Raw genomic sequence first — 109,707 nt, 5'->3', positions numbered from 1 at the left:
TGCTGCAGCAAATCCGCAGCGCCAGCGAGTCGGTGCGCCTGGCCTCCATGGAAATCGCCAGCGGCAACACCGACCTGTCGCACCGCACCGAGCAGCAGGCGCAGGCGCTGGAAGAAACCGTCTCGGCCATGGAGCAGCTCACCGGTACCGTGCAGCAAAACGCCGATAACGCGCGCCAGGCCAACACCCTGGCCGTGTCGGCATCTGACGTGGCGGTGCAGGGCGGCCAGGTGGTGGGCCAGGTCATCACCACCATGGGCTCCATCAACACCTCGGCCCGCAAGATCGTGGACATCATCGGGGTGATCGACGGCATTGCCTTCCAGACCAATATCCTGGCGCTGAACGCCGCCGTCGAGGCCGCCCGGGCGGGCGAGCAGGGCCGGGGCTTTGCCGTGGTGGCTACCGAGGTGCGCAGCCTGGCCCAGCGCAGCGCCAGCGCCGCCCGCGAGATCAAGGGCCTGATTGCCGACTCGGTGCAAAACGTCGAAGCGGGCACCCGCTTCGTGGAAGAGGCCGGGGCCACCATGCAGGAGGTGGTGGCCAGCGTCAAGCGCGTGACCAGCATCGTCGGCGAAATCTCCCTGGCCAGCCAGGAGCAGAGCACCGGCATCGCCCAGGTCAACCAGGCCATCACCCAGATCGATGTGACCATGCAGCAAAACGCCGCACTGGTCGAACAGGCCGCCGCCACCGCCCAGTCGCTGCAAGACCAGGCCGGCAACCTCACCGAGATGGTGGGCGTGTTCCGGCTGGGCGAGGCTAGCGCCGCAGCGCGGTAAAGGCGGCAAACTCCCAGCGCCGCATGGCCAGCACCAGGGTATAGGCTTCGCGGGCGGATTCGGGCAGCTTCTGGTCGGCCAGGTGCTGCTGGGCAAAGTCTTGCGCCACCCGCTGCAGGCGCTCCAGAAACGCCGGTGCCAGGCTGCGGCCCACCGAGCCGTGCACCAGCAGCAGCCCCTCGGCGGGGCCGTCAAAGCCGCCGCTGTAGTAGTCCAGCACCACATCCTCGCGGAAGAACTGCATCACCGGCCCGTGCGGTCGCCAGCGAAACGCCTTGGCCAGTTTCAGGCGGTAGCGGTTCAGTGGGCGCAGCTCGATGATGCCGATGCGGTCCAGCTGCGCCAGGCAGGCGATGCACTCGGCCTCGCTGAGCCGGTAGGCGGTGGTGATCTGCTCCAGCGTCCACTGGCTGAGCACGCAGATTGCCACCAGCAGCAGCTTCTTGTCGGCCACTACCGCCTGCTCTTGTTGCTGCGTCAGCGAGGCCAGCAGCGGCTGGGCATCTACCACGCGGCGGGCCAGTTCGGCAAAATCCAGCTTCAGGGCGCGGCAGATGGCATCCACGCGCGACAGCGGCATGTCACCCTTGGCCAGCATGCGCTTCACGCTGGATTCGGCCACACCCAGCTGGACGGCCAGGTCGGCATAGGTCATCTGCGCGGCCTTGAGTTCTTTTTTGAGGGCGGTAACGAGGTCGGCGGTAGTGCTCATGGGTATCGATTATGGATACTTTGCGTATGAATATCTGGATAAAGTCTGAAATTTTCTGCTTCACCACGCCCGTGTGCAGACACTCGCACCATCTTGTTTTTAAAGGAATGCACCGTGAACCGATTGGAAACCACTCTGCTGTGGGCCCTGGCCATCGCCGCCGTGGCCGCAGCCTGCGGCCCGGCTGTCGCCCAGCAGGCGCACTACCACGGGTTTGCCGACCAGCGGGCCTGGGCGGGCCTGCCGAATGCGCTGGACGTGCTGAGCAACCTGCCGTTTGCCGTAGGCGGGCTGTGGGGGCTGCTGGCCTTGCAGCGCCAGCCACCCAGCGTGCAGCGCGGGCTGGCGGCCCTGTTCTTTGCGGGCTTGCTGGTAGCCGCGCTGTGCTCCGGCCTGTACCACTGGCAGCCCGACGATACCCGCCTGGCCCTGGACCGCTGCGGCATGGTGCCCGTGTTCGCCGGGCTGCTGGGCCTGGCCGTGGCCGACCGCAGCAGCGACCGCTCTGGCCTGTGGACGGCAGGCGCGGTGCTGCTGTGGGGCCCGCTGTCGGTAGCGGTGTGGTCCGCCACGGGCAACCTGCTGCCTTGGGCGGTGCTGCAAGGCGGCGGCATGCTGCTGGTGCTGTGCCTGGCCCTGTGCCCGCCACGGCCAGGTGCCTGGGGCATCCGCCTGGGTGGGGTGATTGCCGCGTACGCCCTGGCCAAGCTGCTGGAGCAGGGCGACCACAGCGTGTTTGCCTGGACCGGCGGCTGGGTGTCGGGCCACAGCCTGAAGCACGCGGTGGCCGCATTGGCGGCTTGGCCGGTGCTGGCGGCAATGGCGGCGCGCAAGCAGGGGCACACTGCGGTAGCAGCCTAAGTTTTAACGCTCTATTTTTTATAGCTACTAGCGCTTATAGAATAAGCGCAGACACCTTATTTGGTTCATAAAATGCAAGCCTCACACCCTGATTCCACCCCCCATCCCAACCAGTTCGCCCTGCTCAAACAGCGCCGCTTCGCGCCGTTTTTCTGGACGCAGTTCTCGGGGGCGGCGAACGACAACCTGTTCAAGTTCTCGTTCACCGTGATGGTGACCTACCAGCTCAGCGTGGCCTGGCTGCCGCCTGCGCTGGCGGGGCTGGTGATCGGGGCGCTGTTTATCTTGCCGTTTTTGCTGTTTTCGGCCACCAGCGGGCAACTGACCGACAAGTACCCCAAGACGCTGATGATCCGCACGGTGAAAAACCTGGAGATCGCCATCATGCTGCTGGCGGCCTACGGCTTCTTCACCAGCAATGTCCATGTGCAAATCCCCGTGCTGCTGGCCTGCGTGTTTTTGATGGGCCTGCACTCCACGCTGTTTGGGCCGGTCAAGTTCGCCTATCTGCCGCAGGTGTTGAACGATGCAGAGCTGACCGGTGGCAACGGTATGGTGGAGATGGGCACTTTTGTGGCCATTTTGCTGGGAAATATCGTCGGCGGGCTGCTGGTGACGATTCCCGAAGTGGGCCACACCGCCGTGGCCGTGGGCTGCGTGGCCCTGGCCCTGGTGGGGCGCTGGCTGGCCCAGGCCATTCCCGACTTGCCCGCCACCGACCCCGGTTTAAAGATCAATTGGAACCCTTTTACCGAAACTTGGCGCAATTTGCAGCTGGCGCACGGCAACCTGGTGGTGTTTCGCTCGCTGCTGGGCATCAGCTGGATGTGGTTTTTTGGCGCGGTGTTCCTGAGCCAGTTCCCCAGCTTTGCCAAAGATGTGCTGCATGGCGATGAGCAGGTGGCCACACTGCTGCTGGTGGTGTTCTCCATCGGCATCGGCACCGGTTCGCTGCTGTGCGAGGTGCTGAGCCGCCGCCATGTGGAGATCGGCCTGGTGCCGCTGGGCGCTATCGGCATGAGTGTGTTTGCGGCGGATTTGTACTTTGCCTCGCGCGGCCTGCCGCCCAGTGCCACCATGGGCCTGGGGGCTTTTATGGCGCAGGCCGCCCACTGGCGGGTGCTGGCCGATCTGACGCTGCTCAGCCTGTTTGCCGGGCTGTACAGCGTGCCCATGTATGCGCTGATCCAGCTGCGCAGCCAGCCCACGCACCGCGCCCGCATCATCGCGGCCAACAATATCTTGAACGCGCTGTTCATGATTGCCAGCTCGGTGATCGCCGGGGCGCTGCTGACCAGCGGCTTCACCATTCCGCAGATCTTTTTGCTCACAGCCATCGCCAACGCGGTGGTGGCCTTCTACATCTTCATGCTGGTGCCCGAGTACCTGCTGCGCTTTGTGGCCTGGCTGCTGTCGCACTGCGTGTACCGCTTCAAGGTCACGGGCGACCAGCACATCCCCATCCGCGGCCCGGCCATCCTGGCCTGCAACCACGTCAGCTTTGTCGATGCCGTGCTGCTGATGGCCGCCAGCCCGCGCCCCATCGTGTTCCTGATGGACCACCGCATCTTCCAGGTGCCGGTGCTGGGCTGGCTGTTCCGTCTGGCCAAGGCCATCCCCATCGCCCCCCGCGCCGAGGATCCCGTGGCCTACGAAGCCGCGTTTGCTGCCGCCGCCAAGGTGCTGCAAGACGGCGATTTGCTGGGCATCTTCCCCGAAGGCGGCATCACCAAAGACGGCACGCTGCAAGAATTCAAGGGCGGCATCATGAAGATCCTGGAAGCCGCCCCGGTGCCGGTTATCCCGATGGCTTTGACCAATCTGTGGGGCTCATACTTCAGCCGGGTCGAGCGCGGCACGGCCATGGTCAAGCCGTTTCGGCGCGGGGTGTTGAACCGGGTGGGCCTGCACGTGGGGCCCGCGATGGCGGCGGCAGAGGTGCAGCCGGAGCTGCTGCGGGCTCGGGTTGCGGGGTTGTTAACCGGCCATCCGTAGCCTACGCGCCGCATCTTCCGCCTTCGCATCGTCAATTTCACGCATCACGCTACCCATGTCCACCGCACCGCGCTGCGGCTGGTAGTGGCCGGTGAGCGCCACGTCGGTAGACAGCAGGCCGCGCACGTACAGCTCCCACATCTCGGGGCCGTACTGGGTGGCCAAGAGCTCGGGGGCAAACTGGCCGAAGAAGTCGCGCAGGTTCACCACGTCGCGCAGCAGCATGCGCTGGGCGTGGTTGTTGCCCGCAGCGTCCACGGCCTGGGGCAGGTCGATGATGACCGGGCCGTCGGCAGCTAGCAGGATGTTGAACTCCGACAAGTCGCCGTGCACCGTGCCCGCGCACAGCATGCGCACCACCTCGGCCAGCAGGGTGGCGTGGTGGTGGCGGGCATCTTCGGGGCTGAAGGCCACGTCGTTCAGGCGCGGGGCTGCATCGCCGTGGGCATCGGTCACCAGCTCCATCAGCAGCACGCCTTCGAAAAAGTTGTACGGCTTGGGCACGCGCACCCCGGCATCGGCCAGTTTGTACAGCGCATCGACTTCGGCACTTTGCCAGGCTGCCTCCTGGGATTCGCGGCCAAACTTGCTGCCCTTGGCCATGGCGCGAGCCTGGCGGCTGTTTTTGACCTTGCGGTTTTCGGTGTAGTCCACGGCTTGGCGAAAGCTGCGGTGGGTGGCTTCTTTGTAGATCTTGGCGCACAGGGTGTGGTCGCCGCTGCGCACCACGTAGACCATGGCTTCCTTGCCGCTCATGAGCTGGCGGACCACGGTGTCGATCAGGCCTTCTTCGACCAAGGCTTGCAGTCTGGGGGGAGCTTTCATGCGGCCCATTGTGCACCGGCCTGTTAGTGGCTAAGAAGTATCGATTTTTGATACTTAAAGGCTTGATTCTCTTTGCTGGAGAACATATTCATACTGTACGGGATGGCACGTTGCACACAATGGCAGCCATGTTCAACCACTCCGAGGAGTCCACCATGCAAGTTTCCACCTCTGTTCCTACCCGCCGCGATACCAAGGCCTGGTCGCTGCAAGTCTGGCTGTCGTTTGCCATAGCCATTTTCGTGTGTGCTGTGGGGCTGGCCTATTTGCCTGGCCAGGACCTGGACCGCGCCTTTATGGTGATGGGCTATTTCTTCTGTTTGTCGGCGGCGTTTGTGCTGGCCAAGTTTGTGCGCGACAACGAGCGCAGCCAGGAGCAGGCTCGCACGTCGGATACGCCGATGTTCAAGTTCGTGGTGTGGGGTGGCTTTTTTCTGGCCATGGGCCTGACCGCCTGGGGGCTGGCGCGCATGGAGGTAAACGAAACTTACAAGGCCTTTCTGGGTGTGAGCTGGCTGTACCTGATTACCTGCACCTTTACCCTGGCCAAGATGGTGCGCGACCGGCACGAAGCCGATGTGCGTGATGCCGCCATGGCATGAACCATCTTTCAACTAACGACAAGAGAAAACCATGAAATCCAAAATTGCTTCTATATTAATAGCTGCTTGCGCCCTATCCATGGGTGCAGGAGCCTCTTTTCATGCCCAAGCGCAGAGCGAGGCTTCGGCCCTGAGCGCCGTCTCGGCCTTGCCGCTGGCCTCGGTGGTGGTGGGTGCCAGTGTGGTGGCGGCACCGGTCGTGCTGTTGGCTGGGGGCGCGGTGCTGGTGGTGAAGACCGTGCAGTCCACCGCGCGCGGCACGGTTTATCTGCTGGAGCGGGCCTCCGATGGCGCGCAGGCCAGTGTGGAGGTGGTCGGCAGGGGCGTTGCAGGGGCTTCGCTGGTGGCGGGGGCGGCGGTCACGGTCAGCGTGATTGGCGCGGGGGTGGTGTTGTCGGCGGCGGGCGAGGCGATTGCCTTCATCCCCAACGCCCTGGGCCGTGCCCTGCTGCACAACGAACGTGTGACTTACTAAGAGATCGCCATGCCAACAAAAAACCTGTCCCTGCTGTGGCTCTGCGCCAGCCTGTGGTGGGCGCAACCCGCGCTGGCCGGGCGCTCCTGCGATGCCGAGCAGCCGCCCAAGCTCGCCACCATCGAGCGCGGCCTGACCCTGGCCGAGCGCACCCTGGCGGCGCTGGATGCCAGCGGTGCGCAGGTGGTGGTTCTGGCCCGCGCCGGGCAAGACCTGGGCAAATACGGCCTGCACTATTCGCACTTCGGCTTTGCCTACCAACAGCCCGACGGGCAGGGCGGCCACGTGTGGCGGGTGCTGCACAAGCTCAACCAGTGCGGCACGCCCGATGCGTTTGTCTACCGCCAGGGCCTGGGCGAGTTTTTCCTGGACGACCTGTGGCGCTATGAAGCCGCCTGGGCCGTGCCCACGCCCGAGGTGCAAACCCGCCTGCTGGCCTTGCTGCAAGACACACCGCGTGCCGTGCGCCTGCACAGCAAACCCTACAGCCTGGTCAGCTACGCCTGGGCCACCAAATACCAGCAGTCCAACCAGTGGGCACTCGAAACCCTGGCCGCCGCCCTGGAGCCGGGCGTGGATTCGCGCGCGCAGGCCCAGGCCTGGCTGAAGTTCAAGGGCTACACGCCCACCACGCTCAAGATCGGCCCGATGACCCGCCTGGGTGCCCGGGTGACCAAGGCCAATGTGGCTTTTGACGATCACCCCAATGAAAAGCGTTTTAGCGACCGTATCGAGACGATCACGGTCGATTCTGTATTTAGCTGGCTGCAAAAGGCGCAGCTGGCGGGTGCACCGGTACAGTTGGTTTTGCAATAAGGAATTGATATGAGCAAAGCATTGCGTTTGTCCGAAAAGTGGTTCCAGCGCGGCCTGTGGTTGGTGGCGTTTGTTTTCGCCGGATTCCTGATCGGCCTGGGCGGCAGCGTGGTGGGTGATCTGCCACAGGTCGAGCAGACCCTGAGCCTGGAAGATTTCATCGACAAACCCGCTGCCGCCCAGGTGCGGGCCACCATCGCCAGTGGCCGCAAAGCCGAAGAAGCTGCCGATGCCGCGTTGGAACAGGCCCAGCTCAAGCTGCAAACGGCCCGTGCCAACAGCAGCGCCGCCCGCGAAACCTTCGACAACTGGCTCGCCACCCGCGGAGCCACGGGCCGCTCTGATCAGGACCCCGAACTCATCCGCCGCACCCAGGCGCTGGATGTGCTGGCTACCGCCGAGCGCAAAGCCCAAAGCGCCATCGAGCAGCAAGAGCAGGTCGCCCTGGATGCCCGCCAGTCGGTACACGCCGCGCAAACCCAGCTCGACACCCTGGAGAGCGCGGCGGGCAACGGCTGGCAGCAGGCCCAACGGGCCCAGGAACTGCGCGTGTTTGCCTACCGGCTGGCGCTGACCCTGCCGCTGCTGGCCATTGCCGGTTGGCTGTTTGCCAAAAAGCGCAAAAGCACCTACTGGCCATTTGTGTGGGGCTTCATCTACTTTGCCTTGTTCGTCTTCTTTGTTGAGTTGGTGCCTTACATGCCCAGTTATGGCGGCTACGTGCGCTATCTGGTCGGCATTGTGCTGACCGTGCTGGTCGGGAGGCAGGCCATTGTGGCGCTGAACCGTTACCTGGAAAAGCAAAAGTTGGCCGAAGCCTTGCCCGATGCCCAGCGCCGTGAAGAACTCAGCTACGACGTAGCCCTGGCCCGCCTGGCCAAAAGCGTATGCCCCGGCTGCGAGCGCCAGGTGGACCTGAAAAACGACAGCATTGACTTCTGCCCGCACTGCGGCATCGGCCTGTTTGACCACTGCGTGCCCTGCCACACCCGCAAGAGTGCCTTCGCCAAGTTTTGCCACGCCTGTGGGACATCGGCCACAGTGTTGCCGCCGGTAGTGGCGGTTTCGCCACCTGTTTAGCCACTTTTGGAGGAACTTGGCAGAAATTGTGTAACGCCTGCACATAGTTTGGCGCGTGCATTTAAGATGCGGGTAAACCCCAGTATCTTCGCTTCTGCCCTCCAAAGGTCGCCCCACCATGAGCCTGCTCACCCACCTGCGTGCGCGCATCCCGCTGTTTGCCCTGACCGTGGGTGCTTTCGGCATCGGTTCCACCGAATTCGTCATCATGGGCTTGCTGCCCGAGGTGGCGGCGGACCTGGATGTGTCCATCCCCTCGGCGGGCATGCTGGTCACCGGCTACGCCATGGGCGTGGTGGTGGGTGCACCGCTGATGGCCGCCGCCTTGTCACGCGCACCGCGCAAGGGCAGCCTGCTGGCGCTGATGGCCATCTTCATGCTGGGCAACTTGCTGTGCGCCGTGGCCCCCAGCTTTGGGTTGATGATGGCCGCCCGGGTCTTCACCGCCTTTGCCCACGCCGCCTTCTTTGGCATGGGCGCGGTGGTGGCCGCCGACCTGGTGCCGCGCGACCAGCGGGCCAAAGCCATGGCGCTGATGTTTGCGGGCCTGACGCTGGCCAATGTGCTGGGCGTGCCCGGCGGCACGGCGCTGGGCCAGGCGCTGGGTTGGCGCTACACCTTTGCGGTGGTGGCGGCGATTGGCATGGTGGCACTGGTCGGCATTGCCGCCGTGCTGCCCCGCATGCCTGCCTTGCCCAGCCCCGGTCTGGCGCAAGAGTTCCGGGTGCTGCGCGACCCGCGTGTGCTGCTGGGCATGGCCATGAGTGCGCTGTCAGCAGCCAGCCTGTTTTCGGTGTTTACCTACATCCGCCCCATTCTCAGCAATGTGACGATGGTGACCGATAGCGGCGTAAGCGCATTTTTACTGCTGTTTGGCGTGGGTTTGACGGTTGGCAACATCGCGGGCGGCCAGCTGGCCAACCACCGCCCGTTGCGCCTGATCCGCATCGTGTTCTTTTTGGTGGTGCTGGTGATGGCCGCCTTTACCTTCACCAGCCACAGCTACTGGCCCGCCATGCTCACCCTGCCGCTGTGGGGCGCGCTGGTGTTTGCGGTGGTGCCTCCCCTGCAGATGCGGGTGATCGATGCGGCGCACAATGCCCCCAACCTGGCCTCCACCCTGAACCAGGGCGGCTTCAACATCGGCTGCGCCAGCGGTGCCTACCTGGGTGGCCTGGCCATCCAGTCCGGTGTGCCGTACAGCCAGTTGCCCTGGGTGGGCGCGGCGCTGGCGTTGGCAGGCTTTGCCCTGAGCTTCGTCGCCCGCGCCCAAGACCGCAAGCATGGCCGCACGCAGATGGCGCAGGAGAAGAGGGACGCGGCAATGTTTGCGCATTGAATTAGCGACAAAATAGGCACTTCACGCTTGTACTGTAAGCGGTAGCAGCTCTTAAAAATAGAGCATTTACCTGCCCATCCGGCTAGACCCCGCGCGCCCTGTCGGCCTTGAACTGCGCCCGGAACGCGCCAAACGCGCCCACATCCAGCGCTTCGCGTACTTCCCGCATCAGGTTCAAAAAGTAATGCAGGTTGTGGATGCTGGCCAGCATGGGGCCGAGCATTTCGGCGCAGCGGTCCAGGTGGTGCAGGTAGGCGCGGCTGAAGCCGTCGCGGCCACCATCGGCGTAGGCTACACCGCTGGTGCCCGCACAGGCGTGGCAGGTGCAGGTGACATCCAGCGGCTGCTCATCGGTTTTATGGCGGGCGTTGCGGATCTTTAGGTCGCCAAAGCGGGTGAATAGCGTGCCGTTGCGTGCATTGCGGGTGGGCATGACGCAGTCGAACATGTCCACGCCGTCGGCCACGCCCTGCACCAGGTCTTCGGGTGTGCCTACGCCCATCAGGTAGCGCGGCTTGTGGGCGGGCAGGCGGTGCGGGGTGTGGGCCATGATGCGCAGCATCTCGTCCTTGGGCTCGCCCACGCTGACACCGCCCACAGCGTAGCCGGGAAAGTCCATCTCCACCAGCTGCTCCAGCGATTCCTGGCGCAGGTTTTCGAACATGCCGCCCTGGACGATGCCGAACAGGGCGTTGGGGTTCTGCAGTTTGGAAAATTCGGCCTGGCAGCGCTTGGCCCAGCGCAGGCTGAGCTCCATGGAGTTGCGGGCTTCGCGTTCGGTGGTGATGTGGCCCTTGGTGTCGTAGGGCGTGCATTCGTCGAACTGCATCACGATGTCGGAGTTCAGCGTGGTCTGGATTTGCATGCTGATCTCGGGCGTAAGAAACAGTTTGTCGCCGTTGACGGGCGATGAAAACTTTACGCCTTCTTCGCTGATCTTGCGCATCTCGCCCAGGCTCCACACCTGGAAGCCGCCGCTGTCGGTCAGGATGGGCTTGTTCCACTTTTCGAACTGGTGCAGGCCGCCAAACTGGGCCATCACGTCCAGGCCGGGGCGCATCCACAAATGGAAGGTGTTGCCCAGGATGATTTGCGCGCCCATTTCCTCCAGGCTGCGCGGCATCACGCCCTTGACCGTGCCGTAGGTGCCCACGGGCATGAAGATCGGCGTTTCCACCACGCCGTGGTTCAGCGTCAGGCGGCCACGGCGGGCGTGGCTGCCATCGGACGTGGCGGTAGGGGTGTCGGTTTGGAGCAGGTCGAATTGGAGCATGGGGGCGATTTTACGGACGTAGGGCTGTACCCCCCTATGGGGCATTGCAATTCCTTTACTTCGGCGTATGCTTTACTTATTTGAAAGTAAGGAGACTGCGCTATGCAAGCCGAAGCAATTGTGTCCAGTAAAGGGCAGGTGACGCTGCCCGCCGCCATGCGCGCCAAGCTGGGTTTGACGGCGGGGTCGCGGATTGTTTTTGAATTGAAGGGCAAGGCGCTGACCATCACGCCCGAGCTGCCCATCAGTGCTTATCGGGGCATGCTCAAGGGGTATGACCTGGGCGATATTGAGCCCGAGAAAGAGCCGGATCGGACCTTTGAATGAACGTCGTTGATTCTTCGGGCTGGATTGAATATTTGCTGGATACGCCACGCGCCGATCTATTTGCAGCAGTGATTGAAGACCGTGCCCAGCTTCTGGTACCGGTCATTGCCCTGTACGAAGTCCACAAAATCCTCAGCCGCCAGGTGCCTGCGCCGGTGGTGGCATCGGCCTTGAACGTGATGCGCCTGGGCCGCGTGCTAGATCTGACCGATGCCCGCGCAATAGCCGCGTCCGGTGCGGCGGCGGCCCACGGCCTGGCCATGGCCGATGCGGCGATGTACAGCATGGCCCAGGAATTCCAGGCCACCTTCTGGACCCAGGATGTGGACTACCAGGGCCTACCCGGCGTGAACTACTTCGCCAAATCCTGACGGGCCAGCAGCATTGCGTCGCCGTAGCTGAAAAAGCGGTAATTTGCTGCGATCGCATGCGCATACAGCGCCATCACGCGCCCATAACCCGCAAACGCGCTCACCAGCATCATCAACGTGGATTTCGGCAGATGGAAGTTGGTGACCAGCAAATCCACGTGCTGGAACACAAACCCCGGCGTGATGAAGATGCGGGTGTCGCCCATGGTCAGGCCCGACTGGGCCCAGGATTCCAGCGTGCGCACGGTGGTCGTACCCACCGCAACCACGCGGCCACCGCGTGCTTTGCATGCCGCAATGGCTTGCTGGGTCGCCAGGGGCACCTCGTACCACTCGCTGTGCATCTGGTGCTCGGCCAGGTTTTCGGTCTTGACGGGCTGGAACGTGCCCGCACCCACGTGCAGGGTCACGCTGGCGCGCTGCACGCCCTGGGCCTCCAGCTGGGCCAGCAGTGCATCGTCAAAGTGCAGGGCGGCGGTGGGCGCGGCGATGGCGCCCGGTGCGCGGGCAAACACCGTCTGGTAGCGCACTGCGTCTTCTTCCGAATCGGTATGGGTGATGTAGGGCGGCAGGGGGATGTGGCCGTGGCGTTCCATCAGGGTATAGGGGTCGTCACCCGCGTCGTTGCTCAGCACAAAGCGAAATAGCGTGCCGTCGGCATCGGGCCAGCGGCCCAGCAAGGTGGCGCAGAAGCCACTTTCCCCGTCTTTACCGGCCAGGGTGATGGTGGTGCCCGGCTCCGGCTTTTTGCTGACCCGCATGTGGGCCGCCACTTGGTTGCCGGTAAGAACGCGCTCAACCAGCAGCTCCACCTTGCCGCCGCTGGGCTTTTCGCCAAACAGGCGCGCTTTGAGCACCTTGGTGTCGTTAAACACCAGCAAATCACCGGTTTTAAGCAGGCTGGGCAGGGTGTGGAAGATGCGGTCCACAGGGGTGGGGCCTGTGCCGTCCAGCAGACGCGAGCCGCTGCGTTCGGTCGCCGGGTGTTGGGCGATTAGCTCGGGAGGCAGCACAAAGTCGAAGTCAGAGAGGGTGTGGTGGGTCATGGTGCTTTTGCGGTTATTGGGGCTCAAAAATAGAGATTGATAGGTTCATTTCTTGAGCATATATGGAGCGCATTTAGAACTATTTGGAGATATAAGCTGAATAAAACCTCGACTTTTTGGCTTTTTGGTCAATAAATTTGTGAAAATTTACGGTTTTTTGTTTAAATTATCGTTAATTTGTAATAAATTGCTCTAAAACTCAGCATCTTCTAGAAACATTGTCGGCTTGCTTTACAAACTTAATGGTTGCATTTTGTTGCATTTATATAAGTCCTTATGGGGATTTGCAAAACTGTGAATGGCATCTTTTCTGCGTAATGGCACTGTCAGCCTGGTTATCGGGTTGATGAAAAACAACACCAAATCGCTGCAAGCTTTTTGGTGAGACAAATGAACATTTAGAGAAAGTAAGCAATGAAGAAACTTCTAATAGCCGCAATTCTTGGCGCAACGGGACTCATGTCCGCGCATGCAACCGTGGTGACGCAGTCCGATTCGTACGGACTTGCAACAACCAACTGGAACTACCAGCTAGGTGCGTTGAATCTGTTTAACACCGCGCTGGGAACCTTGAACCAAGTCGTCGTCACTTTGACGGGTCGCGTTAACCAGAGAATTTCTGCGGAGAACCTGGGTGCCGAGGTCGATACCTTGATTCCCACTGCGGGTGGCACCATCTTTTTCCAAAAGGGAACGACCACCACGCTGGCCTCGGTACTGCCCACCACCACAGGCGCTGGCTTTTCAGCCACCGCGTACGACGGAGTGACCGATAGCGCAGGCACCTCTGGCGTTGACTTCGGCACGCTTACCGCAGCTGACACCACCACCATCACCTTCAGCTCGCCAGCAGAACTGGCGAATTTTATGGGCACGGGAACGATGGCAGGCTTCCGTTTGCGAGCCGTGGGTGGCGGCAATATTGCTACAGACAACGGCAATATCACCAGCACCTTCCTGACCCAAGCCTACGGCCGCCTGGATCTGTCGTATGACTACACCGCCGCCGCTACCAACAATGTGCCAGAACCCGGTTCCTTGGCCTTGATGGCGATTGGCATGCTGGGCATGGTGGCTGCGCGCCGCAAAAAGGCCTGATGTGCCTGGATGCGGGTCCACCGCATCCAGCCCCTTGCGTGCGACCCAAAAGGCTGTCTTCGGACGGCCTTTTTCCCCTTAGCCGTTGAGCTGCGGCATGCCCGACCAGAGTTCGTTCAGGTCTTTGAAACGCCAGAACTCGGGGTCTTCGCGGCCGGTGATTTTTTCCTTGCAGCCCGGCTCCGACAGGTCCACCACTTCGGGTGGGATACGGATATCGGACTTGGTGGAGAAGAACACCTTGACCACTGGTTTTAGCAGCGAACTGGGGCTTTGCTCCATCACCACGCCCAGGCGGCCCGAACCCAGCCGCACCAGCGAGCCGGTGGGGTAAATGCCCAGGCTCTTGACGAAGGCCTGGAAGATTTGCGGATCCAGGTGGCCGTTGGTCCATTCGGCCATCTTTTTCAGCGATTCGGCCGGATCCCAGCCTTTTTTGTAAGGCCGGTTGGAGGTGATGGCATCGTACACATCGCAGATGGCCCCCATTTTGGCGAACAGGCTGATACCGTCGCCCTTGAGCCGGTCGGGGTAGCCCGAGCCGTCGAGCTTTTCATGGTGGTGCAGCACCACATCCAGCACCACGTCGTTCACCACCTGCCGCTCTGCCAGCATGCTGTGGCCCTGTCCGGGATGGGATTTGATGATGTGGAACTCGGCATCGGTGAGCTTGCCCGGCTTGTTCAACACCTCCATCGGCATCATGGCCTTGCCCAGGTCGTGCAGCAGGCCGGCCAGACCCATGGAACGGGTCTGCTCTTCATCCAGCTTGAGTTGGCGCGACAGCGCAATCATCAGCGCGCACACCGCCACCGAATGCATGTAGGTGTAGTCGTCGGCGTTTTTCAGCCGGGCCAGGCTGATCATGGCCCCGGGGTTGCGGATCACCGAGTCGGACACCTCGTGCACCAGGTTATGGGCCAGCTCGGTGTCGATGGCGTTGCCCATGCGCGCCTCCTGGAACATGGCCATCACGGCCTGCTTGGACTTGGCACAGATCTGCGCCGCCCGCGCGTATTCGGCGGCGGCCGAGGTGGGGGTGGTGTCCCGCGCGGGGGCATCGGTCTGCAAAATTTCCTGCACCACGGCCTGGATGGTCTCGGCTTGCATCACCGTTTCGGTGCCGGGGGGCACATCCAGGCCCTTGCTGGTGTCGATCCACACATCCCGGATGCTGCTGGCCAGCACCCGGTCGATATCAACGGGGTCCGTCAGCACAAAGTGGTTGCGCCAGAAAGGATGGTCCATCCACGGGCCGCAGAATCCGTCGATGTGCATCCCCAGAGTCAGTTCATGGACGTTAATTCGTTTGAGCATAAAACGCTGCGGGGGTGGAAGGCAGGCAAAAAGGGGAACAGAAACCGGGACTAGTTGTACGCACCAGAAACCAGGTGCAACAAGATGATACGTTTACTTTACGGGTGCGTGCGATGTTTACCCGGGCTTGCGCCCCGCCATGTCGGCACTACACACCGGTTTATGGGATGCAACAGGGCAAAATCCGCCCCCATGGCCGTCCCTCCACCCAAGTTGAACCCCGCGCAAAAAGCCCTGCTCAAAATGGGCCTGCGCCGCGACATCGACCTGGCGCTGCACCTGCCCCTGCGCTACGAGGACGAAACCCGCATCACCCGCCTGGCCGATGCCCGCGAGGGCGACACCGTGCAGATCGAGGCCACCGTGACCCACAGCGAAGTCAGCCTGCAGTCGCGCCGCCAACTGGTGGTGACGGTGGATGACGGCAGTGACACCTGCACTCTGCGCTTCTTCAGCTTCTACCCCTCGCACCAAAAAACCTTGGCCGTGGGTGCGCGCTTGCGGGTGCGCGGCGAGGTCAAGGGCGGCTTTCTGGGCAAGCAGATGCTGCACCCGGCGTTCAGGCTGGCCAGCGGCGACCTGCCCACGGCGCTCACCCCGGTCTACCCCAGCGTGGCCGGTCTGCCGCAGGCCTACCTGCGCCGCGCGGTGCTGGGTGGCTTGAAGCGCGCCAACCTGTCTGAGACCCTGCCACCGGGCAGCCCCAATTACAACCCTGGGTATTTAAGCCAAACAGGCACTCACCGCCCTTGCAGCCTGCATGAGGCGCTCTCATTTTTGCACCACCCCGCGCCCGACGTGTCGCTGGCCGCGCTGGAAGACCGCAGCCACCCCGCCTGGCAGCGCCTGAAGGCCGAGGAGCTGCTGGCCCAGCAGCTCTCGCAGCTCCAGGCCAAGCGCGCGCGCGACCTGCTGCAGGCCCCGCCCCTGGCCGCGCAGGATGGCGGCCTGCTCGATGGCCTGCGCGCCGCGCTGCCCTTCGCCTTGACCGCCGCCCAGCAGCGCGTGGGGGCCGAGATTGCCGCCGACCTGGCCCTGCCCATTCCCATGAACCGCCTGCTGCAGGGCGACGTCGGTTCGGGCAAAACCGTGGTCGCTGCGCTGGCCGCCTGCACGGCGATGGACACAGGCTGGCAATGCGCGCTGATGGCCCCCACCGAAATCCTGGCCGACCAGCACTTCCGCAAGCTCGTCGCCTGGCTGGAGCCGCTGCTGGCCCCGCTGGGCAAATGCGTGGCCTGGCTCACCGGCAGCCAAAAGACCAAGCAGCGCCGCGAAATGCTGGAAAAAATCGCCAGTGGCGAAGCCGCCCTGGTGGTGGGCACCCACGCCGTGATCCAGGAGAAAGTGGTGTTCAAAAACCTGGCCCTGGCCCTGATCGACGAGCAGCACCGCTTCGGCGTGGCCCAGCGCCTGGCCCTGCGCAGCAAGATGGTCGATGGCGCGCTGGAGCCCCACCTGCTGATGATGACCGCCACCCCCATCCCGCGCACCCTGGCCATGAGCTACTACGCGGATCTGGACGTGTCCACCATCGACGAGCTGCCGCCGGGCCGCACGCCCATCGTCACCAAGGTCATCAATGATGCGCGCCGCGACGAGGTGATAGAGCGCATCCGCGCCCAGATCGCCCAGGGCCGCCAGATCTACTGGGTTTGCCCGCTGATCGAAGAAAGCGAAGCCCTGGACCTGCGCAACGCCACCGAAACGCATGCCGCGTTGAGCGAAGCCTTGCCCGGCGTGTTGATCGGCCTGCTGCATTCCCGCATGCCGGTGGCCGAGAAGAAGGCCGTGATGGCGCTGTTCACCGAGGGGACCATGGGCCTGCTGGTCAGCACCACCGTGATCGAGGTCGGCGTGGACGTGCCCAATGCCTCGCTGATGGTCATAGAGCACGCCGAGCGCTTTGGCCTGAGCCAGTTGCACCAGCTGCGGGGCCGGGTGGGGCGGGGCGCGGCGGCCTCGGCCTGCGTGCTGCTGTACTCCACCGGCGACGCGCCGCGCCTGGGCCAGATCGCCCGCGCCCGCCTGCAGGCCATGGCCGAGACGAACGACGGCTTCGAGATCGCCCGCCGCGACCTGGAAATCCGCGGCCCCGGCGAGTTCCTCGGTGCCCGCCAGTCGGGTGCACCGCTCTTGCGCTTTGCCGACCTGGAAACCGATGCCGACCTATTGGAATGGGCCCGCGCCCTGGCCCCGCAGATGCTGGACCGCCACCCCCACCTGGCCGAGCAGCACGTGCTGCGCTGGCTGGGCGGCAAGGCCGAGTATCTCAAAGCGTAATTTCTAAGTCTTTTTGGCCTCTGGCGCTTATTCCATAAGCACAAGCAGCTATTGTTTTTGAATACAACCCGGTTCTTTCCCACCCATGTTTTCCATCCCCTTTCCCTTTCTTAGTGCGATTTTCCTGGTGCTGCTGCTGGCGCAAATGACCTGGCGGCAGGGCCGGGTGGTGCAGGCGAACCGGCCATGGCGCATCCTGCTGGGCGGCTACGCGCTGCTGTCGGTGCTGGCGGGGCTGCGTTGGGGCCACCAGGTCACGCTCTTGCTGCCGCTGCAGGCCACCCTGGTCGTGGGGCTGGCGGCTTGGTCGTGGTGCTGCTTTGCGGCGCTGGCCTACCGCGGCGGCGGGCGCTGGCAACTTCTGCATGCGTTGCCCGCGCTGGCGGTCGTGCTGTTGTTCGCCGGGTGGCCCGAGGGCGTGGATGCCGTGGTGGTGGCCGCTTTGGCGGGCTACGGCCTGGCGTTGCTGCGCCTGGCCCGGCTGGACAAGGCGCTGGTGGCCCACCGCGCGCTGTGGATGACGGCGCTGGTGCTGCTGCTGTCGGCGGTGCTGGAGCTGTTGGTGGCCGGGGGCATTCTGCGCGCGGGTGGCCGCCACGCAGGCATGGTGGTGGGCGGCTTGCACTTGGTGGTGTTGCTGCTGGCGGGCTACGCGGCATCCATGGCGGGCAACAGCGTGCCCGGTGCGCAAGGTCCGCAGGCCTAACTCAGCGGCCCCAGCCCCGACCACAGCGCGGTCAGATCCTGGAACCGCCAGTACGCCGGGTCTTCGCGCCCGGTGATCTTGTCTGGGCAGTCGGGGGCCGACAGGTCGATCATCACCGGCGGAATCCGCATGTCCGATTTGGTGGAGAAGAACGCCTTGACGATGGGCTTGAGCAGGCTGCTGGCGCTTTGCCCGGTGACCACGGCGATGCGCCCGCTGGCCAGCCGCACCAGCGAACCCGTGGGGTAGATGCCCAGGCTTTTGACGAAGGCGTGGAACACCTGGGTGTCGAGGTGGCCATTCGTCCATTCGGCCATTTTTTTCAGCGACTCGGACGGGTCCCAGCCTTTCTTGTAGGGCCGGTCCGAGGTGATCGCGTCGTACACGTCGCAGACCGCGCCCATCTTGGCCAGCAGGCTGATGGCATCGCCCTGGTGCCCGTTGGGGTAGCCGCTGCCGTCCACCTTTTCGTGGTGGTGCAGCACGATGTCGAGCACCGCCGGGTCGTCCGTCAGGCACTCGACCAGCAGCTTGTGGCCCTGGGCGGGGTGGGCCTGGACGACGGCGAACTCGGCGGGCGTGAGCTTGCCGGGCTTGTTCAGCACCTCCAGCGGCACCAGCGCCTTGCCCAGGTCGTGCAGCAGCCCGCCCATGCCGGCCGAGCGGATCTGGGCCGGCTCCAGCTTGAGCTGCAGCGCCAGCCCCACCATCAGCGCGCACACCGCCACCGAATGCATGTAGGTGTAGTCGTCGGCCGTCTTGATGCGGGCCAGGCTGACCAGGGCGCTGGGGTTGCGCATGACCGAGTCGCTGATCTCCTGCACCAGGTGCTCGGCCAGCTCGGTCTGCACCCTCTGGCCCAGCCGCGCCTCCTGGAACATGGCGGTCACGGCCAGCTTGGCTTTGGCGCAGATCTTGGCGGCCCGCGCGTACTCCACGGCGGTGGTGGTGGGGGTGGTGTCGCGCGCGGGTGCAGAGGGGGCAATGGCTTCGGGGGCCGCCTCGGGGGCCGTCTGCACCGCGGCCTCGGGAGCCACGTCCAGCCCTTTGCTGGTGTCGATCCACAGCTCTTGCACGCTGCTGGCGCGCACCCGGGCGATGTCTTGCGGGTCGGTCAGCACAAAGTGGTTGCGCCAGAACGGGTGTTCCATCCACGGCGCACAAAACCCGTCGATATGCATACCGAGGGTCAGGTGGTGGACGCTGATACGTTTGAGCATGGTGCGCAGCGGGGTGGGCGTGCTGCCAGTATGGACCAGTATGCAGTTTTTTATGCACGAATAGTTAACACGATGTCCCCACAATTGGGTATAAAAATGGCAGCCTGTGCTTATCTGATAATGATTTATAGCTACTTTTTTGGGAGCTACGGGTGGGCGGCGGTCGGAGGCTAAGATGCAGCCCTGTTTGTCAGAAAGAGGGTGGGCTATGCGTGGTTGGATAGGGGGAGTGTGTGTGGCGCTGGCCTGCAGCGGCTGCGCCGTGGTTGCGGTGGCCGACGCGGTGGTCACCACGGCGGCTGTGGTCGTCAAAACCGGGGTCAAGGCCACCGGGGCGGTGATCAACGCGGTGATTCCGGACGGCGACGACGACAAGAAAGACTGAAGGGCGCTTGCACCCTGAACCAGCGGGAGGACAATACCGACCATGACCCTCACCGAACTCAAATACATCGTGGCCGTGGCCCGCGAGCGGCACTTTGGCAAGGCGGCCGAAGCCTGCTTCGTGTCGCAGCCTACGCTGTCGGTGGCGATCAAGAAGCTCGAAGAAGAGTTGGACGTAAAGCTCTTTGAGCGCAGCGCCAACGAGGTCACCATCACCCCGCTGGGCGAAGAAATCGTGCGCCAGGCGCAAAGCGTGCTGGAGCAGGCTGCGGCCATCAAGGAAATTGCCCAGCGCGGCAAAGACCCGCTGGGCGGCGCGCTGCGCCTGGGCATCATCTACACCATCGCGCCCTACCTGCTGCCCGATCTGGTGCGCCAGGTGATCCAGCGCACGCCGCAGATGCCGCTGATGCTGCAAGAGAACTTCACCGTCAAGCTGCTGGAGATGCTGCGCATGGGCGAGATCGACTGCGCCATCATGGCCGAGCCCTTCCCCGACACCGGCCTGGCTGTGGCTGCGCTGTACGACGAACCCTTCATGGTCGCCGTGCCCACCAACCACGCGCTGGCCACGCAGACCAGCGTCACCGCCGAGCAGCTCAAGGCCGAGACCCTGCTGCTGCTGGGCAACGGCCACTGCTTCCGCGACCATGTGCTGGAGGTCTGCCCCGAGTTCGCCCGCTTCTCCAGCGGGGCCGAGGGCATCCGCAAAAGCTTTGAAGGTTCGTCGCTGGAAACCATCAAGCACATGGTGGCCGCCGGCATGGGCATCACCCTGGTGCCGCGCTTGAGCGTGCCCAAAGCCGCCTTGGTGGCCAAGCCCAAACGCGGCGACGATCCCTACGTGCGCTACATCCCCTTTGACGGCGACCCACCCATGCGCCGCGTGGTGCTGGCCTGGCGGCGCAGTTTTACCCGCTACGAGGCGATAGCCGCCCTGCGCAACGCCATCTACGCCTGCGAGTTACCGGGCGTGAAACGTCTGTCTTGAACCTGTGGAGATCTGTGTGAAGTTTGCGCAACCTGGCATTTTGGAATCCGCACCCGCCCACGGGCGTTACCTGTTTTTATCGCCCACGGCCGGAGCCACGCCCGCCGCCCTGGGTGCCGCCTTGCGGCAATTGGCGGCCCTGGCCGATGGCGAATCGGTCGTCGTCGGCATTGGTGCCAAGCTGGCGGATGCGCTGGGGGCCGAGGTGCCCGGCCTGCGTGCCATGCCCGACTTTTCCGGCCACGGCGTGCAGGTGCCCAGCACCCCGGTCGCCCTGTGGTGCTGGGTGCGCGGCGCAGCCCAGGGCGAGGTGGTGCTGCACGCCCGCCGCGTTGAAAAAGCCCTGGCCCCGGCCTTCCACCTGGACCGCGTGCTCGACGGTTTTCGCCACGGCGATTCGGCGTCCAACGACCGCGACCTCACCGGCTTTGAAGATGGCACCGAAAACCCCGAGGGCGAGGCCGCCGAGGCCGCTGCCCTGGTGCAAGACGCTCCGGACGGCCTGACCGGCTCCAGCTTCGCCGCCATCCAGCAATGGGTGCACAACCTGGATGCTTTCGACGCGCTGGGCACCGACGGCCAAAACAACGCCATGGGCCGCCGCATGAGCGACAACGAAGAGCTGGACGATGCCCCCGCCTCCGCCCACGTGAAACGCACCGCCCAAGAAAGCTTCAGCCCCGAAGCCTTTGTGCTGCGCCGCTCCATGCCCTGGGCCGTGGGCCACCAGTGCGGCCTGTTCTTCGTGGCCTTTGGTGCCAGCCTGTACGCCTTCGAAGCCCAGATGCGCCGCATGGCCGGGCAAGAGGACGGCATCGTCGATGCCACCTTCAGCTACTCCAAACCCGTCACCGGGGCCTACCTGTGGTGCCCGCCCGTGCGCGACGGCAAGCTGGACCTGCGCCAGTTGGGCCTGTAACTTAATTGCTCCTTAAATCGTAGCTGCTCGTGCTTAGTTAATAAGCGCTAGTGGCCAATTTGACTATGAACTCTCCCCGTCTTTATTTGCAACTCATCCGCTGGGACCGCCCGGCCGGTTGGCTGCTATTGCTCTGGCCCACGCTCAGCGCGCTGTGGATTGCGTCCGGGGGCTTCCCCGGTTGGCACCTGCTGCTGGTCTTTACTCTGGGCACCATCCTGATGCGCAGCGCGGGCTGCTGCCTGAACGACGTGGCCGACCGCGAGTTCGATAAACACGTCAAACGCACGGCGCAGCGCCCTGTCACCAGCGGCGCGCTGTCGGTGGGCGCGGCCTTGCGCTTTGGCGCGCTGCTGGCCCTGGCCGCGTTTGCGCTGGTGCTGACCACCAACGCCGCCACGGTGGTCTGGTCCTTCGCCGCGCTGGCCGTGGCCGTGGTCTACCCCTACGCCAAGCGTTTTGTGTCCATGCCGCAGGCCGTGCTGGGCGTGGCTTTCAGCTTTGGCATCCCCATGGCTTTTTCGGCGGTGCAGGGCGGGCCACCATGGCAGGTACTGTTTGCCGTCGGTTGGGCCGATTTTTCATTCGCCAAATTGACGGCCAGCGTGCCGCCCGTGGCCTGGGTGTTGCTGCTGGGCAACCTGTTCTGGGTGTTGGCCTACGACACCGAATACGCCATGGTGGATCGCGACGACGACCTCAAGATCGGCATGAAAACCTCGGCCATCACCCTGGGCCGTTTCGACGTGGCCGGGGTCATGGCCTTCTACTTCATCTTCATGCTGATTTGGGTGCTGGCGCTGATGCCATACGCGCTAGGCGCTATTTTTTACATAGCAATCGCCGTCGCCGCCCTGCAAGCCCTGTGGCACTGGACCCTGATCCGCCACCGCACCCGCGACGGCTGCTTCAAGGCCTTCCGACTGAACCACTGGGTGGGGTGCGCGGTGTTTGTGGGCGTGGCGGGGAGTTATGCCTTGGGCTGAGTCTTGGGTTTGCGTGGCGCTTTGGGCTTGGGCTCGGGCAGCGCCCCCGCCGTGGCCTGCACCAGCTGGCACAGCCAGGGGGCATCTTCCCACTGGTCGGCGGTGATGCACCAGTGGGACCGGGCACCGGGGAAGGGGAAGCCTTCCACGGGCTGGGGCACCAGGGTTCGGCCTGCGTCGGTGGGCTTCAGATACAGCTGGTTGTCGCACACCAAACCCACCGGCTTGCCCGCCATGTACAGGCAGTATTCGCCAAACATGCGGCGCACCGATGCGTGGCCGGTGGCGGCCAATTGGTCGAGCAAAAATTCTGCGGTGCTGGGGTGGGTGGACATGTTTACTCCAATGTCTGCGCAGTGTCGCCCAGTTCCATCCTCCGCTTCGCCCGCCATTGCTGCGGCGTGGCGCCAAACTGCTGGCGGAAGGTCTGGATGAAATAGCTGGGGGTGGTGAAGCCACAGGCCCAGGCCACTTCTTTGCCCGCCAGGTCGGTCTCGGCCAGCAGGTGGGCGGCGCGGTCCATGCGCTGGCGGTTGATGTGGGCGATGAGGTGGCCGCCGGTGGTCTGGCTGAACACGTGCGACAAATATTCGGGCGTGCACCCGGCCTGTGCGGCCAGGGCGGTGACGTTCAGGGCGTGGTCACCCAACTGGTTGTTGACCCACATGCGCACGCGGGCCACCAGCGGCGGCTCGGGCTGGGTGCGCGGCGCGGCATCGTCCAGCACCCGCAGCACGCCCGCGCAGGCGCTGGCCAGCAGGGCGCGCACCTGCAGCCGGGCATCACCATCGTCGGCCTCGTTGCCCAGCGCCGCGGCATCGGCCAGCCAGTCGTGGATGCGGGCGGCGTGCGCGTGCTGGCGCGACTCCAGGTGGTCGATGCCGGGGCGGCCCGGCGTGGTCTCGCTGGCGAGGTGGCAGGTGAGGGCGGTGCCGTCGGCGTAGACCACGATGTTGCTAAAGCCCGTGCCCACGGTGGCCTCGGCATGCAGCATGCGCGGCGGCATCAGCAGGGCCTCGCCCGCGTGCAGGGTCAAAGGGCCGTGCGGCAGGGTAAAGCAGGTGCTGCCACCAGTTTGCAAAAACAACTCGGGCACCAGGTGGAAGTGGCCTTCGCCGCGCAGGTCGGCCACCCGCTGGCCGATGCAGGGGCGCACTTGCTGGCTGTTGTCCAGCAATCTAGCCATGCTGTGGCGCAGTTGCTGGCGCATCCACAGGGCTTTTTCGGCGCTGTTGCGGGCGTTCTCGGCCTCCTGGGATTTGAGGCCACGGCGCTCTGGTTTTTGTTGCATAGGTCTGCCATTAAAACCAGCGTTTCGTTGCAGCGCCAGAGGCAAGACTCCGTATTTACCCTTGGATACGGCTTGTTACCCATCCAGGTTTTGTGGCATTGCTTGCAGTTTTCTGGCAGTGGATTCGCTGGTGGCGGACGGGCGTGGCTCCTAAACTTTCCCCCACACAACAACCCCAGACAAGGAAACAGCAATGGCCCAGCCGTGGTGGAAAAGCAGCGTCGCGTACCAAATTTACCCCCGCAGTTTTTGCGACAGCAATGGCGATGGCGTGGGCGATCTGCCCGGCATCACGGCTAAGTTGGATTACCTGCAAACCCTGGGCATTGACGTGGTGTGGCTGTCGCCCGTCTACCAGTCGCCCAACGACGACGGTGGCTACGACATCAGCGACTACCGCGCCATTGCACCCGAATACGGTCGCATGGCCGACTTTGACGCGATGCTGGCGCAGATGCACCAGCGCGGTATCAAGCTGATGATGGACCTGGTGGTGAATCACACCTCGGACGAACACGTCTGGTTTACCGAGGCCTGCCAATCCAAAGACAACCCCTACCGCAACTACTACATCTGGCGCGACCCCGCCGCCGATGGCGGGCCGCCCAACAACTGGGAAGCCGCCTTTTCCGGCTCGGCCTGGGAATTCCATGCGCCCACCGGCCAGTACTACCTGCACATGTTTTCCAAAAAGCAGCCCGAGCTGAACTGGGAGAACCCCACCGTGCGCGCCGAGGTGCATGGTCTGATGCGCTTCTGGCTGGACAAGGGCGTGGACGGTTTCCGCATGGACGTGATCAACATGGTGTCCAAAACCTACGCGGCGGATGGCAGCCTGCAAAACGCCCCGGTGGTGCGGCCCGGCTTTTTGCAGCCCGCGTTCACCCTGGTTACCAACGGCCCGCGCCTGGTCGAATATTTGCAGGAAATGCGGCGCGAGGTGCTGGACCACTATGACACCATCACCGTGGGCGAAGCACCCAACGCCACCCTGCGCCAGGGCGTGGACATCACACACCCCGAGACGGGTGCTCTGGGCATGCTGTTCCAGTTCGAGCACATGGATCTGGACTCCGTGCCCGGCCATGGCGAGGGCAAATGGGCGCTACGCAAGCTGCCATTGGGCGAGCTGAAAACCAGCCTGTCGCGCTGGCAAGACGGCCTGGCGGGCCGGGGCTGGAACAGCCTGTACCTGAGCAACCACGACCAGCCCCGTCCCGTGTCCCGCTTTGGCGACGACGGCGTGTACCGCGTGCAATCCGCCAAGATGCTGGCCACGCTGCTGCACGGCATGCAGGGCACGCCCTACGTGTACCAGGGCGAAGAGCTGGGCATGACCAACAAGCCCTACGCCTCGGTGGACGACTGCTACGACCTGGAGTCGCGCAACATGTTCCGCACCGCCACGCAAGAGCGCGGTGTTGCCCCCGAGGTGGCCCTGCAGGCCATCCGCACCAAGGGCCGCGACAACGCCCGTACGCCCATGCAATGGAACGCGAGCGCCCACGCCGGTTTCACGACCGGCACGCCCTGGCAGCCGGTGAATCCCAACTACACCGCCGTCCACAGCGAGGCGGCGCTGGCCGATGCGGACTCGGTCTTTCACTACTACCGCGCCCTCATCGCTTTGCGCCGTGCGCACCCGGTACTGGTGGAAGGCACCTACCAGTTGCTGCTGGCCGACCACCCCGAGATCTACGCCTACCTGCGCACCCTGGGTGACGAGCGCTGGCTGGTGGTGTGCAACTTTTACGGTGGCACGCCGACGCTGGCCCTGCCGTACCGGGCGGTGCAGCGGGTGATCGGCAACTACCCCGAGGCGGGTATGGATGTGCAGGGCATGGTTTTGCTGCCTTATGAGGCGGCGATTTTTCAGTTGGTGTGAGTGATTTTTCAATAACCTTTAGGAGACAAACATGAAGATGCAAAAAATGGTGTGGATGGGTACTTTGGCACTAGGCGCGGCCAGCGCGCAGGCGGCGGGTGTCACGCTCACCATGTCGTGCAGCTCCAGCGAGCAAGACGTGCAGTACTGCAAAAAAATCGCCGCCGAGTGGGGTGCCAAAACCGGCAACAAGCTGGAAATGCTGAGCCTGCCGCAGTCGTCCAGCGACATCCTGGGCCTGTTCCGCCAGCTGTTTGCCGCCAAGTCCGACAAGCTGGACGTGATGCAGATCGACGTGGTCTGGCCCGGCATCCTGAAAGACCAGTTGCTCGACCTCAAGCCCTACACCAACGGCATTGAGAAGACCCACTTTCCCGCCATGGTGGCCAACAACACCGTGGGCGGCAAGCTGCTGGCCATGCCCTGGGTCACGGACGCGGGCGTGATGTTCTACCGCAAAGACCTGCTGGCCAAGTACGGCGAAAAGCCGCCTACCACCTGGGCCGAGCTCAGCGCCACCGCCAAAAAGGTGATGGACGGCGAGCGCAAGGCGGGCAATGCCGGCATGCAGGGCTTTGTGTTCCAGGGCCGGGCCTACGAGGGCCTGACCTGCACCGGGCTGGAATGGGTGGCCAGCTTTGGCGGCGGCACCATCATCGACCCGGCTGGCAAAACCACCATCAACAACCCCCAGGCGGCCAAGGCGCTGGACATGGCCGCAGGCTGGATCGGCACTATTGCCCCCACCGGCGTGCTCAACTACGCCGAAGAAGAAGCCCGGGGTGTGTTCCAGAACGGCAACGCCGTGTTCATGCGCAACTGGCCGTACGCCTGGGCGCTGGTCAACGGGGCCGACAGCAGCATCAAAGGCAAGGTGGGCGTGATGGTGGGCATGCCCAAGGGCGACGGTGCCAACAGCACCGGCGCGGCCGCACTGGGCGGCTGGCAAATGGCGGTCAGCAAATACTCCAAACACCCCAAGGAAGCCGCCGACCTGGTGCTGTACATGACCAGCCAGGCGGTGCAAAAAGAGCGCTCCATCAGCCTGGCCTCCAACCCCACCATCCCCGCGCTGTACCAGGACAAAGACATCCTGGCCGCCAACCCGTTCTATGGTGATTTGTTCGAGACGCTGAAGGTCGCCGTGCCGCGCCCGGCCACCGTGACCGGCATGAAATACAACGAAGTGTCCGCCGCGTTCTGGAACGCCACCCACGAGGTGCTGTCGGGCAAAGCCACCGGGGCCGACAGTGTGAAAAAGCTCGAAGGCAAGATCAGCGCCATCCGCCGGGGACCGAGCTGGTAAGTAGTACGTGTTGGAGGTGTTGAGGATTAAAAAGGCCTCCAGCGCTTATTCCATGGGCGAGAGCAGCTATCATAAAAATAGCTGCTGGCCCACCGGGGTTTGCCACAGCACTGTCACACAGGCTTTCTAGCATCAGGGGTTTTCCGATAACCGATAACCCCCACAGAAAGCCTCCACGATGACCGCCGATAGCCACTCTGAAGACAGCAACACCAGCAACAACCCCAGCATCTCCAGCCTGATCGACACCCGCCTGAGCCGCCGTGGCCTGCTGCGCATGGGCGTGGGCACGGCGGGCGCTGCCGTGATGGGCAGCTTTGCGCTGACCGCCTGCGGTGGTGGCGGCGATGGCGAACCCGTGGCCGGTGAGTACAAACTGGGCTTCACCGCCGTGGACAAGAGCCTGGCCGACATGGCCACCGTGCCTGCGGGCTACACCGCCAGCGTGATCTATGCGCTGGGCGACCCGCTGAGCGCGGCCACCCCCGCCTATAAAAACGACGGCACCGACACCGACTTCGACAACCGCGCAGGCGACCACCACGACGGCATGGAGTTCTTCGGCCTCAACCTCGCCGGTACCGCCCGCGATGCCAACGGCTCCAGCCGGGGCCTGCTGGCCATGAACCACGAGGCGCTGTCGCAGCAGTTTCTGCACGCCGCCGGTGCCAGCGCCAACCCGCGCCCGGCCAGCGAGTCCGACAAGGAAATCCCCGCCCACGGCGTGTCCATCGTCGAAGTGGCCAAGAACGCCTCGGGCAAGTTCGTGACCAACCAGGCATCTACCTACAACCGCCGCATCACGCCGCTGACCGAAGTCACCCTGTCCGGCCCGGTCAAAGGTAACGCGCTGGTCAAAACCCTGTTTTCGCCCACCGGCCTGCTGGCACGCGGCACCATCAACAACTGCGGCACCGGCTACACGCCCTGGGGCAGCTTTTTGACCGGCGAAGAAAACTGGGCCGGCTACTTCACCCGCGCCAGCACCGACAACACTGCCCGGGGCGGTGCCACCGCCAAGAGCGTGGTGTCGCTTAACCGTTATGGCCGCGCCGCCGGTGCCGCCAGCCGCCACGGTTGGGAAACCAGCGGCACGGCCGACAAGTACAAGCGCTGGAACATCGGCCAGACCGGTGTCTCCGTGGACGGCAGCGACGACTACCGCAACGAGCTCAACACCTTTGGCTACATCGTCGAAATCGACGTGTACGACAAAACCAAGGCCATCCGCAAGCGCACCGGCCTGGGCCGCTTTGCCCACGAAAGCGCCGCTTTCGGCAAGCAAACGGCAGGCAAGCCGCTGGCCGTGTACATGGGTGACGACTCGCAGGGCGAGTACATGTACAAGTTTGTCTCTACCGCCCCCTGGGCCGCCGCCGATGCCAACCCCAGCGACCGCATCGCCACCGGCGACAAATACCTCGACAGCGGCAAGCTGTATGTAGCCAAGTTTGCTGCCGACGGCTCGGGCACCTGGATCGAGCTGGCCGTAACCCACCCGTCCATCGCGGGCTACGCCAGCTACGCGTTTGCCGACCAGGCCGACGTGCTGGTCAACGCCCGCCTGGCCGCCGACGCGGTGGGCGCTACCAAGATGGACCGCCCCGAGTGGTGTGCCGTGCACCCCGTCACCGGCGAGGTCTACTACACCCTGACCAACAACAGCAGCCGCAAACTGGAGCCCACCGGCACCCAGACCATGGTGGACGCGGCCAACCCCCGCTCGTACCAGGATGCCAAGATCGGCGGCGCGCTGGGCTCGGCAGGCAACATCAACGGCCACATCATCCGCATGGTGGAGGCCGGTGGCGAGTCTGCCGCCACCACCTTCAGCTGGGACGTGTATTTGTTTGGTGCCGAAGCGGGCGCGAGCGCCAGCATGGTCAACCTGTCGTCGCTGGCCTCCACCCAAGACTTCTCCAGCCCCGACGGCCTGTGGTTCAGCCAGAAGTCCGGCTTCTGCTACATCCAGACCGACGACGGCAGCTTCACCGACGTGACCAACTGCATGATGCTGATCGGCAAGCCCGGCAAAGTGGGCGACGGTGGCACCACCACGCTGAACTACACCAAGGCCGATGGCGTGACTCCCGTGGCCATCACCACCCGCGTAGGCGCCAAGCCCACGGTGGACACGCTGCGCCGCTTTTTGGTGGGCCCGGTGGACTGCGAAATCACCGGCTGCAGCGAAACGCCCGATGGCAAAACCCTGTTCGTCAATATCCAGCACCCCGGTGAAAGCATCACCAAGGCCAACATCGCCGACCCGACCAAGTACCTGAGCCACTGGCCTGCCAACGCCGGATACGGTGCCGGTGGTGCCACCACCGCCCGCCCACGCTCGGCCACTATCGTCATCACCAAGAGCGACGGCGGTGTGGTCGGAACGTAACTACAGCAAATACAGCGGGCACAAAAAAAGCCTCTACCGCACACCTTGGTATGCGGTAGAGGCCTTAAACCCGAGGTTTGGGCCCAGCGCTTGGGGCACCGAGCCGTGGATCCGGGACACAGGACATGGAATTACGCAACGCCCGGCCGGAGGGCCGCAAACCTGCCAGCCAGGCGTTGCGCAATTCCTGGAGACTGGCTTATTCGTTGCTGTCGTTGGAGAAGGTGCGCACGTCGCTGTAGGCGTTGACCACGCCGGGCACGGTGCTGGCCACATAGCGGGCCTTGGATACTTCTTGCGGGCCTTGGGTCCAGCCGTGCAGTACCACGGTGCCGTTGCTGGCGGTGACGGTCAGGTCTTTGGCGTCGCTGCCGAGCTGGCTGGTCAGGGTGGATTGCACCGCGCTGGCCAGGTCTGCGTCGTTGCCAGCAGCGTGGGCGGGGAGGAATGCGCCTGCGGCCAGGGCGAACAAAGCGGAGGCGGCGATACGGTTGAAAGAGCGGGTCATGGTGAAGTCCTTTGGGTTGTTGCAATGTTTTGCGGTGAGGTGATCTTCCCAAGCGGCCCGGACTTTTGTGTGTCGGCAACACGCAGGCTGTGTTGCATCTGTCATCCAGGGTGCAACCCTGGATCTATCGTTTGCTATATTTATAAGAGCTGCTCGTGCTTATGCAATAAGCACAGGCTGCCCATTTGACGTAAATTTTTTTGGTAACTCAGAACTTCCAGCCCAGGCCGATGCCGAACAGCACCGGGTCTACCTTGAAGGTGCCCAGCTTGCTGCCACCGGCGGCCACGTCGGTGCGGATATAGACCTTCTTCAGGTCGACGTTCAGCACCAGGTTTTTTGCCAGCGCAATGTCCACACCTACCTGCAGCGCGGGGCCGAAGCTGTTGCGGTCTACCGTCACGCCTGCGGGCAGGTTCACCGCGCTCAGGCGGGTGTAGTTCAGGCCCGCACCCACGTAGGGCGTAAAACCGGCCTGGGGCGCGTGGTACTGCAGCGTCAGGGTGGGGGGTAGGTGCTTGAAGCTGCCGATGGCGGTGCCGCCTGCGCTCAGCGTCTGCTTCTGCGGCACGGTCAGCACCAGCTCGGCGGCAATGTTGGGCGTGAAGAAGTAGCTGATGTCCAGCTCGGGCAGCCACTTGTTGTTGATGGACAGCGCCAGCGGGGTGCTGTCGCCATTGGCGCTGTCCAGGTGCACGGCGCGGGCGCGTACCAGCCAGGGGCCGGGGGCGCTGGACTGGGCCAGGGCGGCGGTGGACAACAGGGCGCAGAGCGCGGCGGCGAATACGGTTTTTTGCATGGTCTTCTTTCAAATGGCTTGTGGAAACATCCCACCCGTTGATTACAGAAGACCGCGCGTTGGGGAACTTTGCGCCGCATCAAACCGGGCGCGCGCCCGGTTTGCGGCAGATCAAGAATGCCCTGGTTCAGGCGTTTTGTGGGCGTGGCGTACTGGTGGCCTGGCCCTGGAAGTCGGTCCAGCAGTGGCGCGTGAAGTCGTACAGCTTGCAGGCGCGCGCGGTGTCAAAGTACCAGCGCCACGAGAAGCGCTGCACCACGATGCGCCCGGGCAGCAGCTCCTCCAGCTTGGCCTGCGCGGCCTTGAGCTTGTACAGCGGGATGCTCATGTCCACGTGGTGGGCGGTGTGCTCCATGATGTGGTGCAGCAGCGCGCCGATCTGCAGCGGGAAGGTCAGGTGCACCGTGGTCGACACAAACGGCTGGGCCCGCAGCCACACCGCCCGGTCGTCGTGCCACGACACCTTGACGTGCGTGTGGTGGCCGTAGATCACAAAGCCCATCATGTTGAACCAGAAGAAGATGGGCACCGCAAAGCCCAGCACCAGCAGCAGCGCCACCGACTGGTCGGTGACCACGGCGGCCACCGCCAGTGCCGCGATCCACAGCAGACCAAAGGCGCTGACCAGAATGCAGTCCCAGGTGAAGATGGCGCGGTTGGTGTTGCCCATTTGCGACTGCGGCGGGAACATCATCTTCTTGCCCCAGATCTCCACCATGTAGTACAGGCCCGGGCCCCAGCCGCTGCGGTAGATGCGTTGCAGCACGCGGCCCACGGGCGACAGGGCCTGGTACTCCTGCTGCGTCAACGGGGCCCAGACAAAGTCCACCCCCTTGAGGTTGGTAAAGCCGTGGTGCACCACGTTGTGGCCCACATCCCACAGGCTGTAGGCGGTGAGCGACGGCAAAAAGGCGATGCGGCCCAGCCATTTGTTCAGGCGGCGGTGCGGGGTCAGGCTCTGGTGGCAGCCGTCGTGGCCGATGACGAAGAGGCGGCCAATCACAAATCCCGCCACCAGCCCGCACAGCAGCTTGGCCCACACCGATGCCAGCAGCACCGTGCCAGTGAGCAGCGCGCCCAGCACCGCATAGTCCAGCGCCAGCAACAGCAAGGCCTTGAGTGTGGTGCGCTGCGACAGCGGAATCAGCCAGGAACGGATCACCTTGCGGTGCGGCAGCGGTGCGCCGGAAGCCAGTGGCACAGGGGTGGGCGCGGAATGGGGGGTTTCAATCAAAGAAGACATGGCAAACACGCTGAACGTGCATTTCGTGTGGGTGAATTGCCTAGCGGGGCCGGGGGCCGCGCATGGGTACGCAAATCAGTTGCCGCGATGCTAAGCGCGCTGCGCGGCAGAGGTACTGACGTAGATCAAAGCTTATGGACGGCGGTAAACGCTGGTAACTTTGTACCATGGCTGTGTTTCAATGGCGCAACTAGGGTTTTCATGCTTGTTTTGTAACCTTTTCGTAACTATTTTCGTGTAAAAATGGAAACTAAATTACAACGGAGACTTTAGTCATGCCCCGCCTCGCCACCAAAATTGTTGCCACCCTGGGTCCTGCGTCCAATTCGCCAGAAATTCTGGAGCAACTGATACGGGCCGGTGTCAATGTGGTGCGGCTGAACTTCAGCCACGGCAAGGCACAAGACCATATCGACCGCGCCATGATGGTGCGCGAAGCCGCCCGCCGCGCGGGTGTGGAAGTGGCCATCATGGCCGACCTGCAAGGCCCCAAGATCCGCGTGTCCAAGTTTGCCGAAGGCAAGGTCATGCTGGAGCCCGGCCAAAAATTTGTGCTGGATGCCGCCCGCACCGAACCCGGCGACATCAACGGCGTGGGCCTGGACTACAAGGAACTGCCGCGTGAAGTCAAACCCGGCGACGTGCTGCTACTCAACGACGGCCTGATCGTCATGACCGTGGAAGCCGTGCACGGCGAGGCGGTGCACACCATCGTCAAGCTGGGCGGCGAGCTGTCCAACAACAAGGGCATCAATAAAAAGGGCGGCGGCCTGACCGCCCCGGCATTGACCAGCAAGGACATGGACGACATCAAGACCGCCATGTCCTTCCAGGCCGACTACGTGGCCGTGAGCTTCCCCAAGAACGCTACCGACATGGAAATGGCCCGCCAGCTGTGCAATGTGGCCGCGGCCGAATACCGCCACAAGCCCGGCATGATCGCCAAGATCGAGCGCGCCGAAGCCATTCCGCACCTGCAGTCCATCCTGGATGCCAGCGACGGCATCATGGTGGCGCGCGGTGACTTGGCGGTCGAGGTGGGCAATGCCGCCGTGCCCGCCCTGCAAAAACGCATGATCCGCATGGCCCGCGCCAGCGACAAGGTGGTGATTACTGCCACCCAGATGATGGAGAGCATGATCACCAACCCGGTGCCCACCCGCGCCGAGGTCAGCGACGTGGCCAACGCCGTGCTGGACGGCACCGACGCGGTGATGCTCAGCGCCGAAACCGCTGCGGGCAAGTTCCCCCTGGAAACCGTGCTGGAAATGGCCAACATCTGCCGCGAAGCCGAAAAGGCCGAGTACGGCGAACTGGAAGCCGACTTCAAGGGCAAAATTTTCAGCCGCATCGACCAGTCCATCGCCATGGGCGCGCTGTTCACCGCGCAGCACCTGGGTGCCAAGGCGATTGTGGCCATGACCGACAGCGGCTCCACCGCCCTGTGGATGAGCCGCCACAGCATCCACGTACCCATCTATGCCCTGACCCCGCGCCTGGCCACCCAGCGCAAGATGGCGCTGTACCGCAACGTGCTGCCCCTGTTGATGGATGCCAGCACCGACCGCGACACCGCGCTGGAGCAGGCCGAGCGCCACCTCACCAACCGCGGCATCGTGCAGCGCGGCGATGTGTACGCCATCACCTGCGGCGAGCCCATGGGTGCCCCCGGCGGCACCAATATGCTGAAGATCTGCCAGGTCGTCTGATCGGTTGGTTCTTCTGGCGGGGGCCTTTTCAGGCCCCCGTTGCGCATGTGCGGTACATGTCCAGGGCAGGGCGGTACACGCCGGTCTGCACCCCCATCAGCCCCAGCACCGAGTGGAAATAGTTGTCGTGCGAGATGGGGGCTGCCGCCTGTTTTTGCAGGCAGGCAGGCGCAATGCCGCTGCGCTGCGTGAACGCCGGGGACAGCCAGGTGATCCAGGGCACATGCTTTTGCACATCCGGGGCCACCGCATAGGGCAGGCCGTGCAGGTAGAGGTTGTTCTCGCCCAATGATTCCCCGTGGTCTGCCACGTACTGCATGGCGGTATCCCACTGGCCCGAGCGGGCTTGTAGCCACTGCACCACCCCGTCCAGCAAAAAGTCGGTTTCCACAATGCTGTTGTCGTAGGCATTGGTGATGCTTTCCTGGCTGCATTCCTGCAAAGCGCTGCTGGTGCATTCCGGGCTGAATTTCTTGCGCTGCGTGGCGCTGCGGTGGCTGTAGGCCGGGCCGTGGCCGCCCATCTGGTGCAGCACCACCACCACGCCTTGGGCGCGGGCCGCGGCGGGCAGGGCGGCGATACGCGCGTCCAGGCCCTGCAGCATCACCGCATCAAAGCATTCCCCGCCCTCGCACAAGTCCGGCGCACCTGGCACGCCGGTGGTGCTGGCGCTGGACACCCTGTCGCACACGCCCTTGCAGCCCGCCTGGTTGTCCACCCACAGCACCGCCAGCCCGGCATGCTGCAACACGTCGAGCAGGCCCTCGGTATCGGCCTTGCGGTCGTTGTAGGCCACCCGGCCCAGCGGCGAGAACATGCACGGCACCGAGGCCGCGGTGCTGGTGCCGCAGGACCAGGCGTTGGTGAAGCTCACGGTCTGGCCCTTCTGCACCTCGGCTTGCAGCAGCGGCGTGGTGTTGCGGGCGTAGCCGTTGATGCCGAAGTTGCCGCTGCGGGCGGTTTCACCCAATACCAACACCAGCAGCGGCGGACGGCTGTGGGTGCTGGCACTGGCTGCCAAGGGTGCTATATGGGCATCCTCACCCAGCGGCAGCAACGGCCCGGTGCGGTCCACCTTGGGGTGCGCCAGGCGGGCCACGGCATACACGCTGTTGAGCGGGTTGACCAGGTAGCGCAGCTGGGTGTGGTTGCGCATCAGGCCCGCCATATTTTGGTAAATAAGGCCGGTAGCGCCTATGGACAGGGCGAGAGTAGCTATTAAAAATAGAGCATTCTTGAGGTGCGCCTTGGGGCCTTGCGGATACCGCAGCGCGGTGCGCCAAAGCCACCAGGCCGGTGCGCCCGCCAGCCCGGCCACCGTCAGCAGCATCCGCCAGTGCAGCAGGTCGGCGGCTTCGCGCACATCGGTTTGCAGGGCATTGGTCAGCATGCTCGCGTCGATCACGATGCCGTAGGTCAGCATGAAATAGCTGCCGATGGCGGTAGCCACCAACAGCACGGTCAGCACCGGCTTGAGCAGCCAGCGCGGTGCCAACAGCGTGAGCAGCAGCACCAGGGATGCCAGCAGGGCGGCGATGCCCAGCCCCAGCCCGAGGGCCAGGCCTAGACCGGTGGTGCCGTGCAGAGCGCCCACAGCGTGCAAGGCCCGCCACAGCGCCAGGTTGCCCACGCTGGCCATCCACAGGCACAGCAGCGCGGTGGCCGTGTGCGGGTGCCAATCGGCGCTGCGCCCCGGCATGTGCCAGGCGGCCCCGGGTAGCACGTGGCCGCGCTGCATCCATTTAGGCTTGTGCATGGCGGCCTCCTGCAAAGTGCTGGTGGGCGATGTCGCCTATCCAGGCCACCGTCCAGCACAGCCAGGCGGTCCACAGCGTGTGGCTGGCGTAGTGCGCGCCGCGCGCCTGCTGGGCCAGGCCGAACACCGCCCCGGCCAGCAGTGACCCGACCAGCCAGCGGCGAGCAATACCAGGCTGCGCCCGGTAGACGAACCAGCCGCCCAGAAACGAGAAGCCTGCGGTGGCGTGCCCCGCCGGAAAGCAGTGGCCGCTGCCGCCGTCGTGCAGCGTCCATTGCCAATGCGATACATGCTGTGCCACGCCGCCAAACGCCTGCATGTCCCAGGGGCAGCTGCTGGCGCTGGTGGACTTGAGCAGCGACACGGCCAGCGCACCCGCCAGGGGTGTGGCGGCCAGCTGGATGCGCCGCGACAGCGGCATGTTTCGCAATGGCCCCCAGGGCAGCACCGCCCCCACGCACAGCGCCAGAACCAGCGCCCAGGCCAGCAAGCGCCCGCCCTCGTGCAACACGCTGCTCAGCAGCCAGTGGTCGCGCAGCGCAAAGCCCTGTGCCGACCCAAACCACGCCGCCAGCGGCATATCCCAGCCGCTGGCATCCCATGCCAGCAGCGCGCCCAGGGCCAAAACGGTGGCCCACCCCTGTTTTTCAGTTTGCATGGGGGGCGAGTCTTGGGGCCGCGCATTAAGCCTTCCTTAAGCCCCCCCAATGCCCCGCACAATACGGCCATGCGCATTTTGGTAGTGGAAGACGACACGGGCATTGCCCTGGGCCTCACAGTAGGTCTGCGCCAGCGTGGCTACGCCGTGGATCTGGTGGGCAACCTGGCCGATGCCTGGAGCGCGCTGTGCGTCGAACCGTTTGACCTGGTGCTGCTCGACCTGGGCCTGCCCGACGGCGATGGCCGCAGCCTGCTGGAGCGGGTGCGCAGCAGCACCGCCACCTTGCCCGATGCCCACACCCCGGTGCTGATCATGACCGCGCGCGACGCGGTGGCCTCGCGCATCGAAGGCCTGGACTCGGGGGCCGACGACTACGTGACCAAACCCTTCGATGCCGACGAGCTGGAGGCCCGCATGCGCGCCCTGCTGCGCCGCTCCGCCGGGCGCGCCCAGCCGCTGCTGACACGGGGTGACCTGTCGCTCAACCCCGCCACCCGCACGGTGCACCAGGCCGGGCAGCTGGTCAGCCTGTCGGGCCGCGAATACGCGGTGCTGCTGGCCCTGCTGCAAGCCCGGGGCCGGGTGCTGTCGCGGGCGCAGATCGAAACCACGCTGTACAGCTTCGACCAGCTGCTGGAGAGCAACGCCATCGAAGTCCACATCCACCACCTGCGCAAAAAGCTCGGCTCCCAGCTAATCCAGACACTGCGTGGCGTGGGCTACTTTGTGCCACAGGAGAGCGCATGAAAAAGCCGGGCAGCTCGTTGACGCGGCACCTGCTGGTCTGGGCGCTGGGGGCGCTGGTAGTGGTGTGGCTGGCCTTTATGGCGGTGGGCGTGCAGACCGGGCTGCACGAATCTGACGAGCTGACCGACGGCCACCTGGCCAGCGTCTCGGCCTTGTTGTTGCGCCAGCAAGGCGGGGTGTTTGCGGCAGACGATGTGCGGCCCCTGGCCATGGGCCATGCCAACCTCAAAAGCCACGACTACCAACAGTCGTTGAGCGTGGTGGTGTGGGATGCGGCGGGCCGGGTGCTGACGCACACCGGCATCGCCGCGCTGCCCGCCTTTGCGCCCGACGAAGGCTTTGTCGATCTGCAACTCGGCCCGCAGGCCACGCCGTGGCGCGGTTTTGCCCGCTGGGATGCCGAGGGCCCGGCCCGCACCCGCCGGGTGCTGGTGCTGCTGAGCGCCCAAGAGCGCGACGACCTGGCCTGGGACATTGCCGAGCAGGTGGTGCTGCCCGGCCTGTGGCTGCTGCCGGTGGTGGCGCTGGCACTGGGCCTGGCCATCCGCCGGGGCCTGCGGCCGCTGCACCTGCTGTCGGCCGACGTGCATGCGCTGGACGTGGCCCAGGCCAGCACCTTGCAGGCCCGCCATCCGCACGCCGAGTTCGAGGCGGTGGTGGCGGCCATCAACATTCTGGTGGCGCGCCAGCAGGCCGCGCTGCAACAAGAGCGGGCCTTGGCCGACGAAGTGGCCCACGAGCTGCGCACCCCGCTGGCCTCGCTGGCGCTGCTGGCCCGGGCCCTGCAAGGCCCGCTGTCCGAGGCCGAGCGCCAGACCAGCCTGCAACAAATAGAGGCCGATGCCCTGCGCGCGGGAGCGGTGGTGTCCCAATTGCTGGTATTGGCCCGCACCAGCCGGGTGGCGCTGGCCGAGTCGGCCGAACCGGTGGCCCTGCGGCCCCTGGCCCAGCGCGTGGTGGCCGACTACGCCCCTGCCGCCTGGGCCAGCGGCCACACGCTGGCGGTTAGCGGCGATGCCGATCCGGTGGTGCACGGCCACTCGGTGCTGCTGGAGCTGGCCCTGCGCAACCTGGTGGAAAACGCCCTGCGCCATACGGCGCGCGGTACCGAAATCGAGGTCCAGGTGGGCAGCAGCCCGGCCCACGCCTGGCTGCAGGTGTGTGACACAGGCGCGCCGGGCGGGCCGACCCAGGCCGTGGACGGGCTGGGTCTGGGCCACAAAATTGCCCGCCGGGTGGCCGAAGTCCACGGCGGGCAATGCGCGCAGATGGCCGCTGAAACAGCTGTGGATGGGCGGCCAAGCCGCTGGCAAACCTGCTATCGCCTGACTTTGGCCTGGGGGTCACCCGTGGGACACGGCTAGAATTGGCATAGTTACCAAGCGGTTACCAAACTGCCCGGCTCCTTCTTTTCAACTCTCTGGACCTCCCACCATGGCACTCGTCTCTATGCGCGAACTGCTGGACCATGCCGCCGTCAACGGCTATGGCATTCCGGCCTTCAACGTCAACAACCTGGAGCAAGTCCAGGCCGTCATGCAAGCCGCCGACGAGGTGGGTGCGCCGGTGATCTTGCAGGCCAGCGCCGGTGCGCGCAAGTACGCGGGCGAGCCATTTATCAAGCACCTGATCCAGGCCGCGATTGAGACCTGGCCGCACATTCCGCTGGTGATGCACCAGGACCACGGCCAAAGCCCCGAAATCTGCCAGGGCGCGATCAACCTGGGCTTCAGTTCGGTGATGATGGACGGCTCCTTGCAGTCCGACGGCAAAACCATTGCCAGCTTTGACTACAACGTCGATGTGACGCGCAAAGTGGTCGAGTTGGCGCACCGCGTCGGCGTGACGGTAGAGGGCGAGCTCGGCTGCCTGGGTTCGCTGGAGACCATGCAGGGCGACAAGGAAGACGGCCACGGCACCGACGATGTCATGACCATGGCGCAGATGCTGACCGACCCCGAGCAGGCCGCCGAATTCGTGCAGCGTACCCAGATCGATGCGTTGGCCATCGCCATCGGCACCAGCCACGGCGCGTACAAGTTCACCCGCAAGCCCACCAGCGACATCCTGGCCATCCAGCGCATCAAGGAAATCCACCAGCGCATCCCCAGCACCCACCTGGTACTGCACGGCAGCTCCAGCGTGCCGCAAGAGCTGCTGGCCATCATCCGCCAGTACGGCGGTGACATGAAGGAAACCTACGGCGTGCCGGTCGAGGAAATCCAGGAAGCCATCAAGCACGGCGTGCGCAAGATCAACATCGACACCGATGTGCGCCTGGCCATGACCGGCGCGATCCGCAAGTTCTTCTTTGAAAACCCCGATAAGTTCGACCCCCGCGACTACCTCAAACCCGCCCGCGAAGCCGCCAAGAAGCTGTGCAAACAGCGCTTTTTGGAGTTTGGCTGCGAAGGCCAGGCTGCGGGCATCAAGGGCCACACCCTGCTAGTGGTGGCCGGCCACTACGCCGACGGCCTGCTGGCCCAGGTGATCCACTAAAGAGGTTTGGGCCTGATCTGGACCAGCACCATGCTGGCCAGGATTAGGCCGCAGCCGACCAGCCCGGCGGCGTTCAGCCGGTCGCCCATCAGCCAAGCGCCAAACAGGGCGGCAAACAGCGTCTCACTCGACAAGATGATGGCCGCATGGCTGGCGTTGGCATGGCGCTGGCCCAGCACCTGCAGCGTATAGCCCAGGCCTACCGAGACAAAACCCGTGTAGGCAATGCTGGGGGCCGACTTCACCAGTTTGTCCAGCACCCAGGGCTCGGCCACGGCGGCTACCGACAGGCTGGCCGCTGCGCACACCGCAAACTGCACCAGCGACAGCACAAACGGCCCGCTGCTGTGGCGCGACACCCGGCCCACCAGCAGCACGTGCAAGGCCCAGAACAGGCTGCTGCCGATGATCCACCAGTCGCCCCGCGCAATCGCCAGGCCGCCGCCTCCGGCCAGCAGCCAGGTGCCCACCACACAGGCCAGCGCCGCAGGCCACACCCGCCATGCGGGCCGCTGGCGCAGCAGCACCCAGGCCAGCAGCGGGGTGAGCGGCACGTACAGCGCGGTCAGCACCCCGGCGTTGGTCACGCTGGTCTGGCCAATGCCGATCTGCTGCATCACCACACCCGCAAAAATCAGAAAACCCAGCCCCGCCACCGGCAGCAAATGGCCCGCCCCCGCAGCCTTTTGCACCACGCTGCGCTGTCGCCATTCCCACCAGGCCAGCGGTGCCACCACCAGGCAACCCAGCGCAAAACGCAGGCCGGTGAACAGAAACGGGGCCACATCCACTGCGCCCCAGGCCTGGGGGACAAAGGCGGAGCCCCAGATCAGGGCGGCCAGGAGCAGCAGGCCGTTGGCTTGCCAAGGGGGAAGGGTGTGCATGGAGGAGCTTGTCAGAGTGTGCGAATTGTCACGCATCTGGTTTGACATTTAGATAGTAGACAATGTGCGGTCAACCTGCGGGTTGTTCCCAGCGTTGCGGGCGGCGGCAACGTATTTTTATCTCCACTTACCAAGGAAACACCATGGGCTTACTCGACTCGGTTCTCGGCGCGGTTTTGAACAACGGCCAACAGCAGCAACCCCAGGGCGGCCTCGGCGGCTTGGGTGGTGGTTTGGGCGGCATCATCGGCATGCTGGCCAGCAACCCGCAGCTTATCCAGGTGGTGACCAGCATGCTGAGCAACAACGGCGCGCAGGGTGGCCTGGGCGGTTTGGCCGAGAAGTTTGGCCAGGCGGGCATGGGCGATGTGCTGGGTTCCTGGGTCGGCACCGGCCAGAACCAGCCGATCTCGGGCGACCAGCTGGGCAACGTGCTGGGCTCCGACGCGCTGGCCGGTATCGCCGCCCAACTGGGCCTGAACCCCGGTGAAGCCGCCGGTCAACTGGCCCAGGTGCTGCCAGGCCTGGTAGACCACCTCACCCCGAACGGCCAGGCACCCCAAGGCGGCCTGGGTAACAGCAATGACCTGTTTGGCATGCTGGGCGGTTTGCTGCAGAAATAATAGCTGCTTGCGCTTATTCAATAAGCGCTAAGGCCACTTTTCGTACATGAAAGTGGCCTTTTTTACGTCTATGCGTTGTGCAGCGGGAAGCTGGCAATCACCTGCGCCACCGCGGCGGTGAGCTTCTTGGCGTAGGGCACGTGCAAGAACTCGTTCGGGCCGTGGGCGTTGCTCTTGGGGCCGAGCACGCCACAGACCATCATCTGCGCTTTCGGGAAGCCCTGGGACAGCATGTTCATCAGCGGAATCGTGCCGCCCTGGCCGATGTAGCCGCAGGGCGCGCCGAACTGGGCCTGCGACGCGGCGTGCAGCGCGGTTTCGAACCACGGCGCGGTGCTCGGTGCATTCCAGCCGGTGGCGGCACCGTCGGGCTGGAAGGTCACACGGGCCTGGTAGGGGGCGTTGTCTTCCAGCAGGGTTTTGAGTTCTTGCACGGCCACCGATGCATCTACCAGCGGTGGCAGGCGCAGCGACAGCTTGAAGGCGGTGTAGGGGCGCAGCACGGCCCCGGCGTTCTTCAGCTCGGGCAGGCCTTCGGCCCCGGTGACGCTGAGCGTGGGGGCCCAGGTGCGGTTCAGCAGGGCCTGCACCGGCTCGGTGGTGGTGGGCAGGCACAGGGTGCTGGCACCGCCGCAGTCGTAGTGCGCCCAGGGGAAGCGCTTGTAGATTTCGTCGCCCAGGATGGCCGCCGTGGCGCGGGCCTGCAGCAGGCGGTCTGCCGGTACTTCGCAGTGGAAGCTGGCGGGCAGCAGGCGGCCGGTGGCGCTGTCTTCCAGCCGGTCCAGCACCTGGCGCATGATGCGAAAGCTCGACGGCACCAGGCCGCTGGCGTCGCCGGAGTGCACGCCTTCGGTCAGCACCTCTACCTTGAGCACGCCATTGGCCAGGCCGCGCAGGCTGTTGGTCAGCCACAGCTGGTCGTAGTTGCCCGCGCCGGAATCCATGCAGACTACCAGCGCCACCTCGCCCAGTTGGTCGCGCATGGCATCCACGTAGGGCAGCAGGTCGTAGGAGCCGCTTTCTTCGCAGGTTTCGATCAGGCCGACGATGCGCGGGTGCGGCACTTTTTGCGCCTTGAGTGCCTGCACGGCAGTGATGCTGGCGTACACGGCGTAGCCGTCGTCGGCACCGCCGCGGCCATAGAGCTTGCCGTCCTCGTACTTGGGGGTCCAGGGGCCGAGGTCGTTGCGCCAGCCGGTGAATTCGGGCTGCTTGTCCAGGTGGCCGTACATCAGCACGGTGTCGGTGCAGGCGGTCTGGCTGGCGGGCACCTCAAAGTACAGCACCGGGGTGCGGCCTTCCAGGCGGATCACTTCCAGCGTCAAGCCTTCGACCTTTTGCGCCTCGACCCAGGCCGCCGCGTTGCGCATCACCGTGTCGATGTAGCCGTGCTCGGACCAGGCCGCGTCGTAGGCGGGGGATTTGGCCGGGATGGCAATGTAATCGCTGAGCTGGCGGACGATGTCGCCGTCCCAGGCCTGGGTGGCGTGGGTCAGCACTTGTTGCGGATCGAGTACGGTGGCGGGGACACGGGCGTTCATGGGGGCTTCCTGCAATGCAAAGCCCACAGCTTACGCCGTTCGGAATACCTCCACCGCGTCCACCAGTTTCTGCGCCTGGTCGCGCAGGCTGGCGGCAGCTGCGGCAGATTGCTCCACCAGCGCGGCGTTTTGCTGGGTCATCTGGTCGAGCTGGCCGATGGCCTGGTTGACCTCGGAGATGCCGTCGGATTGCTCGCTGGAGGCGGCAGTGATCTCGCCGATGATGTCGCTGACCCGCTTCACCGAGTGGACGATTTCGGTCATGGTGCTGCCCGCGTGGTTCACCAGCCGCGAGCCGGAATCGACCTTTTCCACCGAGGCGCTGATCAGCGCCTTGATCTCCTTGGCCGCCTCGGCGCTGCGCCCGGCCAGACTGCGCACCTCGCTGGCCACCACCGCAAAGCCGCGGCCTTGCTCGCCCGCGCGGGCGGCCTCGACGGCGGCATTCAGCGCCAGGATGTTGGTCTGGAAGGCAATGCCGTCGATCACGCCGATGATGTCGGCAATCTTTTTCGAGCTGTGGTTGATGTCGTCCATGGTGGTCACCACCTCGCTCACCACCGCTCCGCCCCGGGCGGCCACGGCAGCGGCAGAGGCGGCCAACTGGTTGGCCTGGTGGGCGGCATCGGCCGACTGTTTCACCGTGCTGGTCAGCGTCTCCATGCTGCTGGCGGTGCGCTGCAGGTTGCTGGCGGTCTGTTCGGTGCGCACGCTCAGGTCCTGGTTGCCGGTGGCGATTTCGCTGCAGGCGCTTTCAATGCCCGAGGTGGCACTGCGCACCGTGGATACCGCCCCGTCCATCCGCGCCAGCGCGGCTTGCAGCGCCTGCGATACCGGGCTGCGCATGGCCATGTGGCCCACACCCAGCGCAATGCCGTCGGCCCGGTCCACGCTGCCCACCAGCGCCACCAGCTCTTCGCCCTGGCGGGCGGTGCGGCCCATGCCAATCGCCAGCACCACCTCCAGCGCGGTCTGGATCACCACGTAGGTGGCGTGCAGCAGGATGCGCAAAAAGTCAGGTGCAGTGGTGCAGTAAAAGCCCAGGCCCGCGGCCTGCAGCCGGTCAAACACCACGTGGTGCACCGCAAACAGCGCTGCCGCAAAGACGATGGGCCGCCAGTCCAGGTACACCAGCAGCAGTGCCAGCGTGACAAACACGCCAAAGTGCAGCTCGATCATGCCGTGCGCCAGCTGGATGTGCAGCGCCACCAGCGACACCTGCACAAAGGCCAGCACCAGCCGCGCGGCCATGCTGCCCTTGGCCATGGCATAGGCCAGCGCGGCCACCACCAGCAACAGCAGCGATGCGCCGATGGCCAGTGCGGCATCGACAAACTGGAACCCCAAAACGACTGCGGCGATGGCACTGAGTGCAATCGCCGCCAACATCACCCTGTCGCCCAGCAAGGCCTGGGACAGGGGCTGGGGACTCTGCTGGCTGTGGGAATGTGCATGCATCATGGGGGGCTCCTCTTTGTTGTTTTGGCTTGTAACGATACTCCCGCTGAATGTAGGTGAATGTAACTTTGTGCATCTAAAGATCGCTGGTTTACCCGCACTTCCACGGGGCTTTAAAGGGCATTGCAGGCTCTAACATCGCCTCTCTGTTCCCACCGGCCCTTCCCATGCTCAAAAATCTTTCCCCTTTGCTCAGCGCCGACCTGCTGCACGTGCTGGCCTCCATGGGCCATGGCGACGAAATCGCGCTGGTCGATGCCAACTTCCCCGCCACCACCAACGCCAAACGCCTGGTGAACCTGCCCGGCGTGGATGCCACCCGCGTGCTGGATGCCGTGCTGTCGGTGCTGCCGCTGGACGACTTTGTGCCCGATGCCGCCTGCACCATGCAGGTAGTGGGCGACGCCAGCGCCGTGCCACCGGCGGTGCAGGACTTTGCCGCCACCCTGGTGCGCCACGGCGAGAAGCCACCCACCTCGCTGGAGCGCTTCGCCTTCTACACCCGCGCCGCCCAGGCCTTTGCCGTGGTGGCAACTGGCGACACCCGGCTGTACGGCAACATCCTGCTGAAAAAAGGTGTGGTGCGTTCTTGAGGCTTTTGCTGCATTTCTTATAGCTGCTTGTGCCCATTCCATAAGCGGTAGGCACTGATTTAATGCATAAAAAAGGGCGAGCCCATGGACTCGCCCTTTCAGGTCGGCATTCAGCCTTGCCGCGGTGCCACCGCGTAGTGGTCCAGCTGCATGGTGTAGCTGGCGCGGCCTGCGGTGAGGGCGCGCAGGCTGCCGATGTAGCCGAACAGCGTTTGCAGCGGCACCATGGCCTGCACCACGGCGGCGTTGCCGCGCTGGTCCTGGTGGCGCACCTGGCCACGGCGGCGGTTCAGGTCGCCGATGACATCGCCCACGTGGTCCATGGGCGTGGTCACTTCCACCGCCATCACCGGCTCCAGCAGCATCGGCCCCGCCTCGCGCTGGGCTTGCATGAACGCCTGCAGACCCGCAACCTCGAAGGCCAGCGTGGACGAGTCCTTCTCGTGGAAGCTGCCGTCTTCCAGCACCACCCGCACATCCGTCACCGGGTGGCCCGCCAGCACCCCCGCCAGGGCGGCACGGCGCACGCCTTGCTCCACGCTGGGGATGAATTCCTTCGGAATCGCCCCGCCGGTGATGGCGCTCTCAAACTGCAGGCCCGCGCCGCGTTCCAAAGGTTCCACGCGCAGCACCACCTCGGCGTACTGGCCGGGGCCGCCGCTCTGCTTTTTGTGCAGATAGCGCACGTGGGCCGCATGGGCAATGGTTTCGCGCAGGGCCACTTGCGGCGGCCCGGTGCGCACGGTTACGCCGAAGCGGCTGCGCAGCTTTTCCAGCGTCACTTCCAGCTGCAGCTCGCCCACGCCGGACAGCAAGGTCTGGCCGGTGTCGCTGTCCTGGCCCAGGCGCAGGCTGGGGTCTTCGTCCACCAGGGTGTGCAGGCCGCGCGAGAAGCTGTCCTGGTCGTCGCGCGAATGCGGCTCCACCGCCATGGCCAGCACCGGCTCGGGCGCGTGGATTTCCTCCAGCACCACGGGCTGGGCCGGGTCGCTCAGCGTGTGGCCGGTCTTGCTGTGCTTCAGGCCGGCCACGGCCACGATGTCGCCCGCCTGGGCCAGCGCGAGTTCTTCGCGGCGGTCGGCGTGCATCTGCACCACCCGCGACAGGCGCTCGCGCTGGCCGGTGTGGGTGTTCAGCACCGGCGTGCCCGCATGGGCTTCACCGCGGTAGACGCGCAGATAGCTCAGTGCGCCGTGCTCGTCGTGCACCACCTTGAAGACCAGCGCGGCAAAGCCGTCGCCCGGCGGTAGCGCCAGCGGGCGGTCTTCGGGGGCGGGCAGGTAGTCCACCACTGCGTCGAGCAGGGGCTCGATGCCTTTGTTCTTCAGCGCGGCCCCGGCCAGCACGGGCACGAAGGCGCCTGCCAGCGTGCCTTTGCGGATGCAGGCGCGCAGCACGTCCTCCGGCACGGTCTGGCCGTCCAGGTAGGCGGTGAGGGCCGCGTCGTCTTGCTCCACGGCCAGCTCCACCAGGTTGCGGCGGGCGGCTTCGGCGGCGGCTTGCAGCTCGACGGGCACGGCGGCGCGCGTCAGCGTGGGCTGGCCCCTGTCGTTGGGCGGCCAGTACAGGGCCTGCATGCTGAGCAGATCGATAACGCCCGCAAACCCGGCCTCCTGGCCGATAGGCAGTTGCAGCACCAGCGGTTTGACGGCCAGGCGCTCGGCGATCATGGCCACCACGCGGGCAAAGTCGGCCCCGGTGCGGTCCAGCTTGTTGACCAGCGCAATGCGCGGCACGCCGTAGCCGTCGGCCAGGCGCCAGTTGGTTTCGGTTTGCGGCTCGACCCCGGCCACGCCGTCAAACACCACCACCGCGCCGTCCAGCACGCGCAGCGAACGGCTCACCTCGATGTTGAAGTCGATGTGGCCGGGCGTGTCGATCAGGTTGATCTGGTGGCCGCGCCAGGCCACTGTTGTTGCGGCGCTGTTGATGGTGATGCCGCGTGCCCGCTCCTGCGGGTCGTAGTCCATGGTGGTGTTGCCGTCGTGCACTTCACCGGTGCGGTGGATCTCGCCGGTGGTGAACAAAATGCGTTCACTGACCGTGGTCTTGCCCGCGTCGACGTGGGCGATGATGCCGATGTTGCGAAGTTTTCGCGCCAATGTGTTCGTAGTCATACGATGTTCCTTAAAGACAAAAACCCTGGTGGCGTGCCGCCAACCAGGGTTCTCAGGGTCCGAGGCGGACCGCTAAAAAATTCCCGAAGCTAGGGGCTTTTGTCTTGCGCAGTAGACGCCGCACCAATGGACGAGCGCAAGCCCACCATCCACTGGTGGGGATGAATCGTGGCGATCAGCTTGTCGTAGGTACGCATAAGAACTTTCAGGTCGTCAAAAACAAAAAAACCCGGTCAAACATCTTTGCCGGGGTGGGGAGTTCGTTCCGGCAAGGCACAGCGCCTTCCGAAAAATCGGAAGGTGTCTAGAGGATCAATGCTTTGTTTATCGATGTCATGGTGCCGATTATAAAAACTAAACGAGTTGCTGTCCACTGGCCTGCGTTAAGGCGCAATTTTTTCCAGGCAATACCCCAGCCCGCGCACCGTGGCAATGCGGATCGGGCCTTTTTCGATTTTTTTGCGCAGGCGGTAGATGTAGACCTCGATGGCGTTGACGCTGACCTCTTCGCCCCATTCGCACAGGCGCTCGATCAGCTGCTCCTTACTCACCAGCCGCCCCACGCGTTGCAGCAGCACCTCCAGCAGGCCCAGCTCGCGAGCCGACAGCTCCAAGGTCTTGCCGTCGATGCTGGCCATGCGCCCGGCGTGGTCGTACAGCAGGGGGCCATGCTGGATGCTGCTGCTGGCCGCGCCCGCGCCGCGCCGCGCCAGGGCGCGCACCCGGGCTTCCAGCTCTTGCAGGGAGAACGGCTTGGCCATGTAGTCGTCGGCCCCAAAGTCCAGGCCTTTGACGCGCTCTTCCACGCTGTCGGCTGCCGTCAAAATAAGCACCGGCAGCGACGAGCCGCGGGCACGCAGGCGCTTCAAGACCTCCAGGCCGTGCATTTTGGGCAGGCCCAGGTCGAGGATCAGCAGGTCGAATTCGCGGTTGGTCAACAGTGCGGCATCGGCCTCGGTGCCGCTGGCCACGTGGTCTACCGCCGCCCCCGAGGCGCGCAGGCCGCGCAGCAGGCCGTCGGCTAAGACCTGGTCGTCTTCTGCAATCAAGATACGCATGCTTGTCTCCTGGTTTTTTGCGCAATTATGTCGCGTAGGCTTCCAGACCGAGTGCGACGACGGTGGCCACCTCCGGGCCGACGGCCTGGTGGAACTCGTCTTCGGCCTGGGCCACCGCGTCCTGGAAGGCCTTGAGCCAGGCCAACCCGGTGGCCGTAAACACCACCCGGCGGGCGCGTGCATCCAGCGGGTCGGGGGCACGGGCCACCATGCCCCAGGCGGCGCACTGGTCCACCAGGTCGCCCATGGCCTGCTTGCTCATGCCTGCCTGGGCCGCCAGCTCGGTGAGCCGCGCGCCCTGCAGCGGCAAATGCCGGGTGATATGGATGTGCGCCGCACCCACCTGCGCCCGCGCTGCCAGGTTGCCCAGGGCCAGCGGCACGTCCACGTTGCGGGCCATCAGTTCCAGCACGCGGGCATCGAAGCGGCGCAGCGCGGCGGCCATCAAGCGGCCCAGATGGGTTTCGCGCCAACCTTGTTCAGCAGTGATTTCTAACATTATCAAATGGTAAGCCAAACTGACTAAAAAATCTATTGCAGAACTATCGGGTCGCCGTAAACTACTGTTCAAGCATCCAGCCTGTAGTTAACCGCAGGCAACCCAGCCACCTATTTTTTGAAAGACCCGCAGCATGAACGCCGTCGCCAAAGCCCCTCCCGCCGCCCCCACCCCCGCCGCCCTGGCCGAAAAAGCCAAGGCCCTGCAAGCTGCGCTGGCGCAGATCGAAAAGCAGTTCGGCAAGGGCACCATCATGCGGCTGGGCGAGGGCGAAGTCATTGAGGACATCCAGGTGGTGTCTACCGGCTCGCTGGGCCTGGATATTGCGCTGGGCGTGGGCGGCCTGCCCCGTGGCCGCGTGATCGAGATCTACGGCCCCGAGTCCAGCGGCAAGACCACGCTGACCCTGCAGGTCATCGCTGAAATGCAAAAGCTGGGCGGCACCTGCGCCTTTGTGGATGCCGAGCACGCGCTCGACACCCAGTACGCCCAGAACCTGGGTGTGAACCTGCAAGAAATGCTGATCAGCCAGCCCGACACCGGCGAGCAAGCCCTGGAAATCGTCGATTCGCTGGTGCGCTCGGGCGCGGTCGATCTGATCGTGGTGGACTCGGTGGCGGCGCTCACGCCCAAGGCCGAGCTCGAAGGCGAAATGGGCGACAGCCTGCCCGGCCTGCAAGCCCGTTTGATGAGCCAGGCGCTGCGCAAGCTCACCGCCCACATCAAGAAGGCCAACTGCATGGTCATCTTCATCAACCAGATCCGCATGAAGATCGGCGTGATGTTCGGCTCGCCCGAAACCACCACCGGCGGCAACGCGCTGAAGTTCTACGCCTCGGTGCGCCTGGACATCCGCCGCACCGGCACCATCAAAAAGGGCGACGACTCCATCGGCAACGAGACCAAGGTCAAGGTGGTGAAGAACAAGGTGGCCCCCCCGTTCAAGACGGCCGAGTTCGACATTCTGTTTGGTGAGGGCATCAGTCGCCAGGGCGAGATCATCGACATGGGCGTAGAGGCCAAGGTCATCGAAAAGTCGGGTGCCTGGTACGCCTACCAGGGCGAAAAAATCGGCCAGGGCCGCGACAACGCGCGTGAGTTTCTGCGCGAGAACCCCGGCCTGTCTATCGAGATCGAAAACAAGGTGCGCGAGTCGCTGGGCATCCCGCTGGTGCCGGTGGCAACCGAGCCCGCCAAAGAAGGCAAGAAGGTCAAGGTAGAAGCCTAATCATGCCCCCGTGCTGATCCCATCAGCACGAGCAGCTATTAAAACTGTAGTAAATGGTTTTCGCACCGTCCAAGGGTCTGGTACCCATCAGCCTCAAGGGCCGGGCCCTGCGCCTGCTCAGTGGCCGCGAACACTCGCGCGCTGAGCTGGAGCGCAAGCTGACACCGTTCGAGGAAGTGCCCGGCACCTTGGCCCAGGCGCTGGACGAACTCCAGGCCAAGGGCTTCATCAACGAGCAGCGGGTGGTGGATTCGGTGCTGTACCGCCGGTCTGCCAAGCTGGGCACTGCGCGTATCCGGCAAGAGCTGCAAACCAAGGGCCTGGACCCTGGCATGGTGCTGGACGCGTTGGCCAGCCTGCAAGACACCGAGCTGGCCCGCGCCCGCGAGGTCTGGCGCAAGAAGTTCGGCAGCCCGCCGCTGGATGCCGCCGCCCGGGCCAAGCAGCAGCGCTTTCTGCTGGCCCGTGGCTTCTCGGGCGATGCCGTACGCAAGGTGGTGGCGGGCGGGGATGATGAAGATTGGCAGTAACTCCCCCTGCCTGCCCCAAGGCAAGCGCAAGCGTTGCCCCTTCGTGAACAGCGCAGGGCTGGCTTTGCCAGACTGCTGCTGTTGCCCCCTGCAAGGGGGTTGGCGAAAGATGCGCAGCACTGCAGCCTGGGGGTGTACCTAGTTAAGCCCGTCCGTGCGACACGCGGGATTGGCGGGCGAGTGAGTCCACGATCACCGCAATCGCCAGCACCGCACCGGTAATCATGTAGCGCAGCGACGACGACAAGTCCAGCAGCGTCAGCCCGCTGGAGATCGACTGGATCACGATGATGCCCAGCAGCGCCGAGTACGCACTGCCGCGCCCGCCAAACAGGCTGGTGCCGCCAATAACGGCAGCGGCAATCGCGTTCAGGTTCACATCGCCGGTACCGGCCTGCTGGCTGGCCGATGCCAGGCGGGCCGAGGCCATCACGCCACCCAGCGCGGCCAGCGAGGCGCACAGTACGAACACGCTGGCGTAGATGCTGCGCACCTTGATACCGGCGCGGCGGGCCGCCTCGCGGTTGCCGCCCACGGCGTGGACCATGCGGCCCCACTGGGTGCGGGTGAGTGCGTAGTCCAGCCCCACCACCAGGGCGATGAAGATGCCAAACATCCACGGAAGGCCCCGGTCCTGGTAGAAGTAAAGCGCAATCAGCTCCAGCACCACGGTGAGTACGGCAGTGCGCAGCACCAGGCGGCCCATGGATTCGGCGGACAGACCGGCAGCGCGGCGGCGGGCAGCGGTTTTCATACCCGCCACCAACATCACCAGCCCGGCCATCGCCACCACGCCGTAGGCCACCCAGGCGGGCATGAACAGCGACTGGCCCAGGTTCACCAGCGGCGAGTCGTAGGGCAGATTGATGGAGCCGGTGCCGCCCAGCACATACAGCTGGGCTCCCAGAATGGCCAGCAAACCGGCCAGCGTGGACACAAAGCTGGGCATGCCAAAGCGGTTGAACAGCTGCGCGTAGACCAGGCCGATCACCGCGCCCGTGGCCACCGCGGCGGCCACCGCCCAGCCCACCGGCCAGCCGTGGTTGACCCACAGCACGCCGACGATGGCCGAGGCAAAGCCGCTGACCGAGCCGACCGACAGGTCGATTTCACCGACCATCAGAATGCAGATGATCCCCAGCGAGATCACCCCGATGGTGGACGCGTCGAACAGCATGTTGATCAGGTTGGTGCTGGACAGAAAAATCGGGTTAATGCTCTGGAACACCGTCCAGATAACGGCCAGGCCGACGATCACGGGCAGCGAGCCCAGGTCGCCCGCCTTGACCTTGTCGATAAAGGTGCGGATAGCGCCGCCCACGCCGGTTTCGACCTGGTAACGTTCGTCGCTGCGGTCCAGCAGCGGTGGGGCTTTCGCCACGGTTTGGGTAGACATGGTGGTGCCTTATGCGGTGTGGGTTTGTAAAGATTCACGGCGCGTGGAGCGGCGCGAAACAGAGTTGTCGGCGGCCCCGGTGATTGCACCCACCAGTTCGTGGTTGGATGCATCGGGCAGGAACACGCCGTTGTTTTTGCCCAGGCGCAGCACCACGATGCGGTCGGCCACGGCGCGCACGTCTTCCATGTTGTGGCTGATCATCACCACGCCCAGGCCCTTGTCGCGCACCCGCTCAATCAGGTCCAGCACCTCGGCGGTCTGGGCCACACCCAGGGCGGCGGTGGGCTCGTCAAGCAAGATCAGCTTGGGCGAGAGCAACAGCGAGCGGGCGATGGCCACCGTCTGGCGCTGGCCGCCCGACAGCGATGCCACCGGAATGCGCACGCTGGGGATGCGGGCCGACAGCTCGTTGAGCAGCTGCCAGGCCTTGACCTCCATGTCCACCTCGTTCAGGTGGAAGGGGCTGAGCTCTTTGCCCAGAAAGATATTGGCCACCACGTCCAGGTTCTCGCACAGTGCGAGGTCCTGGAACACGGTGGCAATGCCCAGTGCCAGCGAGGCACCGGGGTCGGCCAGCGTGACCTGCTGGCCGCAAAAGGCCATGGTGCCGGAGGTCGGCTGGTGCACCCCGGACAAGATCTTGACCAGGGTGGACTTGCCGGCACCGTTGTCGCCCACCAAGGCAACCACCTCGCCCGCATGCACGTCAAGGTCGATATCGGTCAGCGCGGCCACGGCACCGAAGCGCTTGGTGATGCCACGCAGGCTCAGAACCAGCTCGCGTGCTGGCGTGGAATGTTGCATTGGTTGAGCGGTCATGGTGGCTTACTTGGTGATGCCAAGCTTCTTGCAGCCGTCGGCGTAGCGATCTACGCACAGCACGGCAGCGGTCTGGATCGGCTTGCCGCTGACCATCTTGTCGATGATTTCTGCCTTCAGGTTGCCAGCCACCACCACAGCGGGGGTGAACAGCTGCGAAGGGGTGTCGTACAGCATCATCTCAGCCTTGGGGGTTTCGCCCGCCAGCAGCTTCACCACGACTTGCGCAGCCGCAGCCGCCACGATTTCGCTGGGCTTGGAGATGGTGTTGTACTGGTCACCGGCAATGATGAGTTGCAGCGCAGCGATGGTCGCGTCGTTGCCCGACACCGGCGGCACGGGGTTCACGCCTGCGGCCTTGAAGGCGGCAATTGCGCCACCGCCGGTGCCGTCATTGGCGGCCACCACGCCCACGATCTGCTTGCCGAAGCGCGCAATCTGGCCGCTCACCCACTGCTGGGCCTTGGCGGGCACCCAGTCGGGTGTGTCGTATTCGGCCAAGATTTTGTAGCCGCTGTTGTCCAGCCCGGCGTGGATACCCTTCTTGATCAGGCCTGCTGCCGCATCGGTGGGCGAGCCGTTGACCTGCAGCACACCGCCTTCGCCCGGCTTCACGCCTGCGGCCTTGAGGCGCGCCACCAGCGAGTCGGCAATGGCTTTGCCGATGCCTTCGTTGTTGAACGACACGTAGTAGTCGGCCTTGGCTGCGGGAATGGGGCGGTCATAGGCCACCACCTTGATGCCCTTGGCCTGGGCCTGCTTGACCAGCGAGGCGGCAGCGGTGGAATCCACCGGGTCCAGCACGATGGCTTTTACGCCCTGCGAGATCATGGCGTTGAACTGTTGCTGCTGGCGCGATGCGTCGCCGTCGGCGTTTTGGTAGAGCACTTCGCAGGCGGCGCAGAGCTTCTTCATTTCGGCCTTGAAGCCGGGGCTGTCGTGCTCTTCGTAGCGGGTGGACGACTGGTCGGGCATCAGGAACGCGATCTTGGCGGGGGCGATGGTCTGGGCATACAGCGCGGTGCTGCCCAGGACGAGGGCGGTCAGGGATGCAAGGCGGGTCAGGGTACGAATCTTCATGTCTATCTCCGGTTTATGTAATTGGTCTTCTCAAAGGCGGGGCTGGGGTGTTCAGGGCATGGGCAGGTCATTCCTTCCATAGTTGGGTAGTCGCACAATCGATTGAGCTCTAGTGCACAGCAGAAGCGGAATCCACACTGATCTGGCGCAACTGGTGCATCACCGGTTTGAGCGTGGGGTACAGCGCCACATACAGCTTGAACAGTGCGGCATAGGTGCTGCGGGCCGGTTCCTGCGGCTGGGCGCGGGGGGTGAGCTGCACCCAGCCCTTGCGCACCGTGGCGGCATCAATCAGGCCCACACCATAGGCGGCCAGTTGCGCGGCCCCCAGCGAGGCTTCGACTTCTTCGGCGATGGTGAATACCGGGCGGCCGGTCACGTCGGCAATGATCTGCATCCACAGATCCGACTGGCTGGCGCCGCCGACGATGGTGATGGCATCGTCCAGCGGGTGGCCGTCCAGCGTACCGGTTTCGATGTTGTGGTGCAGCGCGTAGGCAATGCCTTCCAGCACCGCACGGTACAGGTGGGCGCGGCTGTGGTGCAGGCCCAGGCCGATGAAGGCACCGCTGGCCTTTGCATCCCACAGGGGGCTGCGCTCGCCCATCAGGTAGGGCAGAAACAGCAGCGCATCCGAGCCGCTGGGCAGGCCGCTGGCGGCGGCCTCCAGCAGCGCATGCGGGTCCACGCCCTGGGCGCGCCCTGCGGCAATCTCGGCCTGGCAGAAGTTCTCGCGGAACCAGCTCACGCTGGCCCCGGCGGTGATGGCGCCGCCAAACACGTACAGGTCTTCCATGCCGTTGAACACATGCGGCATGCTGATCAGGCCGTGGCGCGCGTCCACCTGCTGGCGGATGGTGCCCCAGGCCATGCTGGTGCCGATCATGCCGACGTGGTTGCCGGTCTGCGTCGCCCCAGCGGCCAGGGTGGCCACGGCGGCATCCACGCCCCCGGCCACCACCGGCAATCCCACCGGTAAACCAAGCTCTTCCGCCCAAGCGGGCAGCAGCGGGCCGACCACGTCGCTGGAGGCAATCAAGCGGTCCGGCATCATGCGGCGCGGAATGCCCAGCATGGCCAGGGCCTCCTCGGACCAGCAACGCTTTGCCAGGTCGTACACGCCGCCGATGTTGCCGGCAGAGCTGTGGTCCACCGCCACCTGCCCGGTGAGGGCGGCGTTGATGAAGCTGTTGGGCGGCAAGAACTGCGCGGTGTTGGCCCACACCGCCGGTTCGTTATCGCGCAGCCAAAGCATCTTGGTGTAGCCGTAGTAGCTGTCCACGCCATTGCCGGTGATGTCGAACAGGCGTTCCAGATCGACATTACTGCGCACCCAATCCACCTGCGCCTGGGCGCGGCGGTCCATCCAGATCAGGCAGGGGTAGAGGGCTTTGCCATCTGCATCCACCGGGATGCCCGAGCCGCCGTACAGGCTGCTGATGCATATGCTTTTGATAGCAGTCTGTGCCCTATCTACTTGGGCTAGCACCCCTTTTATGCATACAACCACTGCATCCATCCACACGCTGGGCCACTGCTGCGCCCACAGCGGCGCCGGGGTTTCGACCTGGTAGCCCTGGCTGTGCGTGGCGACGATGCGGCCATCGGCGCGCACCAGCGCGGCCTTGGTGCTTTGGGTGCCTACATCGACACCGATGACGAACTGCTCTGGGTGCGCCATGCTCACACCTTGCCGGGTTGCAGCAGCACTTTGATCGAGTCCAGCGAGTTGGCCAGCGCAAACGCGGCCTCCCAGTCGCTGAGCGCAAAGCTGTGGGTGACGATGCCGCGCGAGGTGAGCAGGCCGCGCGCCATCAGGTCGATGGCCACGGGGTAGCAGTACGGGCCCAGGTGGGCACCGCGCACATCCAGCTCCTTGCGGTCGCCGATGATGGACCAGTCGGCGCTGGTCTCTTTGCCAAACACGCTGAACTCCACAAACCGGCCCAGCTTGCGGATCACATCCAGCCCCTGGGTCACGCCTGCGGGCGCGCCGGTGGTTTCGATGTACACGTCGCAGCCGTAGCCTTCGGTGAGGCTGTGGATGATTTCCTTGGCGTTCTGGGTGGCGGGGTTGATCACCACGTCGGCCCCAAAGGCCAGCGCCAGCGCCAGCCGCTCGGGCACCAGGTCGATCACCACCAGCTTCTTGGGGGTTTTGAGCTTGGCCACCTGCACCATGCCCAGGCCCAGCGGCCCGGCACCGGCAATCACCACCACGTCGTCGAGCTGGATGTCGCCGCGGTTCACGGTGTGGATGGCGCAGGCCATGGGCTCGATCATGGCCGCGTCATTCAGCGAAATGCCGTCGGGAATCTTGTGCACCCGCGCCGTGGCGGGCAGGCGCATGAAGTCGGCCATGCCGCCGTCGGCCACGATGCGCTGAAAGCCAAAGATGTTGTGCACTTCGCACATGTGGTACTTGCCCGAGGTGCAGTAGCGGCACTTGCCGCAGGGCACGATCTGCTCGGCAATCACGCGGTCGCCGATGGACACGCCAAAGTGGGCTTCGGCGCCCGGCCCGGCTTCCACCACATAGCCAAAGAATTCATGCCCGGCCACCACCGGCGGCTTGACCCACGAGGGCTGGCCGTTGCCGCCCCAGAACATGGCCGCGCCCGAATGGCATTTGCAGTCGCTGGCGCAGATGCCGCAGGCTGCAATCTGGATCACCAGTTCGTGCGGGCCTGCGGTGGGGGTGGGGATGGACTCCAGCCGGTAGTCCTTGGGGCCGTGGCAGACCACGGCTTGCATGGCGGCGGGGGGGGTGGATGGGGAAGCGCTTGTCATGGAGGAGCCTCTGGGTAGATAGAGTTGCACAATCGATGGTGCAATCTTAGGCACTGTCAAAATTTGTGCACCCGGCATTTACCCTAAGAGCGGATAAATAGTTTCTGGCCGGGTTGAGGAGTGGTTGAGCGAAACAGGCGGTTATGCTTGAACCCGAACCAACCCTGCGTCTCTGCACCGCCCCATGGCCACCCGCAAATCCACCATCTACGACCTGGCCAAGCTGGCCGATGTGTCGGCCTCCACCGTCAGCGCCATCCTCAATGGCACCTGGAAAGAGCGCCGCATCGCCGCCAAAACCGTAGAGAAAGTGCAGCAACTGGCGGCCGAGCAGCAGTACACCCTGAACCGCCAGGCCAGCGGCCTGCGCACCAGCAAATCCGGCCTGATCGGCATGCTGATTCCGCTGCATGACAACCGCTTTTTCAGCAGCATGGCGCAAACGTTTGAGACGCTGGCGCGCGCCCGCGGCCTGTACCCCATCGTGGTCAGCACCCTGCGCGACCCGGCGCTGGAGGTGCAGACGGTGAGCGCGCTGATCTCCTACCGCATCGAGTCGCTGCTGGTGGTGGGTGCCACCGACCCCGACGGCGTGAGCCGCCTGTGCGCCAGCCATGATGTGGCGCATGTCAACGTGGACTTGCCCGGCACCCTGGCCAGCTCGGTCATCAGCGACAACTACTGGGGTGCGCAGCAGCTCACCGCGTGCCTGGTGGCCCATTCGCAGCCGCAGCGCGCGGCGCGGCGCAACAAGCTGTATTTTTTAGGCGGTGTGGCCAGCGACTACGCCACGCGCCGTCGCATCGACGGCTTCACCGACACCCTGGCGGCCCAGTTTGGCCCCACCGACCCCGCGCAAATCGTGGCCTGCGGCTACGAGGCGCACCTGGCCGAAGCGGCCGCCCGCGCCCTGTACCAGCGCCTGGGCGGCCTGCCGCGGGCGCTGTTCGTCAACTCGACCATCGCGCTGGAGGGGGTGACGCGCTTCCTGAAAACCCTGCCCGATGCCGAGCTGGCGCGCAGCACCTTTGGCTGCTTCGACTGGGACCCGTTTGCCGCCTACCTGAGCTTTCCGCTGTGGATGGTGCGCCAGGACATCGAGGGCCTGCTGGGCGGGGCCTTCGAGATTCTGGACGCAGGCAGCTACGCCGAGGGCAAGGTGGTCGAGATTAAGCCCGCGCTGCTGAGTACCTCAACCTAAAAGTCCACCAGGCTCAGGCCCACGCTGAGCACCGTGCGGCGCACGTTGTAGTCGACCAGGCTGTCGCCGTAGCCGCTGAACAGCTGGGTGTGCAGGCGCAAGGCGTTCTTGTGGTCGCCCTCGCTGCCCAGGGCTTTCAGCCACTCCAGCCGCACCGAGCCGCGCCCTTCTTTGCGCAGGGCGTGGCGCACGGTCAGGCCCAGGGTGTTGTCTTTGTTGAGGTTCCAGCCTGCGGTCAGCTCGCCCCGGCCGATGTAGTCGCTGATGCCGGGGTTGTCGTCGCTGCCGTTGCTCTCGTGCAGGCGCTGCCACACGCGGGCCTGCACCCGCCACTGGTCGGATTTTTCAAACCCGGCCATTAGGTAGACGCGGTTCCAGCTGCGCGACAGCGGCAGGCTCTGGCCATTGGACTGGTGCACCAGGCCCACGCCGGTGTAGCGCAGCTTCCAGTCCAGCGGCAGGGCCAAGGTGCTGGGGTAGACGTAGATGACCTCGGGCTCGTGGTCGGTGCTGCGGAAAGGGCGCGACAGGTCGGGGCTGAACAGCTGCCAGTACGACTGCTGGGTGTAGCCAAACCACAGCGAATCCTTCAGGCCGCTGCCCTGGGTCAGCAGGCCCTGGGCGATCTTGGTCCGCACCGACACCTGGATGCGGTTTTCGGTGCGGTTGTAGTCGGTGGATGTGGTGGCGGTGTGGTCGGCTGCGGGGCTGCTGGGCTGGCCGTTGACCTTGTTGCGCGTGGTGACCGACAGGCTGATGGGGTGAAAGCCGCGGATGCCAAAGGTGCCGCAGTCGCTGCCTTCTTCCAGCTCCCAGAAGCGCGAGGTTTCCGAATAGCGCGTGTCTTTGCAGCCCTGGTCGGCGGCGATGGCCAGCGCCACGGCCACCGGCTGGGGTGGCACCACCGGCAGGGCGGCGGCCGCCGTGGCCAGTGCAGCCGGGGCCGGGGCGGCGGGGGCCGTCTCCTGCTTCGCCAGCTCGTCAAAACAGGCCAGGCGGGCGACCTTGTCGGTGGTCAGGCGGCTGCAGGCCAGCCAGGGGGCCGACGCGGTGGCCTTGGCGATGGCCGTGGCGGTATCGGTGGCCGTGACCAGTTGCGCCTGCGCGCTACCGCACAGGGCTGCGACCAAGAAGGCGATGGGCTTCATTCCCAGCCCCCTTGCTTGCGCAGCACGAAGGGGCGGGTTTGGTCGGTGAGTGCGTTGGTCCATAGTCCCTTGATTTCTTTGCCACATGAGGTCGCTACGACCTGGCCGCTCCAGGTGGCGCTGATGCGCACACCGTCGTCGGATTCTTCCAACTGAAAATCGCCGTGCTGTACGTCGCCCGCCAGCAGGGCCGGTTTGGTCTTGGCCCCATCGCGCTGGATGCTGCCCACCACGGTGTCGTCTTGCTCGGGGTCTTTTTGAAAGCGCACGCTGGCACCGCCCGGTTCGCCGTCGATCTCGGCGCGCCACAGGCCGTACAGGTGCACGGCGCCCAGGGCTTCGGGTGCCAGGCAGGTAGCCGGTGCATTCTTGGAGGCATTTTGGGCACTAGCGCCCATACAAAGGGCGCAAGCAGCTATTAAAAACAGAGCAAATCTATATTTCATGGATTCTGCGCGGCCAGAGCGGCGGCGGCATTGGCTTGTGACTTCTGGGCGAACTCGGCGCGCAGCGCACGCAGCTTTTCGCGCGGGTCTTCTTTGATGGTGGCCTGGTCCAGCCCCATCTCCTTGATGAAGCGGCTGGGCTGGGCGGCCACGGTTTCGCGGCCCTTTTTCTTCTTTTTGGTCCAGCTCACGGCCAGGCTGCGCTGGGCGCGGGTAATGCCCACGTACATCAGGCGGCGCTCTTCCTGCAGGCGCTGGGTGATGTCATCGGCCACCACCTGTTGGCGGCCCTCGTCGTCGTCCAGCTTGAAGGGCAGCATGCCTTCGGTCACACCCGCCAGCATCACGTGCGGCCACTCCAGCCCCTTGGAGGCGTGCAGGGTGGAGAGCGTCACCACGTCCGCATCCTTTTCGCGCTGGTTGATGGTGGACAGCAGGGCGATGGTCTGGGCCACTTCGAGCAGGCTTTTGGTCTCGCGCATGGTGGTGGTGCCCGAATCTTCGTCCGTCTGGCCACCGGCACGGGCGGCCATCCAGTCGCAAAACTCCAGCACATTGGTCCAGCGGGCGGCGGCGACTTTCTCGCTGTCTTCCCCGTCGTACAAATGCTTTTCGTAATCGATGTCTTTCAGCCACTGCAGCATGAAGGCCAGCGAATCTTCTGCGCCGATGGTGCGGCGGGCCTGGTATTCCAGATCCGTCACGTAGCGGCCAAACTCGTGCAGGCCGTCCAGCGCCTTGGCGGGCAGCAGCGCGCCGAGGGACGAGGTGAACAGCGACTCGAACAGGCTCAGTTTGTACTGCGTGGCAAATTCGCCCAGCTTGCCCAGCGTCTGGTGGCCAATGCCGCGCTTGGGCGTGGTGATGCAGCGCAAGAACGCCGGGTCGTCGTCGCTGTTGATCCACAGGCGGAACCAGGCGCACAGGTCCTTGATTTCGGCCCGGTCAAAAAAGCCGGTGCCGCCGGATACCTTGTACGGAATCGCCGCCTTGCGCAGCGCCTTCTCGAAGGGCTTGGCCTGGTGGTTGGCGCGGTACAGGATGGCGAAGTGGCGAAACTCCTGGTACTGCGGCCCCTGCACCACCGCCGCCGTGCCCGCGCGCAGGCTCTGGATGCGGGCCACGGCGCGCTCGGCCTCGTGCTCTTCGTTGTCGGCATCCACCACCCGCACCGGCTCGCCTTCGCCCAGCTCGCTGAACAGGGTTTTGGGGTAGAGCTTGGGGTTGGGGCCGATCACATTGTTGGCGGCGCGCAGGATGGCGCTGGTGGAACGGTAGTTTTGCTCCAGCGTGATGACTTTCAGCTGCGGAAAGTCGATCGGCAGCTTCTTCAAATTGTCCAGCGTGGCCCCGCGCCAGCCGTAGATGGACTGGTCGTCGTCGCCCACGGCGGTGAAGTGCGCCCGCTCGCCCACCAGGTACTTGAGCACCTCGTACTGGGTGGCATTGGTGTCCTGGTATTCGTCGACCAGCACGTGGTTGAGCACGCGCTGCCACTTGCTGCGCACCTCTTCAAAGTCGCGCAGCAGGCGCAGCGGCAGGCTGATCAGGTCGTCAAAGTCCACGCTCTGGTAGGCGGTGAGGCGCTCTTCGTACAGCGCCATTACGCGGGCGGTAATGGCTTCGCTGTCGTCTGCGGCCTGGGCGGCGGCCTGCTCGGCATTCAGCCCCATGTTCTTCCACTTGCTGATGGTCCACTGCCAGGTGCGGGCCGTGGCCACATCCACGCTGCCGCCTGCGTCTTTCAAGATGCCGGTCACATCGTCGGCATCCAGAATGCTGAACTGGGGTTTGAGCCCCAGCAGCTTGCCGTCTTCGCGCACCATGCGCACGCCCAGGGCGTGGAAGGTGCTGACCACCACGTCCTTGGCATCGCGCCCGATCAGCGCCTTGGCCCGGTCGCGCATTTCCATCGCCGCCTTGTTGGTAAAGGTGATGGCCGCAATACTCTTGGGCGGCATGCCGGATTCGATCAGCCGCCCGATCTTGTGCGTGATCACCCGCGTCTTGCCCGACCCCGCCCCCGCCAGCACCAGGCAGGGGCCGTGCAGGTAGTTCACAGCTTCTTGCTGGGCGGGGTTCATTCCGGCGGACATGGTGTGGGGGGATGCTTTAGACAAAGCGTTGGATCATACAGAGACAGGACGCGAAGGCTTTTGCCACATACGCCTTAGGCGTATATTTGAGATGGAAGGAGTTGCTGGACCATGATGACTGAAGCACAGCTAAAAGCCCGCGATGCCGGGCGTGATATCGGCGCGGAGCTGCTGCAGGCGGTGCAGGAAATGCAGGCAGGCAAGGCGGCCCGCACCACTACCTTTGAGCCGCTACCGGATGGCAGCGTGCGCCGCACGGTGACCTCAGATGGCGTGGTGCAGAAGCAAGAGGTGTTGGTAGGGCCACAATGGCAACTGCTGGCCGCACGCGCGCAATCGGGGCTGTCGCAGGCGGCGTTTGCCAAGGCCACCGGCGTGTCGGTACGCACGCTGCAAGAGTGGGAGCAGGGGCGCAAAGTGCCGAGTGGTGCCGCGCGCAGCCTGCTGACGCTGGTCAGTCGCCACCCGGAGTTGCTGGGGGAGTTGGTGGCTTGAGGCCGGAAATTAGGTGCGAAAAGTGCCGCCTGTGCTTATCCAATAAGCGCAAGCAGCTATCAATTTAGTATTTTTACTTGGGCTTTGCAAACCCGCCATCTGCCCACGCCACCGCCGTACTGCGGTTGAGCTTGAAGCCTGCTGCCACCTTGACTTCCGCCAGGGTCTCGCCGCCGTCGTCTTGCGCGCTCAGCATGGCGTAGGGGTTGTCTTCGTCGGGCACGATGTCCAGGTTGACGGTGACGCGGCCTGCCTCTGCCGTCACGGTGATGCTTTGGTGCAGGGTGGCGTGCAGTTGCTGTTCGTGGCGGCGCACGAACTCGTTGGCGGTTTTGACCAGGGTGCTAAAGGCGTTGCCGTCCAGCGGCTTGGGGTTTTTCTTGTCGCGGCCCATGGTCCAGGGGCCCACCAGCGCGGGCTCGGGCTCGCCGTCTTTCACCATCGCCACCGCCCAGCCGTCGTCGTCTTCGTTCTTGATGACCCGGGCCGTCCAGCCGTCGCCGGTCCATAGGCGGGGTTCCTGGATTTTGGGGCTGTCTTCGGGGATGTCGGTGGTATCGGTCGCGGTGGTCAATGCTGGCAGTCGGTGGAGAAATGGAGGGCCGATTTTAAAGGGGTGAATTTTCGGCACAAAATCGGCACCCCGTGCTTACGGAATGGGCGCAAGCAGCTAGTAATTCAATAGCGTCAAGCTGCAGCCTTGCGCTGCTGGGCCAGGCGGGCGGCTTGCTGCAGCTCGCGCGCCATCGACGTGGCCAGGGTCAGCCGCCGCAGTAGCCAGGGGGTGAGGTCGTCCACCGCCGTGGGGTCAGGCCGGGGCTGGAAGGGCTGGGCAGCGATGGATGGCACCTCGACTTCCTGCCAGGTGGGGGCTGCCACTTCTGTGGGGGGCGCGGCGGCCAGCTCCAGGCCGATCTGCTGCGCCGCCGCTTGCAGCGCCGGGGTGGCCACGGCCATGTCGAGCTGGCTGCGGCGCAACAGCAGCAGCGACTTGATGGCTGTGAGCTGCGCCAGCAACTGGTAGCTGCGCGCCTGCACCGCCTCCAGCGGGGCCAGCGGCGGGCGCACCTCGTCGGGTTCGGCCAGGCTGCGCTGGGTGGCCAGGGTCAGGGCCGACAGGCTGTCGTAGGCCTCGCGCCGGGCCAGCCGCCAGGGCAGGTCGGATGCCTGCGCGGGTTCGCCCAGCTCCAGCGCCAGCTTGGCGTGCTGCAGCTGCGCCTGCAGGCTGCGCCGCACCAGGCCGGGCAACTGGCTGCGCTCCCAGGCGGGCAGCACGTAGCTGAACAGCCAGGCCAGGGCCGCGCCCAGCAGCGTGTCGCCCAGCCGCTCAAAAATCGCAAACGTAGGGGCCACGCCCACCAGCAGCAGGTGCGCCTGCAGCAGCCCGGCCAGCGTGGCAAAAATGCAGGTAAAGAGGTAGCGGCGCAGCGCAAACGCGTGGGCCAGCCCCATGCTCAGCGCAATCACCAAAAACAGCGTGCGCGCCCCGGGGTGGGTGGCCAGCAGCGCCATCACCAGCACACAGCCCAGCAGCGTGCCCGCCACCCGCGCGTCGCGCCGTTGCAGCGTCTGCGCCAGGTTGCCGCGCATCACCACCACGATGGTGGTCAAGATCCAGTAGTTGTGCGACACCCAGGGCAGGTGCAGCGACACGGCGTAGCCCGTCGCCACCGCCAGCGTGGCCCGCAGCGCATAACGCAGGGTGGGCGCGCGCCAGCCCAGTTGGCCTAGCAGCGGTGCCCAGGCCCAGCGCGTGGGGCTCACAAACAGCTGCCACTGCGTGCGCACCGCCGCCAGCTCCGGGCTGGCATCGCCCCGCGCCAGCGCGGCCAGGTGCACGGCCTCGTCATTGATATGGCCAATGCGGTCGGCCATGTTGTGCAGCAACGCGCTGGGGTCCGGTGTGCCCACGGCCAGTGGCTCGGGCACGGGCTGGGCCTCGTGCCGCAAGGGCAGCACCCCGGCCAGGGCAGCGCGCAGGTTGGCAATCGGCGCAATCGACTGCATGCCGCGCCCCAGCAGCAGCGACAGGCTCAGCACCTCCAGCTGCTGGGCGGTGGTGTTGAGCACGTGCTGCAGCGCGGGCAGGGTGGCGCTGCTGCCGGGGTGCTGCAACAGCGTGTCCAGGTCCAGGTCGCAGGCCAGTTGGTGGTCGCGCGCCTCCAGCAGGCCCAGCAGCATGGCCGCCAGCCGGGTGCGCGCCGGGGTGGTGGGCGACTCCAGCACCACGTCGCGGGTGCTTTGCAGATAGTCGGCAAAGGTGGCCTGCTGCTCCAGCATCTTGGCCAACAGCGCTTGCGGGTCGGCATGCGGTGCAAAACGCTGCGCCTGGGTGCGCAAGATCTGCGCAAAGCTGTGCAGGCACTCGGCCAGCAACTGGGTGCGAAAGCGGTTGTTCAGCCAGTGGGTGGTCAGCACGCCCCACAGCAGGTACAGCCCCGCCCCTAGCGCAAACCAGCCGCCGTGCTCGGCAATCATCTCCAGCGAAGCAGGCGGCGGTGCCGCCATCGAGAACAGCATGGAAAACAGCAGCGCAAACGTGATCGGCCCGCCGCGCTTGCCCCAGGCCATTACCATCACCGCCAAAAACGTGCCCGCCACAATCACCACCCCCAGCAGCAAGGCATCGGCCCGCACCAGCTGGACCAGCATGAACAGCGGCAGGCCCAGCAGCGGCGCAGGCAGCATCTGCATGAACTTGCGCCGCCGCGGCGCAGGCACGTCCGGCATGCTGGTCACCATCACCCCCAGCGCCGCACTCGATGCCCCCGCCAGCCCGGCGGACTCGAACACCAGCAGCATGATGACCACCAGGCCCAGCGTGACGCTGAGGCCGTTAGTGACGTACTGGCTCAGGGCGACGCGCAGGAAGCGGTCGGTGTGGGCTAGGAGGCGGTCGGCGAGGGTGGGGCGCATGCGGGGCAATTTAGCAGACTAGAGCGGGTGAAAGACTTATACTTGCACCAGTTTTTGTACAAGTTAAAGGACTCCACCATGCGCATCATCACCTACTCGGAAGCCCGCAGCTCGCTGAAATCGGTGCTGGACACCGTGAGCGACGATGCCGATGTGACCGTCATCAGCCGCCGCGACGGTGCGGATGCCGTGGTCATGTCGCTCGACCACTACCAAAGCATCATGGAAACCATGCACCTGCTCTCGACCCCGGCCAACGCCGAGCACCTGGCCAAGTCCATCGCCCAGCACAAAGCGGGCAAGGCCGTGCGCCGTACATTGGTGAAGGATTAAAGGCGTGGCGCGCTCCATCCGATTCACCCCGGCGGCCTGGGCCGACTACATCTATTGGCAAGGCCAAGACAAGAAAACCCTGAAGCGCATCAACACCCTGATCGAAGCCGCAGCCCGCGAGCCATTCACCGGTATCGGCAAGCCCGAGCCGCTGATGGGCAACTTGGCGGGGTACTGGTCTCGGCGAATTGATGGGACGCATCGACTGGTTTATGCGGTGGACGATGCGGACTTGGATGTGGTGGCTTGCCGGGGGCATTACGACGATTGAGGGGTGTGCATACGACGGCGCGGTTCTTAATATGCCTAGCTTAAGTTTCGATATACGTTTTATTTGAAGGAAAAAATGACAATTGATAAAGCTCGATTTCATGTTGACTCAAGAATTGCAAAAATATTGAGTCAAGAGTACTCCTCGACAGAGAAAGCATTGAAAGAACTTATTGATAACGCTTGGGATGCGGATGCCGACTCGGTAAGTATTTTTTTACCAGAACCCATGACGAATTCACCCATCGTAGTCATTGATGATGGCAGTGGAATGACCTCAGAAGAAGTGCGGCGGCACTATCTCGCCATAGCATCTGACCGGCGCATATTGAGAGGAGGCAGAACTGAAAATAAGCAGAGGTTGGTAAAAGGTCGAAAAGGCGTAGGAAAATTCGCTGGTTTGATGGCCGCCTCTGAAATGGCTCTAGAAACATATACGCGGAATATTCGCAGTAGTTTCGTGGTGCGACTAAAAGATTTGGCATCAGTCAATGACATTGAACAGCTAAATATTCCTCTCACTGCAGAGCCATGTGATTCACCAGTGCGAGGGACAAAAATAACCCTTTCTGGGCTTCATGCTGATCTTACTTTTCCTGATCCTAAGAAGCTGCGACAAATTTTACTTCAGGAGTATGGGCGTGAAGTGGGGATTTCCATTTCTGTAAATGGAAAGTCATTGGGGGTGGATGATGTTGATGGTAGTTTCCATGATTCAAATATTTCAATAGATGGCATCGGAGAAACTAGGTTGCAATTCGCAATTGCTGAAGTTAAATCAGTTTCAAGGCAGCCGGGAATTGTAATAAAAGTAGATGGAAAGGTAGTGGGGAAGCCATCTTTTTTCGGACTAGATGAACAAGATGATTTTCCACCTAAACTGCTTAAGCGACTTTACGGTGAAATAGATGCAGACGGTCTTCGTGATCACGTTACAGCCGGATGGGGCAGCCTGATTGAAAATAGTGAGCTATTGGTTGACTTAACTGAAAAAATAAAGCCAGTGATTTTTGAGGCTTTTAAAGAGCGGTATGGGCGAGATATTCAACTGGCACAGGCCCGGTTACGCCGTGAGGTGCACGAAAGGCTAGCCGCGCTGCCTGAGCATCGACGTGAATACGCGGAAAAAGCGGTCAAACGTGTCCTTGATCGTTTTTTTGGTGAGCCGCCAGAAAAAATCGAGCCGTACGTATTCGTATTACTTGAAGCAATCGAGCAGTCTGAATACGGTATTCTGCTCAAGCACCTCGCAGAGGCTTCGAAAAGCGATATTGCGGCTGTGGCAGAGGCGCTGGATGATTTTGGGCTACTTGATATGGCTCATCTCGTAGAACAAGCGAAGGCAAGACAGGGGTTTTTGGACAGTCTAGAGATTCTTGCTAGAAATTCAGAAACCTTGGAGGCTTCCATGCATAAAGCTATTGAACGAAGTCTGTGGATATTTGGACCAGAATACTCACTTTTCAGTTCAAATAAAACACTACAGCGTCAAGTTGAGGATCTTCTTGGGCAGAAGTATACTGGTGGCAACCCAACTAAGAGGCCTGATTTATTGTTGAATGAGAGCTTGGGTGGAAACTGTTTGTTGATTGAATTCAAAAGGCCATCCCATCCTCTAAATAGAGATGACTATATTCAAGCGACAAGTTATCGGCATGAGCTGGGTAAGCATCTAAATAAACCCATTCAAGTTTTAATTATTGGCGGTCATCGCTCCCCAGACTTTCCAATGCAAAATTTGGAGCCGGAAGTTCGTGCTTTGTCATTCCTTGACGTAATCGCCACAGCCAGAAGACAGATCGAGTGGCAACTGCGTCAAAAAGACTGAGCACCCAAATGCATTGATCATTTTTGCAGTCATGACCAGTAATCGCAGGCCAGCCCCTAAACAAGGGCTGCGCAATGTGGATCGGATTGTCAATTAAGTTGCTATATTTTTAGGATGGTGTGTTGCTACCTATTTGTGCGGTAGGCTTTTATTTGCCACTCAACTCATACCCCACACTTCGCCTCCCACCCTCCAGCCTGCGCCGCACCCTCCGCTCCACCAAATCATTGATATCCCGCTGCGCCGTATCCGCCGAGCATTTGCCCATTGCGGCCCATCTTACATTCGTGAGCTTGCCGTCCCTACCTTCCAGCACGTGGTTCAGCACCAAGGTTTGCCGCGCGTTCATCGGCGTGCCCGCCCAGCGCTGCCAAAACTGGGCCTTTTCCAGCACGCCTGGCAGCAAGCCGTCCGCGCCCTGTACGGCGCGCAGCAGGCAGGCCAGGAACCAGGCGAGCCACGGGGTGGTATCCAGCCCGCCGGTAGAGTGTTCCATAACATCGTTAATGGCTTGAGGTTAACGAATAAATGAAACATACTCGTAGGCCATGCATGCCGCACCCCACACACAGCAGGTTCTCGATCTCGCCAGCCAGCAGGGCCTGCTGCGGGCGAGCCAGTTGCAGGTGCTGGGCATAGGGCGTGTGGTGCTGACGCGGCTTATCGCCAGTGGTCGGCTGGAGCGGGTGGGGCGGGGGGTGTACCGCGTGCCGGGCATGCAGGCCTCAGAGCATGAGAGCCTGGCAACCCTGGCAGTCAAGGTGCCGCAGGCGGTGTTTTGCCTGCTGACGGCGCTGCAGTTACACGGCTTGACCACGCAGCTTCCGCGACAGGTGTGGATCGCCATGCCGCAAGGCAGCCATGCCCCCAGGCTGGACTATCCGCCGGTGAAGATGGTGCAGTTTTCGGGCGAGGCCTTTGCTGCCGGGGTAGAAACGGTGCAGGTGGAGCAGGTGGCTTTGCGGGTGTACAGCGCGCCCAAGACGGTGGCCGACTGCTTTAAGCACCGCAACAAGATAGGGCTTGACGTGGCGATAGAGGCGCTCAAAGACGCCTTGGCTCAGAACAAAACCACTGCGGACGAGCTGTGGCGCTTCGCCAAGATTTGCAGGGTAGGCAATGTGATGCGGCCCTATCTTGACGCCCTGCGTTAGCGGTCTGTTTGGCATGTAACCGCCACCTACCTGCCAGACGCATCACCCCAGATGCTTGCCAAAGAACCGCAGCGCCCGGTCCCAGGCCTGTTGCGCCCACACGGGGTCGTACTGCGTGGCTGCAATGCGGCCGGGGCCTACGGCTTCTTCATTGGCAAACGCGTGGTGGGCCAGGTAGCGGTGGAACTCGAAGCCCACGCCCGCGGCCTTGAGCTTGTCTTCCAGTGCGGCCACGGTGTCGATCTTGAAGAACTCGTCCTGCGTGGCCCAGTGGCCTTGCAGGGGGATCTTGATTTTGCTGGCGTCGATGTATTCCAGCGGCGGGCAGCCGTACCAGACGACGGCTGCGTCCAGTTCGGGCGCCTGGGCGGCCAGCAGGGTGAGTGCGCCGCCCATGCAGAAGCCGGTGAGGCCCACCTTGGGTGCGCGGGCTTTCAGGAACTGCAGTGCACCGCGGATGTCCTGGCTGGCGGCGTCGCCAAAGTCCAGGCCGGTCATGAGGTGGTGGGCTTCTTCCTGCTCCACCGTGGCTTTGCCGCGGTACAGGTCGGGCACCAGGGCCTGGAAGCCCGCAGCGGCCAGGCGGTCTGCCACGCCCTTGATCTGGTCGTTCAGGCCCCACCATTCCTGGATGACCACGATGGCCGGGGCATTGCTGGCGGCTGGCTCGGCCAGGTAGCCCTGCACGCTTGTACCATCGGGCCGTGCGAAATTCACCATGGTTCCCATTGCTGCTCCTTGTTGGTTAATGTGAAACAACTTTCATGGCTCGAGGTGCTCTGCACCCGAGTCCATGAAAGTTAGGGGTGGGCGGTATTGTGGGTGCAGATTTCACCTGCGCTAGTGGCCTATCGGCTTAGCGGACTTGTAGCGCATACCCCGTGTTCCTTCCGCCCCCCTCCAGCCGACGCAGCACCCCCCGCTCCACCAAGTCATTGATATCCCGCAGCGCCGTATCCGCCGAGCATTTGCCCATCGCGGCCCATCTTGCATTGGTGAGCTTGCCGTCCATCCCGTCCAGCACGTGGTTCAGCACCAGGGTTTGCCGGGCGTTCATCGGCGTGCCCGCCCAGCGCTGCCAGAACTGGGCTTTCTCCAGCACGCCCGCCAGCAACCCGTCCGCGCCCCGTACCGCGCGCAGCAGGCAGGCCAGGAACCAGGCGAGCCACGGGGTTACGTCCAGCGCGCTGCTTTGGGTGGCTTCGAGTTGGTCATAGTAAGTTTTGCGTTCGCGCTGGATCTGGGCGCTGAGGCTGTAGAAACGGTGCGGGCTGCCTTCGGCGCGGGCCAGGGCCATGTCGCCCACGGCGCGGCTGATGCGGCCATTGCCATCGTCAAACGGGTGCAGCGTGACCAGCCACAGGTGGGCCAGCCCGGCGTGGAGCAGGGCATCGCCCTTTGGTGCGGCATTGAACCATTGCAAAAAGGCGGCGGTTTCTGCGGGTAGCGTGGCGGCGGGTGGGGCTTGGTAATGCACTTTCTCCCTTCCGATGGGGCCGGACACCACTTGCATGGGCCCGGCAGCGTCGTTGCGCCAGGTGCCCACCTGGATGCGCACCCGACCGCTGTAGCCGGTGGGGAAAAGCGCTGCGTGCCAGCCCCACAGGCGCTCGGCGGTCAGGGGCTGCGCATACTGCTGGGTGGCATCCAGCACCATGTCCACCACGCCGTCCACATGGCGGTCGGCGGGTGCCAGGGCGCCGATGTCCACGCCCAGCCGCCGGGCGATGGACGAGCGCACGGCATCCAGGTCCAGCAGCTCGCCCTCGATGGCACTGGTGGTGATGACCTCCTGGGTCAGGGTCTGCAGGGTGGCCTGGTCGCGTTGTGCCAGCCCTAGCGCGGTCATGCGGCCCGTCAGGTGGCCCTGGGCGCGGTGCACCTCGGCTAGCGGTGCAGCCAGCGCCGCACCGTCAAACCGCCACTGCGGCCAGTCGGGGCGCTGCCAGATGTAGCTACGGCGGTGGGGCGTTTTTTCTTTCAGCATGCGGTGATTATGCGGTTTATTCACCGCATAAAGTGCGGCGAATAACCAGACCAATCGCCGCAGACACAATACCCCCATGCCCCACACCCCACCCCACGCCGTCTCCCGCCTGCGCACCGCCCGGCTTGCGCGCAGCGCCAAGCCTTTTCTGGCCCGGGGCGGCTCCAAGGTGGAGCGCTGCACCGGCTGCCGCCTGGCACCCAGCCACTGCATGTGCGCGCTGCGCCCGGTGCTGCCCAAGCATCCGCACCAGGCCGGGGTGTGCCTGCTGATGGCCGACATCGAGCCGCTCAAGCCCAGCAACACCGGCTGGCTGATTGCCGACGTGGTGGCCGATACCTGGGCTTTTGGCTGGGCGCGTACCGTGGTGGACCCGGACTTGCTGGCGCTGCTGGCCGACCCGCAGTGGCAGCCGTACCTGGTGTTCCCCGGTGAGTTTGTGGCCCCCGAGCGGGTGGTGGGTGCGCTGCCGCCCCCGGTGGAGGGCAAGCGCCCGCTGTTTGTGCTGCTGGATGCCACCTGGCCCGAGGCGCGCAAGATGTTCCGCAAAAGCCCGTACCTCGACCGGCTGCCGGTGCTGAGTCTGCAGGCCGACCGCATCTCGCAGTACAAGCTGCGCCGGTCGCGGCGCGACGACCACTTTTGCACCTCCGAGGTGGCGGCCCTGTGCCTGGAGCTGGCCGACGAGCCGCAGGCCGCGCAGGCGCTGGAGGCGTATCTGGATGTGTTCACCCACCGCTACCTGCAGGCCAAGCAGCAGTTGCCCGCCGATGTAGACAACGCGGCGCACCAGCGCTTGCGCGGCCTGCAGGCCGTGGCCACCGCCGAATTGCTGCAAATTAAATAGCTGTAAGCGCAGGTGGCTATGGCGCTGGGGCACTTTTTCTATGGGATCCCACCCACCGCTGGCCGCTATGCCGTTGGCCCCATGTGCTGCGCCAGGAAGGTTTCCATTTCCTGGAAGAACTCCAGCCGGTGGCTGTAGCGGCTGAGGTAGTGGTCGCCGCCTTCCTGCTCCAGGTAGCGGTGGGGTTTGCCTGCGCGGGACAGGGCGGTCGCCATGGATTTGCTGTGGCTGGCGGGCACCACGCGGTCGGTGCTGCCGTGCACCAGCAGCACGGGTGCCTGGATGCGTTCGGCCTGCAGCGCGGGTGAGGTGGCGCGCAGGCGGTCACGGTCGCCCCAGACGCTGCCGATCTGCGCCTCGACGGAGGCGGCTCCGCCGATGTAGTTGCTTTCCTGGAAAACCAGGTCGATCAGGTCGCTCACGCCTGCAAAGCTGATGGCGCAGCGGTACAGCGCCGGGGTTTTGACCACGCCCATCAGCGCCGCGTAGCCGCCGTAGCTGGCACCCACGATGGCCACGCGCTGCGGGTTGGCCAGGCGCTGGGTGACAGCCCATTGCACGGCATCGGTCAGGTCGTCCTGCATTTCCAGGCCCCAGCGTTGCATACCCGCCAGCTTGTGTTGCAGGCCGCCACCATCCGAGCCACGGAAGTTGACCTGCAGCACGCGGTAGCCGCGGTTGGCCAGGAATTCGGTCCAGCTGTCGAAGTCGGTATCGTCGCGGCTGTGTGGCCCGCCGTGGGGCAGCAGCACCAGCGGCAGCGCCTGGTCTGGCGCGGCACCGCGCGGGTGGCTGATGAAGGCATTCAGCGGCAGGCCGTCGCGGGCGATGATGCGCACGGTTTGCTTGCCCACCAGTTGCTTTGGCGGCAGGCGGGGGTAGGTTTCGCCGATGAGGACCAGTTCGCCCCGGTCGCGGTGGCCTACAAAATACTGGCCAGGGCGGCCATTGCCACTGGAGTGCAGCAGATAGCGCTGTTCGTCGTTGCTGAAGGACAGCAGGCGGTTGAAGCGGTTGGGCAGTTGCTGGTCGATCATCAGCGCCAGTGCTTTCAGCTCGGGGTCCCACAGCGCGGCGCGGGTGTCGTCGATGCCCGAATCGGTGGTCATCCGCAGGCCGACAATCTCGCCGGTGCGGGGCGAGCGCATCAGGCCCGCATCGATGTCGGCACCGGCCTGGGCCATTTTGATGGTGCGGGTCAGGGCCGGGTGGGCCAGGTCCACGGTGAACACGGCCAGGTGGCCCTGGTGCCAGGCCTGTATCCAGAGCTCTTGCGGCTGGCTGCCGAAGCCCATCGGCCAGGCGGCGTCTGCGCTGTTGCGCTCGAAGCTCCACAGCGTGCGCCAGGGGGTGCCGGGGGTGGCGCGTTCGATGATGTCAAAGCGCTTGCCGTCGCGCACCACGCCGATGCGTACCTGGTGGTTGCGGTCCAGCATCCATTTGGTCACACCGCGTTGGGCGCCGCTGTGCACCCCGTTGCGCATGCCGGTGGTGGTGTCCAGCTTGTAAATGGCGGGCCAGTTCTCGCTGCCTTCACCCAGCGCCAGCAGGATGTTTTTGCCGTCTTCGGGCAGCCAATCGACCACATCGTCCTGCACTTGCAGGGAGGCGGCGGCTTCCCGGCTGCCGCCGCGGTCGGCCTTCAGGTTGATTTGCAGCAGCTCGCTGCCATCGCGCCGGACCGAGATCAAACGGGTTTCCTGGGTGCCGATACCGTTGCCACGCACGGCGGCATAGCGCACGCTGGCCACCAGGCGGTCGTCGCTGATCCACTTAACCCATTTAAAGACAAAGCGGCTGTTGTCGTTCTTGAGCAGCGAGACCATCGGGCTGCCCGAGTCCACGGCGCGCGAGACCAGCACGGTGTCGTTCTCGATGTTCACCAGACCGGCCAGGTACTGGCCGTTGGGCGACAAGGCCAGGCCGGCCAGCAAGGGTAGCTGCGCAAAAGCCTCGGTGGGCAGGCGGGTGGCGGGCGCATCGGCGGGCTTGGGGGTGTCGGCCCACAGGGGCGCGGCAGACGGCAAGAGGCATAGGCCGGCGAGCAGGCGGTGCGCGTCGCGGCGGGAAACTTTCACAGAAGCCATGGGTGTTTCAAGATGCCAGGCCGCCCAGACCCTGCGCGGTGTCCAGGCGACCCGAGGGTCTGGTTGCATGGCTGTTGGTGGCTAGCAAGGGGTGCCAGTATATTTCGGCTTTGACTGCCTGGCGCTTACCGTGGTGGGCCTTTATCTGCTATTGAATAAATAGCTGCCAGCGCACGTACGGCAAGCACCAGCAGCGCTTTTGGTTTGCATTGGGTCCGCCGGGCCCCGCAGGCATGGCTTGCAACTTGCGTAGGCGTTGTCTGGCACGATAGCGGTTACTCTCTGACACGGCTACGGGCCCCCGGCCGCTACTTTGAGGTGGCGCATCCCGGCACAGTGGGTGGTATGGCTTTGAAATTTTAAGGACTTACGCGGCGCCCCTGTATCGCCCTTCGGGCTTACAGGGGGAACTTGCGTAAGTCCTGTTTTCAAGGCCGCAATCCATCTTCCCTCTGACTTCTGACCGGGCCCACCATGTTCATCAAAATCGGTTTCGACATCGAGCTCGCCATCACTTCCCCGATGGCGCTTATCCACCTGCTGCACGTGCACCCGTCGCGTCGCGGCGATCTGCTGGCACCGCAGTTTGTGGAGGTACTGCCGGGCCTGGCGGTGGAAGAATATTTTGATGCCTTTGGCAACCTGTGCAGCCGGGTGAATGCGCCGCTGGGTGTGACGCAGGTAGGGTTTCGCAGCGAAGCCATCGTGCGCGATTCCGGCCTGCCCGACGAAGTGAACTGGGGCGCCTGGCAGCACGACCCCACGGTGCTGCCGTCGCCCACGCTGATGTACCTGCTGCCCAGCCGCTACTGTGAGGTAGACAGCGAACTGCTGCAATTTGCCTGGAACCAGTTTGGCACTACGCCGCTGGGCTGGGCGCGGGTGCAGGCGATTTGCGATTTCGTGCACAACCATATCCGCTTCGACTACATGGCCGCCCGCGCCACCCGCACCGCCGTGGAGGGCTTCCGCGAGGGCACCGGCGTGTGCCGCGACTACACCCACCTGGCTATCACGCTGTGCCGCTGCATGAACATCCCGGCCCGCTACTGCACCGGCTACCTGGGCGACATCGGCATTCCGCCAGTGCGCTACCCCATGGACTTCAGCGCCTGGTTCGAGGTGTTTCTGGGCGACCGCTGGTACACCTTCGACGCGCGCCACAACACGCCGCGCATTGGCCGTGTGGTGATGGCCCGGGGCCGCGACGCGGGCGACGTGCCCATCACCATGGCGTTTGGGGCCAACACGCTGCAAAAGTTCGAGGTCACGACCTACGAGGTGGATGCCTACGGCAACGCGATTTTCACGGTGTAACCTGGGCGCACAATGCCGCCCCATGCAACGTAGATTCTTCTTGAATGCCGCGCTGGCCGGCACATCCCTGCTGGCGCTGGCCGCCCAGGCCCAGCCCGGCTACACCGTCTCTGCCGCGCAATTGCAGAAAGCCGTGGCCCAGCGCTTCCCCCTGCGCTACCCGGTGCCGGGCGTGCTGAACCTGGACGTGCAGGCTCCGCAACTGCGCCTCCTGCCCGCGCAAAACCGCCTGGCCGCGCAAATGGCCGTGGAGGCCGCAGGCCCGGCCCTGCGGCGCAGCCACAGCGGCAGCGTGGCGGTGGACTTTGCCCTGCGTTACGAACCCAGCGACCGCACCGTGCGCGCCGTGCAGCTCCACTTCCAAAACCTGCAATTCCCCAGCCTGCAACCCGCCGTGGTCGAGCTGCTGACCACTTACGGCCCGGCCCTGGCCGAGCAGGCCCTGCAAGAAGTGGTGCTGCACCAGCTCACCCCCCAAGACCTGGCCCTGCCCGACACCATGGGCCTGCAGCCGGGCAGCATTACCGTGACGGAGAAGGGGCTGGTGGTGGGGTTTGTGAACAAGCCGATGTAAGTTGGCGGGTATGGTGCTCCTGAATTAAGAGCTGCTCACGCTCATTACATAAGCACAGACAGCCGATTTTGCTTGTAAGAAGCAGTAACGACGGGTTCCGGTCAAAATGCCCCAGCGCTTTACCCTTCAAGGAAACCCATGACCCACCCCATCCAGCAAAAATGGCCCGCCCAGCACCCCGAGCGCCTGCAGCTCTACTCCCTGCCCACGCCCAACGGCGTGAAGGTGTCCATCTTGCTGGAAGAAATCGGCTTGCCCTACGAGCCGCACCTGGTCAGCTTCGAGACCAACGACCAGATGTCGCCCGCGTTTCTGGCGCTCAACCCCAACAACAAGATCCCGGCCATCCTGGACCCGAACGGCCCCGGCGGCCAGCCGTTGGCGCTGTTTGAATCGGGTGCGATCCTGCTGTACCTGGCCGAGAAAACCGGCCAGTGCATTCCGCAGGACGCGGCGGGCCGCTACGAGTGCATCCAGTGGGTGATGTTCCAGATGGGCGGCATCGGCCCGATGTTTGGGCAGCTCGGCTTCTTCCACAAGTTTGCGGGCAAAGACTTTGAAGACAAGCGCCCGCGCGACCGCTATGTGGCCGAGTCCAAGCGCCTGCTGGGCGTGCTGAACCAGCGGCTGGCGGGGCGGGCCTGGATCATGGGCGATGCCTACACGATTGCCGACATCGCCATCTTCCCCTGGGTGCGCAACCTGGTGGGCTTTTACGGCGCGGGGGATCTGGTGGGTTTTGCGGACTTTCCCGAGGTGGCGCGGGTGCTGGCGGCTTTTGTGGAGCGGCCCGCCGTGGTCAAAGGCTTGGCGATTCCTGCGCGGAACTGAGCGCCAAACACAAATCCGCCCAGGCTTTGGCTTTCTCAGGCCGGTTGCGCAGCAGAGTGGCGGGGTGGTAGCTCACCACCACCGGCACGCCGTGGTAGCGGTGCACGCGGCCGCGCATCTGGCCCAGCGGGGTGCTGTCTTGCAGCAGTAGCTGTGCTGCGAACGGGCCCAGCGCCAGGATCACCTTGGGCTGCAGCAGGGCCACGGCGCGGCGCAGGTGGGGGGCGCTGTCGGCCACCGGGTCGGCGTTGTCGGTCAAACGCAGCTTTTGCACGCTGGTGATGCAGGCCGAGGGTGCGCCTTCTTTGCGTGCCGGGGTGATGCCCACGGCGTGCAGCATATTGCCCAGGAGTTGCGCCTCGGGCACGCCAAACGGGCGGGCCGCATCGTCGGCAATGCCCAGCGCTTCGCCCAGCACCAGCCAGTCTGCCGGGCCACCGGGGGCGGCGTTCAGCCACACGCTGGCTTGGGCAGCGGGCCAGTCCAGCGAGGCGGTAATTTCAGTGCCATTTGTGCTGCTGGCGCTTATGGAATGGGCGGGAGCAGCTATTAATTCAGGAGTACGGGCCAGCACCTGGGCGATGCTTTGCGGGGCCGACTTTTGCGGTGCGGGTGCTGCCACCGCTTCCGGCTCGGCCTGCGGCCACCACACGGGGCTGTGCATTTCAGCCAGCATGGCGCGCTGGCGGGGGTCCAGGTCCAGGCTCATAGGGGCATGCTCATGACGATGGCGTGTTCGCGCTGGCCGGGGCCGTTGGGGTAGTAGTCTTTGCGCATGCCCACGCGGTTAAAGCCGTAGCGGGTGTAGACGTGCAGCGCGCGGTGGTTGCCCACGCGGGCTTCCAGCCACAGCCACTGGGCTTTTTGGCCGCGCGACCACAGGGCCAGCGCGTCCAGCATCAGGTGCGACCAGCCCTGGCCCTGGTAGGCGGGGGCGACGGTGATGTTGAGCAGGTGTACCTCGTCCACGCCCTGCATGGCCACGAAGTAGCCCAGCACCGTGTCATCGGCCAGCAGGATTTGCGCCTGGTAGCCCGCGGCCAGCGCGTCAAGGAAGTTGGCGCGCGACCAGGGGTGGGCGTAGGCGGCCAGCTCCACTGGCAGCACCGCGTCCAGCCAGTCGGGGGTGAGCGTCTCGAAGCGCACCTCGGACGCATCGGGGGCCAGCATTGCGCTCATGCTTGGGTCGCCAGCGCCGCCTTGGCCGCCATGCGCTCGTCGGTGGTCTGGGCCACTTTGTCGCGGATGTAGCGCGGCAGGGCCTGGTCGGCGGGGACGGCGGCTCCTGCAGCCAATAAGGCCGGGGCCAGGCGCAGCATGGCAGTGGCGGTGGGCAGGGCGGTGATGCGCATGCCGTCGCTGGCGGGAATGCGGTCCAAGTACACGGTGAACGGATTGCCCGCCTGCGCCCAATCCGCTTCTTGTTGCAGGTGCTCGGGCCGCAGCAGCTGGAAGTCGTCGCGCTGCGCCCACTGGCCAGCCTGGTAGCTATAAAAGCCGGTGTAGACCTCGTCCATGCGTGCGTCCAGTAGGGCTTGTACCTTGTGCACGCCGTGCTGGTGGCGGGCCTCTTCGGCCACGGCCATCAGGGTGTCAATGGGCAGCACCGGCACATCCGCCCCAAAAGCCAGCCCCTGCGCCACCGAGCAGGCCGTACGCAGCCCGGTGAACGAGCCGGGGCCGCTGCCAAAGGCGATGGCTTCCAGCTGGTCCAGCCGCAGCCCGGCCTGTTCCAGCAAAGCCAGAATCGCCGGGATCAAGGTGCTGGACGCCTGCGCCCCACCCGGCCCGGCGTGCTGCCACACCTGCACGCCATCGGTGGCGGCGATGGACAGGGTGTCGGTGCTGGTGTCGAAGGCTAACAAGTTCATAGGGGCAAATTTACATAAGAAAATGGCGGTCAGCGCTGGATTATCAAGCGCAATCAGCTACTATTTCTATAGCTGACAACCTATGACACATTCCACACACTCCCCCCGATTTTGGCGCAGCCTGTGCGCACTTGTTTTGTGGGCCTTGTCCACCGTAGCCACCGTGGCCATGGCCCAGCGCCTGCCCCCCGACATCGCCAACGCCCTGGCTCGGGCCAAGGTGCCGCAGGACGCGGTCAGCCTGTATGTGGCGCGGGCCGACGGCGTGGGGCTGCCGCGCCTGAGCCACCGGGCCAACGCGCTGGTGAACCCGGCCTCGGTGATGAAACTGGTCACCACCTTTGCCGCGCTCGACACGCTGGGGGCCGACTACACCTGGAAAACCCGTTTCTACGCCGACGGCCCGCTCAAAGACGGCGTGCTCTACGGCAACCTGTACATCCAGGGCGGCGGCGACCCCAAGCTGGTGCTGGAGCGCATTGCCGCCACCTTTGCCGCCCTGCAAACCCGGGGCGTGCTCCAGGTGCGCGGCGACATCGTGCTGGACCGCCACATCTTCGCGCCCGAAGCCCGCGACCCGGCCGAGTTTGACGGCCAGGCGCTCAGCCCCTACAACGTCGCGCCCGACGGCCTGCTGGTCAACTTCAAGTCGCTGATCTTCACCTTCACCCCCGAGCCCGACAGCGGCATCGCCCGCATCCGCAGCGAGCCGCCGATTGCCGACGTGCTGATGGACGCGCAGGTGCCCCTCAGCGCGCAAAGCTGCAACGACTGGCGCGGTGCGCTGCAGGCCGAGTTTGCCGACCCGGACCGGGTGCATTTCGGCGGCAGCTACCCGGTCAAATGCGGTGAACGCGTCTGGCCGGTGGCCTATATAGACCCCGCCAGCTACGCCCGCCGCGTGCTGCAGGCCATGTACCTGGGGCTGGGCGGCACCCTGACCGGCGTGGTGCGCGATGGCCGCACGCCTGCAGATGCCACCTGGCTGATGGACGCGCCCTCGCTGCCGCTGGGCGAGCTGATTGCCGATATCAACAAATTCAGCAACAACGTGATGGCGCAGCAGATGTTCCTCACGCTGGGCCTGCAGGCGGGCCGCCCCGGCACCTTCGCCGCTTCCCGCGCCGCCGTGGCCGCCTGGTGGCCGCGTGCCATCGGCAGCAACGTGCCCGTGCCCACGCTGGAAAACGGCTCCGGCCTGAGCCGCGACGAGCGCGCCAGCGCCAGCGCTCTGGGCCAGTTGCTGCGCCGCGCCGCCGCGCATCCACAGGCAGCGGTGTTTGCCAACTCGCTGTCCATCGCAGGGCTTGACGGCACCACGCAGCGCATGCGCGACCGCGGCCTGGCCCCCGAATCCATGGGCAACGCCCAGCTCAAAACCGGCACCTTGCGCGACGTGGCCTCGGTGGCGGGCTATGCCACCGGGCGCAGCGGCCAGCGCTACGTGGTGGTGGGCATCGTCAACCACCCCCTGGCCCCGGCGGCCCGCCCGGCGCTGGATGCCTTGGTGGAGTGGTCGGTGAAGGAGTAACAGATGTGATAAACCGGCTCCATCGGTAGTAACCCTTTGATCATTCCGGGTATTCCCGCGTACCATTTTGGCCGCAAACGAACGACCGTTCTTTTTTTCCAACAGGAGTGAGAAATGCATTGGATTCCCACAAAAATGGCGCTGCTGGTGGCCTCGGTATCGGCCGCGCTGGTCTTGGCTGCCTGTGGCAGTGGCGGTAGCGATACCTCCACCAAGGTCACCTACACCGCCCTGGTGTCCTTTGGCGACAGCCTGAGCGATGTGGGAACCTACAAGGTGGGCGCGATTGCCGCCGTGGGTGGTGGCCGCTGGACGGTCAACAGCAGCGGCACCGGCCCGGTCAACTGGACCGAGCTGCTGGCCGGGCAGATCAATGTGGCCGCGCCCTGCCCGGCGCAAACCGGTTTGCTGTCCAACGTGCCCCAGATTCCCCTGGTGCCAGTGGTCACCAACGCCAACTGCACCAACTACGCCCAGGGCAGCTCGCGCGTGACGCTGCCCTTTGGCCCCAACGCGGTGGCCTTGCAGCCCTACATCACCCCCGACACCAATATCGGCCTGATGGCCGTGCCGCTGGTCACCCAGTTCACCACCCAGTTGGCGGCGCATGGCAACTACACCGGCAAGGAGCTGGTCACCGTGATGGCCGGTGCCAACGACATCTTCATGCACGCCAATGCCGTGTCGGCAGCGGCTGCGGGCGGCGCAGCGGCGGCAGGTGCTGCCACGCTGGCGGGCTGGAGCAATGCCGAAGTCAACGCGGTCCTCGCAGGCGGTGCCGCTGCGGTCAACGCCGCCGCCACGGCCGCCGTCACCCATTCGGCCCTGAACGCCGCCGCGCTGGCCGCCGCCATCAAGGCATCGGTCACTGGCAAGGGGGCCAAGTACGTGGTGGTGGTCAACGTGCCCAGCATCGAGTACACGCCTTTTGGCCAGGCCTCTGGCGCGGCTGCTTTGCTGCGCTCCATGGTCACCACCTTCAACAGCACCTTGAAAAATGACCTGGCGGGTGTGCCGGGCTTGCTGGTGGTGGATGCCTATACCCAGGGCATCGCGCAGTACAACAACCCGGCGCAGTACGGCATCACCAACGTCACCGTACCCGCCTGCAGCAGCACCGCCCCCAGTGCCAGCAATCCGGGGGGCAATATTCTGCTGGGCTCGTCCCTGGCCTGCACTGCCAACAATACCCTCAGCGGCGTGGATGTCAGCACCTACTTCTACGCCGATGCTGTCCACCCCACGCCCGCGGGCTACAAGCTGCTGGACCGCTACGTGGCCGAGCAAATGGCCAAAGCGGGCTGGCTGTAGTGCATTGAAGAATAAGGACACACCATGAAACCCCACCCTCTGGCCCTGGCCTGCGCCCTCTTGCTGGCCACTGGTGCGGCCCACGCCCAAACGGCTGGCACGTGGATGCTGCGCGGCGGCCTGACCCACATCACCCCCCAGGTCGACAGCGGCAATCTGTCGGCCTCCAGCCTGCCGGGCACGCAGATCGACTCCGATGCCGACACCCGACTGGGGGGCGGCATCACCTACATGCTGACCCACCACTGGGCGGTGGATCTGCCCCTGGCCTTGCCGTTCAAGCACAAGCTGACCGGTGCCGGGGCCATCCAGGGCGTGGGCAAAATTGGCGAGGTCCAGGCGCTACCCATGTCGGTGTTTGGCCAGTACCGGTTTGGCGAGGCCAATGCCCAGTTCCGGCCCTTTGTAGGCGCGGGCCTGACCTACGCCAAGTTCTACAAAGAGCGTGGCACCTCCACCCTGACGGCCATCACCGGCGGCACCTCCAGCAACCCGACCACGTTGACCTTGGACTCCAAGCTGGCCGTGTCCATCCAGGCCGGTGCCACTGTGGCCCTGAACGAGCGCTGGTTTGTCGAAGGCACGGTGGTCAAAACCTTCCTCAAAACCCATGGGGCCCTGTCCACCGGCCAGACCATCGACGTGACGCTCAACCCGCTGACCCTGTGCCTGGGCGTTGGCTACCGCTTCTAAGCCACCCACGCGCCCACAAAAAAACCGACCCTTGGGTCGGTTTTTTCTTGGATGTTATCCCAGGGATACCGTGGAACTGGCTTTGCCAGGCCACTGGTATCGCCCCCTGCAAGGGGGTTGGCGGAAACATGCGTTCTCGGTCCTTTGGTCCGATTCCGGGGCAGTGTGGAGCCTGGGGGTGAGCCCTATTTCACCAGCGTGTGTGGATGCGTCCGTAGGCGTACAGGCCAAACAGGCGCTGCGCGATGGGCGTGAAGTACAGGTTGTCGGCAAACAGGTACTGGTCGTAGGTCACACCGGCCGACGTGGCGGTAATGGCCGGGTTGACGGTGCTGGGGGTGCACTTGGAGGAGTTGACCTGGCCTGTGCCGGTGCCAATGCCCGCGCCCGCATCTACCGAGTTGCAGGCGATGCCATCGACCGAGGGAATGCCGTAGTTGTTGTGGTCTTCGCCGTGCAGCAGGTTGAAGTAGTAGGCCGCGTCGATGTAGAGCACGCTGGCACCCAGATCGACGATAGACACCAGCATGGCATCGTTGAACTTGCCGCTGGCGGTTTGCATCAGGCCGGTCTGGCCCAGCGTCTTCGCCCAGGGGGTGATGCCCAGGTTGTACGGGCCCACCACCACCACGTGCTTGCCACCGGCCGCCACCAGGCGGCGCACTTGCGCGCCCAGGTCCTTGCCGTGCTGGACGGCGTTGGCCACCATCGCGTCCGAGTTCTGGGTGCCCGCTGTGACGGCCGCCATTTCGACCACCAGGTCGCTGATACCGGCGTTGACGGTCACGATGTCGTTGTCGTTCAGGGTCACGCCGCTGGCCAGGAAGGCATCGATCTGTTGCGTCACCGTCTGGGTGGTGGTGCTGCCGGCTGCGTCGGTGGTGTTTTTGATGCGGGCATTGCCCTGGGCGTACACATAGCCGCCGCTGGTTACCGGGGTTGCGGTCAAACCGTAGCTGCTGGCTACTTGCCCCAGCCAGGTGTGGATGGCGCTGTCGTTGACCGTGTAGCTGGCGCCGGGTGTCACCACGCTGAAGGCATCGCCAAACGCAATGATGCGCTTGGGTGTCAGCGCCGACTCGGTGGTGCTGGAGCCGCAGGCGGCCAACAAAGCGGCCGAGGCGCAGGCCAGCCCCAGGAAGGCGCGGCGCAAGCTAAAAACGGACATAGGTAACTCCAAAAATACGATGGGTGAGTTTAACGAGGCAATCCAGGCATGCCGGGTAAAGAAGCGTAAGCCCTCTTTATGCGACTAACTACGCGACGGACGCGCGTTGCAAACGGTCGTGCACGCCTTCCCATTCGGGGGTGTCGGGCGGGGTCTCCACCCAGATCAGGCGCACGCCCTGGGTGTCGAAGTCGCGCAGGGCGGCAAACAGGGCCTGGGCGGCGGCGACCGCATCCGTGGGCATGGGCTTGCAAATCACCTGGGCCGAGCGGCTGCGCAGGGGCTGGCGGGCGTACACGGCAATCGTCACCGCCTGGCCATCCAGGCCGGTGCCCAGCAGGTCCAGCGCGGTTTGCAGCGCGGCAGCGGTCATCAGCCGTACCTTGGCCGTGGGCGCGTAATGCGCCTCCAGCGTGCCGGATGCGCGCGGCGCGTTGGCCACGTCGTCCTTGTCGCGCAGCGGCTGGCCGCAAGCGGCTTCGATCTGGTCGCGGCCAATGCTGCCGGGGCGCAGCAGCACCGGCTCACCCCGTGTGCAGTCCACGATGGTCGATTCGATGCCCATGGTGCAGGGGCCGCCGTCCAATACCAGCAGATCGGCACCGAACTCGGACTGCACATGCGCTGCCGTGGTGGGGCTGACGCGGCCAAACTGGTTGGCGCTGGGTGCCGCCAAACCTGCCACGCCCAGGGCCGCGCAGGCTTGCAACACTGCCTGGGCCACGGGGTGGGCCGGGCAGCGCAGGCCGATGCTGTCCTGCCCGCCTGCCGCTGCCGCGCCCACGCCGGGGCGGCGCGGCAGGATCAGCGTCAAGGGGCCGGGCCAGAAGGCCGCCATCAGCGCCTGGGCAAACGGGGGCACGTCGGACGCGAAATGCGCCACACCATTGCCGTCGGGTGCGATGTGCACGATCAGCGGGTGGTCGCTGGGGCGGCCCTTGGCGGTGAAGATCTTGGCCACCGCCGCGTCGCTGGACGCATCGGCTGCCAGCCCGTACACCGTCTCGGTGGGCAGGCCCAGCAGCTCGCCCGCAGCCAGTACCTGGGCGGCTTGCCCGATGACGGCGGGGTCGAATCCGTCCAGCACCATCAGAACGTCTCGATGCCGAGCAGCACGGCAGCTTGCAGGGCGGTGGCGCGCACGGCATCGACCGTGGGGCCGGTGAACGTCAAATGGCCCATCTTGCGGCCCTTGCTGGCGCTGGCTTTGCCGTACAGGTGCAGGTGCGCGCCGGGCAGGGCCAGCACGTCCGCCCAAGGGGGCGTGATGGCCTGCTCGGAGCGCACAAACCACAGGTCGCCTAGCAAATTCAGCATGATGGCCGGGCTGTGCTGGCGCGGCTGCACCAGCGGCAGGCCGGTGAGGGTGCGCACCTGCAGCTCGAACTGCGAAACGTCGCAGCAGTCCATGCTGGCGTGGCCGCTGTTGTGCGGGCGCGGGGCAATCTCGTTGACCACCAGGCTGCCGTCTTGCAGCACGAAAAATTCCACGCACAGCACACCCACGTACTGCAGCTCGTTTGCTATGGATTTTGCAGCTGCTACCGCTTGCTCCATCAGCACGGGAGGCATATTTTCTTTATAAACTTCGGTGACGGCCAGAATGCCGTCGCGGTGCAGGTTGCGCTGGGGCGGCAGGTGCACCATCTGGCCGTCGGCACCGCGCGCCACGATCACCGAACACTCGGATGCCAGGGGCAGCATTTTTTCCAGCACGCAGGGCACATGCTTCATGTCGGCCCAGGCGGCGGCCAGCGCGGCGCGGTCGACCACGCGGGCCTGGCCCTTGCCGTCGTAGCCCAGGCGGGTGGTCTTCAAAATGCCGGGCAGCAGGGCTTCGTCCACCGCAGCCAGTTGCTCTGGCGTGTCGATCACCGCATAGGGCGCGCAGGGCACGCCGCAGCGCACGAAATGGGCTTTCTCGGCCGCGCGGTCCTGGGCGATGGCCACGGCGGACGCGGCGGGCGACACCGTGGTGTACACCGCCAGGCGGGCCAGAGCCGAAGACGGCACGTTCTCAAATTCGGTGGTGATGGCATCGCAGGTCTCGGCCAATTGGCCCAGGCCCGGCGCGTCCAGGTATCCGGTGGCGATGTGGTGGTGGCTCACGCGCCCGGCGGGGCTGGCCGCGTCCGGGTCGAGCACGGCGGTGAAATAGCCCATGCGTTGGGCCGCATGGATGAACATCCGGCCCAGCTGGCCGCCGCCCATCACGCCCAGCGTGGCACCGGGAAGGATGGGGCCGCTCATAGCACGGGCGGTGCAGGCGGCACGGTCATGTTGCGGGCCGCCTCGGTTTGCGCCGCGCGGAAGGCTTCCAGTTGCGCGCGCAGGGCCGGGTTTTCATTGGCCAGCAGGGCCACGGCAAACAGAGCCGCGTTGGCCGCGCCCGCGTTGCCAATGGCAAAGGTGGCCACCGGAATGCCTTTGGGCATTTGCACAATGCTGTGCAGCGAATCCACGCCGCTCAGGTGGCGGGTAGCGACCGGCACGCCCAGTACCGGCACCGTGGTTTTGGCGGCCAGCATGCCCGGCAGGTGGGCGGCACCACCGGCTCCGGCGATGATGGCCTTGAGCCCGCGCCCGGCGGCGGCTTCGGCGTAGGCAAACATATCGTCGGGCATGCGGTGGGCCGATACGACCCGTGCCTCATGCGCAATGCCAAACTGTTGGAGAATCTGCACCGCATGCTGCATGGTGTCCCAGTCGGAGCTGGAACCCATCACCACACCAATTTGAACCATTGAATTCATAAGATTTTTCATTAAGTAGCCCGTTGTGGCTCACCGTCTTTTTGCAGCTATGGCGCATCTTTTCCAGAAGCACCGCAGAACTGGCTTTGCCAGGCTGCTGGTGCTGCCCCCTGCAAGGGGGTTGGCGAAAGATGCGCAGCACTGCAGCCTGGGGGTGAGTCGCTCTTTTCCCGAATTTTACTTTTTGCCTTGCGGCAACACCCCAAAATGATCGACGTTACCTTTGCCAACTTTGAAACCGAGGTCATTGCCGCCTCCATGACCACCCCGGTGCTGGTCGATTTTTGGGCTCCGTGGTGCGAGCCCTGCAAGATCATCGGCCCGCTGCTGGAGAAGGTCGAGGCCGATTACGCGGGCCGCTTCAAGCTGGTCAAGATCGACTCCGACCAGGAGCAGCAACTGGCCGAAGCCTTTGGCATCCGCAGCATCCCCACCTGCATTCTGGTGGTCAACGGCCAGCCGGTGGACGGCTTCCAGGGCGCGCTGCCCGAGGGCAAGATCAAGGAATTTCTGGACAAGCACGTGCCCGAGGGCGGGCCATTGGACGCCGAACCGTCCGAGGCCGAGCAAGCCTTGGCCCTGGCGGAGGCGGGCGACACCGATGCCGCCCTGGCCAAGCTGGCCGATACCCTGGCGCTGGACCCGGCCAACGACGAGGCGCGCTTTGACTACGTGCGCCTGCTCATCCAGACCGGCCACCTCGAAGAGGCCGAAGCCGCGCTGCAACCCACGCTGAAATACATCCCCTTGCAGCTGCGCTTCGAAGCCCTGTCGCAGTGGGTGGGTGCTCTCAATTTCGCAGCTGCTTATGCTGATGGAACGGGCGATATGGCCGAATTGGATGCAAAAATAGCCGCCAACAAGCGCGACTTCGATGCCCGCCTCGCCAAAGGCCGCATCCTGATGGCCCTGGGCGAATGGACTGCCGCCATGGACGAGCTGCTGGAAATCATCATGCGCGACAAAAAGTGGAACGACGAAGCCCCCCGCAAAGTCTTCATCGCCATCCTGGAGCTGCTCACCCCGCCCAAGCCCAAGGCCAGCGCCGATGCAGGCAACAAAACCGCAGGTGGCATTGAAATCTCCGGCAAGTCGGTCACCGAGCAAGACCCGCAGGCGCTGCTGGTGGCCACGTACCGTCGGCGGCTGAGCATGATGCTGAATTAATCAGCAATGTAGTAACATCACATCATTTTTATTTTGAGGTGTTGCCATGACTGTTACCACCCTCACCAGCCGCGAATTCAACCAGGATGCCAGCCGCGCCAAGAAGTGCACGCGCACCGGCCCGGTGTTCATCACCGACCGGGGGCGGCCCGCGCATGTGCTGCTCAGCATGGAGGACTACCGCCGGTTGACGGGCGCGCAGGTCACCCTGGCCGAGGCGCTGGCCCAGCCGCCGTCTGCGGTGCCTGATTTCGACTTTGAGCCGCCCCGCGCTGGTGGCCTGTACCGCGCCGCAGACCTGTCCTGATGTTTGTACTGGACACCAACGTCGTCTCGGAACTGCGTCGCCCCGACAAGGCGAATCCGCAGGTGCTGGCATGGGCGGAGGCCACGCCGCTGGCCCACTTCTATCTGTCCGCGATCACGGTGCTGGAATTGGAGCTGGGCACTTTGTTGATGGAACGCCGCGATGCCGCCCAGGGCGCAGTCTTGCGCGCATGGCTGGTGGAGGCGGTGCTGCCCCGGTTTGAGGGTCGCATCCTCACGGTAGACACGCCGGTAGCCCTGCGCTGCGCCGGTCTGCATGTGCCCGATCCGCGTGCCGAGCGCGATGCGCTGATCGCCGCCACCGCCCTGGTCCACGGTATGGCCGTGGCCACCCGCAACGTGGCCGACTTTGCGCCCACGGGCGTACGGGTTTTCAATCCCTGGAGCCTTGCTTAGGCCCCCCGCTTGCACCAAGCGTAATACCCCGCCCGCGTCACCTGGTAGTACTGGCACATCAGCTGCACAGAATGGGTGTCCCGGTTTGCCCCGATAAAGCGGAAGACTTCGGCTTTGGATCGAAAGCAAACCGGATGGCTTTTTTTAGCAGTTCGTGCTCCTGCTGCAGGCGTTTGAACTGCTGCTCCATGGCGCACAGGCGCTGTAGCTCCACCACCGCTTGCGTATCTACCGGGGCGGGCAGGCCGACCAGTTCGCCGTCGCGCACCTGCTTGCGCCATTTGGACAGCATGAAGGGGTGGATCCCCAGCGTGGCCGCCACGTCCTTGATGCGCACGCCGCTTTGCTGGCTCATCTGCACCGCCCGCAGCTTGAACGCGCTGCCGTAGCGGTGGATTTTTTGGGGGCCGGGCGTGGCCATTACACGGCTCCGGGCACAGGCCGACTGACCTGGAAGCTGGCATCCACGGCCTGGCGCTGCAGGGCGGGCAGGATCTCGGCCCAGGCGGCCCACACGCTGGGGTAGACCGGCGGGCACTGGGCCTTGATGGCCTCGTGCAGCTTAGGCAACTGGTGCCAGGGCACCATGGGCAGGCTGTGGTGTTCGATGTGGAAGTTCATATTGCAGTACAGCCACTGGAACACCGGGTTGGTCACAAAGGTGCGGGTGTTCAGGCGGTGGTCGTAAACGTCTTCGGCCAGGCCGGTGTGCTGGGTGGCGTTGAAAAACTGGGCAAAGAAGCCGCCGTAAAAGCGCGGCAGCACGATGTACATCGCGGGCAGGATGCTCTGGCTGTAAACGCACGCGGCAATCACCGCGGCAAACACCAGCATGAAGATGCGCGCCGAGCGGATGACCTTGCTGCGTTCGGTGGCGGGGATGAAGTGCTCGCCATCCGGGCTGATGCGGCCCACTGCCTGCAAGGCAATGTCGCGCAGCAGCAGCACGCCGGACTTCAAGAAGAAGAAATCCAGCAGCGCATACAGCCGATTCGCCGGGCGCGGAAAGGCGATTTCCGGGTCTTTGCCGACGATGATGGTGTGCGTGTGGTGGCGCGTGTGGCTCCAGCGCCAGTAGTGGCCCTCGTGCAGGGTCATGAAGGCGTTGAGGTGGTAGAGCGCCTCGTTCAGCCAGCGGGTTTTGAAAGGCGTGCCGTGCGACAGCTCGTGCGCCCGGTGGTCGCTGGTGGAATACAGCACGCCGTAGACCAGGAAGCAGGGCACGGCCCACCAGGTCCCCCAGGTGAAGAAGCCCGCCACGCCGCTGGCCACCAGCAGAGCGATCCACAGGCCATAGTTCCACAGCGACTCTGTGTCAGAGCGTTTCATGAGCTGTTTCAAAAGCTTGCGGTCGATCTGCGGGGTGAACCAGCGGGCGCTGACTTCGGACTCGAATTCTTCGCGGCGCAGGTCGCCGGTGGGGGCCTGGTCGTCGCGCAGGGCATAGCGGGAGTAAGAGGTGTTGGGCATGGTTTTTTGTCTCTCGTTGTACGTGGGTGGATGCTACGAGTGCAGGTGATTTTTGGGTACTGTTGCTGCCATTTCTGCCCCATAATGTGTCAAGACAACGACCATTTTTGACACAAACATGTCAAGCCAAAATCCTTCCCGCCGCCCCACCATGGACGACGTGGCCCGCCACTGCGGGCACAGCCGCTCCACCGTCGACCGGGTGCTCAATGGCCGCAGCAATGTGCGCGAAGACACAGCCCAGCGCATCCGCGCCTCCGCCGAAGCCCTGGGCTTTTACGCGGCGGGTGTCATCACCGAGCGCCTGCGCGATGTGCGCCCGCGCCTCACGCTGGGCTTTTTGCTGCAGTTGCCGAATGCGGTGTTCTACCGGGGCCTGGCCGCAGCGCTCACCCAGGCCACGCAAGACTGCCCTACGCTGCGGGGCCGCGCCGTGGTCGAGTACCTGAAGGACCAAACCCCCGAATGCGTGGCCGAGCACCTGGCCGACCTGGGCCAACGGGTGGATGCCATCGCGGTGGTCACGGCCGACCACGCCCTGGTCAACAACGCCATCGAGGCCTTGCACCAGCGCCAGGTGCCGGTGTTCGGACTGATTTCGGACTTGAGCTCGCCCTTGCGCGCAGGCTATGCCGGGCTGGACAACCGCCGAGTTGGGCGCACGGCGGCCTGGTTGATTTCGGAGCTGGCCCACGCCCCCGGCCCGGTGGCCATTTTTGTAGGCAGCCACCGCTTCCAGTGCCAGGAGCTGAGCGAAATCAGCCTGCGCTCTTACATGCGCGAGCACGCACCGGACTTCGACCTGCTGGAGACCATTTCCACGCTGGAAAGCGATGCCTACGGCGAAGAGCGCACCCACGAGCTGCTGGACAGCCACCCCGATCTGGTGGGCTTTTACATGGGTGGCAGCGGCATTGAAGGCGTGCTCAAGGCGCTGGCGCAGCGCCGCCAGCGCAACCGGGGTGGTCAGCGCGTGGTGGGCATAGGCACTGAGCTCACACCCGTGACCCGCGCGGGGCTGATCCACCGGCACTTCGCAGCCGTCTTGTCGCACCCGCTGCCCCAGCTATGCCGCGAACTGGTGGCGCAGATGGCCGAGGCCGTGGTGCAGCCCACGGCGGGCGTGCGGCAGGTGCTGGTGCCGATGGACATCCATTTGCCCGAGAGCGTGTGAGTTTGGGCGCTACAGTTTTTAACTATATTTTTTATAGCTGCTTGCGCTTATTGAATAAGCACAGGCTGCCTGTTGGATGCCTGAAAAATAGCCTGAAATTCAGGCCACTTCCTCCACCAGCCAGCCCACCACCGCCTCCAGCAGCTCCGGCCCACGCGCCGGGTCAAAATTACGCGGGTCCGGGCCCACCACGCCCCACAGCGGGTGGCCTTGCACGTGGCGCTGCGGGCCCCAACCGTCTTCTTCGATGTTGCCGGTACGCACCGGTTTGGGCGGCAGCTGGCCGAGGTCTACGCGCTCGGGCCACAGGGCATGCAGCAGCGTGGTCTCGAACGGGCCGGCGTGGTCGGGGGCGATGGGCGGGTGGGGCAGCATGTTGATGGACAAGGCCTGTACCTGCAGCGCGTGGCCCTCGGCCTGCCAGTCCTGGGCCAGCTGGCGCACCATGGCAATCTGCTCGTCGGCGAAGTGCCCGGTGAAGAGCACCGCCTGGACCACCCCAAAGACTTCCAGCCGGGCCAGGGTCTTGCGCAGCTGGGCGACGATTTCCGAGCCAGTTTCCATCATCACCGTCCAGGGGTAGATGCCGTGGCCGCCGCCGGTGCCGTAGTGCAGCGTGGGGTAGACCAGGCCGCCGCTGCGCTGGGCGGCGCGCAGACACACGCCGTGGGCGGTCAGCGCGTCCAGCCCCACCGGCAAATGCTCGCAGTGCCATTCGATGGTGCCCAGCGGCAGGTAGACGCGGGAGGCGCGGGCCAGCTCGGCGCGGATCTCGTGGGGCCGCAGCAGTTCCAGTTGGTGCAAGCTCATTGGTAGTAGTTCCGAATCCACAGGTGCTCGCCCAGCTGGGCCAGCAGCTCGGCGGGGAAGGGCTGGCCGTCGGAATACACCAGGTTCATGTCCACCTCGGCACGGGTTTGCATACCCGGGATCAACGTGGATACCTGCCGGGAATCCAGCACGTAGCGCATGGCCGCCTCGGCCAGCGTGGGGTAGTAGGGCGCACACAGCATTTTGAGCTGGTTGACGCGTGCCAGGGTCTCGGCAAATCGGCCCTCGCGGAACATCGTATGCGGCACCGAGCCGGGGGCCCAGCGGGCGTAGGTGTCGGCGGTCCAGTGGCCCACCAACGCGCCTGAATCCAGCGGCACCCGGGCGATCAAGGCGGTGGATGTGGACTCGCCCGCTGCAAACAGGCCATGGCGCGGGCGTTGCTCAAACAGGTTGTAGACCACCTGGATGGCGTCCACCAGGCCAAAGCGGGCCAGGTCTATGCCCTCGTCGGGCCGGAAGTCGCGCAGGGACACGCCAATCTTGTCGATCTTGCCCTCGGCACGCAGGCGGTTCAGGCTCTCCAGCCAGTCCAGGGCATATAGGCCGTCGCCCATCCAGCTGTGCAGTTGCAGCATGTCCAGCCGCTCCACACCCAGGCGCTTGAGCGATTTTTCTACACTCTCGCGCAGATACCAGTCGGGGTAGCGGCCCCGCATGGCCGGGTGGTCGTCGTTTGCGTCGGGCCACTGGATAGGTTGCACCTTGGTAGCCACGTAGATTTTGTCGCCCTGCCAGGCCCGCAGCGCCCGGCCAATCACCTCTTCGCTGTGGCCCTTGCCGTACAGCTCTGCGGTATCGACAAAGTTGATGCCTTTTTCAAAGGCGTACAGCAGGGTGTCGATGGAGCGCATGTCGTCCACCGCGCCCCAGTCGCCACCGATCTGCCAGGCCCCAAAGGCCACCTCACTCACCTTCCAGCCGGTGCGGCCAAAGTCGCGGTAGCGCATCGCTTACTTGGCTTATTTGGAGTATTTGGCCAGGTTGGCAGGCGTGACCAGCTCAAACGGGATGTTCACAAAGCGGTCCACCGGCTGCTTTTTGATGAGCTTGACGGCGGCATCCAGCGAGCCCCGGCCCTGGCCTGCGGCGTTCTGGAACACGGTGACCTTCAGGTCGCCCGCTTTCATGGAAGCCAGCGCATCCGGCGTGGCATCGATACCGGCGACCAGATAGCCGGGGGTCCACTTGTTGTTGGCTTTCAGGGCCTGGATGGCGCCGATGGCCATTTCGTCGTTGTTGGCGATGATGGCATCGAACTTCAGCCCGGCGGTGAGCCAGTTCGAGACGATGTCGGTGCCGTTGGTGCGCAGCCATTTGCCTTCGCGCTTGTCCAAAATCTTGATGGCCGCGCATTCCGGGGTGGCCAGCACTTCCTCGATGTCCTTGGTGCGGGTGCGTGCCGCCTCGTTCGACAGCTCGCCCATCAACACCACGATGTTGCCCTTGCCCTTCATCAGGCGGCACATCTCCTGGGTTTGCAGCGTGCCCGAGACTTTTTCGTCAGAAGCCACAAAGGCCGCGTTCTTGGGCAGCTTGTCAAAGTCCACCGGGCGGCGGTTCACGTAGACCAGCGGAATGCCCGCGTCGCCCACCATCTTGGTCATTTTGGTGGTGGCATCGGTGTCCACCGGGTTGATGATGATGGCATCTACCTTCTGGGCAATGAAGTTCTGGATCTGGTTGAGTTGGCGGCCCACATCGTTGTCGGCGTTTTCCATTTGCACACTGGCCCCGACGGTTTTGGCCTGGGCCAGCAGCGCATCGGACATGTAGGCCAGGAAGGTTTCCTGGTTGGCCATGGCCAGGCCAATCTTCTGCGCCTGGGCGGCGAGGGGGGTCAACACGGAGGCGGCAACGGCAGCGGCGAGGATGAGTTTTTTCATTTTGAAAATTTCCTGGTGGGTGGAGCGGGGGGTTATCGACACGTCGCTACTTTAAACACCAACTTGAATAAATTTTCTAAGTAGTTACTCTGAGAGAAATAAATTTCTTTTATTAATTTGACGGGAAAATATAACGGGCCAGAGTTAGGTTTTGGTGGGGCAGTTAGGCCGCTTTTTCACTGGTGAGTTAGGCGGTTTCGGCCCTGCTAGGCGGGGCAAAAAATCGATTATCAGGGCGAGAAAAATATAATCAGACGGGTCGAATTGACACTATGGTCTAACTGCAAGAGTTAATCCGCCGGGTGATTAACCTGTGGAATGGACATTTCCACCTAACGCATCAGCATCCAGCGCACGCCACTGCTCAAACCATCCACCAGCGCCACCAGCACCAGCATGGCCACCAGCACGGTGCTGGTCTCGGGCATCTGGAACAGGCCCATGTGGAAGGCCAGCATCTGGCCCAGGCCGCCTGCGCCCACCACGCCCAGCACGGTGGCGGCGCGGATGTTGTTTTCCCAGCGGTACAGGGTGTAGCTCACCAACTGCGGCAGCACCTGGGGCAGGCTGGCGTAGAGCAGCACAGGTACCGCGCCCACGCCGCGCACCCGCAGGGCCTGGGCCGGGCCGTCGGGGGCGTTCTCCAGGCTTTCGGCAAACAAGCGGCCCAGCACGCCGGTGGTGTGCAGCGCCAGCGCCAGCGTCCCGGCAAACGGCCCCAGCCCGGCGGCGACCAGCAGCAGCGTGGCCCAGACCAGCTCGGGGATGCTGCGCAGCGCGTTCAACAGCGCCCGCGTGGGGCCACGCCAGAGGGCGCTGTCATCGGCGTGGGTTTTGCTGGCGGGCAGGGCCAGCGCCAGGCCGCACACCACCGCCAGCAGCGTGCCCAGGGCCGACATGGCCAGCGTTTCCAACGTGGCGGTCAGCAGCTTGCGCAGAAAGGCGGGGTCGGTGTTGGGAATGAGCAGCTCGCCGATAAAGTGGCCCATGCGGCGCAGCGCATCGGCTGAGAGGAATTTGGCCCACTGCAGATCCAGCGTGGCAAAGCTGGCTGCCACCAGAGCCACCACGCTAATTGCGAACCACAGGGCCCTGGAACGGGCGTGGAACAGCGCGGGCGGCAGCTTGTAAGTCTCGTTGGCCGCTTGTTTCACGCCAGCCCCTTACGCAGCCACGCACTGGTGTAATCCGCCAGCCACACCAGGCCCATGAACACCAGCAGCATGGTGCTGACCTCGGAGCCGTTGAACATCTTCATCGACGCGTCCATGTGCTGACCCAGCCCGCCCGCGCCCACAAAGCCCAGCACGGCAGACGAGCGGATGGCGCATTCCCAGCGGTACACGGTGTAGCTGGTCAGCTCGCCTGCGTTCTGCGGCAGCAGGCCGTAAAAGAAAGCCTGCAGCCGCCCGGTGCCGTGGCGCAGCAGGGCCTGGGTAGCGGCGGGCTCGCCGGATTCCAGAATCTCGGCGTACACCTTGCCCAGCATGCCCGCGTAGGTGAGCGCAATCGCCAGCACGCCCGAGGTGGGGCCCAGGCCCACCACGCGCACAAACACCAGCGCCCAGACCAGCTCGGGCACGCTGCGCAGCAGCACCAGCAACCAGCGCACCGCCAGCCGCACAGCCGCGCCCAGCGGAGCCATGCGCCCGGTCAGCGCCGAAATCGACAGCACCCGCACCGACAGCAGCGTCAGCGGCACGGCCAGCAACAGCGCCAGGGTGATGCCTGCGGTGGCCATCGCCACGGTGCGCCAGGTTTCCACGGCCACGGTCCACAGAAAGGCGGGTTCCAGCTTGGGCGGAAAGAAGTCGCCCACAAAGCGCAGCGTGGGCCGCAGGCTGTCGGGCTGTAGCAGCACCCAGGGCTGGAACTCGGTGAGCACCAGCAGCGGCCACAGCAGCACGGCGGCGGCCAGCAGCCAGAACAGGCGGCTGTGCCAGGCAGGGTCGCGCAGGGTGGGGTTGTGGATTATCGGCAATGCATCACCACGGGAGGTGTGGCGGGCAGCAGGGCGGGCTCGGGCGCAGGCCCGGTCAGCTCGTCCAGGTGCTGGGCATACAGGCTGTGCAACCGCTCGCGCGTCACCTGTGCGGCGGGCAGGTCGAACACGATGGCCCCCTCGCGCAGACCCACAATGCGCGGGAAATGCGCCAGCGCCATGTCCACGTGGTGCAGGCTGGCCAGCAGCGTGGTGCCCCGTGCCTGGGCGGCTTGCGCCAAGGCCCGCATCGCCTGCTCTGCACGGGCCGGGTCCAGGGCCGACAGGGGCTCGTCCACCAGCCAGAGCCGGGCATCGGCCACCAGCGCCCGCGCCAGGCCCACGCGCTGGCGTTCGCCGCCCGACAGGCGGTCCACCCGCTCAAACAGCTTGTCGGCCAGGTCGAACTGCGCCAGCGCGGTCTCGGCCACCGGAATGTCCACCGGGTGGAACAGGCTGCGCACGCTGCGCCACAGCCCCATGGTCGGCAACTGCCCGGCCAGCACCGATGTAACGACCCGCTGGCGCGGCGGCAGCGGCGGCACCTGCGGGGCGATGAAGAGCTGGCGGCGCAGGCCTTGCAGCTGGGCACGTGGCAGCGCCCAGGGGTCGCGCCCGTCCAGCAGCACCTGCCCTTGGCTGGGCCGCAATGCGCAGCCCAGCAGGTGCAGCAGCGTGGTTTTGCCCGCCCCGGACGGCCCGATCACCGCCACCTGCTCCCCGGCGGCCAGCGCCAGGCTGACCGCGCGCAGGGCGGCCGGGGCGTGCGCAGCCGCAGCAGGGTGTCGGGCCGATGCGGTCACCAGTTGGAGTTGCATATAAAAAGTGCCTCTAGCGCTTATTTCATAAGCACGAGCAGCTACTTATTTTGTAGTGCAGCTTACTTCAGCAAACCGGCGCTGCGGGCTGCGGCCTCGATGCCCTTGTAGTTGACGGGCTGGCTGGGGATGAAGCGGGTGGCGCGTTGCAGCTCCAGCACTTCTTTGCCCTCGGGGGTGGCGCTGTTCAGGTCCAGAAAGGCCTTGGCCAGCTTTTCGCGCAGGGTCACGGGCATGTCGGCATGCACGCTCCAGTTGTAGTCGAAGTAGGGTGGGGTGGTGTAGAACACGCGGACCTTGGCGGTATCGACCTTTTTGTCGGCCACAAACTTGTCCCACACCGAGATGTTGAGCGCGCCCGCGTCCACCTTGCCTGCGGCCACGGCGGCAATGGTGGCATCGTGCGCACCCGAGAAGGCCACGCGCTTGAGGTCTTTGTCGGGGTCGACCTTGGCATCCAGCAAAAAGCTGCGCGGCATCAGGTGGCCGGAGGTGCTGGACGGGCTGCCAAAGCTCAGGGTGTGGCCCTTCAGGTCGGCCAGCGCCTTGATGGCCGGGTCGGCGGTGATGAAGACCGAGCGGAATTTCTCGTCTTCCTCGCGCTGCACCAGCGGCAGGATCTTGCCGCCCGAACGCACATTCGCCTGCACAAAGGTAAAGCCGCCAAACCAGGCCACGTCCACCTGCTTGTTGACCAGCGCCTCCACCGCTGCCGCGTAGTCGGTAACCGGGGTGAACTCGACCTTCATGGCCAATTTGCCCTCCAGGTACTTGACCAGCGGCGCGGCCTTGCGGGCCAGCTCGGTGGGGGCTTCGTCGGGGATGGCGGTCAGGCGCAGCACCTGCTGGGCGCTGGACAGACCGGCACAGCACAGGGTGGCCACGGCCAGGGCGGTTTGGAGAAAAAAGCGTTTCATGGAAGCGGTACCGGGTGGGTGGGAGTGGGTGAAAACCCAGGTATTAGACCGCAGCCCGCAACGCCCAGTGCCCGCCAGCATCCGCACAGCAGACATCGTATAAATCCAGAGAACTAAGTGTATACAACGGTTTTGGATTTATAAAGTCGAACACATCGCTTTTTAACGTCTACAGGCATCTACGCACCATGTCAGAACTCCACTCCCTGTACGTCCGCGTCCATCTGTCCCAAAGGGCCTACCAAAAGTACATGCACAGCCCGTGCGCCCACGCAGGTGACTTTGGTGACTGGATGGACTGGATGGCGGGCATTGCGCTGTCGGGCGGCCCGATGACCGCGTCACGGGTGGCCGAGTACGCGCGCCGTGGCGGGCCGGAGGTGTCGGTAGGCACCTTCGTCGCGCAGTGGTGTGCCGAGCCCGAGAATGCCGCTGCGTCCCACTATGACGAAGCCACCGAAACCTGGCAGTTCTGCGTGCTGCAGTTTTCTGAAAACTACGGCGAATTTCTGGAGTTTTTGCCGGCGCTGCGGGCCGCCTGCTTCTTCAAGGACCGCCCCGGTGACGACTTTCTGGTGGTCTACCCCTTCATCTGGGATACCGGCCACACCGTCTGCTTCAGCATCGAGCCCGGCCACAGCCGCTTCCTGTCCGATTTCCCCCCTCGCTGGCACGCCGAGGCCAATGCCGAGCTGGGCGCACTGATGGACGATCTGGGGGCGATGGGGTCGGATTTTGTGGATTTGTAGATCGGCTTACACCGGAGCAGCATCACCCACATCGGCAAAGTTGCGGATTTTGACCGCCCCGTCGGGGAAGCGCGCAATCACCTCCAACTCGCCGCCCATGGCTTCGATGTGGCTGCGCAGGGTGGACAGGTACATGTCGGTGCGCTTTTCCAGCTTGGCGATGGACGGCTGTTGTACGTGCAGTACGTCGGCCAGCATCTGCTGCGATAGGCCGCGTGCCTGGCGCAGCTCGTTCAAAGGCATTTCGGCCAGCATTGTTTCTGCCTGGGCTTGTGAGCGGGCCTGCGACGCAGGGGACATGCGGGAGCGCAGTTCGGAAAATTTTTTAGCCATCAATCAGCCCTTCCTTTCGTAGTTGGTCCAAATGCGCGCCGTACAGTTGGTCGGCCAGCGGAACATGGATCTCGTACCAGCGGTCTCCACCGGTTTTGTCGCCACCGATCAACAGAATGGCGGCTCGCCGGGGGTCAAATGCATAAAGCGTACGCAGCGGTCGCCCGTCGTGCTGGGTGCGCAGCTCCCGCATGCGGCCATGTTTGGAGCCATTGATTCCACTGCTGTGCGGAAAGCCCAGGCCGGGGCCCCGCGCTTCCAGAAGTTGCACCGATGCGGCCAAGGATTCTTGTTCGGACTCGGACAAAGACGACCACCAAGCTTCAAATTCGTCGGTGTATTCAACGTCCCAGCGCATGGCTAAATTATAGCCTAGATGGAATAATTTGCAGGCCTAAGCCGCCCGCGCCAGCAGGCTGCGGTGCCCTTCGGTGGCCAGCACCTGCTGGGCGTTCAGGCTGCGGATGGAGATGCTGGCATCTTGCGGAATGCCGCCGGAGAGCTGCAAGGCCAGGTAGCGGCCACAGCTCACGCGCAGGAACGAGGCAAAGTTGTCCACCTCGCCACGCTGCGCCACCAGCTCGTCGTACAGCCTGGCGCAGAGCTGGGGCACGCCCATGCCGTCGCGCTGGGCGATCTCGGCCAGCACCTGCCAGAACAGGTTTTCCAGCTTGATGCTGGTGGCCACGCCGTGCAGCCGCACCGAGCGGGCGCGGCTGTCATAAAGGGCGGGGTCGGCGCTGATGAAGACTTGGCACATACTTGTCACTCACCCCCAGGCTGCAGTGCTCCGCATCTTTCGCCAACCCCCTTGCAGGGGGCAACACCAGCAGCCTGGCAAAGCCAGTTCTGCGGTGTTTCTGGGGGGCGTGCGTTCTGGCTCAATGTGGCGTGGTTGCTGCGCATGGCGATTCCTGGTGGTATGGCCCCGCATCATCCGACGGCAGACCACCCGTGTCAAAGGCTGATTTTGGTACCCAGCAAGGCCAGAAACTGCGCAATCCAGGCCGGGTGGGCGGGCCAGGCGGGGGCGCTGACCAGGTTGCCCTCGGTGATGGCCGCGTCGATGGCGATCTCGGCATAGGTGCCGCCCGCAATCTCCACTTCCACGCGGCAGGCCGGGTAGGCCGAGCAGGTGCGGCCCTTGAGCACACCGGCCCCGGCCAGCAGCTGGGCACCGTGGCAAACGGCGGCCACGGGCTTGTTGGCTTCAAAGAAATGCTTCACTGCCGACACCACCGCCGGGTAGGTGCGCAGGTACTCGGGGCCACGGCCACCGGGGATGACCAGCGCGTCGTAGCTGCTGACATCCAGGCCGGCAAAGGTGGCGTTCAGGGTGAAGTTGTGGCCGGGCTTTTCGCTGTAGGTCTGCGCGCCTTCGAAGTCGTGGATGGCGGTTTTGATATGGTCCCCGGCCTTTTTGTCGGGGCAGACGGCGTGGACGGTGTGGCCCACGGCCAGCAGCGCCTGGAACGGCACCATGGTTTCGTAGTCTTCGCAGTAGTCGCCGCAAATCATCAGGATCTTTTTCGCTGCCATGGCTGTCTCCTCAAGGGTGGTTGGTAGGCCATTGTGGGCAGCGAAAAGTGGCGGTGGGTGTTAGCCGGTTACTACATCCAGCGCCACCAGCCCCCGGTAGGCCGGGTTGTCGGCCCACTGCGGCGCGGTGTCGGCCAGGCGCAGGTGCGGCCAGTGTTGCAAGACCTGGCGGAAGGTGATTTCGGCTTCGATGCGGGTCAGCAGGGCGCCGATGCAGACGTGGGGGCCGGTGCCGAAGGAGATGGACGCGCCGTCGCGCCCGGCCACATCCAGCTTATCCGGCTCGGGGTGGCGGGCGGGGTCGCGGTTGGCGGAGCCTATCAGCGGCACCACCAGGTCGCCCCGGCGCAGGGTCTGGCCATGGAGTTCCAGGTCGGTGGCGACGCGGCGGCCGGTGTACTGCACCGGGCTGTCAAAGCGCAGCAGCTCGCGCACGGCGCTGGGGACCAGGCTGGGGTCAACGCGCAGTTGCTGCCACTGGTCGGGTTGGGCCAGCAGGGCGTGCAGGCCGTTGCCCAGCAGGTTGCGGGTGGTTTCATGGCCCGCAAACAAGAGCATGGCGCACTGGGCCAGCAGCTCTGCGTGGTTGAGCAGCGCGCCGTCGGCCTCGGCCTGCAGCAGGCGGCTGACCAGGTCGTCGCCAGGGTTCTGGCGGCGCTCGGCAATCAACTGGTCGAAATACCGGCCCATCGCCAGCAAGCTGGCCTGGGCGCGGCGGGCCTGTGGGTGGGTAGCCAGCGGCGCGCCGATGAACACCGCCAGGTCGTCGGACCAGACGGCAAAGTCGGCATTGGCCGCCTCGTCGATGCCCATCATCTTGGCGATGACGCGGGTGGGCAGTTGGCGGGCGACGGCCTGCATGAAGTCGAAACGGGGCGCGTCCCCGACTGCGTCCAGCAGCTCGACCACGGTCTGTTCGATGAACGGCTCCAGCGCCTGGATCTGCGCGGGTTTGAAACCGGCGTTCAGCACCTTGCGGATGCGGGTGTGGTCGGGCGCGTCGAGAAACAGCATGGCGCGGGCAAACAGCTGCTGGAAACCGGCCAGCTCGCCTTTGGTTTCCTCGCGGTCGGTCACCCATCCTCCCGTGCGCTGGGCCGAGAAGCGCGGGTCGCGCAGCACCTGCTCCACGTCGGCGTGGCGGGTCAGCAGCCAGGCCCCGCCGAAGAATTCGGTGCTCCAGTGCAGCGGCCCCGCCTCGCGAAGGGCCTGGTAGGCCGGGTAGGGGTTGGCCAGAAAGGTGGCATCGACGAAGGGGGCGGTGGCATTCATGCGGAAAAGATCTCTTGGAGGGCCGCACTGTCCAGATAGGCTGCTGCGGCTGCCGGGCTGGTATCGGTCAGACGCGGCACCACGCCCAGGCAGGGTGCGCGGTGGCGGCGCTGGAACTCATGGCGCAGGGTGTCGATATTGGCTTGCAGTTGGGCCATCTGTGGGTCGATGGTGTTGGCAATCCAGCCCACCAACGGCAGGCCACGTGCGCGGATGGCCTCGGCCGTGAGCAGGGCGTGGCTGATGCAACCCAGGCGCAGGCCGACCACCAAAATCACCGGGTAGCCCAGCGCCACGGCCAGGTCGGCGGTGTCGCAGTCGAGCCCCAGCGGCACGCAGAAGCCGCCCACGCCTTCCACCACCAGCACGTCGGCGCGGGTGGCCAAGGCCTGGGCTTGTTGCACCAGCAGGGGCAAGGAGATGGTGTGCCCTTCCAACGCCGCAGCGATGTGCGGGGCGCAGGCCGTGTGAAACTGGTGCGGACCCACTTCTGCGTCAGTCAAAGGTAGCGAACTGGCGGCCAATAGCATCTGCACGTCTTCGTTCACGCCGTCTGCGTCCAGCCCGGCAGCCACCGGCTTGAAGCCCGCGCTGTGCCAGCCTTGTTGGGCGCACCAGTGCAACAGGGCCGCGCTGCAGCGGGTTTTGCCGACTTCGGTGTCGGTGCCGGTGACGAACACGCTACGCATGCAATTCTTTCGCGGCCACGGCCAGTCCCTCGACCAGGCGCTGCACGTCCTGCGCGCTGTGGGACGCACTGAGGGTGATGCGCAGCCGCGCCGTGCCCACGGGCACGGTGGGCGGGCGGATGGCGGGCACCCACAGGCCTTGCGCGTCCAGCGCGGCAGACAAGGCCAGGGCGGCGGCGTTGCTGCCCACGATGAGCGGCTGGATGGCAGTGGCCGAATCGGCCAGAGCCCAGCCTAGATGGGCGTGGGCAGCTATTAATTTTGATAACTCACTGCGCAGCTGATGGATTAGCGTCTGCAGGTGGGCACGGCGCTGTTCGCCCTCGGGCCCTGCTATCAGCACCAAGCTGGCGCTGAGCGCGTGGGCGATGGCGGGCGGCGCAGCGGTGGTGTAGATGTAGGGCCGGGCGGTTTGCACCAGCCACTCGACGATGGTGGGGTGCGCGGCCACAAACGCGCCACCCACGCCTGCGGCCTTGCCCAGCGTGCCCATGTAAATCAAGCGTTCGCTGCGCAGGCCGAAGTGCGCCAGGCTGCCCCGGCCCTGGGTGCCGAGCACGCCGAAACCGTGCGCGTCGTCCACCACCAGCCAGGCATCGAAGCGCTCGGCCAGCGCCAACAGGGCGGGCAGGTCGGCCAGGTCGCCGTCCATGCTGAACACCGCGTCGGTGACGATGAGTTTGATTTCCGTATCGCATTGCTTTAGCTGCCGCTCCAGCACCGCCAGGTTACGGTGGGCGTAGCGGTGCAGCTTGCCTTTGGACATCAGCGCGCCATCGACCAGCGAGGCGTGGTTCAGTTTGTCTGCAAAAATCGTAGCGCCTTGTGCCGACAGGGCGGGCACCAGGGCCATATTGGCCATAAATCCGGTGCAGAAGTACAGCGCCCGTGCGCCGGGGATGCAGGGGGCCATCCAGGCGGCCAGCTCGGCTTCCAAGGTGGCATGCGCCAGCGAGTGGCCGCTGACCAGGTGCGATGCGCCGCTGCCCGCGCCAAAGCGGCGTGCGCCCTCGGCCAGGGCCTCCACCAGCACAGGGTGGTGGGCCAGGCCCAGGTAGTCGTTGCTGCAAAACGCCAGCAGCTCGCGGCCATCCACGCGCTGCACAGGCGCGCAAGGCGACTCTGCGGTGCGGCGCGTGCGCGTCAGGGCCAGGTCGGCGCGCTCACGCAGTTGGCGGTTCAGGAGGTCTATCAGCATCGGTGGGGGCTTGGTTCAAAACGTCGTCTAGCGTGGCCAGGACTTGGCGGGCCAGCCAGGGCGACAGGTCGTCGTCCAGCAGATACGGTGGCAGCAGGTAGACGGTGCGGCCAATCGGGCGGATCAGCAGCTCACGCGAGCGGCCTGCCAGGTGGAAGCGCTCGGCAAAACGTGGCCCGGCAACGGATTCCAGTACGTCAAAGGCCCAAATCATGCCAATGTGGCGGAAGTTCTCGACCCGCGGGTCGGATTGCAGGGGCGCCAGCGCTGCGCTGAGGGTGGCCGCCTGCAGGCGGTTGTGGGCCAGCACGCCGTCCTGGTCAAACCGGTCCAGCACCGCCAGCGCGGCGCGGCAGGCCAGCGCGTTGCCGGTGTAGGAGTGCGAATGGAGGAAACCGCGCGCCACGTTGTCGTCCAGAAAGGCCGCGTACACGCTGTCGCGCGACAGGACCAGGGACAAGGGCAAATAGCCGCCGCTGATGCCTTTGGACAGGCACAGCAGGTCCGGCCAAATGCCCGCTTGTTCCACGGCGAAGAAGGTGCCGGTACGGCCACAGCCCACGGCGATCTCGTCGGCGATCAGCAGCACCTGGTACTGGTCGCACAGCGCCCGCACGGCGCGCAGGTAGGCCGGGTCGTGCATGGCCATGCCGCACGCGCCCTGCACCAGCGGCTCCAGGATGATGGCAGCGATCTGGCCGTGGCGGGCCTCCAGCAAGGCCTGCAGCTCGGCGGCGGCGCGCCGGGCCACGTCGGCGGCGGATTCGCCCGGCAGGGCCTGGCGCGCGTCGGGCGACATCACCTGGTGCGAGCGCATCAAGAGCGGGTCGTAGGCATCGCGGAAGATTTGCACGTCGGTCACGGCCAGCGCGCCCAGGGTTTCGCCGTGGTAACCCTGGCGCAGGCAGACAAACTCGCGCTTGTTAGCCAAGCCCCGGTTTTGCCAGTGGTGGAAGGTCATCTTCAGCGCAATCTCCACCGCCGAAGCCCCGTCGCTGGCAAAGAAGCAGTGGCCCAGCACCCCGCCCGTGCGGGCAGAGAGGCGCTCGGCCAGCTCCACCGCCGGGGCGTGGGTGCAGCCCGCCAGCATCACATGCGGCAAGGTGTCGAGCTGGTCCTTGATGGCGGCGTTGATGCGCGCATCCGCATGGCCAAACAGGTTGACCCACCAGGAGCTGATGGCATCGAAGTAGCGGTGGCCATCTTCGTCAACCAGCCACACGCCCTGGCCGCGCACGATGGGCAGCGGCGGCACCTCGGCGGCCCGCTGCATCTGGGTGCAGGGGTGCCAGATGTGGGCCAGGCTGCGGGTGACGAGGGAGGAGGTGGTCATGCCACAGGCCTACGCCGTCAACCGCTCCAGCGCTTCCTGGTATTTGGCCGCGGTCTTGGTGATCACATCGGCGGGGACGCGGGGGGCGGGGGGCGTTTTGTTCCAGGGCTTGCCGTCGATCAGCACCTGTTCCAGCCAGTCGCGCACGAACTGTTTGTCGTAGCTGGGGGGATTGCTGCCTTCGACATAGCTTTCCACGGGCCAGTAGCGCGAGGAATCGGGGGTCAGCACCTCGTCCATCAGCACCAGGGTGCCATCGGTGTCCAGGCCGAACTCGAACTTGGTGTCGGCAATGATCACGCCCTTGGTCAGTGCGAAGGCGGCGGCCTCCGAATAGATCTGGATGCTCAAATCGCGGATGCGCCCGGCGAGGTCGGCGCCAATCATCTCCACGCTGCGCTCGAAGGTGATGTTTTCGTCGTGGTCGCCCACCGCTGCCTTGGCCGCCGGGGTGTAGATGGGGGCGGCCAGCTTGGAGGCGTTGTGCAGGCCCGCAGGCAGGGGCACGCCGCAGACGGATTGGCTGTCCTGGTATTCCTTCCAGCCGCTACCGGCCAGGTAGCCGCGCACCACGGCTTCGATGGGCAGGGGCTTGAGGCGCTTGACCAGCATGGAGCGGCCCGTCACCTGGGCTACTTCTTCGGCGGTGACGGCGCTCTCGGGGGCTTCGCCGGTGAGGTGGTTGGGGCAGATATGGCCCAGCTTGGCAAACCAGAACAGCGCCATCTGCGTCAGCAAAATGCCCTTGCCCGGAATCGGCTCGCCCAGGATCACGTCAAACGCGCTCAGGCGGTCGCTGGCCACCATCAGAATGCGGTTGGTCCCCACGGCATAGTTGTCGCGAACCTTGCCGCGCGCCAGCAGGGGCAGGCTGTGGATGGAGGAAGTGTGGACTGTGGTCATGGGGAAATTCTCAATAGGAAATAGGCGGGCCAACCCCAGAGTGTAAAACCCCGGACCGCACAGGCCTTTGGGCGGCCCCTATCCGCCACAGCTTCGCAGGTCTATTTACATCAAAATAAATAGCTGCTCACGCTTGTCTCATAAGCACAAGCGACCATTTGTATGCCGAAAAAATACCCTTGCCGGGCCGCACGTCACCCGCGCTGGAACTTGAAAACCGCCGTGCCCGCCATCGCGTTCGGCAAAAAGCGCACCTCGCGGCCTTCTTGCAGGCCGAAGGCATCCAGGATGTGCAGGTCGTTCTTGCCGGCCAGCACTTCGAAGTCCTTGAAGGTGCCGACGCGGATGTTGGGTGTGTCGTACCACTGGTAGGGCAGGCGTTTGGTGACGGGCATGCGGCCGCGCAGGATGCTCAGGCGGTTGGGCCAATGGGCGAAGTTGGGGAAGGCCAGCACGCCCATGCGGCCCACGCGGGCAGTTTCGCGCAGCATGACTTCGGCGTTACGCAGGTGCTGCAGGGTGTCGATTTGCAGCACCACGTCAAACGACGCGTCTTCGAACAGGGCCAGGCCCTCGTCCAGATTCAACTGGACCACATTCACGCCGCGCTGCACGCATTTGAGCAGTTTGGCATCGTCGATTTCTACACCGTAGCCGGTGCAGCCGCGGGTGGCCTGCAGGTGGGCCAGCAGCGCGCCGTCGCCGCAGCCCAGATCCAGCACGCGCGAGCCCACCGGTACCAGGCGGGCGATGGATTCCATGATCGACTGCCCGCTCATGGGGTCACCTCCGCTGCAATCCGGTCAAAGTAGGCGTGAACGGCGGCCATGTAGCGGGCATCGTCGAGCAAAAACGCGTCGTGGCCGTGGGGCGCGTCGATTTCGGCGTAGCTCACGGTGTGGTGGTGGTCGAGCAGGGCTTTCACGATTTCGCGGCTGCGCTGGGGCGAGAAGCGCCAGTCGGTGGTGAAGCTGACCAGCAGGAACTTGGCTTTGACCTGGGCAAACGCCGCGCTCAGGCTGCCGCCAAAATGCCGCGCCGGGTCAAAGTAGTCCAGCGCGCGGGTGATCAGCAGGTAGGTGTTGGCATCGAAGTATTCGCTGAACTTGTCGCCCTGGTAGCGCAGGTAGCTCTCGATCTGGAACTCGGCATCCTGCGTGGTGTAGCGGTAGCTGCCATGGATCAACTGGCGGCCAAACTTGGTGTTCATCACGTCGTCGCTGAGGTACGTGATGTGGCCAATCATGCGGGCGATGCGCAGGCCGCGCTGGGGCACCACGCCGTGCCGGTAGAAGTGGCCGCCGTGGAAGTCGGGGTCGGTGGTGATGGCGCGGCGGGCTACTTCGTTGAAGGCGATGTTCTCGGCGGTGAGGTTGGGCGCGCTGGCAATCACCACCGCGTGCCGCACCCGGTCCGGGAACTGCAGCGTCCAGCCCAGGGCCTGCATGCCGCCCAGGCTGCCGCCCATCACGGCGGCCAGGGTCTGGATGCCCAGGTGGTCGAGCAGGCGGGCCTGGGCGTTGACCCAGTCTTCCACGGTAACCACTGGAAAGTCGGCACCGTAGACCTGGCCGGTGTCGGGGTGGATGTGCATGGGCCCGGTGGAGCCAAAACAGGAGCCCAGGTTGTTCACGCCGATGACGAAAAAGCGATTCGTGTCCAGCGGCTTGCCGGGGCCAACCATGTTGTCCCACCAGCCCGCCGATTTGGGCTGGTCGGCGTAGGTGCCTGCCACGTGGTGCGAGGCATTCAGCGCGTGGCAGACCAGTACGGCGTTGGATTTGTCGGCGTTCAGCGTGCCGTAGGTTTCAAAAGCCAGGTCGTAGGCGCGGATGGACCCACCGCTTTGCAGGGGCAGCGGGTCGGCGAAGTGGTGGTACTGCGGTGTGGCGATCAAGGGCTGGTCCACGCCCTAAACTGGCTTTGTGTCAATAAAGCTCTGGCGCTGCATGAGTTTGTCTTGCAGCTTGGCGAGGTTGGGGTGGCGGCTGCGCCAGGGCAGGTCGGGGAAGCGAAAGTCTAGCCAGCCTAAAGCGCAACCCACCGAAATATCCGACAGGCTGAGGTGGATGCCGCTGCAATACGGCTTTTCGGCCAGGCCGCGGGCCATGGCTTTCAGGCTGGCATCGACCTTGCCCATCTGGCGGTCGATCCAGGCCTGGCTGCGCTGCTCGACAAAGCGCTCGGTCCACACCGTTTCCATGCGCGCCAGAATGCCCGCGTCGGACACGCCATCGGCCAGGGCTTCCCAGGTTTTGACCTCGACCCGCTCGCGGCTTTGCGACGGGATGAGCTTGCCCACCGGCGACAAGGTGTCCAGGTACTCCACGATCACCCGCGAATCAAAGATCGCCTCGCCCGCTTCCATCACCAGGCAGGGCACTTTGCCCAGCGGGTTGGATTCGGCGATCACGGTGCCGGGGGCCCACACGTCGTCCAGCACAAACTGGTAGTCGAGCTTTTTTTCGGCCATCACCACGCGCACTTTGCGCACGTAGGGGCTGGTTAGCGATCCGATAAGTTTCATGGGCACGGTGGTTCTGCGGCAAGGATCTGGATGCGGCCATTCTAGCGATTCACCCCCGCCAACAAGGCCTGGTTCCCCCAGGGTGGCGCGCATCCTACAATTCGCAACATGAATCTCTCTACGATCTCGGCCCTGTCGCCACTGGATGGCCGCTACGCCGCCAAACTCGCCCCCCTGCGCCCTTTGATGAGCGAACTGGGCTATATGCAACGCCGCGTCCAGGTCGAAGTGGCCTGGTTCATCGCCCTGAGCGATGCCGGTTTTGCCGAATTCAAGCCGCTTACGCCCGGCGCGCGCACCTATTTGCTCAACCTGGTCACCAAGTTCAGCGAAGCCGACGGCAAAGCCATCAAGGACATTGAAAAAGTCACCAACCACGACGTAAAAGCCGTCGAATACTGGATCAAGTCCAAGTTCGAAGCCCGCCCCGAGCTGGAGCACGCCAGCGAATTCGTGCACTTTGCCTGCACCAGCGAAGACATCAACAACACCAGCCACGCGCTGCAGCTCAAGGGCGCACGCAACCTGGTCATCCTGCCCGGGCTGGACGCACTGATCACCAAGCTGCGCGAAATGGCCCACGCCTTTGCCGACGTGCCCATGCTCAGCCGCACCCATGGCCAGACCGCCAGCCCCACCACCGTGGGCAAGGAAATCGCCAACGTGCTGGTGCGCGTGGTCGCCGCCCGCGACAAAATCGCCGCCATCCCGCTGATGGCCAAGATGAACGGTGCCGTGGGCAACTACAACGCCCACCTGTCCGCCTGGCCCGACTTCGACTGGGAGGCCTTCAGCCGCAAAGTCATCGAAACCCCCGAGCACGGCCCCGATACCGGCATCAACCCCTGGGGCCTGGGCCTGACTTTCCAGCCCTACAGCATCCAGATCGAGCCGCACGACTACATGGCCGAGCTGTTCGATGCCATCGCCCGCACCAACACCATCCTCATCGACTGGTCGCGCGACGTGTGGGGCTACGTGAGCCTGGGCTACTTCAAGCAGCGCCTGAAAGACGGCGAAATCGGCTCCAGCACCATGCCGCACAAGGTCAACCCCATCGACTTTGAAAACGCCGAAGGCAACCTCGGCCTGGCCAACGCCTTGCTGCGCCACCTCAGCGAAAAGCTGCCCATCAGCCGTTGGCAGCGCGACCTGACCGACTCCACCGTGCTGCGCAACATGGGCGTGGCCGTGGGTTATGCCGCGCTGGCCTACCAGTCGCTGCTGACCGGCCTGAACAAGCTGGAACTCAACGAAGAAGCCCTGGCCGCCGACCTCGATAGTTCGTGGGAAGTGCTGGCCGAGCCCATCCAGACCGTGATGCGCCGCTATGGCGTGCAAGGCGCGTACGAAAAGCTCAAGGAAGTCACCCGGGGCAAAACCGTCACCGCCGAAGCCCTGCACAGCCTGATCAACGACCTGGAGATCCCCGAAGCCGACAAGCAGCGCCTGCTGGTCATGACGCCGGGCAGCTACACCGGCATTGCCGCCGAGCTGGCCCGTCGCGCGTAATTTTTTAATGAAATAGGCTGCTAGCGCCCATTCCAAGGGCGCTAGCAGCTATAAAAACAATAGTCATCAGGCATGGCCCTCAAATCCACGATCTTCAAGGCCAACCTGCAAATTGCAGACATTGACCACGGCTACTACGCCGACCACGCCCTGACCCTGGCGCGCCACCCCAGCGAAACCGACGAACGCATGATGGTGCGCCTGGTCGCCCTGGCGTTGAACGCCTACAAACTGCAAAGCGAGCTGGGTGGCGACGGCGTGCTGGCCTTTGGCGCGGGCCTGAGCAACCCCGACGACCCCGACCTGAGCCTGCGCGACTACACCGGCCGCACCCGGCTGTGGGTGGAAGTAGGCCAGCCCGAAGACAAGCCCCTGATCAAAGCCTGCGGCAAGGCCGACCAGGTGCTGTTGTACCCGTTCAGCTCGTCGGCCGACGTGTGGTGGCGCACCATGGAAGCCAAGCTGGCCCGCCCGCAAAACCTGCAGGTCTGGCGCGTGCCCACCGACGCATCCCAGGCGCTGGCCGCCTTGGCCGAACGCAGCATGCAGCTGCAAGCCACGGTGCAAGAAGGCAACCTCACCTTGGGCAGCGAAAAAGGCAGCGTTGATGTGGAATGTGTGCGGTGGAAATGATGTTTGAGTGCCTTTTAGGCCTCTAGCGCTTATTCCATAAGCGCAAGCAGCTACTTAATCAATAGCAGGCATGCGCCCTTCGGCGGCGCGCTCGGCGTAGCGGTTGAACCGCCATGAATTGCCCTCCAGCGTGATGCGCCGCCAGGTGCCGCGCTTGTCCGCCGGGCCCATGGCGGGCCAGTGCTGCACCTCTTCAAACGTGCGGCCACAGCCCTTGCAGATGGCATCGCCCTGGAAGGTGGAGCAGATGGCGATGCAGGGCGTGTCGGGCGTTGTTTCGTACCAGACCAGCCAGGCCGCACGGGCTTTGGCGGGCATGGACACGTCGTCCACCATGTCTTCGTGGTGGTAGACCATCAGCGCGTACACCTCGGCCAGGGCGCGCAATTCGGCACACAGGGTGAAGCCGTCGGGCGAGGGTTTTTGGGCGCGCCAGTAGTTGATGGCGGCTTCGATGTCAGTGATGTGGAGTCCGGCCATGGGGGGGTCAGGTGTTGCGTAAATCGTGAATGGCCTGCGAAACAGCCTGCAAAGGGAGGGTGATTGTGCTCTAATCGCCACTCCGAAGGGGAGTAGCTCCCGACCGCTGCCGCAGCGGATATTTGTTAGCCGTCAATACGTTGCCCATTGCACCTGCGATGCGGTTTCCGGCTAGCAAGGCATTGCCACAATGCCGAGCAAGACCTTCGATTTCCACCTGCAAAGGTGGGCATCGAAGCGTGCTTGCTGGCCCCAAAGACCACCCAAACACCTGCATCGCCATGCCCGCCCTTGCTGTTTTTTAACTGCAACGGAGTGTTTTATGGAATTTTTATCTGCCCCCTGGTGGTCGGCCCTGCTGGCGATTATTTTGATTGACCTGGTTCTGGCGGGCGACAACGCCATCGTCATCGCCCTGGCGGCGCGCAATCTGCCGCCGCATCTGCAAAAAAAGGCCGTGATGTGGGGCACCGTGGGCGCCATCGCCGTGCGTTCGGTCATGACGGTGGGCGTGGTCTGGCTGCTGCAGATCCCCGGCCTGATGCTGGTGGGCGGCCTGGGCCTGCTGTGGATTGCCTACAAGCTGCTGGCCGACCAGGGCAATGAAGACGGCCACGACGGCCCGGTGGTCAGCACCTTCTGGGGCGCGATGAAAACCATTCTGGTGGCCGACGCGCTGATGGGCGTGGACAACGTGCTGGGCGTGGCCGGTGCCGCACACGGTTCTTTCGACCTGGTCATCATCGGCCTGCTGGTGAGCGTGCCGATCGTGGTGCTGGGCAGCACGGTGGTGCTGAAGCTGGTGGAGCGCTTCCCGGCCATCATCCAGATCGGCTCTGCCGTGCTGGCGTTTACCGCTGCCAAGATGATCGTGGGCGAGCCGGTGCTGGCC

The 109,707-nt window shown here is 64.6% G+C and carries 111 protein-coding genes (2 of these 111 cut by a window edge); 49 read left to right on the top strand and 62 right to left on the bottom strand.

The window, feature by feature from the left end; all coding sequences use genetic code 11:
• Positions 1–782, top strand: the final stretch of a protein-coding gene (locus tag AC097O_RS16550; RefSeq protein ID WP_479594015.1) for a methyl-accepting chemotaxis protein. 1,027 nt of this gene lie to the left of the window's left edge; 782 of the gene's 1,809 nt are visible here — the last part of the coding sequence; the start codon falls outside the window, past its left edge; the stop codon is at positions 780–782.
• Here the strand turns inward: AC097O_RS16550 and AC097O_RS16545 are convergent.
• On the bottom strand, positions 763–1,494 hold the full coding sequence (locus AC097O_RS16545) for a helix-turn-helix domain-containing protein (RefSeq protein WP_479594014.1): 732 nt from the start codon (positions 1,492–1,494) through the stop codon (positions 763–765). The genes AC097O_RS16550 and AC097O_RS16545 overlap by 20 nt on opposite strands.
• A 114-nt stretch (positions 1,495–1,608) precedes the next feature.
• Between AC097O_RS16545 and AC097O_RS16540 the strand changes: the two genes are divergently transcribed.
• On the top strand, positions 1,609–2,355 hold the full coding sequence (locus AC097O_RS16540) for a hypothetical protein (RefSeq protein ID WP_479594013.1): 747 nt from the start codon (positions 1,609–1,611) through the stop codon (positions 2,353–2,355).
• Positions 2,356–2,427: 72 nt separating this feature from the next.
• Entirely contained in the window at positions 2,428–4,350 is a 1,923-nt protein-coding gene (locus tag AC097O_RS16535) for an MFS transporter (RefSeq protein ID WP_479594012.1), read from the top strand.
• Here the strand turns inward: AC097O_RS16535 and AC097O_RS16530 are convergent.
• A complete protein-coding gene (locus tag AC097O_RS16530) occupies positions 4,333–5,175 on the bottom strand; it encodes a PA4780 family RIO1-like protein kinase (RefSeq protein WP_479594011.1) in 843 nt (280 codons plus the stop codon). The two genes, AC097O_RS16535 and AC097O_RS16530, sit on opposite strands and share 18 nt — an antisense overlap.
• Positions 5,176–5,330: 155 nt before the next feature.
• On the opposite strand from AC097O_RS16530, the gene AC097O_RS16525 reads away from it, so the two are divergent.
• The 5 genes from AC097O_RS16525 (at position 5,331) to AC097O_RS16505 (ending at position 9,487) form a co-directional block, all read left to right on the top strand.
• Positions 5,331–5,777, top strand: a complete 447-nt coding sequence (locus AC097O_RS16525; RefSeq protein WP_479594010.1) for a YiaA/YiaB family inner membrane protein — start codon at positions 5,331–5,333, stop codon at positions 5,775–5,777.
• A 31-nt stretch (positions 5,778–5,808) separates the two neighbouring features.
• Positions 5,809–6,252, top strand: coding sequence for a hypothetical protein (locus AC097O_RS16520; RefSeq protein ID WP_479594009.1), 444 nt, complete (start codon positions 5,809–5,811; stop codon positions 6,250–6,252).
• A gap of 9 nt (positions 6,253–6,261) precedes the next feature.
• Entirely contained in the window at positions 6,262–7,068 is an 807-nt protein-coding gene (locus AC097O_RS16515; protein ID WP_479594008.1) for a DUF2145 domain-containing protein, read from the top strand.
• Positions 7,069–7,077: 9 nt separating this feature from the next.
• The gene (locus tag AC097O_RS16510; RefSeq protein ID WP_479594007.1) at positions 7,078–8,148 is read left to right on the top strand and encodes a serine endopeptidase; all 1,071 of its coding nucleotides are present in this window, start codon (positions 7,078–7,080) and stop codon (positions 8,146–8,148) included.
• A gap of 118 nt (positions 8,149–8,266) precedes the next feature.
• Entirely contained in the window at positions 8,267–9,487 is a 1,221-nt protein-coding gene (locus AC097O_RS16505; RefSeq protein WP_479594006.1) for an MFS transporter, read from the top strand.
• A gap of 82 nt (positions 9,488–9,569) precedes the next feature.
• On the opposite strand, the gene tgt is transcribed toward AC097O_RS16505, so the two are convergent.
• Positions 9,570–10,760 carry a tRNA guanosine(34) transglycosylase Tgt gene (gene tgt, locus AC097O_RS16500; RefSeq protein ID WP_479594005.1) on the bottom strand — a complete coding sequence of 397 codons (1,191 nt, stop codon included), beginning with the start codon at positions 10,758–10,760 and terminating at the stop codon, positions 9,570–9,572.
• 102 nt (positions 10,761–10,862) lie between these two features.
• Between tgt and AC097O_RS16495 the strand changes: the two genes are divergently transcribed.
• Together AC097O_RS16495 and AC097O_RS16490 are read left to right on the top strand one after the other, a co-directional pair.
• A complete protein-coding gene (locus tag AC097O_RS16495) occupies positions 10,863–11,087 on the top strand; it encodes an AbrB/MazE/SpoVT family DNA-binding domain-containing protein (protein WP_479594004.1) in 225 nt (74 codons plus the stop codon).
• Entirely contained in the window at positions 11,084–11,458 is a 375-nt protein-coding gene (locus AC097O_RS16490) for a PIN domain-containing protein (protein WP_479594003.1), read from the top strand. Before AC097O_RS16495 ends, AC097O_RS16490 begins: the two co-directional genes overlap by 4 nt.
• Here the strand turns inward: AC097O_RS16490 and queA are convergent.
• Positions 11,440–12,504, bottom strand: a complete 1,065-nt coding sequence (gene queA / locus AC097O_RS16485; RefSeq protein ID WP_479594002.1) for a tRNA preQ1(34) S-adenosylmethionine ribosyltransferase-isomerase QueA — start codon at positions 12,502–12,504, stop codon at positions 11,440–11,442. The genes AC097O_RS16490 and queA overlap by 19 nt on opposite strands.
• Positions 12,505–12,918: 414 nt before the next feature.
• Here queA and AC097O_RS16480 point away from each other — a divergent pair, with 414 nt between their 5' ends.
• Positions 12,919–13,602, top strand: coding sequence for a choice-of-anchor E domain-containing protein (locus AC097O_RS16480; RefSeq protein WP_479594001.1), 684 nt, complete (start codon positions 12,919–12,921; stop codon positions 13,600–13,602).
• A gap of 78 nt (positions 13,603–13,680) precedes the next feature.
• Here AC097O_RS16480 and AC097O_RS16475 read toward each other — a convergent pair whose 3' ends face one another.
• Positions 13,681–14,919 (bottom strand): HD-GYP domain-containing protein, encoded by a 1,239-nt coding sequence (locus AC097O_RS16475; RefSeq protein ID WP_479594000.1) that lies wholly within the window; start codon positions 14,917–14,919, stop codon positions 13,681–13,683.
• A gap of 162 nt (positions 14,920–15,081) precedes the next feature.
• On the opposite strand from AC097O_RS16475, the gene recG reads away from it, so the two are divergent.
• Positions 15,082–17,202 carry an ATP-dependent DNA helicase RecG gene (gene recG, locus AC097O_RS16470; protein WP_479593999.1) on the top strand — a complete coding sequence of 707 codons (2,121 nt, stop codon included), beginning with the start codon at positions 15,082–15,084 and terminating at the stop codon, positions 17,200–17,202.
• An 85-nt stretch (positions 17,203–17,287) separates the two neighbouring features.
• Entirely contained in the window at positions 17,288–17,908 is a 621-nt protein-coding gene (locus AC097O_RS16465) for a hypothetical protein (RefSeq protein WP_479593998.1), read from the top strand.
• Here AC097O_RS16465 and AC097O_RS16460 read toward each other — a convergent pair.
• Positions 17,905–19,128, bottom strand: coding sequence for an HD-GYP domain-containing protein (locus AC097O_RS16460; RefSeq protein ID WP_479593997.1), 1,224 nt, complete (start codon positions 19,126–19,128; stop codon positions 17,905–17,907). The two genes, AC097O_RS16465 and AC097O_RS16460, sit on opposite strands and share 4 nt — an antisense overlap.
• 208 nt (positions 19,129–19,336) lie before the next feature.
• Here AC097O_RS16460 and AC097O_RS16455 point away from each other — a divergent pair, with 208 nt between their 5' ends.
• The 4 genes from AC097O_RS16455 to AC097O_RS16440 all read left to right on the top strand — a co-directional run bounded on the left by AC097O_RS16455 (position 19,337) and on the right by AC097O_RS16440 (position 22,408).
• A complete protein-coding gene (locus AC097O_RS16455) occupies positions 19,337–19,513 on the top strand; it encodes an NF038104 family lipoprotein (protein ID WP_479593996.1) in 177 nt (58 codons plus the stop codon).
• A gap of 42 nt (positions 19,514–19,555) precedes the next feature.
• Positions 19,556–20,503, top strand: coding sequence for a LysR substrate-binding domain-containing protein (locus tag AC097O_RS16450; protein WP_479593995.1), 948 nt, complete (start codon positions 19,556–19,558; stop codon positions 20,501–20,503).
• A 16-nt stretch (positions 20,504–20,519) separates the two neighbouring features.
• Positions 20,520–21,422: a Dyp-type peroxidase gene (locus tag AC097O_RS16445; protein ID WP_479593994.1), complete on the top strand. Its 903-nt coding sequence runs from the start codon at positions 20,520–20,522 to the stop codon at positions 21,420–21,422.
• A 65-nt stretch (positions 21,423–21,487) separates the two neighbouring features.
• Positions 21,488–22,408 (top strand): UbiA family prenyltransferase, encoded by a 921-nt coding sequence (locus AC097O_RS16440; protein WP_479593993.1) that lies wholly within the window; start codon positions 21,488–21,490, stop codon positions 22,406–22,408.
• On the opposite strand, the gene AC097O_RS16435 is transcribed toward AC097O_RS16440, so the two are convergent.
• Entirely contained in the window at positions 22,393–22,743 is a 351-nt protein-coding gene (locus AC097O_RS16435) for a TfoX/Sxy family protein (RefSeq protein ID WP_479593992.1), read from the bottom strand. The two genes, AC097O_RS16440 and AC097O_RS16435, sit on opposite strands and share 16 nt — an antisense overlap.
• 2 nt (positions 22,744–22,745) lie before the next feature.
• Entirely contained in the window at positions 22,746–23,699 is a 954-nt protein-coding gene (locus AC097O_RS16430) for a helix-turn-helix transcriptional regulator (RefSeq protein WP_479593991.1), read from the bottom strand.
• Between the two features lie 193 nt (positions 23,700–23,892).
• Between AC097O_RS16430 and AC097O_RS16425 the strand changes: the two genes are divergently transcribed.
• The 3 genes from AC097O_RS16425 to AC097O_RS16415 all read left to right on the top strand — a co-directional run bounded on the left by AC097O_RS16425 (position 23,893) and on the right by AC097O_RS16415 (position 29,282).
• Positions 23,893–25,584, top strand: coding sequence for a glycoside hydrolase family 13 protein (locus AC097O_RS16425; protein WP_479593990.1), 1,692 nt, complete (start codon positions 23,893–23,895; stop codon positions 25,582–25,584).
• Between the two features lie 31 nt (positions 25,585–25,615).
• Complete coding sequence (locus AC097O_RS16420) at positions 25,616–26,890, top strand: ABC transporter substrate-binding protein (RefSeq protein ID WP_479593989.1); 1,275 nt, start codon at positions 25,616–25,618, stop codon at positions 26,888–26,890.
• A 178-nt stretch (positions 26,891–27,068) separates the two neighbouring features.
• Positions 27,069–29,282, top strand: a complete 2,214-nt coding sequence (locus AC097O_RS16415) for a PhoX family protein (RefSeq protein ID WP_479593988.1) — start codon at positions 27,069–27,071, stop codon at positions 29,280–29,282.
• 199 nt (positions 29,283–29,481) lie between these two features.
• Here the strand turns inward: AC097O_RS16415 and AC097O_RS16410 are convergent, their stop codons facing one another.
• The 3 genes from AC097O_RS16410 to AC097O_RS16400 form a co-directional block, all read right to left on the bottom strand.
• On the bottom strand, positions 29,482–29,790 hold the full coding sequence (locus AC097O_RS16410) for a BON domain-containing protein (RefSeq protein ID WP_479593987.1): 309 nt from the start codon (positions 29,788–29,790) through the stop codon (positions 29,482–29,484).
• A gap of 208 nt (positions 29,791–29,998) precedes the next feature.
• Positions 29,999–30,589 carry an OmpW/AlkL family protein gene (locus tag AC097O_RS16405; RefSeq protein ID WP_479593986.1) on the bottom strand — a complete coding sequence of 197 codons (591 nt, stop codon included), beginning with the start codon at positions 30,587–30,589 and terminating at the stop codon, positions 29,999–30,001.
• 127 nt (positions 30,590–30,716) lie between these two features.
• On the bottom strand, positions 30,717–31,832 hold the full coding sequence (locus AC097O_RS16400) for a fatty acid desaturase (protein ID WP_479593985.1): 1,116 nt from the start codon (positions 31,830–31,832) through the stop codon (positions 30,717–30,719).
• Positions 31,833–32,107: 275 nt separating this feature from the next.
• On the opposite strand from AC097O_RS16400, the gene pyk reads away from it, so the two are divergent.
• On the top strand, positions 32,108–33,541 hold the full coding sequence (gene pyk, locus AC097O_RS16395; protein ID WP_479593984.1) for a pyruvate kinase: 1,434 nt from the start codon (positions 32,108–32,110) through the stop codon (positions 33,539–33,541).
• Positions 33,542–33,569: 28 nt separating this feature from the next.
• Here pyk and AC097O_RS16390 read toward each other — a convergent pair whose 3' ends face one another.
• Positions 33,570–35,297, bottom strand: coding sequence for a phosphoethanolamine transferase (locus AC097O_RS16390; RefSeq protein ID WP_479593983.1), 1,728 nt, complete (start codon positions 35,295–35,297; stop codon positions 33,570–33,572).
• Positions 35,284–35,955: a phosphatase PAP2 family protein gene (locus AC097O_RS16385; protein ID WP_479593982.1), complete on the bottom strand. Its 672-nt coding sequence runs from the start codon at positions 35,953–35,955 to the stop codon at positions 35,284–35,286. The genes AC097O_RS16390 and AC097O_RS16385 overlap by 14 nt, the downstream gene beginning before the upstream one ends.
• A 69-nt stretch (positions 35,956–36,024) precedes the next feature.
• Between AC097O_RS16385 and AC097O_RS16380 the strand changes: the two genes are divergently transcribed.
• The 3 genes from AC097O_RS16380 (at position 36,025) to fba (ending at position 39,204) form a co-directional block, all read left to right on the top strand.
• Positions 36,025–36,705: a response regulator gene (locus AC097O_RS16380; RefSeq protein ID WP_479593981.1), complete on the top strand. Its 681-nt coding sequence runs from the start codon at positions 36,025–36,027 to the stop codon at positions 36,703–36,705.
• Positions 36,702–38,069 (top strand): histidine kinase dimerization/phospho-acceptor domain-containing protein, encoded by a 1,368-nt coding sequence (locus AC097O_RS16375; RefSeq protein ID WP_479593980.1) that lies wholly within the window; start codon positions 36,702–36,704, stop codon positions 38,067–38,069. Before AC097O_RS16380 ends, AC097O_RS16375 begins: the two co-directional genes overlap by 4 nt.
• 70 nt (positions 38,070–38,139) lie before the next feature.
• A complete protein-coding gene (gene fba, locus AC097O_RS16370) occupies positions 38,140–39,204 on the top strand; it encodes a class II fructose-bisphosphate aldolase (RefSeq protein WP_479593979.1) in 1,065 nt (354 codons plus the stop codon).
• On the opposite strand, the gene AC097O_RS16365 is transcribed toward fba, so the two are convergent.
• A complete protein-coding gene (locus tag AC097O_RS16365; RefSeq protein WP_479593978.1) occupies positions 39,201–40,088 on the bottom strand; it encodes a DMT family transporter in 888 nt (295 codons plus the stop codon). The two genes, fba and AC097O_RS16365, sit on opposite strands and share 4 nt — an antisense overlap.
• Positions 40,089–40,231: 143 nt before the next feature.
• On the opposite strand from AC097O_RS16365, the gene AC097O_RS16360 reads away from it, so the two are divergent.
• Complete coding sequence (locus AC097O_RS16360) at positions 40,232–40,711, top strand: YidB family protein (protein WP_479593977.1); 480 nt, start codon at positions 40,232–40,234, stop codon at positions 40,709–40,711.
• A gap of 68 nt (positions 40,712–40,779) precedes the next feature.
• On the opposite strand, the gene AC097O_RS16355 is transcribed toward AC097O_RS16360, so the two are convergent.
• A complete protein-coding gene (locus tag AC097O_RS16355; RefSeq protein ID WP_479593976.1) occupies positions 40,780–42,252 on the bottom strand; it encodes a M20 family metallopeptidase in 1,473 nt (490 codons plus the stop codon).
• 30 nt (positions 42,253–42,282) lie between these two features.
• Complete coding sequence (locus tag AC097O_RS16350; RefSeq protein ID WP_479593975.1) at positions 42,283–43,713, bottom strand: methyl-accepting chemotaxis protein; 1,431 nt, start codon at positions 43,711–43,713, stop codon at positions 42,283–42,285.
• Between the two features lie 164 nt (positions 43,714–43,877).
• Between AC097O_RS16350 and AC097O_RS16345 the strand changes: the two genes are divergently transcribed.
• Entirely contained in the window at positions 43,878–44,303 is a 426-nt protein-coding gene (locus AC097O_RS16345; RefSeq protein WP_479593974.1) for an RbsD/FucU family protein, read from the top strand.
• A gap of 110 nt (positions 44,304–44,413) precedes the next feature.
• Here AC097O_RS16345 and fusA read toward each other — a convergent pair whose 3' ends face one another.
• The 3 genes from fusA to AC097O_RS16330 form a co-directional block, all read right to left on the bottom strand.
• On the bottom strand, positions 44,414–46,420 hold the full coding sequence (gene fusA, locus AC097O_RS16340; RefSeq protein WP_479593973.1) for an elongation factor G: 2,007 nt from the start codon (positions 46,418–46,420) through the stop codon (positions 44,414–44,416).
• 383 nt (positions 46,421–46,803) lie between these two features.
• On the bottom strand, positions 46,804–47,478 hold the full coding sequence (locus AC097O_RS16335; protein WP_479593972.1) for a response regulator transcription factor: 675 nt from the start codon (positions 47,476–47,478) through the stop codon (positions 46,804–46,806).
• Between the two features lie 25 nt (positions 47,479–47,503).
• The gene (locus AC097O_RS16330) at positions 47,504–47,977 is read right to left on the bottom strand and encodes a MarR family winged helix-turn-helix transcriptional regulator (RefSeq protein WP_479593971.1); all 474 of its coding nucleotides are present in this window, start codon (positions 47,975–47,977) and stop codon (positions 47,504–47,506) included.
• Positions 47,978–48,110: 133 nt separating this feature from the next.
• Here AC097O_RS16330 and recA point away from each other — a divergent pair, with 133 nt between their 5' ends.
• On the top strand, positions 48,111–49,205 hold the full coding sequence (recA, locus tag AC097O_RS16325; RefSeq protein ID WP_479593970.1) for a recombinase RecA: 1,095 nt from the start codon (positions 48,111–48,113) through the stop codon (positions 49,203–49,205).
• 53 nt (positions 49,206–49,258) lie between these two features.
• Entirely contained in the window at positions 49,259–49,735 is a 477-nt protein-coding gene (recX, locus tag AC097O_RS16320) for a recombination regulator RecX (protein ID WP_479593969.1), read from the top strand.
• A 142-nt stretch (positions 49,736–49,877) separates the two neighbouring features.
• Here recX and AC097O_RS16315 read toward each other — a convergent pair whose 3' ends face one another.
• The 5 genes from AC097O_RS16315 to AC097O_RS16295 all read right to left on the bottom strand — a co-directional run bounded on the left by AC097O_RS16315 (position 49,878) and on the right by AC097O_RS16295 (position 55,823).
• Complete coding sequence (locus tag AC097O_RS16315) at positions 49,878–51,131, bottom strand: sugar ABC transporter permease (RefSeq protein WP_479593968.1); 1,254 nt, start codon at positions 51,129–51,131, stop codon at positions 49,878–49,880.
• A 9-nt stretch (positions 51,132–51,140) separates the two neighbouring features.
• Positions 51,141–51,953 carry an ATP-binding cassette domain-containing protein gene (locus tag AC097O_RS16310; protein WP_479593967.1) on the bottom strand — a complete coding sequence of 271 codons (813 nt, stop codon included), beginning with the start codon at positions 51,951–51,953 and terminating at the stop codon, positions 51,141–51,143.
• Positions 51,954–51,959: 6 nt separating this feature from the next.
• Positions 51,960–53,033: an ABC transporter substrate-binding protein gene (locus AC097O_RS16305; protein WP_479593966.1), complete on the bottom strand. Its 1,074-nt coding sequence runs from the start codon at positions 53,031–53,033 to the stop codon at positions 51,960–51,962.
• Between the two features lie 109 nt (positions 53,034–53,142).
• Entirely contained in the window at positions 53,143–54,714 is a 1,572-nt protein-coding gene (locus AC097O_RS16300; protein WP_479593965.1) for an FGGY-family carbohydrate kinase, read from the bottom strand.
• Positions 54,715–54,716: 2 nt separating this feature from the next.
• Positions 54,717–55,823: an alcohol dehydrogenase catalytic domain-containing protein gene (locus AC097O_RS16295; protein WP_479593964.1), complete on the bottom strand. Its 1,107-nt coding sequence runs from the start codon at positions 55,821–55,823 to the stop codon at positions 54,717–54,719.
• 184 nt (positions 55,824–56,007) lie between these two features.
• On the opposite strand from AC097O_RS16295, the gene AC097O_RS16290 reads away from it, so the two are divergent.
• Positions 56,008–57,024: a LacI family DNA-binding transcriptional regulator gene (locus tag AC097O_RS16290; protein WP_479593963.1), complete on the top strand. Its 1,017-nt coding sequence runs from the start codon at positions 56,008–56,010 to the stop codon at positions 57,022–57,024.
• On the opposite strand, the gene AC097O_RS16285 is transcribed toward AC097O_RS16290, so the two are convergent.
• From AC097O_RS16285 to AC097O_RS16275, 3 genes are read right to left on the bottom strand one after another with little or no spacing between them, the layout of a single operon-like run.
• On the bottom strand, positions 57,021–58,172 hold the full coding sequence (locus AC097O_RS16285) for a phospholipase A (protein ID WP_479593962.1): 1,152 nt from the start codon (positions 58,170–58,172) through the stop codon (positions 57,021–57,023). The genes AC097O_RS16290 and AC097O_RS16285 overlap by 4 nt on opposite strands.
• Positions 58,169–58,570 carry a hypothetical protein gene (locus AC097O_RS16280; protein ID WP_479593961.1) on the bottom strand — a complete coding sequence of 134 codons (402 nt, stop codon included), beginning with the start codon at positions 58,568–58,570 and terminating at the stop codon, positions 58,169–58,171. The genes AC097O_RS16285 and AC097O_RS16280 overlap by 4 nt, the downstream gene beginning before the upstream one ends.
• 44 nt (positions 58,571–58,614) lie before the next feature.
• Positions 58,615–60,714, bottom strand: coding sequence for an ATP-dependent helicase (locus tag AC097O_RS16275; RefSeq protein WP_479593960.1), 2,100 nt, complete (start codon positions 60,712–60,714; stop codon positions 58,615–58,617).
• 111 nt (positions 60,715–60,825) lie between these two features.
• On the opposite strand from AC097O_RS16275, the gene AC097O_RS16270 reads away from it, so the two are divergent.
• The gene (locus tag AC097O_RS16270) at positions 60,826–61,209 is read left to right on the top strand and encodes a helix-turn-helix domain-containing protein (RefSeq protein WP_479593959.1); all 384 of its coding nucleotides are present in this window, start codon (positions 60,826–60,828) and stop codon (positions 61,207–61,209) included.
• A 73-nt stretch (positions 61,210–61,282) separates the two neighbouring features.
• On the opposite strand, the gene AC097O_RS16265 is transcribed toward AC097O_RS16270, so the two are convergent.
• On the bottom strand, positions 61,283–61,783 hold the full coding sequence (locus tag AC097O_RS16265) for a hypothetical protein (protein ID WP_479593958.1): 501 nt from the start codon (positions 61,781–61,783) through the stop codon (positions 61,283–61,285).
• Between the two features lie 113 nt (positions 61,784–61,896).
• A complete protein-coding gene (locus tag AC097O_RS16260) occupies positions 61,897–64,125 on the bottom strand; it encodes an FUSC family protein (RefSeq protein WP_479593957.1) in 2,229 nt (742 codons plus the stop codon).
• A 78-nt stretch (positions 64,126–64,203) separates the two neighbouring features.
• Between AC097O_RS16260 and AC097O_RS16255 the strand changes: the two genes are divergently transcribed.
• From AC097O_RS16255 to AC097O_RS16245, 3 genes are all read left to right on the top strand, one after another.
• Positions 64,204–64,458, top strand: a complete 255-nt coding sequence (locus AC097O_RS16255) for a type II toxin-antitoxin system Phd/YefM family antitoxin (RefSeq protein WP_479593956.1) — start codon at positions 64,204–64,206, stop codon at positions 64,456–64,458.
• Positions 64,459–64,462: 4 nt separating this feature from the next.
• Complete coding sequence (locus tag AC097O_RS16250) at positions 64,463–64,729, top strand: Txe/YoeB family addiction module toxin (protein ID WP_479593955.1); 267 nt, start codon at positions 64,463–64,465, stop codon at positions 64,727–64,729.
• Between the two features lie 75 nt (positions 64,730–64,804).
• Positions 64,805–66,556, top strand: a complete 1,752-nt coding sequence (locus tag AC097O_RS16245) for an ATP-binding protein (RefSeq protein ID WP_479593954.1) — start codon at positions 64,805–64,807, stop codon at positions 66,554–66,556.
• 148 nt (positions 66,557–66,704) lie between these two features.
• Here the strand turns inward: AC097O_RS16245 and AC097O_RS16240 are convergent, their stop codons facing one another.
• The gene (locus tag AC097O_RS16240) at positions 66,705–67,052 is read right to left on the bottom strand and encodes a hypothetical protein (protein ID WP_479593953.1); all 348 of its coding nucleotides are present in this window, start codon (positions 67,050–67,052) and stop codon (positions 66,705–66,707) included.
• A 52-nt stretch (positions 67,053–67,104) separates the two neighbouring features.
• On the opposite strand from AC097O_RS16240, the gene AC097O_RS16235 reads away from it, so the two are divergent.
• Positions 67,105–67,710 carry a type IV toxin-antitoxin system AbiEi family antitoxin domain-containing protein gene (locus AC097O_RS16235; protein ID WP_479589633.1) on the top strand — a complete coding sequence of 202 codons (606 nt, stop codon included), beginning with the start codon at positions 67,105–67,107 and terminating at the stop codon, positions 67,708–67,710.
• A gap of 42 nt (positions 67,711–67,752) precedes the next feature.
• Here the strand turns inward: AC097O_RS16235 and AC097O_RS16230 are convergent, their stop codons facing one another.
• Both AC097O_RS16230 and AC097O_RS16225 read right to left on the bottom strand, forming a co-directional pair.
• Positions 67,753–68,430, bottom strand: a complete 678-nt coding sequence (locus AC097O_RS16230) for a dienelactone hydrolase family protein (RefSeq protein WP_479593952.1) — start codon at positions 68,428–68,430, stop codon at positions 67,753–67,755.
• A 136-nt stretch (positions 68,431–68,566) separates the two neighbouring features.
• Positions 68,567–69,697, bottom strand: coding sequence for a Fic family protein (locus tag AC097O_RS16225; protein ID WP_479593951.1), 1,131 nt, complete (start codon positions 69,695–69,697; stop codon positions 68,567–68,569).
• Positions 69,698–69,773: 76 nt separating this feature from the next.
• Here AC097O_RS16225 and AC097O_RS16220 point away from each other — a divergent pair, with 76 nt between their 5' ends.
• On the top strand, positions 69,774–70,544 hold the full coding sequence (locus AC097O_RS16220; RefSeq protein ID WP_479593950.1) for a tRNA-uridine aminocarboxypropyltransferase: 771 nt from the start codon (positions 69,774–69,776) through the stop codon (positions 70,542–70,544).
• A 65-nt stretch (positions 70,545–70,609) separates the two neighbouring features.
• Here the strand turns inward: AC097O_RS16220 and AC097O_RS16215 are convergent, their stop codons facing one another.
• Entirely contained in the window at positions 70,610–72,622 is a 2,013-nt protein-coding gene (locus tag AC097O_RS16215) for an alpha/beta hydrolase family protein (RefSeq protein ID WP_479593949.1), read from the bottom strand.
• A gap of 483 nt (positions 72,623–73,105) precedes the next feature.
• Here AC097O_RS16215 and AC097O_RS16210 point away from each other — a divergent pair, with 483 nt between their 5' ends.
• The 3 genes from AC097O_RS16210 (at position 73,106) to AC097O_RS16200 (ending at position 75,353) form a co-directional block, all read left to right on the top strand.
• Positions 73,106–73,948, top strand: a complete 843-nt coding sequence (locus AC097O_RS16210; protein WP_479593948.1) for a transglutaminase-like domain-containing protein — start codon at positions 73,106–73,108, stop codon at positions 73,946–73,948.
• A 22-nt stretch (positions 73,949–73,970) separates the two neighbouring features.
• A complete protein-coding gene (locus AC097O_RS16205; protein WP_479589128.1) occupies positions 73,971–74,522 on the top strand; it encodes a DUF1439 domain-containing protein in 552 nt (183 codons plus the stop codon).
• 138 nt (positions 74,523–74,660) lie between these two features.
• The gene (locus AC097O_RS16200; protein WP_479593947.1) at positions 74,661–75,353 is read left to right on the top strand and encodes a glutathione S-transferase N-terminal domain-containing protein; all 693 of its coding nucleotides are present in this window, start codon (positions 74,661–74,663) and stop codon (positions 75,351–75,353) included.
• Here AC097O_RS16200 and AC097O_RS16195 read toward each other — a convergent pair.
• Genes AC097O_RS16195 through tsaB form a run of 3 tightly spaced genes read right to left on the bottom strand, consistent with a single transcriptional unit; the run spans position 75,322 to position 77,224 of the window.
• Entirely contained in the window at positions 75,322–76,062 is a 741-nt protein-coding gene (locus tag AC097O_RS16195; protein WP_479593946.1) for a uracil-DNA glycosylase, read from the bottom strand. The genes AC097O_RS16200 and AC097O_RS16195 overlap by 32 nt on opposite strands.
• Positions 76,059–76,532: a ribosomal protein S18-alanine N-acetyltransferase gene (gene rimI, locus AC097O_RS16190; RefSeq protein WP_479593945.1), complete on the bottom strand. Its 474-nt coding sequence runs from the start codon at positions 76,530–76,532 to the stop codon at positions 76,059–76,061. The genes AC097O_RS16195 and rimI overlap by 4 nt, the downstream gene beginning before the upstream one ends.
• Positions 76,529–77,224 (bottom strand): tRNA (adenosine(37)-N6)-threonylcarbamoyltransferase complex dimerization subunit type 1 TsaB, encoded by a 696-nt coding sequence (tsaB, locus tag AC097O_RS16185; protein ID WP_479593944.1) that lies wholly within the window; start codon positions 77,222–77,224, stop codon positions 76,529–76,531. The genes rimI and tsaB overlap by 4 nt, the downstream gene beginning before the upstream one ends.
• A gap of 82 nt (positions 77,225–77,306) precedes the next feature.
• On the opposite strand from tsaB, the gene dacB reads away from it, so the two are divergent.
• The 3 genes from dacB to AC097O_RS16170 all read left to right on the top strand — a co-directional run bounded on the left by dacB (position 77,307) and on the right by AC097O_RS16170 (position 80,759).
• Positions 77,307–78,755 carry a D-alanyl-D-alanine carboxypeptidase/D-alanyl-D-alanine endopeptidase gene (gene dacB, locus AC097O_RS16180; RefSeq protein ID WP_479593943.1) on the top strand — a complete coding sequence of 483 codons (1,449 nt, stop codon included), beginning with the start codon at positions 77,307–77,309 and terminating at the stop codon, positions 78,753–78,755.
• A gap of 114 nt (positions 78,756–78,869) precedes the next feature.
• Positions 78,870–80,066 (top strand): SGNH/GDSL hydrolase family protein, encoded by a 1,197-nt coding sequence (locus tag AC097O_RS16175; protein ID WP_479593942.1) that lies wholly within the window; start codon positions 78,870–78,872, stop codon positions 80,064–80,066.
• A 24-nt stretch (positions 80,067–80,090) separates the two neighbouring features.
• The gene (locus tag AC097O_RS16170) at positions 80,091–80,759 is read left to right on the top strand and encodes an OmpW/AlkL family protein (protein ID WP_479593941.1); all 669 of its coding nucleotides are present in this window, start codon (positions 80,091–80,093) and stop codon (positions 80,757–80,759) included.
• Positions 80,760–80,949: 190 nt separating this feature from the next.
• Here the strand turns inward: AC097O_RS16170 and AC097O_RS16165 are convergent, their stop codons facing one another.
• From AC097O_RS16165 to purE, 4 genes are all read right to left on the bottom strand, one after another.
• On the bottom strand, positions 80,950–81,927 hold the full coding sequence (locus AC097O_RS16165; RefSeq protein ID WP_479593940.1) for an SGNH/GDSL hydrolase family protein: 978 nt from the start codon (positions 81,925–81,927) through the stop codon (positions 80,950–80,952).
• 88 nt (positions 81,928–82,015) lie between these two features.
• Entirely contained in the window at positions 82,016–83,017 is a 1,002-nt protein-coding gene (locus AC097O_RS16160) for an L-threonylcarbamoyladenylate synthase (RefSeq protein WP_479593939.1), read from the bottom strand.
• Positions 83,017–84,177 (bottom strand): 5-(carboxyamino)imidazole ribonucleotide synthase, encoded by a 1,161-nt coding sequence (locus AC097O_RS16155; protein WP_479593938.1) that lies wholly within the window; start codon positions 84,175–84,177, stop codon positions 83,017–83,019. The genes AC097O_RS16160 and AC097O_RS16155 overlap by 1 nt, the downstream gene beginning before the upstream one ends.
• Complete coding sequence (gene purE / locus AC097O_RS16150; RefSeq protein WP_479593937.1) at positions 84,174–84,680, bottom strand: 5-(carboxyamino)imidazole ribonucleotide mutase; 507 nt, start codon at positions 84,678–84,680, stop codon at positions 84,174–84,176. The genes AC097O_RS16155 and purE overlap by 4 nt, the downstream gene beginning before the upstream one ends.
• A gap of 207 nt (positions 84,681–84,887) precedes the next feature.
• On the opposite strand from purE, the gene trxA reads away from it, so the two are divergent.
• Genes trxA through AC097O_RS16135 form a run of 3 tightly spaced genes read left to right on the top strand, consistent with a single transcriptional unit; the run spans position 84,888 to position 86,570 of the window.
• Positions 84,888–85,847 (top strand): thioredoxin, encoded by a 960-nt coding sequence (gene trxA, locus AC097O_RS16145; protein ID WP_479593936.1) that lies wholly within the window; start codon positions 84,888–84,890, stop codon positions 85,845–85,847.
• A 46-nt stretch (positions 85,848–85,893) separates the two neighbouring features.
• Positions 85,894–86,154 carry a type II toxin-antitoxin system Phd/YefM family antitoxin gene (locus AC097O_RS16140; RefSeq protein WP_479589182.1) on the top strand — a complete coding sequence of 87 codons (261 nt, stop codon included), beginning with the start codon at positions 85,894–85,896 and terminating at the stop codon, positions 86,152–86,154.
• Complete coding sequence (locus tag AC097O_RS16135) at positions 86,151–86,570, top strand: PIN domain-containing protein (RefSeq protein WP_479594034.1); 420 nt, start codon at positions 86,151–86,153, stop codon at positions 86,568–86,570. The genes AC097O_RS16140 and AC097O_RS16135 overlap by 4 nt, the downstream gene beginning before the upstream one ends.
• A 58-nt stretch (positions 86,571–86,628) precedes the next feature.
• Here AC097O_RS16135 and AC097O_RS16130 read toward each other — a convergent pair whose 3' ends face one another.
• Positions 86,629–86,991, bottom strand: coding sequence for a transposase (locus AC097O_RS16130; RefSeq protein ID WP_479589181.1), 363 nt, complete (start codon positions 86,989–86,991; stop codon positions 86,629–86,631).
• On the bottom strand, positions 86,991–88,040 hold the full coding sequence (locus AC097O_RS16125; RefSeq protein WP_479593935.1) for a fatty acid desaturase: 1,050 nt from the start codon (positions 88,038–88,040) through the stop codon (positions 86,991–86,993). Before AC097O_RS16125 ends, AC097O_RS16130 begins: the two co-directional genes overlap by 1 nt.
• Before the next feature lie 118 nt (positions 88,041–88,158).
• On the opposite strand from AC097O_RS16125, the gene AC097O_RS16120 reads away from it, so the two are divergent.
• A complete protein-coding gene (locus AC097O_RS16120; protein WP_479589176.1) occupies positions 88,159–89,214 on the top strand; it encodes a LacI family DNA-binding transcriptional regulator in 1,056 nt (351 codons plus the stop codon).
• 99 nt (positions 89,215–89,313) lie between these two features.
• Here the strand turns inward: AC097O_RS16120 and AC097O_RS16115 are convergent, their stop codons facing one another.
• The 7 genes from AC097O_RS16115 to AC097O_RS16085 form a co-directional block, all read right to left on the bottom strand.
• A complete protein-coding gene (locus tag AC097O_RS16115; protein ID WP_479593934.1) occupies positions 89,314–90,024 on the bottom strand; it encodes a creatininase family protein in 711 nt (236 codons plus the stop codon).
• Entirely contained in the window at positions 90,021–90,995 is a 975-nt protein-coding gene (locus AC097O_RS16110) for an aldo/keto reductase (RefSeq protein ID WP_479593933.1), read from the bottom strand. The genes AC097O_RS16115 and AC097O_RS16110 overlap by 4 nt, the downstream gene beginning before the upstream one ends.
• A 12-nt stretch (positions 90,996–91,007) precedes the next feature.
• Positions 91,008–91,931, bottom strand: coding sequence for a sugar ABC transporter substrate-binding protein (locus AC097O_RS16105; protein ID WP_479593932.1), 924 nt, complete (start codon positions 91,929–91,931; stop codon positions 91,008–91,010).
• 332 nt (positions 91,932–92,263) lie between these two features.
• On the bottom strand, positions 92,264–93,085 hold the full coding sequence (phnE, locus tag AC097O_RS16100; RefSeq protein WP_479593931.1) for a phosphonate ABC transporter, permease protein PhnE: 822 nt from the start codon (positions 93,083–93,085) through the stop codon (positions 92,264–92,266).
• Entirely contained in the window at positions 93,082–93,903 is an 822-nt protein-coding gene (locus AC097O_RS16095; RefSeq protein WP_479594033.1) for a PhnE/PtxC family ABC transporter permease, read from the bottom strand. The genes phnE and AC097O_RS16095 overlap by 4 nt, the downstream gene beginning before the upstream one ends.
• Complete coding sequence (locus AC097O_RS16090) at positions 93,903–94,730, bottom strand: phosphonate ABC transporter ATP-binding protein (protein WP_479593930.1); 828 nt, start codon at positions 94,728–94,730, stop codon at positions 93,903–93,905. The genes AC097O_RS16095 and AC097O_RS16090 overlap by 1 nt, the downstream gene beginning before the upstream one ends.
• Before the next feature lie 62 nt (positions 94,731–94,792).
• Complete coding sequence (locus AC097O_RS16085; RefSeq protein WP_479593929.1) at positions 94,793–95,647, bottom strand: putative selenate ABC transporter substrate-binding protein; 855 nt, start codon at positions 95,645–95,647, stop codon at positions 94,793–94,795.
• Between the two features lie 188 nt (positions 95,648–95,835).
• On the opposite strand from AC097O_RS16085, the gene AC097O_RS16080 reads away from it, so the two are divergent.
• Positions 95,836–96,396: a hypothetical protein gene (locus tag AC097O_RS16080; RefSeq protein WP_479593928.1), complete on the top strand. Its 561-nt coding sequence runs from the start codon at positions 95,836–95,838 to the stop codon at positions 96,394–96,396.
• A 6-nt stretch (positions 96,397–96,402) separates the two neighbouring features.
• Here the strand turns inward: AC097O_RS16080 and AC097O_RS16075 are convergent, their stop codons facing one another.
• The 12 genes from AC097O_RS16075 to AC097O_RS16020 all read right to left on the bottom strand — a co-directional run bounded on the left by AC097O_RS16075 (position 96,403) and on the right by AC097O_RS16020 (position 106,190).
• Positions 96,403–96,729, bottom strand: coding sequence for an XRE family transcriptional regulator (locus tag AC097O_RS16075; protein WP_479593927.1), 327 nt, complete (start codon positions 96,727–96,729; stop codon positions 96,403–96,405).
• Positions 96,722–97,087 (bottom strand): type II toxin-antitoxin system RelE/ParE family toxin, encoded by a 366-nt coding sequence (locus AC097O_RS16070; protein ID WP_479593926.1) that lies wholly within the window; start codon positions 97,085–97,087, stop codon positions 96,722–96,724. Before AC097O_RS16070 ends, AC097O_RS16075 begins: the two co-directional genes overlap by 8 nt.
• Positions 97,088–97,123: 36 nt before the next feature.
• Entirely contained in the window at positions 97,124–97,489 is a 366-nt protein-coding gene (locus AC097O_RS16065) for a ribbon-helix-helix domain-containing protein (protein WP_315188064.1), read from the bottom strand.
• 197 nt (positions 97,490–97,686) lie between these two features.
• A complete protein-coding gene (locus AC097O_RS16060) occupies positions 97,687–98,268 on the bottom strand; it encodes a DJ-1/PfpI family protein (RefSeq protein WP_479593925.1) in 582 nt (193 codons plus the stop codon).
• 60 nt (positions 98,269–98,328) lie between these two features.
• Complete coding sequence (locus tag AC097O_RS16055) at positions 98,329–99,540, bottom strand: cytochrome P450 (protein ID WP_479593924.1); 1,212 nt, start codon at positions 99,538–99,540, stop codon at positions 98,329–98,331.
• Positions 99,537–100,229, bottom strand: a complete 693-nt coding sequence (gene bioD, locus AC097O_RS16050) for a dethiobiotin synthase (RefSeq protein WP_479593923.1) — start codon at positions 100,227–100,229, stop codon at positions 99,537–99,539. The genes AC097O_RS16055 and bioD overlap by 4 nt, the downstream gene beginning before the upstream one ends.
• Positions 100,222–101,427, bottom strand: a complete 1,206-nt coding sequence (gene bioF, locus AC097O_RS16045; protein WP_479593922.1) for an 8-amino-7-oxononanoate synthase — start codon at positions 101,425–101,427, stop codon at positions 100,222–100,224. The genes bioD and bioF overlap by 8 nt, the downstream gene beginning before the upstream one ends.
• On the bottom strand, positions 101,393–102,760 hold the full coding sequence (gene bioA, locus AC097O_RS16040) for an adenosylmethionine--8-amino-7-oxononanoate transaminase (RefSeq protein WP_479593921.1): 1,368 nt from the start codon (positions 102,758–102,760) through the stop codon (positions 101,393–101,395). Before bioA ends, bioF begins: the two co-directional genes overlap by 35 nt.
• Positions 102,761–102,769: 9 nt before the next feature.
• Complete coding sequence (locus AC097O_RS16035; RefSeq protein WP_479593920.1) at positions 102,770–103,663, bottom strand: phosphoribosylaminoimidazolesuccinocarboxamide synthase; 894 nt, start codon at positions 103,661–103,663, stop codon at positions 102,770–102,772.
• Between the two features lie 194 nt (positions 103,664–103,857).
• On the bottom strand, positions 103,858–104,442 hold the full coding sequence (gene metW / locus AC097O_RS16030; protein WP_479593919.1) for a methionine biosynthesis protein MetW: 585 nt from the start codon (positions 104,440–104,442) through the stop codon (positions 103,858–103,860).
• Positions 104,439–105,572 carry a homoserine O-succinyltransferase MetX gene (gene metX, locus AC097O_RS16025; RefSeq protein WP_479593918.1) on the bottom strand — a complete coding sequence of 378 codons (1,134 nt, stop codon included), beginning with the start codon at positions 105,570–105,572 and terminating at the stop codon, positions 104,439–104,441. Before metX ends, metW begins: the two co-directional genes overlap by 4 nt.
• A 3-nt stretch (positions 105,573–105,575) precedes the next feature.
• The gene (locus AC097O_RS16020) at positions 105,576–106,190 is read right to left on the bottom strand and encodes a glutathione S-transferase N-terminal domain-containing protein (RefSeq protein ID WP_315188041.1); all 615 of its coding nucleotides are present in this window, start codon (positions 106,188–106,190) and stop codon (positions 105,576–105,578) included.
• 108 nt (positions 106,191–106,298) lie between these two features.
• Here AC097O_RS16020 and purB point away from each other — a divergent pair, with 108 nt between their 5' ends.
• Both purB and AC097O_RS16010 read left to right on the top strand, forming a co-directional pair.
• Positions 106,299–107,702, top strand: coding sequence for an adenylosuccinate lyase (gene purB, locus AC097O_RS16015; RefSeq protein WP_479593917.1), 1,404 nt, complete (start codon positions 106,299–106,301; stop codon positions 107,700–107,702).
• A 72-nt stretch (positions 107,703–107,774) separates the two neighbouring features.
• Complete coding sequence (locus AC097O_RS16010; protein WP_315227939.1) at positions 107,775–108,335, top strand: YaeQ family protein; 561 nt, start codon at positions 107,775–107,777, stop codon at positions 108,333–108,335.
• A 54-nt stretch (positions 108,336–108,389) separates the two neighbouring features.
• On the opposite strand, the gene AC097O_RS16005 is transcribed toward AC097O_RS16010, so the two are convergent.
• Positions 108,390–108,815 (bottom strand): DUF3717 domain-containing protein, encoded by a 426-nt coding sequence (locus tag AC097O_RS16005; protein WP_479593916.1) that lies wholly within the window; start codon positions 108,813–108,815, stop codon positions 108,390–108,392.
• A 322-nt stretch (positions 108,816–109,137) separates the two neighbouring features.
• On the opposite strand from AC097O_RS16005, the gene AC097O_RS16000 reads away from it, so the two are divergent.
• Positions 109,138–109,707: the 5' portion of a TerC family protein gene (locus tag AC097O_RS16000; protein WP_479593915.1), read on the top strand. It continues 123 nt past the right edge of the window; 570 of the gene's 693 nt are visible here — the first part of the coding sequence; the start codon lies at positions 109,138–109,140; its stop codon lies beyond the right edge, outside the window.

It is taken from the genome of Rhodoferax sp. LS1P39, assembly GCF_056521425.1.
This window is presented reverse-complemented; position numbering and strand designations above follow the sequence as displayed.

What these genes read in the sequence shown, in the direction of transcription:
- AC097O_RS16525 (WP_479594010.1), top strand. Translation starts at nt 5,331, where the DNA reads ATGCAAGTTTCCACCTCTGTTCCTACCCGCCGCGATACCAAGGCCTGG.
- AC097O_RS16005 (WP_479593916.1), bottom strand. Translation starts at nt 108,815, where the DNA reads ATGGCCGGACTCCACATCACTGACATCGAAGCCGCCATCAACTACTGG.
- AC097O_RS16315 (WP_479593968.1), bottom strand. Translation starts at nt 51,131, where the DNA reads ATGTCTACCCAAACCGTGGCGAAAGCCCCACCGCTGCTGGACCGCAGC.
- AC097O_RS16065 (WP_315188064.1), bottom strand. Translation starts at nt 97,489, where the DNA reads ATGTGCCAAGTCTTCATCAGCGCCGACCCCGCCCTTTATGACAGCCGC.
- AC097O_RS16230 (WP_479593952.1), bottom strand. Translation starts at nt 68,430, where the DNA reads ATGGTGAATTTCGCACGGCCCGATGGTACAAGCGTGCAGGGCTACCTG.
- recG (WP_479593999.1), top strand. Translation starts at nt 15,082, where the DNA reads ATGGGATGCAACAGGGCAAAATCCGCCCCCATGGCCGTCCCTCCACCC.
- AC097O_RS16140 (WP_479589182.1), top strand. Translation starts at nt 85,894, where the DNA reads ATGACTGTTACCACCCTCACCAGCCGCGAATTCAACCAGGATGCCAGC.
- AC097O_RS16425 (WP_479593990.1), top strand. Translation starts at nt 23,893, where the DNA reads ATGGCCCAGCCGTGGTGGAAAAGCAGCGTCGCGTACCAAATTTACCCC.
- AC097O_RS16120 (WP_479589176.1), top strand. Translation starts at nt 88,159, where the DNA reads ATGTCAAGCCAAAATCCTTCCCGCCGCCCCACCATGGACGACGTGGCC.
- AC097O_RS16085 (WP_479593929.1), bottom strand. Translation starts at nt 95,647, where the DNA reads ATGAAACGCTTTTTTCTCCAAACCGCCCTGGCCGTGGCCACCCTGTGC.
- AC097O_RS16415 (WP_479593988.1), top strand. Translation starts at nt 27,069, where the DNA reads ATGACCGCCGATAGCCACTCTGAAGACAGCAACACCAGCAACAACCCC.
- AC097O_RS16105 (WP_479593932.1), bottom strand. Translation starts at nt 91,931, where the DNA reads ATGAAAAAACTCATCCTCGCCGCTGCCGTTGCCGCCTCCGTGTTGACC.
- AC097O_RS16270 (WP_479593959.1), top strand. Translation starts at nt 60,826, where the DNA reads ATGATGACTGAAGCACAGCTAAAAGCCCGCGATGCCGGGCGTGATATC.
- AC097O_RS16075 (WP_479593927.1), bottom strand. Translation starts at nt 96,729, where the DNA reads ATGGCTAAAAAATTTTCCGAACTGCGCTCCCGCATGTCCCCTGCGTCG.
- AC097O_RS16010 (WP_315227939.1), top strand. Translation starts at nt 107,775, where the DNA reads ATGGCCCTCAAATCCACGATCTTCAAGGCCAACCTGCAAATTGCAGAC.
- AC097O_RS16210 (WP_479593948.1), top strand. Translation starts at nt 73,106, where the DNA reads ATGTTCATCAAAATCGGTTTCGACATCGAGCTCGCCATCACTTCCCCG.
- AC097O_RS16410 (WP_479593987.1), bottom strand. Translation starts at nt 29,790, where the DNA reads ATGACCCGCTCTTTCAACCGTATCGCCGCCTCCGCTTTGTTCGCCCTG.
- AC097O_RS16365 (WP_479593978.1), bottom strand. Translation starts at nt 40,088, where the DNA reads ATGCACACCCTTCCCCCTTGGCAAGCCAACGGCCTGCTGCTCCTGGCC.
- AC097O_RS16280 (WP_479593961.1), bottom strand. Translation starts at nt 58,570, where the DNA reads ATGGGCGCTAGTGCCCAAAATGCCTCCAAGAATGCACCGGCTACCTGC.
- AC097O_RS16490 (WP_479594003.1), top strand. Translation starts at nt 11,084, where the DNA reads ATGAACGTCGTTGATTCTTCGGGCTGGATTGAATATTTGCTGGATACG.
- AC097O_RS16290 (WP_479593963.1), top strand. Translation starts at nt 56,008, where the DNA reads ATGGCCACCCGCAAATCCACCATCTACGACCTGGCCAAGCTGGCCGAT.
- queA (WP_479594002.1), bottom strand. Translation starts at nt 12,504, where the DNA reads ATGACCCACCACACCCTCTCTGACTTCGACTTTGTGCTGCCTCCCGAG.
- trxA (WP_479593936.1), top strand. Translation starts at nt 84,888, where the DNA reads ATGATCGACGTTACCTTTGCCAACTTTGAAACCGAGGTCATTGCCGCC.
- tsaB (WP_479593944.1), bottom strand. Translation starts at nt 77,224, where the DNA reads ATGAACTTGTTAGCCTTCGACACCAGCACCGACACCCTGTCCATCGCC.
- AC097O_RS16255 (WP_479593956.1), top strand. Translation starts at nt 64,204, where the DNA reads ATGCGCATCATCACCTACTCGGAAGCCCGCAGCTCGCTGAAATCGGTG.
- AC097O_RS16440 (WP_479593993.1), top strand. Translation starts at nt 21,488, where the DNA reads ATGAACTCTCCCCGTCTTTATTTGCAACTCATCCGCTGGGACCGCCCG.
- AC097O_RS16300 (WP_479593965.1), bottom strand. Translation starts at nt 54,714, where the DNA reads ATGGCGCACCCAGAGCAGTTCGTCATCGGTGTCGATGTAGGCACCCAA.
- bioD (WP_479593923.1), bottom strand. Translation starts at nt 100,229, where the DNA reads ATGCGTAGCGTGTTCGTCACCGGCACCGACACCGAAGTCGGCAAAACC.
- AC097O_RS16475 (WP_479594000.1), bottom strand. Translation starts at nt 14,919, where the DNA reads ATGCTCAAACGAATTAACGTCCATGAACTGACTCTGGGGATGCACATC.
- AC097O_RS16020 (WP_315188041.1), bottom strand. Translation starts at nt 106,190, where the DNA reads ATGAAACTTATCGGATCGCTAACCAGCCCCTACGTGCGCAAAGTGCGC.
- AC097O_RS16170 (WP_479593941.1), top strand. Translation starts at nt 80,091, where the DNA reads ATGAAACCCCACCCTCTGGCCCTGGCCTGCGCCCTCTTGCTGGCCACT.
- AC097O_RS16125 (WP_479593935.1), bottom strand. Translation starts at nt 88,040, where the DNA reads ATGCCCAACACCTCTTACTCCCGCTATGCCCTGCGCGACGACCAGGCC.
- AC097O_RS16430 (WP_479593991.1), bottom strand. Translation starts at nt 23,699, where the DNA reads ATGCAACAAAAACCAGAGCGCCGTGGCCTCAAATCCCAGGAGGCCGAG.
- AC097O_RS16055 (WP_479593924.1), bottom strand. Translation starts at nt 99,540, where the DNA reads ATGAATGCCACCGCCCCCTTCGTCGATGCCACCTTTCTGGCCAACCCC.
- AC097O_RS16380 (WP_479593981.1), top strand. Translation starts at nt 36,025, where the DNA reads ATGCGCATTTTGGTAGTGGAAGACGACACGGGCATTGCCCTGGGCCTC.
- AC097O_RS16520 (WP_479594009.1), top strand. Translation starts at nt 5,809, where the DNA reads ATGAAATCCAAAATTGCTTCTATATTAATAGCTGCTTGCGCCCTATCC.
- AC097O_RS16350 (WP_479593975.1), bottom strand. Translation starts at nt 43,713, where the DNA reads ATGATGCATGCACATTCCCACAGCCAGCAGAGTCCCCAGCCCCTGTCC.
- pyk (WP_479593984.1), top strand. Translation starts at nt 32,108, where the DNA reads ATGCCCCGCCTCGCCACCAAAATTGTTGCCACCCTGGGTCCTGCGTCC.
- AC097O_RS16535 (WP_479594012.1), top strand. Translation starts at nt 2,428, where the DNA reads ATGCAAGCCTCACACCCTGATTCCACCCCCCATCCCAACCAGTTCGCC.
- AC097O_RS16480 (WP_479594001.1), top strand. Translation starts at nt 12,919, where the DNA reads ATGAAGAAACTTCTAATAGCCGCAATTCTTGGCGCAACGGGACTCATG.
- AC097O_RS16130 (WP_479589181.1), bottom strand. Translation starts at nt 86,991, where the DNA reads ATGGCCACGCCCGGCCCCCAAAAAATCCACCGCTACGGCAGCGCGTTC.
- rimI (WP_479593945.1), bottom strand. Translation starts at nt 76,532, where the DNA reads ATGAGCGCAATGCTGGCCCCCGATGCGTCCGAGGTGCGCTTCGAGACG.
- AC097O_RS16390 (WP_479593983.1), bottom strand. Translation starts at nt 35,297, where the DNA reads ATGCACAAGCCTAAATGGATGCAGCGCGGCCACGTGCTACCCGGGGCC.
- recX (WP_479593969.1), top strand. Translation starts at nt 49,259, where the DNA reads ATGGTTTTCGCACCGTCCAAGGGTCTGGTACCCATCAGCCTCAAGGGC.
- AC097O_RS16345 (WP_479593974.1), top strand. Translation starts at nt 43,878, where the DNA reads ATGCTCAAAAATCTTTCCCCTTTGCTCAGCGCCGACCTGCTGCACGTG.
- AC097O_RS16115 (WP_479593934.1), bottom strand. Translation starts at nt 90,024, where the DNA reads ATGAGCTTGCACCAACTGGAACTGCTGCGGCCCCACGAGATCCGCGCC.
- metW (WP_479593919.1), bottom strand. Translation starts at nt 104,442, where the DNA reads ATGAGCGGGCAGTCGATCATGGAATCCATCGCCCGCCTGGTACCGGTG.
- AC097O_RS16245 (WP_479593954.1), top strand. Translation starts at nt 64,805, where the DNA reads ATGACAATTGATAAAGCTCGATTTCATGTTGACTCAAGAATTGCAAAA.
- AC097O_RS16495 (WP_479594004.1), top strand. Translation starts at nt 10,863, where the DNA reads ATGCAAGCCGAAGCAATTGTGTCCAGTAAAGGGCAGGTGACGCTGCCC.
- dacB (WP_479593943.1), top strand. Translation starts at nt 77,307, where the DNA reads ATGACACATTCCACACACTCCCCCCGATTTTGGCGCAGCCTGTGCGCA.
- recA (WP_479593970.1), top strand. Translation starts at nt 48,111, where the DNA reads ATGAACGCCGTCGCCAAAGCCCCTCCCGCCGCCCCCACCCCCGCCGCC.
- AC097O_RS16510 (WP_479594007.1), top strand. Translation starts at nt 7,078, where the DNA reads ATGAGCAAAGCATTGCGTTTGTCCGAAAAGTGGTTCCAGCGCGGCCTG.
- AC097O_RS16450 (WP_479593995.1), top strand. Translation starts at nt 19,556, where the DNA reads ATGACCCTCACCGAACTCAAATACATCGTGGCCGTGGCCCGCGAGCGG.
- AC097O_RS16165 (WP_479593940.1), bottom strand. Translation starts at nt 81,927, where the DNA reads ATGTCCGTTTTTAGCTTGCGCCGCGCCTTCCTGGGGCTGGCCTGCGCC.
- AC097O_RS16205 (WP_479589128.1), top strand. Translation starts at nt 73,971, where the DNA reads ATGCAACGTAGATTCTTCTTGAATGCCGCGCTGGCCGGCACATCCCTG.
- AC097O_RS16515 (WP_479594008.1), top strand. Translation starts at nt 6,262, where the DNA reads ATGCCAACAAAAAACCTGTCCCTGCTGTGGCTCTGCGCCAGCCTGTGG.
- AC097O_RS16420 (WP_479593989.1), top strand. Translation starts at nt 25,616, where the DNA reads ATGAAGATGCAAAAAATGGTGTGGATGGGTACTTTGGCACTAGGCGCG.
- AC097O_RS16360 (WP_479593977.1), top strand. Translation starts at nt 40,232, where the DNA reads ATGGGCTTACTCGACTCGGTTCTCGGCGCGGTTTTGAACAACGGCCAA.
- AC097O_RS16405 (WP_479593986.1), bottom strand. Translation starts at nt 30,589, where the DNA reads ATGCAAAAAACCGTATTCGCCGCCGCGCTCTGCGCCCTGTTGTCCACC.
- AC097O_RS16060 (WP_479593925.1), bottom strand. Translation starts at nt 98,268, where the DNA reads ATGGCAGCGAAAAAGATCCTGATGATTTGCGGCGACTACTGCGAAGAC.
- bioF (WP_479593922.1), bottom strand. Translation starts at nt 101,427, where the DNA reads ATGCTGATAGACCTCCTGAACCGCCAACTGCGTGAGCGCGCCGACCTG.
- AC097O_RS16260 (WP_479593957.1), bottom strand. Translation starts at nt 64,125, where the DNA reads ATGCGCCCCACCCTCGCCGACCGCCTCCTAGCCCACACCGACCGCTTC.
- AC097O_RS16175 (WP_479593942.1), top strand. Translation starts at nt 78,870, where the DNA reads ATGCATTGGATTCCCACAAAAATGGCGCTGCTGGTGGCCTCGGTATCG.
- AC097O_RS16400 (WP_479593985.1), bottom strand. Translation starts at nt 31,832, where the DNA reads ATGTCTTCTTTGATTGAAACCCCCCATTCCGCGCCCACCCCTGTGCCA.
- AC097O_RS16220 (WP_479593950.1), top strand. Translation starts at nt 69,774, where the DNA reads ATGCCCCACACCCCACCCCACGCCGTCTCCCGCCTGCGCACCGCCCGG.
- AC097O_RS16375 (WP_479593980.1), top strand. Translation starts at nt 36,702, where the DNA reads ATGAAAAAGCCGGGCAGCTCGTTGACGCGGCACCTGCTGGTCTGGGCG.
- AC097O_RS16385 (WP_479593982.1), bottom strand. Translation starts at nt 35,955, where the DNA reads ATGCAAACTGAAAAACAGGGGTGGGCCACCGTTTTGGCCCTGGGCGCG.
- AC097O_RS16275 (WP_479593960.1), bottom strand. Translation starts at nt 60,714, where the DNA reads ATGTCCGCCGGAATGAACCCCGCCCAGCAAGAAGCTGTGAACTACCTG.
- AC097O_RS16070 (WP_479593926.1), bottom strand. Translation starts at nt 97,087, where the DNA reads ATGCGCTGGGACGTTGAATACACCGACGAATTTGAAGCTTGGTGGTCG.
- AC097O_RS16530 (WP_479594011.1), bottom strand. Translation starts at nt 5,175, where the DNA reads ATGAAAGCTCCCCCCAGACTGCAAGCCTTGGTCGAAGAAGGCCTGATC.
- AC097O_RS16080 (WP_479593928.1), top strand. Translation starts at nt 95,836, where the DNA reads ATGTCAGAACTCCACTCCCTGTACGTCCGCGTCCATCTGTCCCAAAGG.
- AC097O_RS16110 (WP_479593933.1), bottom strand. Translation starts at nt 90,995, where the DNA reads ATGCGCTACCGCGACTTTGGCCGCACCGGCTGGAAGGTGAGTGAGGTG.
- AC097O_RS16195 (WP_479593946.1), bottom strand. Translation starts at nt 76,062, where the DNA reads ATGAGCCTGGACCTGGACCCCCGCCAGCGCGCCATGCTGGCTGAAATG.
- AC097O_RS16455 (WP_479593996.1), top strand. Translation starts at nt 19,337, where the DNA reads ATGCGTGGTTGGATAGGGGGAGTGTGTGTGGCGCTGGCCTGCAGCGGC.
- AC097O_RS16285 (WP_479593962.1), bottom strand. Translation starts at nt 58,172, where the DNA reads ATGAAGCCCATCGCCTTCTTGGTCGCAGCCCTGTGCGGTAGCGCGCAG.
- AC097O_RS16090 (WP_479593930.1), bottom strand. Translation starts at nt 94,730, where the DNA reads ATGCAACTCCAACTGGTGACCGCATCGGCCCGACACCCTGCTGCGGCT.
- AC097O_RS16545 (WP_479594014.1), bottom strand. Translation starts at nt 1,494, where the DNA reads ATGAGCACTACCGCCGACCTCGTTACCGCCCTCAAAAAAGAACTCAAG.
- AC097O_RS16505 (WP_479594006.1), top strand. Translation starts at nt 8,267, where the DNA reads ATGAGCCTGCTCACCCACCTGCGTGCGCGCATCCCGCTGTTTGCCCTG.
- AC097O_RS16240 (WP_479593953.1), bottom strand. Translation starts at nt 67,052, where the DNA reads ATGGAACACTCTACCGGCGGGCTGGATACCACCCCGTGGCTCGCCTGG.
- AC097O_RS16200 (WP_479593947.1), top strand. Translation starts at nt 74,661, where the DNA reads ATGACCCACCCCATCCAGCAAAAATGGCCCGCCCAGCACCCCGAGCGC.
- AC097O_RS16465 (WP_479593998.1), top strand. Translation starts at nt 17,288, where the DNA reads ATGTTTTCCATCCCCTTTCCCTTTCTTAGTGCGATTTTCCTGGTGCTG.
- AC097O_RS16435 (WP_479593992.1), bottom strand. Translation starts at nt 22,743, where the DNA reads ATGTCCACCCACCCCAGCACCGCAGAATTTTTGCTCGACCAATTGGCC.
- tgt (WP_479594005.1), bottom strand. Translation starts at nt 10,760, where the DNA reads ATGCTCCAATTCGACCTGCTCCAAACCGACACCCCTACCGCCACGTCC.
- AC097O_RS16460 (WP_479593997.1), bottom strand. Translation starts at nt 19,128, where the DNA reads ATGCTCAAACGTATCAGCGTCCACCACCTGACCCTCGGTATGCATATC.
- AC097O_RS16335 (WP_479593972.1), bottom strand. Translation starts at nt 47,478, where the DNA reads ATGCGTATCTTGATTGCAGAAGACGACCAGGTCTTAGCCGACGGCCTG.
- AC097O_RS16235 (WP_479589633.1), top strand. Translation starts at nt 67,105, where the DNA reads ATGCATGCCGCACCCCACACACAGCAGGTTCTCGATCTCGCCAGCCAG.
- AC097O_RS16160 (WP_479593939.1), bottom strand. Translation starts at nt 83,017, where the DNA reads ATGGTGCTGGACGGATTCGACCCCGCCGTCATCGGGCAAGCCGCCCAG.
- bioA (WP_479593921.1), bottom strand. Translation starts at nt 102,760, where the DNA reads ATGACCACCTCCTCCCTCGTCACCCGCAGCCTGGCCCACATCTGGCAC.
- fba (WP_479593979.1), top strand. Translation starts at nt 38,140, where the DNA reads ATGGCACTCGTCTCTATGCGCGAACTGCTGGACCATGCCGCCGTCAAC.
- AC097O_RS16305 (WP_479593966.1), bottom strand. Translation starts at nt 53,033, where the DNA reads ATGAAGATTCGTACCCTGACCCGCCTTGCATCCCTGACCGCCCTCGTC.
- AC097O_RS16155 (WP_479593938.1), bottom strand. Translation starts at nt 84,177, where the DNA reads ATGAGCGGCCCCATCCTTCCCGGTGCCACGCTGGGCGTGATGGGCGGC.
- purB (WP_479593917.1), top strand. Translation starts at nt 106,299, where the DNA reads ATGAATCTCTCTACGATCTCGGCCCTGTCGCCACTGGATGGCCGCTAC.
- AC097O_RS16225 (WP_479593951.1), bottom strand. Translation starts at nt 69,697, where the DNA reads ATGCTGAAAGAAAAAACGCCCCACCGCCGTAGCTACATCTGGCAGCGC.
- AC097O_RS16330 (WP_479593971.1), bottom strand. Translation starts at nt 47,977, where the DNA reads ATGTTAGAAATCACTGCTGAACAAGGTTGGCGCGAAACCCATCTGGGC.
- AC097O_RS16295 (WP_479593964.1), bottom strand. Translation starts at nt 55,823, where the DNA reads ATGACAAGCGCTTCCCCATCCACCCCCCCCGCCGCCATGCAAGCCGTG.
- purE (WP_479593937.1), bottom strand. Translation starts at nt 84,680, where the DNA reads ATGAATTCAATGGTTCAAATTGGTGTGGTGATGGGTTCCAGCTCCGAC.
- AC097O_RS16035 (WP_479593920.1), bottom strand. Translation starts at nt 103,663, where the DNA reads ATGACCACAGTCCACACTTCCTCCATCCACAGCCTGCCCCTGCTGGCG.
- AC097O_RS16310 (WP_479593967.1), bottom strand. Translation starts at nt 51,953, where the DNA reads ATGACCGCTCAACCAATGCAACATTCCACGCCAGCACGCGAGCTGGTT.
- AC097O_RS16355 (WP_479593976.1), bottom strand. Translation starts at nt 42,252, where the DNA reads ATGAACGCCCGTGTCCCCGCCACCGTACTCGATCCGCAACAAGTGCTG.
- fusA (WP_479593973.1), bottom strand. Translation starts at nt 46,420, where the DNA reads ATGACTACGAACACATTGGCGCGAAAACTTCGCAACATCGGCATCATC.